Origin of the sequence: Bacillus pumilus, assembly GCF_900186955.1 — a bacterium.
Lineage (GTDB): Bacteria > Bacillota > Bacilli > Bacillales > Bacillaceae > Bacillus > Bacillus pumilus.
Map to the genome: position 1 here is coordinate 2,072,664 of NZ_LT906438.1, position 114,730 is coordinate 2,187,393.

Annotated in this window: 126 protein-coding genes, 1 pseudogene, 2 riboswitches and 1 other annotated feature (2 of these 130 only partly in view); of the genes and pseudogenes, 24 read left to right on the forward strand and 103 right to left on the reverse strand. The window is 41.6% G+C overall.

The genetic code is table 11. The features are described 5' to 3' along the window. The 10 genes from prsW to CKW02_RS10545 all read right to left on the reverse strand — a co-directional run. Positions 1–220, reverse strand: the 5' end (the start) of a protein-coding gene (prsW, locus tag CKW02_RS10500; RefSeq protein WP_003215795.1) for a glutamic-type intramembrane protease PrsW. 443 nt of this gene lie to the left of the window's left edge; only the first 220 of its 663 coding nucleotides appear in the window; its start codon is at positions 218–220; its stop codon lies beyond the left edge, outside the window. A 155-nt stretch (positions 221–375) separates the two neighbouring features. Continuing rightward, positions 376–1,347, reverse strand: a complete 972-nt coding sequence (locus tag CKW02_RS10505) for a YpdA family putative bacillithiol disulfide reductase (protein ID WP_003215846.1) — start codon at positions 1,345–1,347, stop codon at positions 376–378. A gap of 123 nt (positions 1,348–1,470) precedes the next feature. Continuing rightward, positions 1,471–2,745, reverse strand: coding sequence for a Glu/Leu/Phe/Val family dehydrogenase (locus tag CKW02_RS10510; RefSeq protein WP_003215501.1), 1,275 nt, complete (start codon positions 2,743–2,745; stop codon positions 1,471–1,473). 195 nt (positions 2,746–2,940) lie between these two features. Continuing rightward, entirely contained in the window at positions 2,941–3,522 is a 582-nt protein-coding gene (locus CKW02_RS10515) for a genetic competence negative regulator (protein ID WP_003215601.1), read from the reverse strand. A gap of 165 nt (positions 3,523–3,687) precedes the next feature. Beyond that, positions 3,688–4,476 (reverse strand): metallophosphoesterase, encoded by a 789-nt coding sequence (locus CKW02_RS10520; RefSeq protein ID WP_034620511.1) that lies wholly within the window; start codon positions 4,474–4,476, stop codon positions 3,688–3,690. An 87-nt stretch (positions 4,477–4,563) separates the two neighbouring features. Continuing rightward, on the reverse strand, positions 4,564–5,016 hold the full coding sequence (locus CKW02_RS10525; protein WP_003215549.1) for a DUF2663 family protein: 453 nt from the start codon (positions 5,014–5,016) through the stop codon (positions 4,564–4,566). 64 nt (positions 5,017–5,080) lie between these two features. Next, on the reverse strand, positions 5,081–5,842 hold the full coding sequence (locus CKW02_RS10530) for a LysM peptidoglycan-binding domain-containing protein (RefSeq protein WP_034620417.1): 762 nt from the start codon (positions 5,840–5,842) through the stop codon (positions 5,081–5,083). Beyond that, positions 5,787–6,428, reverse strand: a complete 642-nt coding sequence (locus tag CKW02_RS10535) for a CPBP family intramembrane glutamic endopeptidase (RefSeq protein WP_003215841.1) — start codon at positions 6,426–6,428, stop codon at positions 5,787–5,789. Before CKW02_RS10535 ends, CKW02_RS10530 begins: the two co-directional genes overlap by 56 nt. Then, positions 6,425–7,933: a RecQ family ATP-dependent DNA helicase gene (locus CKW02_RS10540; RefSeq protein WP_003215745.1), complete on the reverse strand. Its 1,509-nt coding sequence runs from the start codon at positions 7,931–7,933 to the stop codon at positions 6,425–6,427. Before CKW02_RS10540 ends, CKW02_RS10535 begins: the two co-directional genes overlap by 4 nt. Next, complete coding sequence (locus tag CKW02_RS10545; RefSeq protein WP_003215990.1) at positions 7,926–8,978, reverse strand: YpbB family protein; 1,053 nt, start codon at positions 8,976–8,978, stop codon at positions 7,926–7,928. The genes CKW02_RS10540 and CKW02_RS10545 overlap by 8 nt, the downstream gene beginning before the upstream one ends. Positions 8,979–9,245: 267 nt before the next feature. Here CKW02_RS10545 and CKW02_RS10550 point away from each other — a divergent pair, with 267 nt between their 5' ends. Further along, positions 9,246–9,494 carry a ferredoxin gene (locus CKW02_RS10550; protein WP_003215700.1) on the forward strand — a complete coding sequence of 83 codons (249 nt, stop codon included), beginning with the start codon at positions 9,246–9,248 and terminating at the stop codon, positions 9,492–9,494. Positions 9,495–9,528: 34 nt separating this feature from the next. On the opposite strand, the gene CKW02_RS10555 is transcribed toward CKW02_RS10550, so the two are convergent. After that, a complete protein-coding gene (locus CKW02_RS10555; protein ID WP_012010414.1) occupies positions 9,529–10,110 on the reverse strand; it encodes a riboflavin transporter FmnP in 582 nt (193 codons plus the stop codon). 144 nt (positions 10,111–10,254) lie between these two features. Next, positions 10,255–10,386: riboswitch (FMN riboswitch) on the reverse strand. Between the two features lie 287 nt (positions 10,387–10,673). Between CKW02_RS10555 and serA the strand changes: the two genes are divergently transcribed. After that, positions 10,674–12,248: a phosphoglycerate dehydrogenase gene (serA, locus tag CKW02_RS10560; protein ID WP_003215546.1), complete on the forward strand. Its 1,575-nt coding sequence runs from the start codon at positions 10,674–10,676 to the stop codon at positions 12,246–12,248. Positions 12,249–12,282: 34 nt separating this feature from the next. Here the strand turns inward: serA and CKW02_RS10565 are convergent, their stop codons facing one another. The 15 genes from CKW02_RS10565 to CKW02_RS10635 all read right to left on the reverse strand — a co-directional run bounded on the left by CKW02_RS10565 (position 12,283) and on the right by CKW02_RS10635 (position 26,090). Beyond that, positions 12,283–12,927 (reverse strand): M23 family metallopeptidase, encoded by a 645-nt coding sequence (locus CKW02_RS10565; RefSeq protein WP_003215781.1) that lies wholly within the window; start codon positions 12,925–12,927, stop codon positions 12,283–12,285. 100 nt (positions 12,928–13,027) lie between these two features. After that, a complete protein-coding gene (locus CKW02_RS10570) occupies positions 13,028–14,131 on the reverse strand; it encodes a hypothetical protein (protein WP_034620415.1) in 1,104 nt (367 codons plus the stop codon). Next, complete coding sequence (sigX, locus tag CKW02_RS10575) at positions 14,043–14,651, reverse strand: RNA polymerase sigma factor SigX (RefSeq protein WP_003215976.1); 609 nt, start codon at positions 14,649–14,651, stop codon at positions 14,043–14,045. Before sigX ends, CKW02_RS10570 begins: the two co-directional genes overlap by 89 nt. A 200-nt stretch (positions 14,652–14,851) precedes the next feature. Beyond that, positions 14,852–16,633 (reverse strand): ATP-binding protein, encoded by a 1,782-nt coding sequence (locus CKW02_RS10580; protein ID WP_003216141.1) that lies wholly within the window; start codon positions 16,631–16,633, stop codon positions 14,852–14,854. Further along, positions 16,630–17,352, reverse strand: a complete 723-nt coding sequence (locus CKW02_RS10585; protein WP_003215596.1) for a response regulator transcription factor — start codon at positions 17,350–17,352, stop codon at positions 16,630–16,632. Before CKW02_RS10585 ends, CKW02_RS10580 begins: the two co-directional genes overlap by 4 nt. 87 nt (positions 17,353–17,439) lie before the next feature. Further along, positions 17,440–18,618, reverse strand: a complete 1,179-nt coding sequence (gene ccsB, locus CKW02_RS10590) for a c-type cytochrome biogenesis protein CcsB (protein WP_003215668.1) — start codon at positions 18,616–18,618, stop codon at positions 17,440–17,442. Next, positions 18,602–20,281 (reverse strand): cytochrome c biogenesis protein ResB, encoded by a 1,680-nt coding sequence (resB, locus tag CKW02_RS10595; protein ID WP_003215850.1) that lies wholly within the window; start codon positions 20,279–20,281, stop codon positions 18,602–18,604. The genes ccsB and resB overlap by 17 nt, the downstream gene beginning before the upstream one ends. A gap of 1 nt (position 20,282) precedes the next feature. Next, a complete protein-coding gene (gene resA / locus CKW02_RS10600) occupies positions 20,283–20,813 on the reverse strand; it encodes a thiol-disulfide oxidoreductase ResA (protein WP_003215793.1) in 531 nt (176 codons plus the stop codon). Between the two features lie 90 nt (positions 20,814–20,903). Further along, on the reverse strand, positions 20,904–21,638 hold the full coding sequence (gene rluB / locus CKW02_RS10605; RefSeq protein ID WP_034620508.1) for a 23S rRNA pseudouridine(2605) synthase RluB: 735 nt from the start codon (positions 21,636–21,638) through the stop codon (positions 20,904–20,906). Positions 21,639–21,775: 137 nt separating this feature from the next. Then, positions 21,776–22,312, reverse strand: coding sequence for a spore maturation protein (locus CKW02_RS10610; protein ID WP_003216139.1), 537 nt, complete (start codon positions 22,310–22,312; stop codon positions 21,776–21,778). A gap of 4 nt (positions 22,313–22,316) precedes the next feature. After that, complete coding sequence (locus CKW02_RS10615; RefSeq protein WP_003215919.1) at positions 22,317–22,904, reverse strand: nucleoside recognition domain-containing protein; 588 nt, start codon at positions 22,902–22,904, stop codon at positions 22,317–22,319. Then, positions 22,892–24,043 carry a D-alanyl-D-alanine carboxypeptidase family protein gene (locus tag CKW02_RS10620; RefSeq protein WP_003215903.1) on the reverse strand — a complete coding sequence of 384 codons (1,152 nt, stop codon included), beginning with the start codon at positions 24,041–24,043 and terminating at the stop codon, positions 22,892–22,894. The genes CKW02_RS10615 and CKW02_RS10620 overlap by 13 nt, the downstream gene beginning before the upstream one ends. Before the next feature lie 112 nt (positions 24,044–24,155). After that, positions 24,156–24,635: a YpuI family protein gene (locus tag CKW02_RS10625; protein WP_003215803.1), complete on the reverse strand. Its 480-nt coding sequence runs from the start codon at positions 24,633–24,635 to the stop codon at positions 24,156–24,158. Between the two features lie 113 nt (positions 24,636–24,748). Beyond that, a complete protein-coding gene (gene scpB, locus CKW02_RS10630) occupies positions 24,749–25,342 on the reverse strand; it encodes an SMC-Scp complex subunit ScpB (RefSeq protein ID WP_003215643.1) in 594 nt (197 codons plus the stop codon). Continuing rightward, positions 25,332–26,090 carry a segregation/condensation protein A gene (locus tag CKW02_RS10635; RefSeq protein WP_003216080.1) on the reverse strand — a complete coding sequence of 253 codons (759 nt, stop codon included), beginning with the start codon at positions 26,088–26,090 and terminating at the stop codon, positions 25,332–25,334. The genes scpB and CKW02_RS10635 overlap by 11 nt, the downstream gene beginning before the upstream one ends. A gap of 208 nt (positions 26,091–26,298) precedes the next feature. Between CKW02_RS10635 and CKW02_RS10640 the strand changes: the two genes are divergently transcribed. Together CKW02_RS10640 and CKW02_RS10645 are read left to right on the forward strand one after the other, a co-directional pair. Beyond that, positions 26,299–26,391 carry a YjcZ family sporulation protein gene (locus tag CKW02_RS10640; RefSeq protein WP_012010430.1) on the forward strand — a complete coding sequence of 31 codons (93 nt, stop codon included), beginning with the start codon at positions 26,299–26,301 and terminating at the stop codon, positions 26,389–26,391. An 87-nt stretch (positions 26,392–26,478) separates the two neighbouring features. Further along, positions 26,479–27,003 (forward strand): DUF309 domain-containing protein, encoded by a 525-nt coding sequence (locus CKW02_RS10645; RefSeq protein ID WP_003216132.1) that lies wholly within the window; start codon positions 26,479–26,481, stop codon positions 27,001–27,003. Between the two features lie 24 nt (positions 27,004–27,027). Here CKW02_RS10645 and CKW02_RS10650 read toward each other — a convergent pair whose 3' ends face one another. The 7 genes and pseudogenes from CKW02_RS10650 to CKW02_RS10680 all read right to left on the reverse strand — a co-directional run bounded on the left by CKW02_RS10650 (position 27,028) and on the right by CKW02_RS10680 (position 31,370). Further along, positions 27,028–27,381, reverse strand: coding sequence for a GNAT family N-acetyltransferase (locus CKW02_RS10650; protein ID WP_003215830.1), 354 nt, complete (start codon positions 27,379–27,381; stop codon positions 27,028–27,030). A 113-nt stretch (positions 27,382–27,494) separates the two neighbouring features. Beyond that, positions 27,495–27,959: a 6,7-dimethyl-8-ribityllumazine synthase gene (ribH, locus tag CKW02_RS10655; RefSeq protein ID WP_003215561.1), complete on the reverse strand. Its 465-nt coding sequence runs from the start codon at positions 27,957–27,959 to the stop codon at positions 27,495–27,497. 48 nt (positions 27,960–28,007) lie between these two features. Further along, positions 28,008–28,613 (reverse strand): annotated as a pseudogene (gene ribB / locus CKW02_RS10660) (3,4-dihydroxy-2-butanone-4-phosphate synthase); the annotation flags it as partial. Positions 28,614–28,624: 11 nt separating this feature from the next. Further along, positions 28,625–29,275, reverse strand: coding sequence for a riboflavin synthase (ribE, locus tag CKW02_RS10665; protein ID WP_095117834.1), 651 nt, complete (start codon positions 29,273–29,275; stop codon positions 28,625–28,627). Positions 29,276–29,529: 254 nt separating this feature from the next. Beyond that, a riboswitch (FMN riboswitch) is annotated at positions 29,530–29,671 on the reverse strand. A 105-nt stretch (positions 29,672–29,776) separates the two neighbouring features. Then, positions 29,777–30,121: a hypothetical protein gene (locus tag CKW02_RS10670; RefSeq protein ID WP_003215701.1), complete on the reverse strand. Its 345-nt coding sequence runs from the start codon at positions 30,119–30,121 to the stop codon at positions 29,777–29,779. 224 nt (positions 30,122–30,345) lie between these two features. After that, positions 30,346–30,579 carry a DUF2164 domain-containing protein gene (locus CKW02_RS10675; protein WP_003215556.1) on the reverse strand — a complete coding sequence of 78 codons (234 nt, stop codon included), beginning with the start codon at positions 30,577–30,579 and terminating at the stop codon, positions 30,346–30,348. Between the two features lie 209 nt (positions 30,580–30,788). Beyond that, positions 30,789–31,370, reverse strand: coding sequence for a TetR/AcrR family transcriptional regulator (locus CKW02_RS10680; protein ID WP_095117836.1), 582 nt, complete (start codon positions 31,368–31,370; stop codon positions 30,789–30,791). Positions 31,371–31,620: 250 nt separating this feature from the next. Between CKW02_RS10680 and CKW02_RS10685 the strand changes: the two genes are divergently transcribed. Further along, positions 31,621–32,877, forward strand: coding sequence for an MFS transporter (locus CKW02_RS10685; RefSeq protein WP_003215697.1), 1,257 nt, complete (start codon positions 31,621–31,623; stop codon positions 32,875–32,877). Positions 32,878–32,913: 36 nt separating this feature from the next. On the opposite strand, the gene CKW02_RS10690 is transcribed toward CKW02_RS10685, so the two are convergent. After that, positions 32,914–33,351 (reverse strand): peptidylprolyl isomerase, encoded by a 438-nt coding sequence (locus CKW02_RS10690; RefSeq protein WP_003215505.1) that lies wholly within the window; start codon positions 33,349–33,351, stop codon positions 32,914–32,916. A gap of 320 nt (positions 33,352–33,671) precedes the next feature. On the opposite strand from CKW02_RS10690, the gene CKW02_RS10695 reads away from it, so the two are divergent. Continuing rightward, complete coding sequence (locus CKW02_RS10695) at positions 33,672–34,556, forward strand: DUF1002 domain-containing protein (RefSeq protein WP_003215933.1); 885 nt, start codon at positions 33,672–33,674, stop codon at positions 34,554–34,556. A gap of 39 nt (positions 34,557–34,595) precedes the next feature. On the opposite strand, the gene lysA is transcribed toward CKW02_RS10695, so the two are convergent. The 23 genes from lysA to CKW02_RS10810 all read right to left on the reverse strand — a co-directional run bounded on the left by lysA (position 34,596) and on the right by CKW02_RS10810 (position 52,561). Continuing rightward, complete coding sequence (lysA, locus tag CKW02_RS10700; protein ID WP_003215489.1) at positions 34,596–35,921, reverse strand: diaminopimelate decarboxylase; 1,326 nt, start codon at positions 35,919–35,921, stop codon at positions 34,596–34,598. A 116-nt stretch (positions 35,922–36,037) separates the two neighbouring features. Next, a complete protein-coding gene (locus CKW02_RS10705) occupies positions 36,038–37,510 on the reverse strand; it encodes a spore germination protein (RefSeq protein ID WP_003215696.1) in 1,473 nt (490 codons plus the stop codon). Further along, positions 37,464–38,072 (reverse strand): stage V sporulation protein SpoVABEA, encoded by a 609-nt coding sequence (gene spoVAEA / locus CKW02_RS10710; RefSeq protein WP_003216039.1) that lies wholly within the window; start codon positions 38,070–38,072, stop codon positions 37,464–37,466. The genes CKW02_RS10705 and spoVAEA overlap by 47 nt, the downstream gene beginning before the upstream one ends. 6 nt (positions 38,073–38,078) lie before the next feature. Continuing rightward, positions 38,079–38,429 (reverse strand): stage V sporulation protein AE, encoded by a 351-nt coding sequence (gene spoVAE, locus CKW02_RS10715; RefSeq protein ID WP_003215479.1) that lies wholly within the window; start codon positions 38,427–38,429, stop codon positions 38,079–38,081. Then, complete coding sequence (gene spoVAD / locus CKW02_RS10720; RefSeq protein WP_003215736.1) at positions 38,429–39,445, reverse strand: stage V sporulation protein AD; 1,017 nt, start codon at positions 39,443–39,445, stop codon at positions 38,429–38,431. The genes spoVAE and spoVAD overlap by 1 nt, the downstream gene beginning before the upstream one ends. A gap of 12 nt (positions 39,446–39,457) precedes the next feature. Further along, positions 39,458–39,910: a stage V sporulation protein AC gene (gene spoVAC, locus CKW02_RS10725; RefSeq protein ID WP_003215687.1), complete on the reverse strand. Its 453-nt coding sequence runs from the start codon at positions 39,908–39,910 to the stop codon at positions 39,458–39,460. Positions 39,911–39,929: 19 nt separating this feature from the next. Beyond that, a complete protein-coding gene (locus CKW02_RS10730) occupies positions 39,930–40,346 on the reverse strand; it encodes a stage V sporulation protein AB (RefSeq protein ID WP_003215481.1) in 417 nt (138 codons plus the stop codon). Beyond that, entirely contained in the window at positions 40,336–40,956 is a 621-nt protein-coding gene (locus tag CKW02_RS10735; protein WP_003215534.1) for a stage V sporulation protein AA, read from the reverse strand. The genes CKW02_RS10730 and CKW02_RS10735 overlap by 11 nt, the downstream gene beginning before the upstream one ends. Positions 40,957–41,070: 114 nt before the next feature. Continuing rightward, positions 41,071–41,838, reverse strand: coding sequence for an RNA polymerase sporulation sigma factor SigF (sigF, locus tag CKW02_RS10740; RefSeq protein WP_003215778.1), 768 nt, complete (start codon positions 41,836–41,838; stop codon positions 41,071–41,073). 13 nt (positions 41,839–41,851) lie between these two features. Then, the gene (spoIIAB, locus tag CKW02_RS10745) at positions 41,852–42,292 is read right to left on the reverse strand and encodes an anti-sigma F factor (protein ID WP_012010447.1); all 441 of its coding nucleotides are present in this window, start codon (positions 42,290–42,292) and stop codon (positions 41,852–41,854) included. After that, the gene (spoIIAA, locus tag CKW02_RS10750) at positions 42,289–42,642 is read right to left on the reverse strand and encodes an anti-sigma F factor antagonist (protein ID WP_012010448.1); all 354 of its coding nucleotides are present in this window, start codon (positions 42,640–42,642) and stop codon (positions 42,289–42,291) included. Before spoIIAA ends, spoIIAB begins: the two co-directional genes overlap by 4 nt. A 162-nt stretch (positions 42,643–42,804) precedes the next feature. Beyond that, the gene (locus CKW02_RS10755) at positions 42,805–43,959 is read right to left on the reverse strand and encodes a D-alanyl-D-alanine carboxypeptidase family protein (RefSeq protein WP_372706110.1); all 1,155 of its coding nucleotides are present in this window, start codon (positions 43,957–43,959) and stop codon (positions 42,805–42,807) included. 157 nt (positions 43,960–44,116) lie between these two features. After that, positions 44,117–44,929 (reverse strand): purine-nucleoside phosphorylase, encoded by an 813-nt coding sequence (locus tag CKW02_RS10760; protein WP_003216045.1) that lies wholly within the window; start codon positions 44,927–44,929, stop codon positions 44,117–44,119. 13 nt (positions 44,930–44,942) lie between these two features. Next, the gene (gene deoB / locus CKW02_RS10765) at positions 44,943–46,127 is read right to left on the reverse strand and encodes a phosphopentomutase (RefSeq protein ID WP_003215717.1); all 1,185 of its coding nucleotides are present in this window, start codon (positions 46,125–46,127) and stop codon (positions 44,943–44,945) included. Between the two features lie 151 nt (positions 46,128–46,278). After that, positions 46,279–47,169, reverse strand: a complete 891-nt coding sequence (gene xerD / locus CKW02_RS10770; RefSeq protein ID WP_003215982.1) for a site-specific tyrosine recombinase XerD — start codon at positions 47,167–47,169, stop codon at positions 46,279–46,281. A 6-nt stretch (positions 47,170–47,175) separates the two neighbouring features. Continuing rightward, positions 47,176–47,403: a YqzK family protein gene (locus tag CKW02_RS10775; RefSeq protein WP_003215798.1), complete on the reverse strand. Its 228-nt coding sequence runs from the start codon at positions 47,401–47,403 to the stop codon at positions 47,176–47,178. A 118-nt stretch (positions 47,404–47,521) separates the two neighbouring features. After that, entirely contained in the window at positions 47,522–47,974 is a 453-nt protein-coding gene (gene fur / locus CKW02_RS10780; RefSeq protein WP_003215577.1) for a ferric iron uptake transcriptional regulator, read from the reverse strand. 121 nt (positions 47,975–48,095) lie between these two features. Next, positions 48,096–48,740 carry a stage II sporulation protein M gene (gene spoIIM, locus CKW02_RS10785; RefSeq protein ID WP_003215886.1) on the reverse strand — a complete coding sequence of 215 codons (645 nt, stop codon included), beginning with the start codon at positions 48,738–48,740 and terminating at the stop codon, positions 48,096–48,098. Positions 48,741–48,856: 116 nt separating this feature from the next. Then, the gene (locus CKW02_RS10790; RefSeq protein ID WP_003216136.1) at positions 48,857–49,987 is read right to left on the reverse strand and encodes a S8 family peptidase; all 1,131 of its coding nucleotides are present in this window, start codon (positions 49,985–49,987) and stop codon (positions 48,857–48,859) included. A gap of 109 nt (positions 49,988–50,096) precedes the next feature. Beyond that, a complete protein-coding gene (locus CKW02_RS10795) occupies positions 50,097–50,318 on the reverse strand; it encodes a hypothetical protein (protein WP_003215884.1) in 222 nt (73 codons plus the stop codon). 68 nt (positions 50,319–50,386) lie between these two features. Then, positions 50,387–50,839 carry a GNAT family N-acetyltransferase gene (locus CKW02_RS10800; RefSeq protein ID WP_003215708.1) on the reverse strand — a complete coding sequence of 151 codons (453 nt, stop codon included), beginning with the start codon at positions 50,837–50,839 and terminating at the stop codon, positions 50,387–50,389. Next, the gene (locus CKW02_RS10805; RefSeq protein WP_003216024.1) at positions 50,826–52,007 is read right to left on the reverse strand and encodes a TIGR00375 family protein; all 1,182 of its coding nucleotides are present in this window, start codon (positions 52,005–52,007) and stop codon (positions 50,826–50,828) included. Before CKW02_RS10805 ends, CKW02_RS10800 begins: the two co-directional genes overlap by 14 nt. After that, positions 52,004–52,561 (reverse strand): NUDIX hydrolase, encoded by a 558-nt coding sequence (locus CKW02_RS10810; RefSeq protein ID WP_003215785.1) that lies wholly within the window; start codon positions 52,559–52,561, stop codon positions 52,004–52,006. The genes CKW02_RS10805 and CKW02_RS10810 overlap by 4 nt, the downstream gene beginning before the upstream one ends. Before the next feature lie 167 nt (positions 52,562–52,728). On the opposite strand from CKW02_RS10810, the gene CKW02_RS10815 reads away from it, so the two are divergent. Continuing rightward, the gene (locus tag CKW02_RS10815) at positions 52,729–53,652 is read left to right on the forward strand and encodes an aldo/keto reductase (RefSeq protein WP_034620399.1); all 924 of its coding nucleotides are present in this window, start codon (positions 52,729–52,731) and stop codon (positions 53,650–53,652) included. 150 nt (positions 53,653–53,802) lie between these two features. Here CKW02_RS10815 and CKW02_RS20460 read toward each other — a convergent pair whose 3' ends face one another. Together CKW02_RS20460 and CKW02_RS10825 are read right to left on the reverse strand one after the other, a co-directional pair. Further along, positions 53,803–54,318 (reverse strand): antimicrobial peptide LCI, encoded by a 516-nt coding sequence (locus CKW02_RS20460; protein ID WP_223251156.1) that lies wholly within the window; start codon positions 54,316–54,318, stop codon positions 53,803–53,805. Then, positions 54,281–54,502, reverse strand: a complete 222-nt coding sequence (locus tag CKW02_RS10825; protein ID WP_003215614.1) for a YqkE family protein — start codon at positions 54,500–54,502, stop codon at positions 54,281–54,283. The genes CKW02_RS20460 and CKW02_RS10825 overlap by 38 nt, the downstream gene beginning before the upstream one ends. A 125-nt stretch (positions 54,503–54,627) precedes the next feature. On the opposite strand from CKW02_RS10825, the gene CKW02_RS10830 reads away from it, so the two are divergent. Further along, positions 54,628–55,560 (forward strand): alpha/beta hydrolase, encoded by a 933-nt coding sequence (locus tag CKW02_RS10830; RefSeq protein ID WP_003215810.1) that lies wholly within the window; start codon positions 54,628–54,630, stop codon positions 55,558–55,560. A 26-nt stretch (positions 55,561–55,586) separates the two neighbouring features. Here CKW02_RS10830 and CKW02_RS10835 read toward each other — a convergent pair whose 3' ends face one another. The 3 genes from CKW02_RS10835 to CKW02_RS10845 form a co-directional block, all read right to left on the reverse strand. Further along, the gene (locus CKW02_RS10835; RefSeq protein WP_003215654.1) at positions 55,587–56,849 is read right to left on the reverse strand and encodes a response regulator aspartate phosphatase; all 1,263 of its coding nucleotides are present in this window, start codon (positions 56,847–56,849) and stop codon (positions 55,587–55,589) included. A gap of 305 nt (positions 56,850–57,154) precedes the next feature. Next, entirely contained in the window at positions 57,155–57,394 is a 240-nt protein-coding gene (locus tag CKW02_RS10840; RefSeq protein WP_003215790.1) for a YqkC family protein, read from the reverse strand. A gap of 12 nt (positions 57,395–57,406) precedes the next feature. Further along, on the reverse strand, positions 57,407–57,733 hold the full coding sequence (locus tag CKW02_RS10845) for an iron-sulfur cluster biosynthesis family protein (RefSeq protein WP_003215572.1): 327 nt from the start codon (positions 57,731–57,733) through the stop codon (positions 57,407–57,409). 212 nt (positions 57,734–57,945) lie between these two features. Between CKW02_RS10845 and CKW02_RS10850 the strand changes: the two genes are divergently transcribed. Then, positions 57,946–58,653 (forward strand): expansin EXLX1 family cellulose-binding protein, encoded by a 708-nt coding sequence (locus tag CKW02_RS10850; RefSeq protein ID WP_044141052.1) that lies wholly within the window; start codon positions 57,946–57,948, stop codon positions 58,651–58,653. A 17-nt stretch (positions 58,654–58,670) separates the two neighbouring features. Here the strand turns inward: CKW02_RS10850 and CKW02_RS10855 are convergent, their stop codons facing one another. Together CKW02_RS10855 and CKW02_RS10860 are read right to left on the reverse strand one after the other, a co-directional pair. Next, positions 58,671–59,645 carry a GNAT family N-acetyltransferase gene (locus tag CKW02_RS10855; RefSeq protein WP_003215958.1) on the reverse strand — a complete coding sequence of 325 codons (975 nt, stop codon included), beginning with the start codon at positions 59,643–59,645 and terminating at the stop codon, positions 58,671–58,673. After that, positions 59,642–60,121: a GNAT family N-acetyltransferase gene (locus CKW02_RS10860; protein ID WP_034620502.1), complete on the reverse strand. Its 480-nt coding sequence runs from the start codon at positions 60,119–60,121 to the stop codon at positions 59,642–59,644. The genes CKW02_RS10855 and CKW02_RS10860 overlap by 4 nt, the downstream gene beginning before the upstream one ends. A 277-nt stretch (positions 60,122–60,398) precedes the next feature. Here CKW02_RS10860 and CKW02_RS10865 point away from each other — a divergent pair, with 277 nt between their 5' ends. From CKW02_RS10865 to CKW02_RS10880, 4 genes are all read left to right on the forward strand, one after another. Further along, positions 60,399–60,848: a YfmQ family protein gene (locus tag CKW02_RS10865; protein WP_003216110.1), complete on the forward strand. Its 450-nt coding sequence runs from the start codon at positions 60,399–60,401 to the stop codon at positions 60,846–60,848. Positions 60,849–60,998: 150 nt separating this feature from the next. After that, complete coding sequence (locus CKW02_RS10870; RefSeq protein WP_003215891.1) at positions 60,999–62,231, forward strand: DNA polymerase IV; 1,233 nt, start codon at positions 60,999–61,001, stop codon at positions 62,229–62,231. Positions 62,232–62,246: 15 nt separating this feature from the next. Further along, entirely contained in the window at positions 62,247–62,591 is a 345-nt protein-coding gene (locus CKW02_RS10875; protein ID WP_003215746.1) for a YolD-like family protein, read from the forward strand. A 188-nt stretch (positions 62,592–62,779) separates the two neighbouring features. Further along, the gene (locus CKW02_RS10880; RefSeq protein ID WP_003215590.1) at positions 62,780–64,015 is read left to right on the forward strand and encodes an MDR family MFS transporter; all 1,236 of its coding nucleotides are present in this window, start codon (positions 62,780–62,782) and stop codon (positions 64,013–64,015) included. Between the two features lie 30 nt (positions 64,016–64,045). Here the strand turns inward: CKW02_RS10880 and coaA are convergent, their stop codons facing one another. Then, positions 64,046–65,005 (reverse strand): type I pantothenate kinase, encoded by a 960-nt coding sequence (gene coaA, locus CKW02_RS10885; protein WP_034620396.1) that lies wholly within the window; start codon positions 65,003–65,005, stop codon positions 64,046–64,048. Positions 65,006–65,191: 186 nt separating this feature from the next. Here coaA and CKW02_RS10890 point away from each other — a divergent pair, with 186 nt between their 5' ends. Beyond that, entirely contained in the window at positions 65,192–66,520 is a 1,329-nt protein-coding gene (locus CKW02_RS10890; RefSeq protein ID WP_003216014.1) for a CoA-disulfide reductase, read from the forward strand. Positions 66,521–66,585: 65 nt separating this feature from the next. On the opposite strand, the gene CKW02_RS10895 is transcribed toward CKW02_RS10890, so the two are convergent. Both CKW02_RS10895 and CKW02_RS10900 read right to left on the reverse strand, forming a co-directional pair. Then, positions 66,586–67,362, reverse strand: a complete 777-nt coding sequence (locus tag CKW02_RS10895; RefSeq protein ID WP_003215960.1) for an SDR family NAD(P)-dependent oxidoreductase — start codon at positions 67,360–67,362, stop codon at positions 66,586–66,588. A 12-nt stretch (positions 67,363–67,374) separates the two neighbouring features. Next, positions 67,375–68,325: an MBL fold metallo-hydrolase gene (locus CKW02_RS10900; RefSeq protein ID WP_003215775.1), complete on the reverse strand. Its 951-nt coding sequence runs from the start codon at positions 68,323–68,325 to the stop codon at positions 67,375–67,377. Positions 68,326–68,494: 169 nt separating this feature from the next. Then, positions 68,495–68,706: a binding site (T-box leader), on the forward strand. A gap of 41 nt (positions 68,707–68,747) precedes the next feature. Between CKW02_RS10900 and proC the strand changes: the two genes are divergently transcribed. Together proC and CKW02_RS10910 are read left to right on the forward strand one after the other, a co-directional pair. After that, positions 68,748–69,575, forward strand: a complete 828-nt coding sequence (gene proC / locus CKW02_RS10905) for a pyrroline-5-carboxylate reductase (RefSeq protein ID WP_003215459.1) — start codon at positions 68,748–68,750, stop codon at positions 69,573–69,575. 153 nt (positions 69,576–69,728) lie between these two features. After that, on the forward strand, positions 69,729–70,001 hold the full coding sequence (locus CKW02_RS10910; protein WP_003216093.1) for an antimicrobial peptide LCI: 273 nt from the start codon (positions 69,729–69,731) through the stop codon (positions 69,999–70,001). 156 nt (positions 70,002–70,157) lie between these two features. Here the strand turns inward: CKW02_RS10910 and CKW02_RS10915 are convergent, their stop codons facing one another. After that, entirely contained in the window at positions 70,158–71,771 is a 1,614-nt protein-coding gene (locus CKW02_RS10915; protein ID WP_003215941.1) for a M20/M25/M40 family metallo-hydrolase, read from the reverse strand. A gap of 140 nt (positions 71,772–71,911) precedes the next feature. On the opposite strand from CKW02_RS10915, the gene namA reads away from it, so the two are divergent. Both namA and CKW02_RS10925 read left to right on the forward strand, forming a co-directional pair. After that, positions 71,912–72,928: an NADPH dehydrogenase NamA gene (namA, locus tag CKW02_RS10920; protein ID WP_003215738.1), complete on the forward strand. Its 1,017-nt coding sequence runs from the start codon at positions 71,912–71,914 to the stop codon at positions 72,926–72,928. A 119-nt stretch (positions 72,929–73,047) separates the two neighbouring features. Continuing rightward, positions 73,048–73,812: an alpha/beta fold hydrolase gene (locus CKW02_RS10925; RefSeq protein WP_003216052.1), complete on the forward strand. Its 765-nt coding sequence runs from the start codon at positions 73,048–73,050 to the stop codon at positions 73,810–73,812. Positions 73,813–73,856: 44 nt separating this feature from the next. On the opposite strand, the gene CKW02_RS10930 is transcribed toward CKW02_RS10925, so the two are convergent. Together CKW02_RS10930 and rnz are read right to left on the reverse strand one after the other, a co-directional pair. After that, entirely contained in the window at positions 73,857–75,164 is a 1,308-nt protein-coding gene (locus CKW02_RS10930) for an aspartate aminotransferase type Ic (protein ID WP_003215770.1), read from the reverse strand. A gap of 139 nt (positions 75,165–75,303) precedes the next feature. After that, positions 75,304–76,233, reverse strand: a complete 930-nt coding sequence (gene rnz / locus CKW02_RS10935) for a ribonuclease Z (protein ID WP_003216125.1) — start codon at positions 76,231–76,233, stop codon at positions 75,304–75,306. Between the two features lie 221 nt (positions 76,234–76,454). Between rnz and zwf the strand changes: the two genes are divergently transcribed. Beyond that, positions 76,455–77,930, forward strand: coding sequence for a glucose-6-phosphate dehydrogenase (zwf, locus tag CKW02_RS10940; protein ID WP_003216112.1), 1,476 nt, complete (start codon positions 76,455–76,457; stop codon positions 77,928–77,930). Between the two features lie 46 nt (positions 77,931–77,976). On the opposite strand, the gene CKW02_RS10945 is transcribed toward zwf, so the two are convergent. The 10 genes from CKW02_RS10945 to CKW02_RS10990 form a co-directional block, all read right to left on the reverse strand. After that, on the reverse strand, positions 77,977–78,699 hold the full coding sequence (locus CKW02_RS10945; protein WP_003215808.1) for a GntR family transcriptional regulator: 723 nt from the start codon (positions 78,697–78,699) through the stop codon (positions 77,977–77,979). A gap of 153 nt (positions 78,700–78,852) precedes the next feature. Next, entirely contained in the window at positions 78,853–80,259 is a 1,407-nt protein-coding gene (locus CKW02_RS10950) for a glycoside hydrolase family 1 protein (RefSeq protein ID WP_003215509.1), read from the reverse strand. Beyond that, positions 80,243–81,589 carry a PTS cellobiose transporter subunit IIC gene (gene celB, locus CKW02_RS10955; protein WP_003216035.1) on the reverse strand — a complete coding sequence of 449 codons (1,347 nt, stop codon included), beginning with the start codon at positions 81,587–81,589 and terminating at the stop codon, positions 80,243–80,245. Before celB ends, CKW02_RS10950 begins: the two co-directional genes overlap by 17 nt. Before the next feature lie 25 nt (positions 81,590–81,614). Beyond that, the gene (locus tag CKW02_RS10960) at positions 81,615–81,947 is read right to left on the reverse strand and encodes a PTS sugar transporter subunit IIA (protein WP_003216020.1); all 333 of its coding nucleotides are present in this window, start codon (positions 81,945–81,947) and stop codon (positions 81,615–81,617) included. Positions 81,948–81,950: 3 nt separating this feature from the next. Beyond that, on the reverse strand, positions 81,951–82,262 hold the full coding sequence (locus CKW02_RS10965; protein ID WP_003215713.1) for a PTS sugar transporter subunit IIB: 312 nt from the start codon (positions 82,260–82,262) through the stop codon (positions 81,951–81,953). Positions 82,263–82,576: 314 nt separating this feature from the next. After that, a complete protein-coding gene (locus tag CKW02_RS10970) occupies positions 82,577–83,362 on the reverse strand; it encodes a glucose 1-dehydrogenase (RefSeq protein WP_003215568.1) in 786 nt (261 codons plus the stop codon). A gap of 12 nt (positions 83,363–83,374) precedes the next feature. Continuing rightward, positions 83,375–84,223: a GRP family sugar transporter gene (locus tag CKW02_RS10975; protein WP_003216057.1), complete on the reverse strand. Its 849-nt coding sequence runs from the start codon at positions 84,221–84,223 to the stop codon at positions 83,375–83,377. A gap of 119 nt (positions 84,224–84,342) precedes the next feature. Then, the gene (gene gndA / locus CKW02_RS10980; RefSeq protein WP_003215871.1) at positions 84,343–85,752 is read right to left on the reverse strand and encodes an NADP-dependent phosphogluconate dehydrogenase; all 1,410 of its coding nucleotides are present in this window, start codon (positions 85,750–85,752) and stop codon (positions 84,343–84,345) included. A gap of 98 nt (positions 85,753–85,850) precedes the next feature. After that, positions 85,851–87,095 carry a DNA polymerase IV gene (locus CKW02_RS10985; RefSeq protein WP_034620392.1) on the reverse strand — a complete coding sequence of 415 codons (1,245 nt, stop codon included), beginning with the start codon at positions 87,093–87,095 and terminating at the stop codon, positions 85,851–85,853. Positions 87,096–87,443: 348 nt separating this feature from the next. After that, positions 87,444–88,436, reverse strand: coding sequence for a carbon-nitrogen hydrolase family protein (locus CKW02_RS10990; protein ID WP_034620496.1), 993 nt, complete (start codon positions 88,434–88,436; stop codon positions 87,444–87,446). Positions 88,437–88,617: 181 nt separating this feature from the next. On the opposite strand from CKW02_RS10990, the gene CKW02_RS10995 reads away from it, so the two are divergent. Continuing rightward, positions 88,618–88,899, forward strand: a complete 282-nt coding sequence (locus tag CKW02_RS10995) for a hypothetical protein (protein ID WP_003215677.1) — start codon at positions 88,618–88,620, stop codon at positions 88,897–88,899. A 27-nt stretch (positions 88,900–88,926) separates the two neighbouring features. Beyond that, complete coding sequence (locus tag CKW02_RS11000) at positions 88,927–89,745, forward strand: membrane protein insertase YidC (protein WP_003215471.1); 819 nt, start codon at positions 88,927–88,929, stop codon at positions 89,743–89,745. Between the two features lie 36 nt (positions 89,746–89,781). Here the strand turns inward: CKW02_RS11000 and CKW02_RS11005 are convergent, their stop codons facing one another. Genes CKW02_RS11005 through mce form a run of 4 tightly spaced genes read right to left on the reverse strand, consistent with a single transcriptional unit; the run spans position 89,782 to position 93,277 of the window. Next, entirely contained in the window at positions 89,782–90,246 is a 465-nt protein-coding gene (locus tag CKW02_RS11005) for a chemotaxis protein CheW (protein ID WP_003215942.1), read from the reverse strand. Positions 90,247–90,260: 14 nt separating this feature from the next. After that, on the reverse strand, positions 90,261–91,382 hold the full coding sequence (locus CKW02_RS11010; protein ID WP_003215948.1) for a M20/M25/M40 family metallo-hydrolase: 1,122 nt from the start codon (positions 91,380–91,382) through the stop codon (positions 90,261–90,263). Positions 91,383–91,398: 16 nt separating this feature from the next. Continuing rightward, positions 91,399–92,868 carry an acyl-CoA carboxylase subunit beta gene (locus CKW02_RS11015; protein WP_003215739.1) on the reverse strand — a complete coding sequence of 490 codons (1,470 nt, stop codon included), beginning with the start codon at positions 92,866–92,868 and terminating at the stop codon, positions 91,399–91,401. Then, a complete protein-coding gene (gene mce, locus CKW02_RS11020; RefSeq protein ID WP_003215495.1) occupies positions 92,855–93,277 on the reverse strand; it encodes a methylmalonyl-CoA epimerase in 423 nt (140 codons plus the stop codon). Before mce ends, CKW02_RS11015 begins: the two co-directional genes overlap by 14 nt. Positions 93,278–93,391: 114 nt before the next feature. Here mce and CKW02_RS20465 point away from each other — a divergent pair, with 114 nt between their 5' ends. Beyond that, positions 93,392–93,472 carry a hypothetical protein gene (locus CKW02_RS20465; RefSeq protein ID WP_257736823.1) on the forward strand — a complete coding sequence of 27 codons (81 nt, stop codon included), beginning with the start codon at positions 93,392–93,394 and terminating at the stop codon, positions 93,470–93,472. Positions 93,473–93,510: 38 nt separating this feature from the next. Here the strand turns inward: CKW02_RS20465 and CKW02_RS11025 are convergent, their stop codons facing one another. The 6 genes from CKW02_RS11025 to CKW02_RS11050 form a co-directional block, all read right to left on the reverse strand. Continuing rightward, positions 93,511–94,020: a L,D-transpeptidase gene (locus tag CKW02_RS11025; RefSeq protein ID WP_003215693.1), complete on the reverse strand. Its 510-nt coding sequence runs from the start codon at positions 94,018–94,020 to the stop codon at positions 93,511–93,513. 52 nt (positions 94,021–94,072) lie between these two features. Then, a complete protein-coding gene (locus CKW02_RS11030) occupies positions 94,073–95,026 on the reverse strand; it encodes an aromatic acid exporter family protein (protein ID WP_003216109.1) in 954 nt (317 codons plus the stop codon). A 120-nt stretch (positions 95,027–95,146) separates the two neighbouring features. Next, the gene (locus tag CKW02_RS11035; protein ID WP_003215712.1) at positions 95,147–95,869 is read right to left on the reverse strand and encodes an arginine ABC transporter ATP-binding protein ArtM; all 723 of its coding nucleotides are present in this window, start codon (positions 95,867–95,869) and stop codon (positions 95,147–95,149) included. Then, a complete protein-coding gene (locus tag CKW02_RS11040) occupies positions 95,862–96,518 on the reverse strand; it encodes an arginine ABC transporter permease ArtQ (protein WP_003215691.1) in 657 nt (218 codons plus the stop codon). The genes CKW02_RS11035 and CKW02_RS11040 overlap by 8 nt, the downstream gene beginning before the upstream one ends. A gap of 126 nt (positions 96,519–96,644) precedes the next feature. Next, positions 96,645–97,412: a transporter substrate-binding domain-containing protein gene (locus CKW02_RS11045; RefSeq protein ID WP_003215516.1), complete on the reverse strand. Its 768-nt coding sequence runs from the start codon at positions 97,410–97,412 to the stop codon at positions 96,645–96,647. A 195-nt stretch (positions 97,413–97,607) separates the two neighbouring features. Further along, entirely contained in the window at positions 97,608–98,045 is a 438-nt protein-coding gene (locus CKW02_RS11050) for a BrxA/BrxB family bacilliredoxin (protein WP_003215907.1), read from the reverse strand. A 170-nt stretch (positions 98,046–98,215) separates the two neighbouring features. Between CKW02_RS11050 and CKW02_RS11055 the strand changes: the two genes are divergently transcribed. Continuing rightward, entirely contained in the window at positions 98,216–99,109 is an 894-nt protein-coding gene (locus tag CKW02_RS11055) for a YegS/Rv2252/BmrU family lipid kinase (protein ID WP_003215698.1), read from the forward strand. 15 nt (positions 99,110–99,124) lie between these two features. Here CKW02_RS11055 and CKW02_RS11060 read toward each other — a convergent pair whose 3' ends face one another. The 9 genes from CKW02_RS11060 to CKW02_RS11100 form a co-directional block, all read right to left on the reverse strand. Next, a complete protein-coding gene (locus CKW02_RS11060) occupies positions 99,125–99,418 on the reverse strand; it encodes a YesK family protein (protein WP_034620389.1) in 294 nt (97 codons plus the stop codon). Between the two features lie 65 nt (positions 99,419–99,483). Beyond that, positions 99,484–100,740: a dihydrolipoamide acetyltransferase family protein gene (locus CKW02_RS11065; RefSeq protein WP_003216146.1), complete on the reverse strand. Its 1,257-nt coding sequence runs from the start codon at positions 100,738–100,740 to the stop codon at positions 99,484–99,486. 18 nt (positions 100,741–100,758) lie between these two features. Beyond that, a complete protein-coding gene (locus tag CKW02_RS11070) occupies positions 100,759–101,742 on the reverse strand; it encodes an alpha-ketoacid dehydrogenase subunit beta (protein ID WP_003215848.1) in 984 nt (327 codons plus the stop codon). Positions 101,743–101,754: 12 nt separating this feature from the next. Then, on the reverse strand, positions 101,755–102,747 hold the full coding sequence (locus tag CKW02_RS11075) for a thiamine pyrophosphate-dependent dehydrogenase E1 component subunit alpha (RefSeq protein ID WP_003215622.1): 993 nt from the start codon (positions 102,745–102,747) through the stop codon (positions 101,755–101,757). A gap of 17 nt (positions 102,748–102,764) precedes the next feature. Beyond that, a complete protein-coding gene (gene lpdA / locus CKW02_RS11080; RefSeq protein ID WP_003216029.1) occupies positions 102,765–104,189 on the reverse strand; it encodes a dihydrolipoyl dehydrogenase in 1,425 nt (474 codons plus the stop codon). Further along, positions 104,179–105,300: a butyrate kinase gene (gene buk / locus CKW02_RS11085; protein WP_003215820.1), complete on the reverse strand. Its 1,122-nt coding sequence runs from the start codon at positions 105,298–105,300 to the stop codon at positions 104,179–104,181. The genes lpdA and buk overlap by 11 nt, the downstream gene beginning before the upstream one ends. A gap of 33 nt (positions 105,301–105,333) precedes the next feature. Then, positions 105,334–106,428: a branched-chain amino acid dehydrogenase gene (gene bcd / locus CKW02_RS11090; RefSeq protein ID WP_003215658.1), complete on the reverse strand. Its 1,095-nt coding sequence runs from the start codon at positions 106,426–106,428 to the stop codon at positions 105,334–105,336. A gap of 25 nt (positions 106,429–106,453) precedes the next feature. After that, positions 106,454–107,431, reverse strand: coding sequence for a phosphate butyryltransferase (yqiS, locus tag CKW02_RS11095; protein ID WP_223251154.1), 978 nt, complete (start codon positions 107,429–107,431; stop codon positions 106,454–106,456). 42 nt (positions 107,432–107,473) lie between these two features. Continuing rightward, positions 107,474–109,546, reverse strand: a complete 2,073-nt coding sequence (locus CKW02_RS11100) for a sigma-54 interaction domain-containing protein (RefSeq protein WP_003215592.1) — start codon at positions 109,544–109,546, stop codon at positions 107,474–107,476. Positions 109,547–109,695: 149 nt separating this feature from the next. On the opposite strand from CKW02_RS11100, the gene CKW02_RS11105 reads away from it, so the two are divergent. Further along, positions 109,696–109,932, forward strand: coding sequence for a DUF2627 domain-containing protein (locus CKW02_RS11105; RefSeq protein WP_003215815.1), 237 nt, complete (start codon positions 109,696–109,698; stop codon positions 109,930–109,932). 34 nt (positions 109,933–109,966) lie between these two features. Here CKW02_RS11105 and CKW02_RS11110 read toward each other — a convergent pair whose 3' ends face one another. The 4 genes from CKW02_RS11110 to spoIVB all read right to left on the reverse strand — a co-directional run. After that, positions 109,967–110,704, reverse strand: a complete 738-nt coding sequence (locus CKW02_RS11110) for a glycerophosphodiester phosphodiesterase (RefSeq protein WP_003215878.1) — start codon at positions 110,702–110,704, stop codon at positions 109,967–109,969. 225 nt (positions 110,705–110,929) lie between these two features. Then, positions 110,930–112,030, reverse strand: coding sequence for a Rap family tetratricopeptide repeat protein (locus CKW02_RS11115; protein WP_003215741.1), 1,101 nt, complete (start codon positions 112,028–112,030; stop codon positions 110,930–110,932). A 455-nt stretch (positions 112,031–112,485) separates the two neighbouring features. Next, complete coding sequence (spo0A, locus tag CKW02_RS11125) at positions 112,486–113,289, reverse strand: sporulation transcription factor Spo0A (protein ID WP_003215740.1); 804 nt, start codon at positions 113,287–113,289, stop codon at positions 112,486–112,488. Between the two features lie 285 nt (positions 113,290–113,574). Continuing rightward, positions 113,575–114,730 carry the 3' portion of a SpoIVB peptidase gene (gene spoIVB / locus CKW02_RS11130; RefSeq protein ID WP_003215755.1) on the reverse strand. It continues 122 nt past the right edge of the window, so 1,156 of the gene's 1,278 nt are visible here — the last part of the coding sequence; its start codon lies off the right edge, out of view; its stop codon occupies positions 113,575–113,577.

Sequence of the window (114,730 nt, forward strand, 5' to 3'; positions counted from 1 at the left end):
AGAAGCCCGACGTCACAAATGAAATCAAGATAGGGTTCGTTGCGATATGCTCCTCTTGAAGGACATATTGAATAAACATGGTTGGAAACACAAGTATAACACCTAGCATAAAAGATCTGATGACCATGTGTACCGGCTCATTGTCGTACTGATCTTTCAAATAAAAATAACTTAAAAGTGCGATGCCGGGAGCTAAACCTGCTGAGATGATTGCGATCATAACCAGACCTCTTTCCCTACATTATCCTTCATTATCGTACCATGATTTACCCTTTTTTTATATGACTGGAGCCCATTTTTATGAAAATATCCTTCTATATAATCCCATTTTATATCAAAAAGAACCGAATCCCTTGGAAGGATCCAGTTCTTTTTTTATGCGTTCATTCTTTTGTTAATTTCTTCTGCAATTAGCCCCCCATGAAATCTCCCATTTTCAATGAAAATTTCATTGGCATTATTTCCAGCTGCAATCACTCCTGCGATGAAAATACCTTCTACGTTTGTCTCCATCGTCTGTTCATCAAATGCTGGACGGCCTGATTCTTGATCAATTGTCACACCCATTTTTTCTAAGAAAGAATGATCTGGATGATAGCCTGTCATGGCAAAAACATAATCACTTTTCACTCGCTCCGTTTGCTCTTGCTGGTTTGTAAAAATCACTTCTTCTTCTGTAATTTCCTTCACCTGTGCTCCAAACTCCATTCGAATCGTTCCATTCCGCACAAGTGCTTCAAACTCTGGCAAAATCCAAGGTTTGATGCTGGAAGAATATTCAGTTCCTCGATAAAGTACAGTGACTCTGCTTCCGCATTTCACAAGTTCTAGCGCAGCATCGACACTTGAGTTTTTCCCGCCGATCACCGTTACATCTTTATCAAAGTATGGGTGTCCTTCTTTAAAATAATGATACACATGTGGAAGGTCTTCCCCTTTGACATTCATATAGTTTGGATGGTCATAGTAGCCAGTAGCAATCACGACATAATCACATGAATAGTCGTCTTTTGATGTGCTCACGGTAAAATGGCCATCTTTTTTCGTCACAGCGGTTACTTTTTCAAAGGCATGCACACGCAGGTTTTTTCGTCTGACTACTTCTCGGTAATAAGAAAGCGCCTGGATACGAACGGGCTTGCGATTTTCAGTAATAAAAGCGACATCACCAATCTCAAGCTTTTCACTTGTACTGAAAAAGGTTTGATGTGTTGGGTAATGATAAATACTGTTAACGACATTCCCCTTTTCAATGACTAGTGCATCAATTCCGATTTGCTGGAATGCGATGGCAGCTGATAATCCGCAAGGGCCGCCTCCTATTATGATCGCTTTTTCTTGTTTCATTTGTTCCACTCCTGTCGTTTCAATGCAATAACAATTGCTAGCTGTTGATGATTTGTTCCCATTCCATAAAAAAATCTCCTATATAAGGATAGGAGATTTTTGGGCACGATGCAAATAAGCCGCTTAAATCCAGCCTCTGAATCGAGAAGCTTCAGCCATTTTGCGTACGCCGACCATATATGCAGCAAGACGCATATCGATGCGGCGGTTTTGCGCCATTTCATAAATATTATTAAATGATTTCACCATCATATCTTCTAAACGAGTTTCGACTTCCTCTTCAGTCCAGTAGAACCCTTGGTTATTCTGCACCCATTCAAAGTAAGAAACCGTTACACCACCCGCACTCGCAAGTACGTCTGGGACAAGCAGTACCCCACGATCTGAAAGAATTTTTGTTCCTTCAAGTGTCGTTGGACCATTCGCTGCTTCTACGACAATTTTAGCTTTAATGTTTGCCGCATTATCTTCAGTGATTTGGTTCTCAATGGCTGCAGGTACTAAGATATCACAATCGAGCTCAAGCAGCTCTTGGTTTGTGATGGTATCGTTAAATAATTTAGTAACGGTTCCAAAGCTGTCACGTCTGTCAAGCAAGTAGTCAATATCAAGACCATCTTCATCGTATAACCCGCCGTAAGCATCTGAAATCCCTACGATTTTCGCTCCGGCATCATACATGAATTTAGCCAAGTAGCTTCCTGCATTTCCGAATCCCTGTACGACAACACGTGCCCCGTTAATGTCAATTCCTTTTTTCTTCGCCGCTTCTTTGATGCAGATCGTCACACCTTTTGCTGTTGCAGTATCACGTCCGTGTGATCCTCCAAGAACAATTGGTTTTCCGGTAATAAATCCTGGCGAGTTAAATTCATCCATTCTAGAATATTCGTCCATCATCCATGCCATAATTTGAGAGTTTGTAAACACATCTGGTGCTGGTACATCTTTCGTTGGACCAACGATTTGACTGATTGCACGCACATAGCCGCGGCTTAGTTTTTCAAGCTCTCTAAATGACATTTCTCTTGGATCACAGATAATACCGCCTTTTCCTCCGCCATAAGGAAGATCCACAATACCACATTTTAAACTCATCCAAATTGAAAGCGCTTTTACTTCTTTTTCAGTAACGTTCGGGTGGAAACGAATACCGCCTTTTGTCGGTCCGACAGCATCATTGTGCTGCGCGCGGTAACCAGTGAAAATTTTCACTGATCCATCATCCATTCGTACTGGAATTTTCACAGTTAATAGACGAATTGGCTCCTTCAGCAATTCATACACTTCTTGCGGATACCCTAATTTGTCTAGCGCTTTATGTATGACGGTTTGAGTTGACTTTAAAACATCTAGCTTATCTTCTGCGTTATGAGCGGCGTTTTGATCGGCTGCCATTAAAATAAACCCCCTAGAAATCTTTCATGATCTACTGCTCCCTTTCAAGCAATAGTATACACCTTCGTACTGGTAAAGCAAAGGTAAAAAACGTTTTTTATTAAAATAAAATATCAGCGTTTATAAATATAAAAAGGATATAAAAAAATACTGTTGTTTCATCACAACAGTATTAAATATAATAGAAAAAAGTGATTAAAAATACATTTGAATCGTTTTCACTGCATCATCTTGCATGATCACTTTTCCGTATTCTTTTAGCCGATGGATCGTTAATGTAGTTGGTGAACCGAACTCCGCTAAAATGGAAATGACGGTATCAGCTGATAGTTCTTCAAAATCATCTAGGCTGAGAAAATATTGACCTTCATAATGGTAAACTGTACCCCCTAAAAGTCCAATACGACTTAAACTATGGGACAGTTGAATCACATCTTCAAACGAGGCAAATTGATAGAGCACATGATGACTCTCGTCGAGCTTGACTTGCATCTCAATGTAATCTTCATCAAACTCATCATCATCAGCATCATCCTGCTGACTCTTTGTGACAATGACGACCATCCCCTGCGCCTGAAGTGAAAATACTTCAACAGCAATCGGTCCACTCGCTTCAAAACCGAGCTCCTGATTCGCTTCGTTCATCATGTCTTTAAACAGCTGATGGACTTTGAACGAATCTTTCCAAAGGTCTTCTTTCGTAAGACCCCGGTCTGTCAGGTCATCTAGTGTGAGAAAAATTTTGATTTTATTATAATTCAGACGCTCCAGTCGCATAACGTTCCCTCCTGCCTCTTCTAAACACACATCATACTGTAGTATATGAGATGATGAGTCATAGGTTCTTAATTTTGTATTCAGTTTACACTGTGTCAAGACGGAAGACAAGCATGAAGCTATGCTTACGGTGACTTTTATGGAAAATATTGAGGGCGCAGCCAGTCATCGCGTTTTTACAGGCATTAAATAGATCAGATGCGTTTCCGGTTCTGCCCCGAGACGCATTGGAATCTTTGTTGTTCCATAGCCATTACTAATGAGAAAAAATGCGCCTTTGACCTGACCTGTTCTTCCTTTTTCATACGGACCAAATTTCCCAATTCGAATCTGACCTCCATGTGTATGACCGCTCAAAACAAGGTCGATCCCCTCATCTTCACTCATTAAATGATGTACATCTGGGTTGTGTGATAAGAGAATATTTACGTCATCTTTCACAAACTCAGGTCGTATCGCTTCATAATCCGCCTTTTCAAGCCGAATATCATCGATGCCTCCAATTTTGATTGGCTGGCCTTCGAAATCCCACACAGCTGTTTCATTTTGCAGAGTCGTCACATCGTAAGCATGAAGAATCTCTTTGAGCTTTTGCTGGTGCAGCTCGTGATCATTATTTCCCCAAACAAAATAAACGGGCGCAATTCTTGATAAACGTTTCACATTTTCTTCAATTCTGGCGTAGGGTACACCTTTTTCTGCTAAGTCCCCACCTATCATAATGACATCCGGTTTTTCTTGTGTGACCTCAGCTAATAATGAATCACTAATCAGCCGCCGGTGTGTATCAGAAATAAAGAAAATCACTGCTGGTCGATCTGATTGAAGTGCTTCTATTGTAAAGTAATGCTTTTTGATGTTGTTTTGTTTTGCCGTTTTCACCATTTTTGCCGTTACACACACACCTGTTGTAACAGCCGCAATGGCGGCAGTAAATCCGATGGCATATTTCATCATAAATGGCTCCCTTGCATATGTGTCGTTCATAAGACGCTTGAATGAAAAAAGACGTTTCAACTATTAAAACGTCTTTTTACACATTTATTTACTTTCATAATAGAGATTAATGTCATATTGCTGCTGCATATAGCGAAAAACCGCTTCACGCTCTTTCCACTGGTCTGATTGCGGCCATAAGTCTGTGCTTTTTTGTATAATCTCACATCTAAGGCGATGATATTCATCCTCAGCCTTTTCTTCTTTTTTCTTATAATAATAAGATGCATAAAAAGCAAACACCTCAGCCATTATCCAAAATAGAAAGACCTCATGACCGAGCAGCGTTGCAATCATCGCTTCCGGCTGAAGCGAGCCTCCCTTATTTGCCGTTATCACAAAATAAAACAAAAGAATCGCCAGTGATAAAAGGGCTGTCCATTGCCATCTTTTGCACTGCTTGGCAAAGCCCTCATATTTGTGCTTTCTTTTGATCAACGTTTCCATCATTTTCTGTGTCGGCTGATCCATATAGCGGCTGATTGCGTGCAAAGTCATCACATACACCCTGTCCCTTTTTTCTACATATGTATGTGCTTTTTCATTCGTTCATGTCAGGTAATTAGTTTTCCAATGGAATATTGAGTACTTGACCACTGTATACACTGTTCCCATTTAAATGATTGTAGGCTTTTATTTTCTCTTCACCTGATCGGCTTTTGTAATATTTCATCGAGATTCGATACAGGTTTTCCTCTGGGCCAACAGTGTGCTGGACGACACGAACTGGCTTTTCTTCCTGCTTCTTTTTCTCTTCGACTTCTTTTCGTTTTTTCTCTTCTTGCTGTTTTTGGAGGGCTAGCTGCTGCTGTTCACGCTTTTTCGCAGCTGCGGCTTTTTCACGCTCTTCTTTCTCTTTAGCAGCTTTTTCTTTTTTCTTTTGCTCTGCTTTTTCTTTTGATCGCTGCTTTTCTTTTTCTTCATCTTTCTTTTTCTTCTCTTCATCAGACGCATCCGCTTTATCAGCTTTTGCGTCATTTTTTGTTTCGGCTAGTGCTGACGGAACTGGGTCTGTGTCAGCACTTGAGGTTTTATCAATGTATACACCCTGATTGTTATTATCGTTGATTTCCTTTGAAGTGTAGTAGATCAATAGAAAGAAAACAGTGATGACGATGATAGGAAAGATAATAGCCAATGTCGTAAACAAAGGATTGCGCACTTTTTTCGTACGCTGCTTCTTATATTCATGAAAGTCTTCTCGTGTAGGAAAGTGAGAGTCATCAGAAGGATGTACTTTTTCTTCAAGAATTTCCTCTACATTGTCGTCATGGTTGTTTGTGAGCTGCTCCTTCTTTCTCTGCATTCTCGACATTTCTTCCATGTTCATCCCTCCCCTTATATTTCAAACGAATTTGACAAGCAAAGACTAAGTCAATGACAAAATGTGTCATGACAGGAACAAATAAATTCCCCGTCCACTCGTATAAAAGTCCTAAAAAAATACTAATGGAAACCACGAGGATAAACAAGAGTATTTTTGATAAATAGCGAAAGTGAAGGAGCGCAAACACGATGCTGGCAATCTCAAGCCCAAATTGCTGTTGAACAATTCCGCGAAATAGTATTTCCTCTGAAAAGGCAATGAGAAGTGCTAACCAAACAATATGCGGGATGCTTCGGTTTTTGAACATCTTTTCATTTAAACCGCCATCATCATACATATGAGCAGGAAACACCTTCATGACAATTGCATCTATAATAATGACGAGCGATGCACCGCCAATTCCATATGTTAGAATGCGCATATCATGAATCTGCCAAAGGGCTGTAAAATCCGTCCATTGATCGAACATAAATATGCCTAGTAAAAAAGAAACGATAAGCATGAGCAGCTGCGTGAAATACAGCTGTTCTACGACTTGTCGATCGGTTAATTTTTCAATGATTCGGCGATGTTGTTCAATCAATGCTGCGCCTCTTTTGTCAGATGAAACATACGATCCAGCACAGTCTTCCAGTGTTTCATTTCATTCAGCTCCAATGATTGTTCTTTTTTTTCATAATCAGACAGGTTCAGTCCGCAAGAAGAGCAGCAATGCTTAGAGGACGCGCGCTCTGTTTGATCAAGCTGTTCGTGAAAGTATGATAACAGAGATTGTCTAAAGCAGTCATGATCCATGATCCGCTCTTTAAATTGCCACACTTTTTTTAGCTTTTCTGTTTGTCTGTCCTGCAATATTTCTTTTAGATTCATCAGAATTGCCGGGCGCTGTTCGGACTCATGCATCATGTAATAGTGCGTCAGCATTCTTGCACGCGTCTCCTGAAGCCCTGTTTCCATCAATCGTTCACGTAATTTTTTTTCATCATTTGTCTGCATTTGAGTCAGTTGTGATAAGTAGAAATCAATTTCTGGTTCGTCAAATCCTTCTGTTTGGATCAAGTGTAGCTGAATATCTGCATCCTCTTCTGTATATAAAAGAATGCTCACACTGTTTTTCCCGTCCCTTCCCGCTCTTCCAATCTCTTGCATAAATGCTTCAATCGATTGCGGAGGGCTCATATGAATGACAAACCGGATATTTGCTTTATCGATTCCCATGCCAAAAGCACTCGTACAGCAAATGAGATCAAGCTGACCGCTGATAAATTGCTGCTGAATGAGCATACGATCTCCTGCGTCCATTCCGCCATGATAAAACTCAACACGCTGATTGTTTTTTTGTTTCATACAGAGAGCAAGCTCTTCTGTCATTTGCCGGGTTGGGCAATAAATAATGCCTGGTCCTTGCAAAAAATCCGCAAGCTCAATGGTCCGTTTCTCTTTTGCTTCTTTCGATTCGTGCACTTCTTTGACTAAGGCAATGTTCGGGCGGTTGACGGAATGAATATGAAAGTCTGGATGCTGCAATCTTAGCGTTTGCACAGTATCTTTTAGCGTTTGTTTCGTTGCTGTAGCTGTAAGAGCTAAAGCCACAGGATGACCTAACGCTTCTCTCCATTCTCCGAGCTTCGAATATTCAGGACGGAAATCATGCCCCCATTCTGATATACAATGCGCTTCATCGACGACAAACAGACCGATACGCATCGATTTGAGTTGTTCAAGCAGCACTTCTGACATTAATGCCTCAGGTGCGACGAATAGAAATTTATATGATGGCAAATGCCGAATGATATGTCGCCTCTCCTGAAAAGACAATGTGCTATTAAGCGCCGCCACTCGTTTTTCTCCGCGCATTTTCATTCGTTCGACTTGGTCCTCCATAAGCGATAAAAGCGGCGAAATAATCAGAACCAACCCGTCTGTCATATAACCGGGAATTTGATAGCAAAGTGACTTTCCTCCACCCGTAGGCAGCATGGCAACCGTATCTTTTTGATGCAGTACACTTCGAATAATGTCCTCTTGACCTGCTTTAAATGTGTCGTGGCCAAAGTATCGCATGAGCGTCTGATGAAGCTTATCCATTTGCTTTCACCATCCTTGTCAATGCCAATCTTATTTGAAAATAAGTAAATGGATGCTCGAGTTTTTCTTTAATCAGCTTCATTTTATTTGTTTGCAGTTCTCTGGCTACAGCAAGGATCTCCCGCTGCTCTTTTATACTCACATAGGGATCTATTGAAAAGCTTGGCTCATGTATCGACAGCTCCACGATATGATCTTCAATCGTTGCCTTTTTTAATGAACGAATGTGAGCAATTTGTTCAATATCAAATCCTTTTTGGACAAGCTCAAGTGTTTTGTGAGTAGAAGTTGTTAACACGCGTTTAAATTCAAGGTCACCTACGAGCTTCTGCAAAGTCGGCGCCTCACCTTTTTGGGCAGATTGAATAAAATAATGGAGTACATTCCAAAAAAGCAAGTATACATACCACACATCTTCTTTCATCCACTCCGCCATTTGCTGATACGTACGCCCGATTCGTTCATGTGAGGTCAATGAGTAAACAAAAATCAGTGCCTCTTGATCACTTAGGTTCATTAGGAGTTTTTCTAGTTCATGATGCAGCTCTTCTGAAAGCTTGCTTTTCTGCTGATGCTGTTTCAAAAAAGATTTCGTCCAGCTTTGAACTGAGACATCTCTTTGTATTGGAACATATTGATGTGATCCAGCCATATGGTGAGAAAGCACTTGTACAAGTAAAGAGAGCCTCATCCATAGCATCTTTGCTTTATCGTGGTATTTGGCACCATGAAAATAAGCAGGCATCGGTTTTTCAGAGAAATGCTGGTGTAGCATTTGCTGCCCTGCTTCAGTGATACTCAGTGTCTCATCGGTTTTTCTAATATAGTGCTTCTCTTCAAGCTTTAAAGCAGAACGATTCAGCTGATCCCTCGTAAACCCCGGGTAACAGCCGAAGTACCTGGAAAGCTCAAACAAGCTGGCATCCTGTATGGTTTGAGATGATTTTTTTCCTTTAAAAAGATGGTAGACAGCACTAATGGAGCGTTCGCCGTTCAATTTATATACGCTGTCCATTAACATGACATCCAAATAATGAAGAGTCATTCATCAAAGCACCTGTCTTCCTGACAAAATTCGAATATTTTCTCCCTTTATTTTAACAGATTTCATATAAGAAGAAATGTTTAAACTCAATTTATGGGGGAAAGTTATGAACAAACCCTTATATGATAAGCATTCTCAATCACTTTACAGTTGAAATGTGAATTTAAAATCATTACAATAAGGTTTGAGGAAATTGTTTTTTATCGGTGAAACTAAAAAGGTTAAACCATGTGTTCCATCGAACTATTTGGGAGGTATTTTTTTAACATGGCAAAATATACAATTGTAGACAAAGACACATGTATTGCTTGCGGCGCATGCGGTGCAGCTGCTCCAGACATTTATGATTATGATGATGAAGGCATTGCATTTGTTACGCTTGACGACAACCAAGGGACTGTAGAAGTTCCAGAAGTACTTGAAGAAGATATGCTTGATGCATTTGAAGGATGTCCAACTGACTCAATCAAAGTTGCGGACGAATCTTTCGAGGGTGACCCACTTAAGCATGAATAGTATAAAAGCCCCTTATGCAGGGGCTTTTTTTATATTAACTATTTTGAAGTCGGCGTTTATTTTCAAACCATGGACGCATTTTCACAAAAATGAAGCTAAATACGATGGTAATGATGATTCCTTTAATAAAGTTAAAAGGTAAAATCCCTGCTGTAATGGTCGTCTTGAGCGCATGATCTGATAGTTCAGGTGCGTTTAAAAACCATGTGTAAGCTGGCAGGAATAAGAAGTAATTTAAAATGCTCATCATCACAGTCATAAGTAATGTACCCATGATCATTGACCAAGCCATTCCTTTTGCTGATTTAATTTTTTTGAACATAAAGGCGACTGGTAAGATGAATAGTGTGCCTGCAATGAAGTTCGCGACTTGCCCAACTGGAACGCCGGACATACTGCCTTGAATGAGATAATGCAGAACATTTTTTAATGCCTCAACGGCAATTCCTGCACCTGGCCCATAAATTAAAATCGCAATAATCGCTGGGATATCGCTGAAATCAATTTTCAAATACGCTGGAAGCCCTGGGAAAGGGAAATCCAATAAAATTAACACGAACGAAATACTGCTAAGCATACTGGTGACGACTAAACGTTTTACTTTACTTTGATTCAATATTCTCTCTCCTTTTCGATCAAATCTTTCGAAAAGAGGATTGTTCAATTTCAGCCACAAAAAAACCGCTCATGAAAACAGGAGCGGGGAATTTAGGCTAGACAAATAAACGTGTGAAAAACCAAGTTTTCAACGTTTACGAACCTCCATCTTCTCCCATCCAGACTATACTGTCGGCTTCGGAATCACACCGAATCCTGCCAAAAAAGGCTCGCGGGCTTAGAGACTATGCTCATCACCGCCGGTAGGGAATTGCACCCTGCCCCGAAGATTGATCATTATTCAATTCGACATCATTATATATGATATATGAGCATTTGTACAGATAAAAATCCTGAGCAATTTCATCAGTTTTAAGAAATCGTAAAAAACTTAAAAATTATAATGACAAATACGAAAAAATTGGTTATCTTTTGTTTAAAGGTGTCCATTCTTTATAAAGACACCAAGAAATGTTCGTGTTTTCTTTTTCGCTTTACTGCTTTAATTTGATTGACACAGTGAAAAGGAATATGGTAAATTATCAGATATTTATGACGTTTATTTTAGGAGGAAATCTTACGATGTTTCGAGTATTAGTCTCAGATAAGATGAGCAATGATGGTCTTTTACCACTTTTAGAATCAGATTTTGTTGAAATTGTCCAAAAAAATGTAACAGAAGCAGAAGATGAATTACACACATTTGATGCCTTACTTGTCAGAAGTGCGACGAAAGTGACCAAAGAGCTTTATGAAAAAATGACTTCATTAAAAATTGTCGGCCGTGCCGGTGTGGGAGTAGACAATATTGATATTGATGAAGCAACCAAGCATGGCGTCATTGTCATCAATGCACCAAACGGTAATACGATCTCCACAGCTGAGCATACATTTGCGATGATCTCTTCACTCATGCGTCATATTCCACAAGCCAATATTTCTGTGAAATCAAAAGAATGGAACAGAGGTGCATATGTTGGTGCTGAGCTTTATGGAAAATCTCTTGGGATTGTTGGACTTGGCAGAATCGGAAGCGAAATTGCCCAGCGTGCAAGAGCATTTGGCATGACAGTCAACGTATTTGACCCGTTTCTGACAAAGGAACGCGCAGAAAAAATCGGTGTCAATGCCAAGTCACTTGATGAAGTACTCGAAGTATCAGATATTATCACTGTACATACCCCGTTAACAAAAGAAACAAGAGGACTTCTCAATAAAGAAACAATTGCAAAAACGAAAAAAGGCGTTCGCCTAGTGAACTGTGCACGCGGTGGTATTATTGACGAGCGTGACCTTCTTGAAGCGCTTGAAAGCGGCCATGTTGCAGGAGCTGCACTCGATGTATTTGAGGTAGAACCTCCTACTGATAATCCGCTTGTAGACCATCCGCTCGTCATTGCGACTCCGCATCTTGGCGCATCGACGAAGGAAGCACAATTAAATGTAGCGGCGCAAGTATCTGAAGAAGTACTTCAATTTGCAAAAGGACTCCCTGTTATGTCATCGATTAACCTACCAGCGATGACAAAAGACGAGTACAAAAAAATTCAGCCTTATCATCAGTTTGCAGGAAAGCTCGGACGTCTTGTATCTCAATCAATGAGAGAACCTGTAAAAGAAGTAGGCATCTCTTACGAAGGCTCTATTTCAAAACTCGAAACATCCTTTATTACAAAAAGTCTTCTGTCAGGCTTTTTAAAAGAGCGTGTTGATTCGACTGTAAATGAAGTCAATGCTGGAATGGTGGCAAAAGAACGCGGCATTAGCTTTAGTGAAAAGATTTCTTCTAGCGAATCTGGTTACGAAAACAGCATTTCTATTGAAGTCAAAGGCGACCTTTCAACCTTTACTCTAAAAGCAACCTATATCCCACATTTAGGAGAACGCGTTGTTTCCATTAATGGATTTAATATTGATTTTTATCCAGATGGACACCTTGTCTACATCCAGCATACTGATGCACCTGGTGTAATTGGAAAGGTTGGACAAATTTTAGGCGACCATGATGTCAACATTGCGACAATGCAGGTAGGACGTAAAGAAAAAGGCGGCGAAGCCATCATGATGCTTTCTTTCGACAAGCATCTTGAGGACGAAATTGTCAAAGAATTAACCGAAGTGCACGATATACTTTCTGTCCGTCTGATCGACCTATAAAAATCATGATAAACCTCATGCACATGCATGAGGTTTATTTTTTTGAAACCATTAAACGATCTCCCGTTCGGATGAGATGAGTGGTCAGCTCATTGATCTGTTTCAATTGTTCCACAGTCATCTCATGCTCCTTTGCAATCGACCAAAGGGTATCTCCTTGTTTAATGAGATATGTATTGTTCTCTTGTCCGTTTACATGTAGGGCCGGCTCTTGGAAGCGATCCATTGCAATGATTGTGAGTGGATCTACCGCATCTTCTTTGCTGACTGACCAATGCCCCCTGTGCACCTCAAAATGCAAATGAGTGCCTCTAGACGCCCCTGTGTTGCCGATAATGCCGATCGGCTGTCCTGCTTCTACATGGTCACCCTTTTTAACAAACCGCTCGTGTAAATGTGCATAGACGGTTTCATATCCATTTGGATGCTGGATAAACACAACCTCACCATAAGTAGCAGATACATACGAACGCGAGACCTCACCTTCACTTGCAGCAAAGATGGATTCTCCTTCTGGCGCAGCTATATCTAATCCCATGTGCGAGCCGCCTCTTGTCCCAAACAAATCTGTGACTTCTCCTTTTATCGGCTCCACCCATTCGCTTGTTTCCTGTGCATAAGCAACAGGCGAGAAGATCATCAAAAAACAGCTGGCACATATGAAGCAATACCTTTTCATTAGTGACTCCCCTTCTTTGAGGTTCTTTTTATGACAGCTTAGTATACAGCAAGGAAGCTATTTTCTATACATCAAAAAAGAACGCAATTTCTCGCGTCCTTTAACGGTCTTTTATGACAACTGGATTCGGCAGAGCCGGTACCTCTATCGGTTCTTCTAATTCATACGGACCAACTTGATCTGTTCCCGCCTGTTGAATGGTGACTTTTGTAAAACCAAAATCTTTCGCTGAGAGCAGCAGACCTTCAATGAGTAAAATATGATCATTTGAGTCCGATAATTGCGCTGATGCTCCAAACGTAATGGTCACATGTTTTCCTTTAGACGTCACTTCTTTAATCGGTTCGTCTTTAATTAGTGGATCAAGTCCTGCATCGCTTGTACGCTTCATAGCTTCTACCGCATCTTCATACGATGAATAATGCGTTTTTGAAGGCACCAAAAAAGTCCCGCTCTTATTCTCTAAAACATAATAAGCGTGTTTTGTTTGTTTTTCAATCGATATTGTTCCAACGCGTCCATTTGCTCCTAATTGAAGGTGAGACCCTTTGGCTGTCTTGACTTGCACCTGCTTATACCTGCTCCATTTTAGCGTTTCTTTTACCATATCTTTAAACCGGTTTGCTTCTTTTAACGTATCAAGGGACAAATCACTTTTTAATTGAAAAATAAGTGTATCTCCTTTTTCGCGAAGGTCCACCATATCCATATAAGATTGAAGAGGTTTTGTCATTTCAGGCAGCTGCACCTGCTCATATGTGTTCACCATATCCTGCAAATGATCAAACTCATCCTCTTTTTCAATGCTAATTGGAACCACTTGAGAGGTTGATTCATCTATGTATGCGATGGTCATATACTTTTGCTGCTGCTTACGAGACACAACGTGTGAGGGCCCATCAGTCTGTTTGACCGCCTCTAATGTGGCGTTCACCTGACTTTTGTCAGCACTTGAATCCATTTTCATTTGCTGATCTTGAGCAGCCGGCTGAAATAAATGAGGAGAAATTAAAAACGCCATAAATAAAACCACAACGGTTGCGACCGCTGGACCGATCCATTTGGCACTTTTCTTTTTCTGCCCGCTTGCCATCAGCATCTGCTGGTATATTTGCTTAGATGAACGGTTGTCCTCCACCTTTGGAAGCTGACTTAGTAACACCTTGATTCGTTCTTCGCTCCAATCGGACCTGTTCGTTTTCATTCACTAGCTCCTCCTTCAAAAGCTCCATATGTTTTCGGAGCACTTTCAGGCCTCGGTGCTGCGTTGTTTTGACTTTGCTTTCCGAGAACTTTAGCGCCTTTGCCGTCTCCATGATTGAGTAGCCCTGGATAAATCTTAAAATGATGACAGCTCGTTGATCAATCGTGCACTGATCAAGTGCGGCATAGATTTCTTTTACATTTTCATCCTGTACAGCTAGTTCGTCTGGGAGCAAGTCTGGGTCCTTAACATCCTGCTTATCCCAATCAAACGTGCCGAGTACCCGTTGTCTAATGGTTTGCTGTTTGCGAAACCAATCAATTGCCACATGCCTCGCAATTGAAAACAGCCATGTTTTCTCGCTGCTTCTTCCTTCAAAAGTTTTATATGAGTGAAGTACCCGGATGTAAACCTCCTGAACGAGATCCTCTGCCTGATTTTTATCTTTAACCATATAAAATAAAAACTGGTACAAATCTTGATGGTACGAATCATATATTTTTTGAAAGGTTTCATGCATAGGAAACCCCTCCGTTCACTTATTTTTGTCGAGTGACTCTTACAAAACGTTACATTACAACTTTATGACAAATATATTACAAGTTCGACAATTTGGAAAGGGCTTTTTGTTTAACTTCTCCTTAAAAATTTGAAAATAAAAAACACTTCTTTTTCTTTCGAAAAGAAGTGTTTCTCATGTAACAAGATTCTTCGTCAGGATTAGACGAGTTCCTGCTTTTTTCTCGGAATATAAAAGGTAAAGTGTGTACCTGTACCCGCTTTGCTATGTGCATGAATGGAACCTTGATGTGCTTCTACGATGTTCTTCACAATCGCAAGGCCAAGTCCAGTACCAGAACGCCCTCTTGTTCTTGCCTTATCCGCTTTATAGAAACGTTCGAAAATAAATGGCAGATCCTCTTCTGGGATTCCGCTTCCTGAATCTTTCACATCCATTTTCAAACCGCTTTCCACCGATTGAACCGAGAAGTGAACCTCTCCGCCCTCTGGTGTATGACGAATCGCGTTATCAATGAGATTCGTAAACACCTGTTCAATCTTATCCGGATCGAGTACAAAGTACGGTTCATCCACTTGAATGTCATATGTGAGATCAACTTGCTTTTCTTTTGCTATACCAAGAAACTTGCGGTAAATCTTCTCGGTCAGCTCTTCTGTATCTGTTGATTCAAGATTAAGTGTAATATGGCCAGCTTCCATTCTCGCTAGGTCTAGAAGATCGTTCACAAGACGTCCCATTCGAAGTGATTCGTCGTAAATAATTTGCGCAATCTCTTTCTTTTCCTCTTCTGAGCCAGCAATATCATCTACAATCGCCTCACTATATCCTTGCAGCATAGCAATTGGAGTACGAAGTTCATGACTGACATTGGCAATGAAGTCTTTTCTCAGCTTATCAAGTCTTCGTTCCTCTGTCATATCACGAAGGACCGCAACTGCTCCCCTAACGTCCTGCTGATTATAAAGCGGAGACATGAGAAGAACCCAAGTACGTCCTTGCAGTGTGACTTCAATCATTTGCTCTTTTTCTGTACTGACGGCTGTATGAAATAGTTCTCTCGCTTCTGGAGGCAGTTCATCTCCATCTTTGATCTTCATATTTTGCTCGTAATACCATGCCTGCAAGAATCGTTCTGCAGGAGGATTCGTCATGAGGATCGTTCCATCAATATTGATGGTGATCACACCATCGGCCATACTGCTTAAAATATTGGACAAATGTTCTTTTTCTTGATTTAAGGCTGTGATATGAAACTTAAGCTGCTTGCCCATTTGATTAAAGGCGATGGCCAGTTCTCCAATTTCATCTTGCGTTAATATAGGAATCTTTGTATCAAATTTCCCTTTCGCCAGATCCTGTGCTCCCTCTTTCATCTTTCTAAGAGGATAAGTGACACGTGTTGATAAGAAGAACGCGAAAATAGTGGTCAGAACAATGGCAATTCCGGCTGCTAGGAAGATATAACGCGTCGTATGTTTCGTTGTTTGCTCTACCGCGAGTAATGATTGAGAAAGAAAGACCATGCCTTTTTTTCCGTTTGCCTCAAATGGAACACCGACGACAATTCGTTCATCTTTGTGATTGCCTGCATTTGGTTCTGCACGTTTACTGATTTTTTTACGATCTTTTAGTGCTTGATTCAAATCACCGTCTGCTTCAATTTGTTTCTTTGTAATCGCAGGAAGCTTCCCGTCTTTTTCAGACGAATACCACTCTAGCCCGTCCTCTTGGATAATCGCAATACTCGTCAATTTGTCAGCAAGCTCTGATGTAATCGACCTTGCGAGCGATTGATCGTCGTGGCTTTCTAAAATGACCGCCACTTTATTTGCCATTTGCGTTAAATCTGACTTTGCTTCTTCTACATGGTAATTTTCAATAAACTCTAAAAGAAGCACGGTTAAAATAGATAAAACGATTAGGACGAGGAAGAGAATGGTTAACCATAGCTTTCCAACGACACTTTTCCACAGTTTCATTCAGCGCCGACCTCAAATTTGTACCCGACACCCCATACCGTCACGATTTTTTTCGCAGCTTCTGGTGACACTTTATTCAGCTTTTCGCGAAGTCGTTTGACGTGAGTATCGACTGTTCTCAAGTCTCCAAAGAATTCATATTGCCACACTTCTTTTAACAGCTTCTCTCTGTCATAAACCTTATCCGGTGTTTTTGCAAGGAAATATAAAAGCTCATATTCCTTCGGCGTGAGACTGACTTCTTTGCCATCAGCTGTCACTCTATGCGCGTCGTGGTCAATTGAAAGATGAGAAAACACAAGTACATCTTTTGTTGTTGTCCCAGTATTGAGATAAGACGTTTGAGAAGACCTTCTGAGCAATGCCTTCACACGTAAAACAACTTCACGTGGGCTAAAAGGTTTGACGATGTAGTCATCCGTACCTGCTTCAAACCCTTGCACGCGGTTGGCTTCTTCTCCTTTTGCCGTCAGCATAATGATTGGAGTCGCTTTTTTGTCTCGAATTTGATTACACACTTCGATCCCATCTGTGCCAGGCATCATTAAATCGAGCAAAATGAGGTCATAATCTGTTTGGAGTCCTTTTTGAATAGCCTCATCTCCATTTTCAGCTTCATCGATTTCATAATTTTCACGTTCTAAATACATTTTTAAAAGGCGGCGAATTCTTGCCTCATCATCTACGACTAATATTTTCGTTTGAGTTGTGTGTTCCATTAGACAATCCTCCTGCTTTCTCCGTTGTTACATTCATTTTAACAAAAAGCCGAATCGATTCATAAAAAGTTGGCCTTTTTCATGTGATTACGCGTAAGAATGAAGCCCTGCAATCACAAGATTGACAAAGATGAGATTAAACATAATGATGGCGAATCCGATGACAGCTAACCAAGCGGACTTTTCGCCATGCCAGCCCCTGGATAAGCGAAGATGAAGGTAGGCTGCATAAAAGAGAAACGTAATCAAAGCCCATACTTCCTTCGGGTCCCAGCCCCAGAACCGAGTCCATGCAATTTGCGCCCAAATCATTGCAAAAATGAGCCCGCCTAACGCAAATACAGGGAAACCAATGGAAACAGCTCTGTATCCAATTTCATCGACTAAATCTAGGTTCACTTGTTTCACGAGCGGTTGAAGCAGAGCACTCAGTCGTTTCCGAATGATCAAGCGAATCAGTCCATACAAAATCAGCCCCGTGCCGAATGACCATAACACCGTATTGACCTTTCTTCCTGAAAAAACAGGCGGCAAATCAATAAACGGTTCCAAACGATCTTGCGTCACAAGCTCTCCTTTATGAGGTCCAACTAGAGCTGGCAGCTCATAGACCATCACACTTTCCTCTTTATTTTTATCGACCCAATTAAATTTCGCTTCGTATCCTGTCATTCTAAAGATGGACGTGACTGCGATAAATGCAAGTGTCACAACAATCATAAACATGACAAGCTCTAAACCAAATGTCTTCTTACCTGGTTTTGTTTGATCGACATGCTTTAATAAGAAGATGACACCTGCCACAAAGCTGATCGCTAAAATAGCTTGCCCTAGTGCTGCTGTTGTCACGTGAATATAAAGCCAATTACTTTGTAATGAAGGAATTAGCGGTGATATATCAGATGGGAACATACTTGCATAGGCAATAATCAATAAAGCGATTGGAAGTGTAAATAAACCAAGTACCGACACTTGATACACAAAATATAAAATGATGAATGCGAGCACAAGCATCATGCCAAAAGCCGTTGTGAATTCAAACAAATTACTGACTGGTGCATGACCAGACGCCATCCACCTTGAAATAAAGTAGCCAAATTGACTTAAAAAACCGATGATGGTGAGCGTAATACCGATAAGTGCCGCCTTATTTCTGCGCGGTCCATCAACTTTCTTTTTTCCTTTAATGGCACCACCAAAAAAAGGAACTGCCGCTAAATACAATAGAAAAGCTGCAAATAACAGGTTTTCACTGACTGCTGCCATCTAATCCTTCCCCCTTGCTTTTGCTGATACTTGTTGTATCAGGCAGTTCTTTTTGATCAACTGGCTGTTTGATGCCACTGTCACTTAGGATCACGCCAAGATCAGACTTTAACCCAAACCAGTTTTTGTTTGTGTGTCCTGCCACAAATACTTTTCCATCCTTTGCAGACAGCCAAATTCTTCTATGCTGCCAATACATCCCCTGCACGACACCAATCATGAAGATGATCCCGCCTACGATGAGCACCCCAAGAGTTAAATCTTTTCTCACCGTCAATCCCGTGACGTTTTTCGTTTCCACTCGATCAAACTTCATTTTATATAGGTTATTATCAGAGCCCTCTACTGTCTCTTGAATCGCCACAAAGCTTTTTTCACCTTTAGGCTTTTCAGGAGAAACCATTTCAAACACGAAAGCAGGATTATTCGGATTCCTTGTTTTCGTACTCGGCGTTCCATCATCGTCAAAATAAAAATCAGGGAGATAGCTCATCACTTTGACTTTGTAACCGCTACCAAGATCATATTCTGACTTAGGCTCCAGCAGATTAATCTTCACTGTCCCGAAAGATTTTTCTGTATCTTTACGAATCAGCTGAAAGACCATTTGATCGAGTTCATTTTGTTTAAAATCCACTTGATATAATGAGAAATGATCAAACTTGAGCGGTTCGTTCACTTTAATATCATGTTCTGATACCTGCTTCAGCTTGGGCTTTTCACCAAACACAACTTCCCCTTCACGTTTGTATAAAGTGGCATCGGTTTTATAACTTTTCACTACTTGACCGTCGCCAGCTCTTTCAATCGCATTCTCAAACACTTCTTTTTCATTTCCAGTTTCATAGCGGTCAATTGAAAACGCATTATTTTTCAAAAAATATTGACCATCTGTGCCTGGAATTGGGGCAGTTTCACCCTCTCTAACCCACAGCGTTTCATCCACATACATGCCTGGGACAAACCGGAGCATCGATCCAATGAGAAAGATGATTAATCCAATGTGATTGACGTAAGGGCCCCAGCGTGAAAAGCGGCCTTTTTCCGCTAAAATATGTCCGTTTTCTTCTCGCACGCGGTAACGCTTTTGTTTCATTGCTTTCTTGATGCCTTCATATGTATGCTGATCTAACGTTTTGTCTGTCTCACTGAACAGACGCTGTCTTCTCATAAAGCCTTCTTTTTTAATAACCCCTTGGTTTTTGAGTGCTCGATAAAGAGGAATAACCCGGTCGAGACTGCAAATGACAAGGGAGATTCCGATGGATGCAACTAAAGCTAAAAACCACCAAGAATTATAAAGATCATGGAATCCAAGTGTGTAATACAGCTTGCCAAACGACCCATATTGCTCTTCATAATAGGTGGAAGCAGATGCACCTGGCGGAATAAATCGCTCCTGCGGAAAAATCGTTCCTAATGAGGAAGCAAGCAGTGTGATGACAATCAGCCACACACCCACCTTAACGGAAGAAAAAAAGTTCCATACTTTATCAACAATCGTTTTGTTGTATGTTTGCGAGCGTCTCGCACTGCCGTCATATCTCATATCAAGCAGCTTTGAAGAGTTTTTCTCTTTAGCCGCAATAGGATTCCCGCAGGATTCACATAAAACAGTACCGATTGGATTAATATGTCCACACTCGCATTTTACCTCTTTCATTCTATGACCCCTTTGGTTTAATCAAATTCATATAATCATAGACATTACGTTCTGTCATGGTTCCCTTTATGACTTTGATTACCTTGCCTTCAGGATTAATTAAAAATGTGGTTGGCAGCGGCGTAATATCATATGCCTCTGTCACTTGACGATCCTTGTCCATGGCAACAGGAAAATTCACGCCATAAGATCCCATAAAATTTTTCACGGCAATATTGGATTCTGCAACATTGACTGCAACAATTTCCACACCGCGATCCTTGAACACTTCATATTGATTTGCCATGTAAGGGAATTCTTGTTTACATGGACCACACCAGGTCCCCCAAAAATTAAGAAAGACACCTTTGCCTTTTAAGTCCTTTAATTCAATCCGTTCCCCATCCACAGATTGAAGGACAAAGTTTGGCGCAATAGATCCTTCTTTGACCCGATCCTGTTTGGCAAATACTGAGTTATACATGGTATAACATAGTGCAGCAAGCATCACGAGGAGAATGCCCGTCCGTATGAAAAACCGTCTTTTTTTCATCTGAAGTACCCCTTCCCCATAGACATTCAGGTAAATTATAGCATTCTCCTTCTTTTGATGCTTCTTCATTTTTTGAAGTTTATGTGAAAATTAAAAAGCGCTTTTCCCGTGATCTGCAATTGCTCTCAGGCGCTTTACTTCATGCGGTGTTAATTCTCTGCGGTCTCCTGGTCTCATGCCTTCAATATGAAGGAACGCATATTGCTCTCTTTTTAGCTTTAACACATCATGACCGATCGCTTCAAACATGCGGCGCACTTGTCTGTTTCTGCCTTCATGAATGGTTAATTGAACGATAGATGTCTGCTTTCGTTTATCGATAGAAAGCATCTTGGCACGAGCACGTGCAGTCTTTTTATGATCTAACATAATCCCTTTTTCTAGCTTTCTAAGCAATTCCTTTGATGGGATGCCTTTTAGCTTCGCTGCATATGTTTTATCAATTTCGTATTTCGGATGCATGAGCTTATGGGCAAATTCCCCGTCATTTGTAATTAAAATCAAACCGCTCGTATCATAATCTAAGCGGCCGATTGGATAAAGGCGTTGCGGGACGTCATCAAAGAAATCTGTGACAACCTTACGTCCTTTATCATCCTCGGCAGCTGAAATGACGCCGCGCGGTTTATAAAGCATAAAGTAAACCGGTTCTTCTCTTTCAAGCTTTAATCCGTTGACTTCAATTTTATCTGAAGAGCCCACTTTTACTCCGAGCTCTGTCACTGTTTGACCATTAACGGTAACTCGTCCTTCTTTAATTAATTCTTCTGCCTTTCGTCTAGAAGCGACGCCGGCATGTGCAATTACTTTCTGTAAACGTTCCATTTTGTCTTTCACCTCATGTACTATCTTACTTGCTTGACTTAAAACAAACAAGCATTCGTGGAAAAATAAGCGATTCGTCTGTTTAATTTCAGCTAAAAAGCAATTTTCCATCCATTGAAAGACAAAAAAGCGCCTCATTAGGCGCCGCTAAATAACAAACTGACGATGATGACAGATGCAATGATGCCAATGAGGTCCGCTAACAGACCTACTTTCAGCGCATCTCCCATTTTTTTTATACCGACTGCCCCAAAATAGACCGTTAAAATGTAGAGAGTGGTATCAGTTGACCCTTGCATGACAGCTGCGAGCTGTCCGATAAAAGAATCTGGTCCATATGTCGCAATGAGGTCTGATGTCATCCCGAGTGCAGCTGTGCCAGATATCGGACGAATAAACGCAAGCGGCACCACTTCTGCCGGGAAGCCGATCGCTGTAAACACGGGTTTTAACAGTCCCATGACAAAATCAAGCGCACCAGACGCGCGGAATATCGTAATGGCCACGAGCATGCCGACTAAATAAGGAATGATTGAAAAGGCAATTTGAATACCTTCTTTCCCGCCCTCGACAAATGTTTCATAGGTCGGTACCTTTTTAATGGTTCCCGCAATTAAAATTCCTGCGATGATCAGTGGGATCAAAGCAAGTGACAGCCAGTTAATAAATGACACGAGATCACCCCCGCCTGCTTCTGCGATAGTGGAAATAGCGATCAATGAGAATGGCACCAATGCCTGAAATGAGTGTCGCCAAAATGGTTGGCCCTACAATGTCTGTTGGCTGATCTGCACCATAGGTCATTCTAATCGCAATGACGGTTGTTGGCACGAGTGTGATAGAGGATGTGTTGACCGCTAAAAATGTAATCATGGACCGGCTTGCTTCATTTTTCCCGCCGTTTAATGCTTTCATCTGCTCCATTGCCTTAATCCCAAGCGGTGTAGCGGCATTCCCGAGACCAAAGAAATTCGCCATCAGATTGGACAAAATATATCCCATCGCAGGATGGTTAGGCGGAATATCCGGAAATAGCTTTGAAATAAAGGGACGGCACAATTTACTAAAGAAATGTAACAAGCCTGCCTCTTCTGCAATCTTCATCAGCCCGAGCCAAAAAACGAGGACACTAATCAGACCAATTGAAATGGTCACTGCTTCCTTTGATCCCTTAAATACAGCTTCGTTTACTTCCTCCATCGTTCCGTTGAACATCGCGTACACAAGACCGATGACAGTGAGGAATACCCAAATTAGATTGACCATGAAGATCCGCCTATAGATGTCTGAAAGACAGACTTAAACATTTCTTGGAAGCTTTTTTGAGGCATTCGATTTCGTTTATTTTCATAAAAAATCGGTACTTGCTCGATCACCTGATCATCTAATAAAAACGTCATTTTCCCTACAACATCAGGGATGGCTTCGGCGTTTTTTTTCCACTTCTTTTGAGGAGTAAGCATTTCCGTTTCAATTTCTACTAGCTTTTTCTCATCTTCATTTAAAAAATAGTCCACATCACGTTTGATAAATGCTTTTTTTTCGTAAAAGGTTCCTTTTAATGAAGCGAGTCTTCCTTTTTCAGCAAGTACGTACGTTTTATAGTGATCAAATGCATATTCAAACATAGAGATATGATCCTTCCAATCATCTGGCGCATTAATGGTCACAGCGATCAGTGCCGCATCCCCTTTTGCCGCAGTAGAGACAAGTGTGCGTTTTGCAAGCTTCGTATATCCCGTTTTCCCACCAGTTGAATATTTGTATAATCCGGTGACCAGCTTGTTTTTATTTTTCCAATAGCCTTCCATCGTTTTTGCTTTATAGAAAGTCGTGCCTGCAATTTTTTGATATTGTTTATGCTCCATGGCGTATTTTGTTAAGATAGCCATGTCATAGGCTGATGAATAATGATGTTTATGATCATCGAGTCCATGCGGATTTTGAAAATTCGTATTCTCCATTCCTAGTTCAGACGCTTTTTGATTCATCATAAAAATAAATCCTTCTAAACTGCCGCCCACATGCTCTGCAATGGCAACAGCTGCATCATTTCCAGAACGCAGCATAAGCCCGTATGTCAAGTCTTCTAGGCTCACCTTTTGCCCTTCTTTTAAATAAATCGATGAGCCCTCTGCTTGAATCGCGCGCTTTGATACTTTGACGGTGTCTTTCATTTTTCCTGATTCAATGGCTAATACTGCCGTCATAATTTTCGTAATACTGGCGATTCTTCTTTTTTCATGCTCGTCCTTTCCAAATAGGACTCTGCCTGACTGTCCATCTATTAAAATGGCGCTTCTTGCACTCACCGATAATGACATATCTGCTTTGGCATGTGAGGAAAAAGGCAGTAAGAGTGTAAATAGAAGAAGGACTGCTGTTCCAATTTTTAAATAGGGCATGTTCATTCACGTCCTTGTCCGTTTTGTACAAGTGTATGCGCGGCTGAAAAAGTTATGATGCCTCGTCCATAAAAAAAACGTCTCTATATGTAGAGACGCTCCTTCCTCTTGCTTATACCATTTTCATTTGCTGATGAGATGTCGTATATTCTAGCTCTTCTCTCATCGCTAAAAAATCTTTTTCTAATGAAGAAAATAATCGTTTGATCTCAGCGGATACTTCATGGTGGAAAACAATGCTGCTCTTTCCTGTATATGCGGAACGGCTGTCTTCATACCATGTATCCTTTTTCGGCGTGAAAAACTCTTCAATACATTGATGATAAATACGGTGAAGCGTCTGCTGCGCGGCTTGCTGCGGGAATGTCTGCTGCTGGCTGATTTTCCTGCAAACTGCCGCTGCATCCTCGCTGTACACTGCAAGCTTCCGTAATGTATTCAATATGTCACAATAATAGGCTTCCGCTTCAGGGTTTAATCGTTTCATACTTGATAAGGTAGCTTCGTTCAGAAAACCATTCATTTCAGTTGCAACCTTTGATAAAAAGACGCCTGCTTGATCAACTTGAGCCTTTACATTCATATGTGCCATTTGTTTTGTGTTTACCTTCCCCTCATGGCTTTATGACCATTTTATCTGACATCAATAGATGTTAGACCTAAAATCTTTTTTATATTTTATCATACATTTTTCATTCTTTTGAACTATTTTATCTCTTCAAATGTTTGATTGAAGTTTTCAAAAAATAGATCAGCTTCTTCTTGTACACCATCTGCTTCCACATTCTCTGGAAGTGGCGGTAATTCATCCAATGCCTTTAAGCCAAACTGCTCTAAAAAGGTAGGTGTTGTCCCATAAAGAATTGCTCGCCCAGGGCCATCGGCACGTCCAACTTCACAGAGCAGCGCTTTGGCTACTAAACTATGGAGCACCCGCTCTGATTTGACTCCTCTGATTTCTTCTACCTCACTGCGTGTGATCGGCTGTTTATAAGAAACGATTGCGAGTACTTCAAGCGCTGCCTGAGACAAACCTTTGGATGGGGTCTCGACTAATTTTTTCAAATAAATGCTGTATTCCTTTTTCGTCAGCAGCATATATGAATCTGCATATTCAATGAGCTCAATTCCTCGTTCTTGTTTTTGATATTCTTTCTTTACGGCAGACATCATATCGAGTAACGCTACCTCTTCTACTTCAAGAACAGACATGAGCTGTTTTTTTGTTAAGCCTTCGTCACCTGCTGCATAAAGCAGCGCTTCTATGATGGCTTTCCAATTCACGATATCAAGCGTCATGAATCGTTTCACTCCCTATAATATAAATGTCTTCAAAGTTTCCTTCCTGCTCTAACATGATTTGATGACCTTTCATCAATTCAAGAACAGCAAGAAACGTCACGACAAGGTGCTCCTTTTGATCATGTTGAAATAGAGTCATGAAATTGGTCCGCTTTTTCGTTTTTCTTAAATGGTTCATAATCTCATTCATTTTGTCTTCAATCGGGATTTCTTGTCTTGTAATCCTAGATGGTGCTGGTTTCGTTATTTTCTTTCGGTTAAATACCTTTTGGAACGCACCTAACATATCATACACCGTGACATGCAGGTTTGTGTCCTTCGCTTCCGATTCTTTTGCAAATTCGCTTAAATCACTCGGAGGTTTTGTAAAGGCATTTTGCCTTTCTTCCTCGCGTTCCTTTAGTTCTTGTGCTGCATCTTTATACTTTCGGTATTCAATCAGTTTGCCAATCAGCTCTTCTCGAGGGTCCTCTTCCTCTTCAAGCAAGTCTTCATCAAATAGCTCTTCCTCTTGTTTCGGAAGGAGCATTCTGCTTTTAATACTCAGGAGGGTTGCAGCCATCACCAAATATTCACTTGCCACATCAAGTTCAAGCTCCCTCATGGTATGGACATATAATAAATACTGCTCCGTAATTTTAGCAACGGGAATATCATAAATATCAATTTCCAACCGGTTGATTAAATGTAAAAGTAAGTCCAATGGACCTTCAAACGAATCTATTTTCACCTGATATTCCAGCATTTTTTCTCACCATTTCTACTGTCTTCTAAGTACCGTTTCACCGGCTAACCTTTAGTATAAGACAGGATAAAGCTCTCGTCCAATATAATTTCGACCATGATGTCCTAGGCAAAATAAGAAAAACAGTGGTTTCGCCCATACCACTCAGGGCATTTATACATAGAATACCATTGTAAACAGAACTGATGAAAAAGGAGGCCGTATCATTATGGGAGATGGCTATAACTTTGGTGGAGGTTTCGCGCTTATTGTCGTGCTTTTCATCTTGCTGATCATCGTTGGCGCGGCTTGGGTTTATTAAAGAAACAGAGCGTCCTTTCACGAAGGGCGCTCTTTCTTCTTTTCTTTTCAATATGTTAGACTGAGAGTGGAAAAGGAGATGACCACTGTGTATCCTGAAGCGTACGTGGCTTTTTTACATGAATTTCATACGACAAGAGATTATTTTGAGTGTCATGAAATTCTTGAGGAATATTGGAAGGAAGACCCGCCTGAGCAGCGCAAAGAATATTGGGTTGGCTTCATTCAGCTTGCCGTTGCTTTGTATCATCAAAGACGGGGAAATGGAAAAGGTGCAAAACGGCTCATTTCAAATAGCCTTCACTTGCTGGAAGCAAACCGGCCCGTATTATCGAACCTCGGTCTGGATGATGAGGCGTTTCTCAAACTTCTGAGAACGCTGAAGAAGAAAATGGCTGAAGACATGTCATACGAAAGTGTGATGCTCCCGATTAAAGATGAAGCGCTCCTGTCTCTATGCCAAGAAATGGCTCAAAAAGACGGACTGACCTTTGGCCAGGAGAGCAACTTATCCCACACATTTTTGATCGAAAAACATAGACTGCGTGACCGGACAGATGTATTGCTTGAACGAAAAAAGCAAATCGAACGTAAAAAAAGCAGAGGACTGTAGCCTCTGCTTTTACATGTGTGATATTTAATTTGTTTCGCTGTGACACTTATGAAAGAAGCCTTGCGTTAATTCATTTGGAATGAGTGTTTTGGTTTTGAATACCTCTTCCACGGCTAAAACCATTTCCTTGCCGATTCCTTGATCTCGATGGGATGGATTCACACTAATATGCTCGATTTGTACTTGGTCGTCTGTTTTCAACACACCAATAGCACCTACGATATCCTCGCCATCTTTCCAAAGGAACAGCTGCCGATTTTCATCCATTTCATATGACTTCATCGTCTGCTGAAGCTGTTTGACGTCTTTCTCACCCGGCATGAAGGAGAGTAGCCCCATGGCAATTTTTTCAAAAGACCTCTTATAACGAATTAACATATATACCCCTCAATATTCAAATTATCCTTATGTCCAGCAAATGTCTCACGAATCATTTGCTCATCACACATTATAAACATTTTTATACCGTTTTTAAACTCTTTTTCACTAAATTAACGAAAGGTACGGTTGAGATTCGCCATTTCAATGGCAGCTGCAGCCGATTCGCTGCCTTTATTTCCAGCTTTTGTACCGGCTCTTTCGATAGCTTGTTCAATGGATTCTGTTGTTAGTACACCAAAGATAATCGGTACCCCTGTTGACATGGCACTTTGAGCAATTCCTTTAGCAGCTTCATTACAAACATAATCGTAGTGAGTTGTTGCGCCCCTGATTACAGTTCCAAGTGTAATGACAGCATCATATTTCTCTGTTTCAGCTAGTTTTTTTGCCATGTACGGAATTTCAAAAGCACCCGGTACCCACACGACATCAATATCGTCACCGTTTGCTCCGTGTCTGAGCAATGTATCTTCTGCTCCGTCAAGCAGTTTACTTGTAATAAAGTCATTAAATCTCGCGACGACAATTGCAAAGTTTAATCCTTCTGCTACTACATGCCCTTGTATTGTATTCATATGTTGATCATCCTTTTTTGTGATTTTTTATTTTGTTTCGATAGCTGCTGTTTCTTTATTATTTAAATAGGTTTGCAATGCTTCTATTGTCAGCATCTTTAAACCGTGCTGTTTTTGGATTTCTTTTAGTTCTGGAACACGCGCCATTGAGCCATCTACATTCATGATTTCACAAATGACACCCGCTGGCTCTGAACCTGCCAGTTTCGCAAGATCTACCGCCGCCTCTGTATGACCTGGTCTTTCTAGTACGCCGCCTTCTTTTGCAATGAGCGGAAATACATGACCTGGGCGGGCAAATTCTTCTGGTGTTACGTCTTTATTTAACATGGCAAGCATGGTCGTAGAGCGCTCAAAAGCACTAATACCAGTCGTCGTTGTCACATGATCGATGCTCACTGTAAAAGCTGTATGGTGTGCATCTGTATTTTGTTCTACCATTGGATGCAGGTTCAGGTGTTTGGCAATCGACGCATGGACCGGTGTACAAATGAGACCTCTTCCATGTAAAGCCATAAAGTTAATCACTTCAGGCGTGGCATGCTCAGCAAGTGCCACAAAATCTCCTTCGTTTTCTCTGTCTTCATCATCCACTACGATAATGATTTCTCCTTCTTTCAGAGCGTTTACTGCTTCTTCTACTAAATGATACATACAATCGCCTCCTAGAATCCGTGCTCTTTTAAAAATGATGGGGTCAATCGGGATGGCTGCTTTCCGCCTTGTTCTTTTGTTAAAAAGCGATAGATGTATTTACCGATCATGTCACACTCTATATTCACGATCTCTCCCATAGATTTAGTCGGGAAAATAGTTCCTTCAAGCGTATGAGGAATAATAGAGACTGTGACGTGTGAATCTTGCAAATCGAAAATGGTTAAGCTGACACCATCTATTGCGATCGAACCCTTTTGCGCGAGCATATCTGTGAGGGTCTTGTCCATCTCTAAATCATAGTAAATGGCATTACTTTTCTTTTCTATTCGGGTAATGACTGCCGTCCCGTCAACATGGCCTGAGACAAAATGACCGCCGAATCGTCCATTCGAGGACATGGCCCGCTCTAAATTCACTGGACTGCCTGATGTCAGCTGATCCAGTGATGTCGCTTTGACCGTTTCTGGCATCACATCTGCTGCGAACTGTGCTTTTGTAAAGCTTGTGACTGTAAGACATACACCATTGATCGCAATACTGTCTCCGAGGTGAACATCTTCTAGCACACGGTTGCACTGAATGACAATTTCTATGGCATCTGCTGACTTTTTGCTTAATGACTGAACTGCGCCTACTTCTTCAATTATCCCCGTAAACATGTGATCCTCCCTTTCTTTTCATTTGTATTTCTCACTTTTTAAAAAAGCGATGTTAGGGACATGTGATCGATTGAGCACCTTCGTCGCTTTTTATGGTCCATACAAGGTAGATGAGGGATCACCTAATAAACACTGCATGCCGGTCTATTCACTACATGAACATACAGAAAGCCCCGGAAAAAATTCCGGGGCTGTGGCTTTTTTGCATCAGAAATAAAACTATGATCGACAAATATTTTTCGTTCATAGCTTTCTTTATCCTTCTCCCATCCAGACTTTCACTGTCGGCTTCAGCTTTTCACTGAATCAACCGTTAATAAATTAACGGGTCACGGGCTGTAAAGCATTTGCTTTATTACCGTCGGTCGGGATTTTCACCCTGCCCCGAAGGATACAATCGATATTTAGCTGTCCTTAGGGGCTATTATAGCGATCCTTGTTGTCAAATGCAACAATCAAGATTTCTCACAAAAAAAGCCTCCTTATAGGAAAGGAGACTTGTTAATTAACGACTTTTACTACTTTTATAAGACCATCTATTCTCTTTTCATTACTAAAGTAGGCTTTAATACGATCACCTTTCTTCAAGTCGGCCACATCATCTTCGAATTTCTTTCCACTAAAAATGATTTTTGTGCCGTTTTTTGCTTGACCGTAATATTCATCTCCGTCAATTTTCGTAATGGTATATTCATAGATGGTATAATCTTTATCATTATTTGTTAAGCTTTCACCAATGGCTGTTGGCACATCTTCAATTTTCATGCCATTCATGTATAAATAACCTGCGCCTAAACAAAGCAGTAAAACAAATAAGATGGCCATTTTCAATTTAATTTTCCCCATATTTAGAACCTCCATCATCTGCACTTCGCCTATTTGTATGTTTTATTCCTTCTTTTGATGAAATAAAACCAAAAAAGCTGATTTCCATTAATGGTTACTTATATAACGATTGAGATGGACCTTTGGTTCCACCTTTTCATCATTACATATGATACGAATATGCGTTCTTTATTAAGGGGGTCTCTTTCCTCTTTATCAGTTAGCAAGGCGCACATTATTGATGATCATCTTTTTTCGAGTGCAAATAAATCTTCCTCTAACAATTGCGATCTCTGAACAGCGATGTTCCGGCTGTCACGAACCCCTTGATTATAATAGTAGCTTCCAAGGTTTTTTGTGATAAATTCTAGTATATTGATGGCTGCTAATTCACCAATTTCTTCTTCTCGTTCTTCGGCAAAGTAACGCTGAATGGCAATCATCATTTGATTTTTTTCTTCTTTTGTTAATGGTTTCAAATTATCTCCTGCTTTCTTTCAGCATGACCACGCTTTTTAGATTTGTACTGACAATGTGGCGACACCCACAAATACGAATGTTTGTTCTCTTATCATATCACAAAATCGAATTTTGTCCACCACTGTCCTAAAAGAAAAAGCGTATTTTGATATTTAGTTCAAAATACGCTATCACTCTTATTGAAGGAGGATACCATAGCATGTTGTCATTATTTTAATATGGAAAGTATCGTCGCTACAGAATGATCTACAAATGAACGTTCTGGACGAGATTTCATGAGGACGGTCAGTCCTATGAAAGAAACGACCAGTGTTTGTGCTAAAACTTTCGCATTCAGGCTATTTTTGAGCTCACCCGAGCGAATACCTTGAACAATTCTTTCTTCGAAAATGACGGAAAGATACATCTGATGCTCTCTTGTCAGAATTTCAAATTTCTCTTCGTGTGGCGCAAGCTCCACTATTGTATTGATACAAAAACACCCTTTACTCGGACCAGCTCTATATTCCTCTTCTACTAAATCTGCAAATAATGTATGAAATGCTTCCTTGACAGAAAGTTTGTTTCGAAGTTTTGTTCGAATATGGGCAGCATGCTGCTTTGTGTATTTGCGTAATGCGGCCTCAAATAATTCCTCTTTATCTCCAAACGCTGAATATAAACTTGGCCGCTGTATTCCCATTTTTTCAGTCAAATCACTTAATGTAGTGGCCCTATACCCCTTTTCCCAAAAAAGCACCATTGCCTCATCCAACGCTTTTTCCTTGTCAAATTCCCGTTGTCGAACCATCAGCAATTCCTCATTTCAACATTAAAATTTCTTCACAAAGTCAGGTATCTATTTTTTGATATTATTGTCTATTTGATTACCAATCGGTACATTATAATTTTATTTTATCGACGTATGATTGTCAAATTTCCTTCCTCTTTCAAGATGAAAGTATTGACTTTAAAATGTTTTGTTGGTTATCCTTAACAGGAATCATAATATACCGATCAGTATATTATACTTTTTAGTACAAAAGGAGACGACGACATGCATGGTGAAAGAAAGAATCACTTCCATAGAACATCTTGATTTGGAAACGGCTCATTTACAAAACAAACCGAAGCAAGCGATGACTCGCTATATGGCTCTGCTTTATGCGTCAGCCTGCGGGATGGCAGTTGCAAACATATACTTTGCACAACCGTTATTAGACTCCCTCGCATCCGAGTTTGGCATCACCTATTCATCCATTGGTATCGTCATTACGATTACTCAGCTTTGTTATGCACTAGGACTGCTACTGATCGTACCACTTGGTGATCTGTTCAATCAAAGGCGGCTCATCATGGCTCAGATGCTAGTATCCGTGTTATCTCTGATTCTAGTCGGCATCGCCCCTACTGCCACCGTCCTGTTCATAGGGCTGGCTGCCGTCGGCATGCTTGCTGTGGTCACTCAGGTACTCGTAGCGTTCGCAGCGACATGGGCTGCTCCTGAAGAACGAGGCCGTATCGTGGGCTTGGTTCAAAGTGGCATTGTGATGGGTATTCTTCTCGCACGAACGTTTGCTGGTGTACTAACCGATCTCGCCGGCTGGAGGTCAGTCTATCTCGTGTCTGCCGTTATGATGCTCATCATAACCTCCGTGTTATACCGGTATCTCCCGCGGGCTGATAGCGAGAGAGCGTCAATATCCTATATGAAGCTGCTTGCTTCAATGTTTACATTGTTCAGACAAGAACAAATTCTGCGCATCCGAGGCATACTGGGTTTTCTGATCTTTATCGTGTTTGGTACGTTGTGGACTTCGCTCGTGCTGCCTCTCAGCAGCTCGCCACACAATCTTTCACATACAGCGATCGGTGCATTTGGTCTTGCTGGAGTTGCCGGAGCATTAGGCGCTGCCCGGGCTGGAAGCCTTGCTGATCGAGGCTTAGGACAATTAACAACTTGTATAGCCCTTGTCCTATTATTCGTTTCATGGTTTTTTATCTTTTTCACTGAATATTCACTCATTTTATTAATCATCGGTATTATTATTCTTGACCTATCTGTGCAGGCCGTACATGTGACCAACCAAAGTATGATTTTCACAGTGCTGCCTGAGGCGAGAAGCCGGCTCACTGCTGCTTATATGATTTTTTACTCCATCGGCAGTGCGACTGGTTCCATTGCTTCCACTAGCATATACGCAAACAATGGCTGGAACGGAGTATGTTTATTTGGCGCCTCTGTTAGCGCCATTACCCTTTTATATTGGTTCATCACCTACCGCCTCACGGAACAAATAACCGTAAAATCAGATTGATAATAAAAAAACACCGCGTTTAAGCGGTGTTTTGGATTAAGCATCGAAAACTTCGACTTTTTCCATTCCTTGGCCTTGTTCCATATCTAGAACAGCCTCGATACCAGATGTTACTTTGCCAAAAACAGTGTGAACACCGTTTAAGTGCGGCTGCGGGTCATGGACGATAAAGAATTGGCTGCCGCCCGTGTCTTTACCAGCATGCGCCATTGATAATGAACCTCTTTCGTGTTGATGTGGATTCCCTTCTGTTTCACATTTAATTGTGTAACCAGGACCACCAGTTCCATTACCGTTTGGATCGCCGCCTTGGCTTACGAAGCCTGGGATGACGCGGTGGAATTTCAATCCATCGTAGAAGCCTTCATTCGCTAATTTTTCAAAGTTTGCTACTGTACCTGGAGCAGCCTCTGGGTATAGTTCAAACTCAAGTTTCTTACCATTCGTTAGTTGTATGTATCCTTTTTTCGCCATTTTTCACATTCTCCTTTCAGGTTAAACAACGCTCATTATAGCACATTTTCGGTCATGTTAAACATCCCCTGCTCTTGATTGTGATTTACCTCTTTTCTTAGGATTGATACAATAGAAGAGCTTGATCCTTTTTTCCTATTAAATTGGTGACTGAATGAGCAACATGTCTTTATTTTTTGGAAAAGGAAAACATCTTAAAAAGAAAATTGAAACGTCGAATCGATTTGTTACGTCTATATGATGGAGTACATTTCTTTACGTGTACTCAAAAGATGAGTTTCTCTTGAAAGAGGAACCCTTTCGACTTGAAGGAGGTCAACATGTTTAAAAAATCAATGCTTAGTATGATGGCAGCGCTCCTTTTCCTCATTGGTGCGCCAAAAGTCAGCTTAGCGGATGCAGCTGTCGGCGATGTCATCGTCACACTTGGGCAAGACTTAACTCCGGCTGATCGCCAAAAGGTGCTTGACGAGTTGAATCCACCTGAAAATGCGACAAAAATTGAAGTAACCAATAAAGAAGAGCATGAATATTTAGGAAAGTATATCCCTCGTTCTTCTATCGGGACGAGAGCATTATCATCTTCATCTATCACCATTGAAAAATCAGGTACTGGTCTGACTGTGGATACACATAACATCAAGACCATTACAGATGAGATGTATTTAAATGCTTTAATGACAGCCGGTGTCAAGGATGCTAAGGTTGTTGTGACTGCACCGTTTGAAGTTTCTGGTACAGCCGCACTGACGGGTTTATTAAAAGCCTATGAAGTGTCTAGCGACAAAGCCATTCCAGAAGATGTGAAGCAGGTAGCAAACGAAGAGCTTGTGACAACGTCTAAATTGGGTGACTCTATCGGGAAAGACAATGCTTCTGCCCTTATCGCAAAAATCAAGGATGACATTGCGAAAAATGGTGTCCCTAAAACAACAAAAGAAGTAGAAGAAAAAGTGGATCAGGCTGCTTCTGATTTAAACTTAAATCTAACGCAAGATCAAAAGGATCAGCTTATTTCTCTATTCGATAAAATGAAGAACATCAATATCGATTGGAACCAGGTAGGATCTCAAATCGATAAAGCAAAAGACAAGATTACGAAATTCATAGAATCAGATGAAGGGAAAAACCTACTTCAAAAGATTTGGGATTTCTTTGTCTCCATTTGGAACGCGATCGTCTCTGTATTTACTGGAGGAAAATAAGTCATTAAAAAAAGGCTGCCTGATGTACAGGCAGCTTTTTTACGTAGATGATTTCACTTTTGATTGATAAGGTAAATCAAGTTTGACAATGTCCGCATATGTTTCACGTTCAACCACAAGCTGCGCTTCCCCGTCTTCTACAAATACAACAGCCGGGCGCGGGATGCGGTTATAGTTATTTGACATACTGTAGCCGTAAGCTCCGGTACAAAAGACAGCTAATAAATCTCCTTGTGATAACTCTGGCAGATCGATATCCCAAATAAGCATATCTCCGCTTTCACAGCATTTCCCTGCAATAGAAACTGTTTGATTGTGCGATTGGCTCATTTTGTTGGCACTTGCCGCTTCATATTTCGCTTGATATAATGCTGGACGAATGTTGTCACTCATTCCCCCATCTACCGCAACATAATCGCGAATGCCAGGTACGTGTTTTGATGAGCCGATCGTATAAAGCGTTGTTCCTGCGTCACCAACAAGAGAGCGGCCTGGCTCAATCCAAATCTCCGGCATATCAAACTCATAGCGTGTCACGTTCTCTTTTACAGCTTGGATAATTTTCTCGACGTATTCTGTCGCAGGAAGTGGTTCATCTTCTTCTGTATAACGGATGCCAAAGCCGCCGCCTAAGTTTAACACGGTCGAAATAAAACCAAATGATTCTCTCCATTCATCCAGCTTCAAAAAGATCTTGTCTGCTGCAAGGACAAAACCAGCTGTATCAAATATTTGTGATCCGATATGGCAATGAACGCCTAACAGTTCGATCACTTCTGATCCAAGCACTTGTTTCACCGCTTCATCTGCTTGTCCATTGTGAAGGTCAAAGCCAAATTTGGAATCCTCTTGGCCTGTTGTAATGTAATCATGCGTATGCGCTTCGACACCTGGTGTGATACGGAGCAGCACTTTCACCTGTTTTGACAGCTCTTGACCAAGCTCTTCAATGAGCTTCATTTCGTAGAAATTATCTACAACGATACAGCCGATCTCGTGCTCTAACGCCATTTTTAATTCATCTCTACTTTTATTGTTGCCATGGAAATGAATTTTTTCTACCGGAAACCCAGCGCAAATGGCTGTGTGAAGCTCCCCGCCTGATACGACATCAAGAGATAATCCTTCTTCCTTGGCAAGCTGAAACATCGCGATGGAGGAAAATGCTTTACTCGCATATGCTACCTGCGCTTTTAACTCTTCTTCTATAAATGCTTTTTGAAAGCTTTTTGCACGCTCCCGTATTAAAGCCACATCATATACATAAAGTGGTGTCCCATACGTTTCAGCTAAAGAAACGGCATCAACACCACCAATTTCTAAATGACCGAGTTCATTTTGTCTGCAAGTGCCGTGTAAATACAATGTCATTCCCTCTTTCTCCGCCTCGGCTGAAAAAAGACAGCTGCGTGAGCTGCCTTTTTGCCGTTTCTCAAAGTTAAAAATACAATATCACAATCTTCAGCCACTTTCAATGAGCGTTAAGAATTTGGCGGAATTTTTGATCTGTTTTGAGGGTGAACAATGCTTGGCCTTACTTTTGAGCCAGGAACAGACGTCCGAATCAGCACTTGCCACAAAGCCTTCCCGTTAAAAGGAAGAAATGGCCACATATAAGGCGTCTGCAATGAACGAATGGATGTTAAGTAGATGAGTAACAACGTAAAACCAATGATGAGTCCATTCAGCTTAAAGATCGCCACGAGCGCTAATATGATGAGTCGTACAATCTTATTGGCGACACTCAGCTCATAGCTTGGGGTTGTAAATGTACCGATTGCCGCTAGTGAGACGTATAAGATGACCTCTGGTGTAAATAAACCGACATCAATGGCAATTTGCCCAATTAAAACAGCCGCAATCAGCCCCATGGCGGTCGACAATGCAGTTGGCGTATGAATTGCAGCCATCCTTAAAAATTCCACCCCAAAATCAGCTAGAAATACTTGTAAAATCACTGGAATATGGGACGGTTTGTTAAAGCCAATATAGCTTAAATGATCTGGCAGAAGACTTGGTTCAAGGATAAACAGAAACCAAATTGGTAAAAGAAACGTTGAACATAAAATGCCTAAAAAGCGTACCCATCTTAGGAACGTACCAACTGCAGGTGCTTGGCGGTATTCTTCTGCATGTTGAACGTGGTGAAAAATGGTGGTTGGCGTAATGATGACACTAGGAGATGTATCCGTAATAATGATGACATGCCCTTCTAGTATATGGTTAGCAGCGACATCTGGACGCTCGGTGTAACGTACAAGGGGAAAGGGATTGTATCCTTGTTTAATAATGAATTCTTCAATTGTTTTATCAGACATCGTCAGCCCGTCGACTTTGATTCCTGACACTTCTTTCTCTATGATATCGACAAGATCTGGGTCCGCAATATCTTCAATGTAGCAAACACATACATCCGCTTTCGAACGTTCGCCTACTTTGAGCATTTTGTATCTCAGTTTTTCATCTCGCACCCGTCTTCGTATAAGTGCTGTATTGACAATAATGTTTTCAACAAAACCGTCTCTTGCGCCCCGGACAACCTTTTCTGTATCCGGCTCCTCTGGCATTCTGCCAGGATAGCTTCTGACATCAATGATAAATGCGTAGTTTTCACCTTCAACTACAACTGCCACAAGGCCCGACAGCACTTGGTCTACCGCTTCATCAAGTGTTTCAACCTTTGAGACCTGCTGATTGACAAGACGATTCTCAATCACACGAGCCATGTCATCTGATTCAGGTTCGTTGTCATTGATTTCAACTAGCTCTTTTAATAAGTAGATGACATATTGTGTATCACACAGTCCATTTACATAGTAAAGTTGGATTTCCTGATCGTGTATATAAATTTTCCGCACACCAAGGTCAAAGCTGAGACCCATTCCGACATTTTCTTTAAAGTAATCTTCATTTTTCTTCGGATCTCGGTACACGTTTACCTTGTCTTTCTTCATGGAAACCACTCCTTTCTAAAATTAATTCAACTGCTTTCATTGTGATCGGAGATCCTTTGCTCAGATCATCTTTCCGTCCCATTTTGCCAATATCTCCAATTCCAACAACAAACGGCAGATCGAGCGAGTCAAGACAATACACGGTATCTCCGCTCATTTTATGAGGCTCCATTTCGGGAAGACCATGCTTGTCGACACCGTATTCTGTCAGTTCACCCTCCCGGTCAATGGAAACATGCACCTTTGTCCATTCAGCTTGATGCGTTTTGGATGCAACGGCGATCGCCCCAATGACTTCAATTTCAGGATGACGCGCCACATGCTTCATCGCTATCTCCCCTGTTCCTTCACCTGTCAGGCCAGAATCATCAAACATGACAAACACTGGATCATTCGGCGTTTTTAAAATCATCTGCACAAGTTCAGGTCCTGTTCGTTTGCTTGGATTTCCTTTTGAGCTGGAAATACATCGCCCACCGACATTTTTAGCAGCAAGCTCAATGGTTTTGGCAGCATATATATCTCCGTCTGTCACTAAAATGACTTTTCGTCTTTGCCCCATATTAGGTTATCCTTTCGGTTTAAAGATAAGAGCGATAATAAATGAGAATAAAATCGCAGCTGAAATTCCAGCAGAAGTTAATTCAAAAATACCGATCCCGATTCCGATGAACCCGTGTACATCTGCCTGATGCATCGCTCCATGAAGCAAGCTATGACCAAAGCTGACGATTGGTACGGTTGCGCCCGCACCCGCAAATTCAATAAATTTATCATAAATACCGAATCCGTCTAAGATGGTGCCCGCCACAACAAAGGTGGTCATGACATGTGCAGGCGTAAGTTTGAGTATGTCTAGTAAAAGCTGACCAATGACGCAAATAAGTCCGCCTGCAACAAAAGCGATAAGATAATCCATTAGCTCTCTCCTCCTGCACGCTCAAATACGACACCGTGCGCAATGGTTGGAATGGTCTCTTTTTGCTGGACCATCATTGGACTTAGAAGCGCTCCGGTTGCCACAACGAGTACTCTTTGCAGATTTCCTGCTTTCATTTCTTGAAAAATGTGACTAAATGTCACAACAGCTGAACAAGCACAGCCGCTCCCACCAGCGAATACATTTTGATCGGGTGTATAGATGATTAAACCGCAATCATCATGCTTTCTCCCAAGCTGAATGCCTTCTTCCTTCAGAAGATCCTTTAAGATTGGTGAACCAATACCAGATAAATCCCCTGTTAAAATCAGATCGTAATCGTCCACCGTTCTTCCGAGGTCTTCTAAATGCTGCTTGATGGTATCTGCCGCTGCCGGAGCCATGGCCGATCCCATGTCAAATGGATCTGTAATTCCAAGATCCATCACCCTGCCTACTGTAGCGCTTGTAATTTGAATTGGAGAGGTCTCCTGGCTAATAATAACGGCCCCGCTCCCAGTGACGGTACTTGTGGCTGTATCTGGCTTTTGTCCGCCGTATTCTGTTGGATTACGAAATTGGCGTTCTGCCGTTGCATTATGACTGCTTGTCGCTGCAATGGCTCTATTGGCAAAACCGCCATCAATGAGTGCAGACGCAATGGCGACCGATTCCATTGAGGTTGAGCATGCCCCAAACAAACATAGAAACGGGATTTTTAGTTCTCTCGCCACATAGTTTGCTGTGACGTTTTGATTAAGTAAATCTCCTGCCAGCAATAGATCAATATCGCTTTTTTGCAAATTTGCTTTTGATAAAGCACTGGATATCGCATCTTCCATCAGTTTTCTTTCAGCCATTTCCCAGTTCTTTTGATCACAATGCATTTCGTCATACGTTTTATCAATTAAATGACCAATCGGTCCTTCTTTTTCTTTCGGCCCTGCAGCTGTTCCCTCTGCATTGACGTAAAGCTTGTGCTCAAAAACCCAAGATTGTTTACCTGTTAGTTTCACGTTTCATTCCTCCTACGAAAACATCTTTTCCAAGACGTATCGAATGATCCCTACGACATATGCCGAGACGACACCAAATACAATGACGTTCCCAGCGAGCTTAAACATATTTGTGGCAACCCCTAAAACAAGCCCTTCACTTCTATGCTCAAGGGCAGCACTTGTCATACTGTTTGCAAATCCTGTCACCGGAACAGCCGATCCCGCTCCGGCAAACTGGCCGATTCTATCGTAAATACCGATACCAGTTAATATAGAAGAAATTAAAATGAGGGTCGCCACTGTTGGGTTCCCTGCTGTTTTTTCATTAAAATCAAAAAAGTGAATATAGAAATGTTGCAGCCCCTCGCCTATGGCACAGATCAATCCACCAACAAGAAAAGCCTTGATGCAGTTGAGGACATAAGGAGGTTTAGGCTGATACGTTTTCACCTTAGATGGATAGTTCTCTTTTAAACTCGACACGGTTGTTCCCTCCAAATTTTTAAATATAAATCAGCCAATGGAATAGTGAACCAAATACTTTGCCTAAGACAATGGCCATGAGAAGCAAAACAATTTTCCCGTCCATTCCAATTCTTTTCGTTAATATAGGAAGTACATTTAATACTTCAGTCAGCGCAGCTGCAAGCATGCCGACGAAAATGCCTGCTAAAAGACCGATCGGGAGCACCAGCCATTTGGATAAATGCAAATGCACCTCGCTCAAGGTTGCCCAGCCGCCAACGACCGCCCCGGTGATGACAGCTGCCTCGTATCCTTGTATGAAGCGCTGCGTTTTCGTTAATTGCATTAAACGAGGGATGATGCCAAGCACTGTGAGAAATGCCACAAACCCTGCTCCTACCGTTAAACCGCCGCCAAGTCCAACTAACGCGACAAAAAGCCACTTACCGATCATGGATATCTTTCATTGTCTCTTTATTTTCTTTAAGGGCGACATAATGATCGAGATCGAGCTGATATTTAAACATCTCCACTTCGAGCGGGCTTGGTTCTTCATTTAAACGCTTTTTAAATACATGATTGAAAAATAAAATCATGCCAAAGCCTAGTCCGAAGCTATATGGAATTTGCAATAAATAAGGATGCTCAACCGTTTTTCCTGTGATCATTTCATATAGGCGGATATGAACGAGCCGCATACTGACATCCTCGTGGAAATTCATAATGGCAAGCGCCGCTCCGACAAATAATAGGAGCCACACGAACACAAATAAAATCGGAGAAAGCTGGCGTTTGCCTGTATCAATTTCAACAATGGCTTCAGCGCCTCCGACGGTTTGAATGTCGATGTCTGGCCATGTTTTTTTGATCGTTTTGACCACATGCATGATATCAAGAACGGCGATGTGACGATCCTTTTTACTGACATGATATATCGGCATCTTGCTAAGCTTTTGTACAGCAAACTCATCACCAGTGATTTGGGCGATATCTTCTAAATAAATGAGCTGATCATTACCGGTCTTAATGCGATGGCGCAGCCGAAGAAAGATTTGTCCGTCCATCCAAGTCACTTCCTATACGATGGGTTAAAAATAGTATGTGGTGAAAAATGGTTCTCATACCGAGAGAACTTGATTTACCGGTAATTACCACACGAAAAAAGCCAGCCGAATTGGCTAGCTCTCTTTTTGATCCATTTGCATTTGGATTTGTTTTAAAATTTTCTTTTCAAGCCGCGAGACTTGTACTTGTGAAATGCCGAGTCTCTCCGCTACCTCAGATTGTGTTTGGTCTTTATAATATCTTAAGTACACAATGAGTTTTTCTCGTTCTTCTAATTCCTTGATCGCTTCTTTCAGCGCGATTTTATCAAACCATCTTTCTTCTGAATGATCGGCAATTTGATCAAGTAATGTAATCGGATCCCCGTCATTTTCATACACCGTTTCATGAATCGACGACGGCGTTCGGACCGCTTCTTGGGCGAGGACGACATCCTCTGGTGTGATATCAAGATATTCGGCTATTTCCTGAACGGTCGGCATTCTTCCGTGAGACTTAGACAATTCATCTCTTGCCCGCCGGATTTTATTTCCGAGTTCCTTTAGTGACCGGCTGACTTTGACTGTTCCATCATCTCGAATGAATCGCTGGATTTCACCAATGATCATTGGGACAGCATAGGTCGAAAACTTCACATCATATGACAAATCAAATTTATCAACAGATTTTAGCAGTCCAATACAGCCAATTTGAAACAAATCATCTGGTTCATATCCTCTATTTAAAAAGCGCTGAACAACGGACCAAACAAGACGCATGTTTTTTTCTACGAGGAGGTCTCTTGCTTGCTGATCACCGTCTTGGCTTTTTTTGATGAGCTCTTTGACTTCATCATTTGACAGCTGGGCTTTTTTTGCTTGCTTTTTTACCTCCACATCCATATGAGCAGCTCCTTTAATTACAAAGCGCTTTGCTTTTTGATAGATGCTTTGTTAAACGGATGGTTGTGCCCATTTCTGGAGATGAGTCTATCATGACATCATCCATAAAATTCTCCATAATGGTAAAACCCATTCCAGAGCGTTCTAAGTCTGGTTTTGTCGTGAAAAGCGGCTGTCTTGCTTCCTCAAGATCTGTAATGCCCATCCCTTCGTCACGGATGGTGAGGTACACAACATGGTCATCAAGTGTGACTTCGATATGCACCTTGCCATCTGGATTCCCATCATAGCCATGGATAATGGAGTTTGTCACCGCCTCTGACACAACGGTTTTGATTTCTGTTAATTCATCTAATGTCGGATCAAGCTGGGCGATAAACGCCGCGACTGTCACCCTCGCAAAGGATTCATTTTGACTTAAAGCAGAGAAGGTCAGGTTCATTTCATTCCTCATGATGCCACCCCCAATGTTTGCAATGCCGTTTGCTCTGAAGGCTCCATACGGATGATTTTAAATAAGCCAGACATATCAAATAACCGGTTCACTGCTGGCGAAATAGCACAGACGACCATTTCTCCGCCAAGCTGTTTAATTTCTTTATATCTTCCTAAAATCACTCCGAGACCTGAGCTGTCCATAAACGTTAAATCAGCCAAATTGAGCACGATGTGGCGAATGTCCTCTGTTTCCAAATAATTCGTCACCTTTTGTCTCAATGTTTCTGCGGAGTGATGATCGAGCTCTCCTGTTAATCGAATGCAAAGTACGCTCTCTTTTACTTGAAAATCAATATCAAGGCTCATCTTTTTATTCCTCCTTGCTCTAATTTCGGATAAAGATTGTTTCTCTTTTTTATCAAGTAAATCCTTCACCATGACAAAACTAGTGACCATTCGTCACATTTAGATGTTCTTTTCTTCTTCCTCATAGCAAAAAGACTGCCTGTTTCAGCAGTCTTTCACATTTTATTTCCATTTCACAAATTCAGCCATCGCTCGTTTGAAGAACGTCCAAACGCCCGCTTTTTCCATTCCTTCTTTGGCTTGTACAGGGCTTTCATGCAGCACTTTTCCGTCTTTTTTCAAGACAATGGTTCCAAGTTCCGTTCCTTTTGAGAATGGGGCCGTAACATCCTGAGACAATTTGATTTCTTTTTTAATCTGATCCACATTTTCGCCTTTTTTCGTTAAAAGGGAGATTGGTTCAGAGGTGACAAGCTGAATTTTTTTCTTTGTCCCTTTGCTTACTTTGATTTCGGCTACATCTTGTCCTCGTTTGTAAAGCGGGTGTGTGGTGTATTGACTAAATGCATAGTCTAACATTTTGACCACTTGAGCGTTTCTGTCTTTCGGTGTACTTGCGCCGAAGACAACTGCAATGACGCGCATGTTTCCTTTTTTAGCGGTTGCGGTCAAACAGTATTTGGCTTCGCCTGTAAAACCTGTTTTCAACCCATCGACACCTGGATAAAATTTAATCAATCGGTTCGTATTCACAAGCCAGAATTTTTTATCGGTGTTTTGACGGAGATAGTCTTCGTAGACCCCTGTGAATTTGGTGATTTGTTCATATTTCAACAGCTCTTTTGCCATTTTTGCCATATCATGAGCTGAACTGTAATGGTCTTTTTCAGGAAGTCCTGTTGGGTTTTGAAAGACCGTAGAGGTGAGGCCGAGTTCTTTTGCCTTTTTGTTCATTTGCTTCACAAACTGTTCTTCAGATCCTGCAATATGCTCTGCCATGGCAACTGAAGCATCATTTCCAGACGCAATCGCAATGCCTTTCAGCATTTCTTTCACGGTCATTTCTTCTCCAGGTTCAAGGAAGATTTGTGACCCTCCCATTGAAGCTGCATAGTCGCTTGTTCTTACCTTGTCAGTCATTTTCAGTTTTCCTTGATCAATGGCTTCCATGATGAGAAGCATCGTCATGATTTTGGTCATACTTGCGGGTGCCAGCTTTTCATCGCTGTTTTTGTTGTAAAGCACTTTTCCCGTGTCACGTTCTATTAAGATGGCTGATTTGGCTTCGTGCACCAATTCTGATGTTTGTTTTTCTTCTGGTTTTTCAATCTTTTCTTTCGCTATCGCTGATGGTGAAACCATTGAGATAAGGATCATTAAAATAAACAATGCACATATATGACGTTTCAAGTGGCAGACCTCCATTATCGTAATCCTTTCTATTTTTTCCTCATCGAGGCTGTTTTATTCAGAGATCGTATGATTGCCATAAAAAAAGCCTTCTGTCGATAAACAGAAGGCTTCTTAAAACATGCTATGAGAGTTGTTTGACAATGTCTTTTACTAAATCAAGGAAACTCGCTTTCACTTTTTCGGTTACTTCAATGACTTCATCATGAGACAGCGGCTGATCTAAAATACCTGATGCCGCATTAGAAATGCATGAAATACCTAGCACTTTGATTCCTGCATGACGCGCAACAATCACCTCTGGGACCGTCGACATGCCTACAGCATCTGCGCCAAGTGTTCTAAGGAAACGAACTTCAGCCGGTGTTTCATATGAAGGACCTGTCATCCCTGCATAAACACCCTGCTGTACAGATATGCCTAACCGCTGAGCTGTTTCTTCTGCAAGTGCCAGCAAATCTTTATCGTATGGGGCAGACATATCAGGGAAACGAACGCCTTGACTGTCATTTGGACCAATTAATGGATTGGTCCCCATCATATTGATATGATCTGTAATCAGCATGAGATCGCCTGGATGGAATGAAGTATTCACACCGCCGGCTGCATTTGTCACGATGCATGTCTCAATGCCAATTTCTTTCATCACACGGACTGGAAACGTCACTTGCTTCATATCATATCCTTCATAGAAGTGAAAACGTCCTTGCATCGCACATACGACAGTGCCTTTCAGCGTCCCGATGACGAGCTGTCCTGCATGACCCTCTACTGTTGAAATAGGGAATCCAGGAATATCTTCATATTTCAATTTGATTGGATTTTCAATCTCATCTGCTAAAATGCCAAGCCCTGAACCTAAGATCAATCCAACTGTTGGTACGTATGTCGATGCTTGTTTAATGTATGCCGCCGCTTCTGAAAACTGTGCTCCCACGAGATTTCCCCCCCTATTTGAGTTTAGATAAAAAGCTTGTGCCATATTTTGGCATCGTTGTCTTGAAATTGTCTGCGACCGTTGCTCCAAGATCAGCAAAGGTTTTTGGAGTTGGCAGTTCATTTGCTCCTTGATGCTTTTTGCTGTAAGCAATGAGCGGAACGTATTCTCTTGTATGATCTGTTCCGTGATGAACCGGGTCATTTCCATGATCTGCTGTAATGACAAGAAGATCATCCTCTTTTAACAGGTCAAACACTTCAGGAAGACGGGCGTCAAATTCCTCTAGTGCTTTTCCGTAACCCTCTGGATCTCTTCTATGTCCGTAAAGGGCGTCAAAATCAACAAGGTTTAAAAAGCTGAGTCCCGTAAAGTCTGTTTTAAGTGTATCAACCAGCTTGTCCATTCCGTCCATGTTCGATTTTGTTCTGAGAGAAGAGGTGATTCCTTCTCCATCATAAATATCAGAGATTTTGCCAATCGCAATCACATCGAGCCCATCATCTTTCAGCTCATTCATCACTGTTCGGTCAAATGGTTTTAAAGCATAGTCATGACGGTTCGGTGTTCTGACAAATGCGCCAGGCTCCCCGACAAATGGACGGGCGATAATGCGGCCAACCATGTATTTTTCATCTAATGTGAGCTCACGTGCAATTTCACAAATACGGTAAAGTTCATCTAATGGCACCACTTCTTCGTGCGCAGCAATTTGCAGCACAGAATCCGCAGATGTATAAACGATTAGATCGCCTGTTTTCATGTGCTCTTCGCCAAGCTCGTCTAAAATTTCAGTACCAGACGCAGGTTTATTTCCAATAATGCCTCTGCCTGTTTTTTCTTTTAGTTCATTTAATAGTTCATCTGGGAATCCGTCTGGAAAAACTCTGAACGGTGTGTCTATGTAAAGACCCATGATTTCCCAGTGTCCTGTCATTGTATCTTTACCATTTGATGCCTCTTGCATTTTCCCATAATACGCAAGCGGCTTCTCATCCGCTGGAATTCCTTTGATTTCTTTAATATGACTCAGCCCAAGCTTCGCCATATTCGGCATATGAAGCCCGTTCATTTTTTCAGCAATATGTCCTAGTGTATCTGCACCTACATCATTAAATTCAGCAGCATCAGGTGCTTCCCCAATTCCTACTGAATCCATTACGACGAGGAAAATGCGTTTATACTGATAATCAGGCATTAAAAAGCGCCTCCTTCAATATTCTTGTCTTTTAACCTTTCAAAAAGAGAGGTCTGACATCTCAAGTATAAACCGTTTACAAGCCGGTTGACAACCATAAACGGTGCAAACATGAAAAAGCATGACACACGTTCACCGTGTCATGCTTTACTTATGCCCTTGGATGGAATTTGTGATACACATCTTTCAGTCTTGTTTTCGTCACATGTGTATAAATTTGTGTTGTCGAGATATCGGCATGCCCGAGCATCTCCTGCACAGCTCTTAGGTCTGCACCGTTTTCAAGCAGATGCGTGGCAAATGAATGCCTGAGTGTATGGGGTGTGAGTTCCTTTTGAATCCCTGCTTCGAGAGCTCTTTTTTTCAGATTCTTCCAGAAACCTTGCCGCGACATTTTTTTCCCGTGATGATTGAGAAATAAGGCATCTGCCGGCTGTTTTTTTAACAGCTTGCTTCTTCCCTTTTCGAGATATTCTTCAATCGCACTTGCAGCTGCTTCACCAATTGGCACAATCCGCTCTTTTCTTCCTTTACCGAAACAACGGATAAAGCCCATTGTGAGGTGAACATCGGCAAGGGTCAGATCCAGCATTTCACTGACGCGAATGCCTGTCGCATATAAGAGCTCGAGCATCGCTTTGTCACGGTAGTCAAATGGAGTGTGCTGATTTGGTGTATCAAGCAGCTTTTCGACTTCCCCTAGTGAGAGAACTTTCGGTAATTTCCGCTCTGTTTTTTGCGTTTCAATGTTCCACGACGGATCATCTGTTGTCACTTTTTCCCGGAGCAGAAATTGGTGGAAGGACCGGATCGAGGAGAGATGCCGCACTGACGTTTTGCTCGATTTCCCTTCCTCTTTTAGCTTTTTTAAATAATGAATGATATGCAGGCGTGTGACATCTTTTATATCCGTCAGCTGCTCATGTGTCATTAAAAAAGACAAGTAGTTCTGTAAATCTCGTTTATAAGAAACAATGGTATTTTCAGAGAGTCCTCTCTCTACTGTCATAAAATGAATAAAGTCGGATAATTGATCGTTCAATGATTTCTACTCCCCGTTTTGATAAAAATAAATCAATCGGTCTTGCCAGTTGTCTTGATTCGGCTGATCCATTTCCATCACTTTAATTGCTGCACCCTCTGGTTTATCATAACGATGGTAGCTTTCATATTCTGAATTTATCCATATCATAGCATAATAGAACAGGACGGTAAAACCAGTGAACAAGATAAATACCTTCATCACTTCACCTGTTGTTTTGAGCCATTTTCGCATGATTCTCATGTCCTTTCTCGAGCTTCTCATTACTTCAGCATATGCCAGGTGGGACAAGGAATATACAGCGAAAATGCAAAAAACCTCTTCATCTTAAATGAAAAGGTTCCAATTCGGATTATTTGCCGGATTCATCATCATGACACCGGTGGCAAATACCATGGAATGTCAATCTATGATCCTTAATTTTAAATTTCCAGTCACGTTCAATAATCTCTTCAACATCTTCTAATAAATCATCTTCTATCTCATCGACTGTCCCGCATTCCATGCAGACAAGATGATGATGGAAGTGAGCGGCTCCTTCTTTGCGAAGATCATATCGCGAAACGCCGTCTCCAAAGTTAATTTTATCAACAACTTTCAGTTCAGTTAGCAATTCTAACGTTCGATAAACAGTAGCAAGACCAATTTCAGGAGACTTCTCTTTTACGAGGAGGTATACATCTTCTGCACTTAAATGGTCTTCTTCATTCTCAAGCAGTACTCTTACTGTTGCTTCACGCTGTGGCGTGAGCTTATAGCTGGAAGAATGAAGCTGTTTCTTAATTCGATCAATCCGATTTTCCATTGACTTTCCCTCCTACGCCACATTACTTGATCATTATATCAAATGATGTGCTGGGAGCCAACTATAATCATTTTAAATTGATAAATAAATTGATTATTATTTAATAACAATTATAAATTTATTAGAAAAGAACACCTGCTAGCTTTTTCATGAGCATGAAGGAGACGTACGATTCAAAAAAGGACGAAAGTGCAGCAAGCGCTAAAATCATCAGTAGAACAGATGCATAACGGGCGAACCACTGAACAGGTGCTTGACTGATGGTTTTTTTCATGAACAGCTGCCCAATGAGACGGATGGAAAACGCAATCGCACATGTCCCAATCACTAAATAGGCTGGAATAAGCAATATGTTTTGCGGAAGAACCGATACGAACGAAAGGAAAAAACCACTCAGCCCCATTTGATTTACTAGAAAACCAACTGTAAACCCAACGACAATTCCCTTTAAAAAGATCATGAGAAAGATGAGCGGCAGGCCAATGATAGATATCCCTAGTATCCACATAAGACCTAAATATTTCATATGATGCAAAAAGCTTTGCAAAAACATTTCTTTTGACTCTGCTGCTTTCTCATTTGTCAGCTGACCAAAAAATTGATTTAAATAATAGAATAAATCCTCTTTCTGACTAATTGTCATACTATTGACGATGATGGCCCCAAAAATCACGCCCATTAAAAAGAGTACAGAGACAAACAAATAAATCGATAGATGGTCTTTTACGTGCTGAAGAAGATGTTCCTTCCAAGACTTTTTCCGCATGCGTCTTCCTCCCAAATAGTAAAGGTTACTAGATTCTATGAGAGAGATTACGAAACATGACAGTTTTATTGAAAGAAAAAAGAGAAAGCAGCCTAAACACTGCTCTCTCTTCTCATTTATCGTGCCGCTTTTTGTACGTTCACAAGCCCGGCACCATAGTAAAAAGGATCTCCAAGCTGTGTAGCCGTTTTTGAAAGTCTCTCGCGCACTTCATCGTTTGTCAGATTCGGATGTTTTGATAGAATGACAGCCGCAGCTCCTGCTACATGCGGTGATGCCATGGATGTCCCGCTCTTGTAGCCATATTCATTATGGGGAATGGTACTGAGCGTTGAAACGCCTGGTGCTGAAACTTCCACTTCTTCGCCTACAGATGAATCAAAAGCTCTTTGTTTTCTTTGGTCAACAGAAGCAACCGCTATCACTGAGCTGTATTTAGCTGGATAGTCAACTGTGTTGAGAGAGCCATAACTTCCTGCATTCCCAGCAGAAGCCACAATGAGAATACCCTTGTCATATGCTCGATCTACCGCTTCTTTCAGCGCTTCAGATTCACTTGCTCCTCCCATACTAATATTGATGACATCTATGTCATTCTCAATAGCCCATTCAATTCCTTTAATGATCCAGCTATAGTAGCCATCACCATTTTCATCTGCCACCTTGACCGCATAGATTGAAGCTTTTGGCGCAACACCAACGACACCTACCTTATTATCTAACGCTGCAATTGTGCCCGCCACATGCGTCCCGTGTTCATGCGGGTCAACAAGCGGATCTGACTCTGTTGGAACAAAGCTGACTCCCCCGGTGACATGTAGATCTTCATGTTTGCCATCAATGCCGCTGTCAAGAACGGCTACTTTGACATTTTGTCCAGCGTATCCCCGTTTATGTACCTTTTGTGCTTTGATGCTTTTGATGCCATATGGGATCGTTTGACCGCTTGTTTTTGCCTTTTGGTCCTCCTCAATGAAGGTCACTTCTTTTGCCTGATTTAGTTTCTTTTTCGATGCCTCATTCAAGGAAACTTTCATCATATCTATCTGCTCTATGGATTCTTTTACATGTCCACCAGCTTCTTCAACAAGCTGTTTTTGTGTATGATCTTGAACGGAAGAAGAAAAGCCGATCATGTACTCTTTTTTCGCTTGCTCCTTTGCAGAAATATGTGAGGCGCCGAACGTGACCGATGCCAGCATCATACTTGCCATACAAAGCCCTGCTCCAATTGACTTGACGTTCACAATACTCACTCTCCCTTTCATCTTTTTGTCATTTAACTACATTTTTAGACAAAAAGAAACGACCGTTTGTCCTATTTTTTAAAATTTTTCCATTTATTTGAATTGGTTGTCACAAAAAAGCAAAATAAAAATGCTTATGATCCTCTTGATAGTGATCATAAGCATTCCTTCTTTTATGTTTTTTCATCATGTGCTGCAAGGCTTCTTGTTTTGTTTTTGTTTTTCTTTCATGTGTACTAAAGTGCGGCATGTTTCCTCTCGACAGTTCCGGGTTTCGGCTGTGCTGCCTTTCAATATGTTCTCGTTTTTTCTTTGCATTGCTTTTTCCCATTTGGCAAAACCCCTTTCGTTGACGTTATGATACACGATGTGACATAAAAAAGATAGACGTATACACGCCTATCTTTCTGTTTTCACCATATCAAGATGGGGAATTCCATCTTCATCATAACAATCTGAAACGGCCTTAAAACCAAAGGATTCGTAAAACGACTTCAGGTAGGCCTGCGCCTGAATTTTGACACTTGTTTCACCTAATTCACTCAGCTTTTCCAAAGCCTTGCTAAGTAGCATTTTTCCATAGCCTTTTTTTCGACCTGCCTCTGTCACAAGAACGCGGCCAATGGACGCCTCTTCGTACATGATTCCGCTTTGAAAAATTCGGCAATAAGCCACAATCGTGCCATCCTCTTTTGCCATCAGATGAAAGGCTTCTTGGTCCCGGTGATCAATTTCAGGGTAAGGGCATGTTTGTTCAACAACAAACACATTGACTCTTTCCATTAAAATCAGGTAAAGATCCTCTTTTGTCAATTGTTCAAACGTTTCACATGTCCAGTTAACTTGATTCATGATTGATATCCACCTTACCGTATACTCCGCCCCCGCCAGCGATCAGTTCGACTTCACCTTTTCTTGCTTTGATGATGTAATTGGCTGTTTTTTCTGGCAGGACAGCTTTTAGTTCTTGTTCTGTTGCTTGATGAAGGATATTCATCTCTGTGTGAAACACGGCTTTTAGCTTCTCCAGCGTTTTGGCTCCAACACCCGGAATAAATTGAAGTGGAAGCTGATGAACATAAGGAGGTCTTGTTCCATTGTCACTTTCTTGGTCAGCAAGCTCCTTTAAACGCTCGCTCACTCCTTTTGTCATCCGGGTATGTCCGCATGCTTGGCACTTTTCTTGATCTAGCGCGCGAGGTCTTACTCCGCACTTCTCGCAGGTTGTATGATAGTACTTCCCAAGACGCGGGGCGAGCCCATAATTTCCTGTGATGGCTCTCCCTTCTTTCCCTTCAAGGGCTAGTTTGAATTCGGCAAAAGAGGCATGGTCCATGCGGATTTTTGTATATTCTCGCGCGATTTTCCCTAAAGAATGAGCGTCTGAATTCGTTAAAAAGGGATAACGGTTCAGTTCGCTTAACTGGGATGCCATTGACGTATCGCAGCTAAGTCCTAGTTCAACAGCATCAATGAGGTCCGGATCGAATACTTCCGTTAAAGACGTGCTGACTCCTTTGCCAAATAAGCTTTTATGAGGAGTGAAAATATGAGCAGGAATAAATAAGCCTCCTAGCTCCTTGACCTTATGCTGAAGTGTTTTCCCATCCACATAGAGGCGCTGTGAACTTAAATGCACATTTTTCATATGAAGCGCGAGCCATGCGGAGAACTCAGTCATTTTGCGCAGTGTGGGCATAAATGCAAGCACGTGAATCGGACCTTTTGAATGGTTATCGTTAATTTCTAATTCACTGCCTAAAAGCAGCACGGTCTGTCCAAATGATAGACCGCCATCACTTAGTTCAGTGTACTTGCCTTCTTCTACACCCTCTATTAATTCTTCTAGGACTTCTGGAGATTGTGCATCAATCACACCAATCATCCCCATCCCTTTACTTTGCGTTGCTTCAATGAAAATTTGGTCAATTGTCAGTGACCTTGCACCTGTAATTTTAACAGCTCTGCCTGTTCTTGTTCTGCCGATATGAATATGGATGTCTGCAAAAAACTCCCTCATTTTGTTGACTTAAGTACCTCTTGCAGTTGTAAGTACTGTATGGCATAGGCTGTTTTTGCATCATAAATATGCTGCTTTTCAATGAGGTGCAAGGCTTCTTCTAATGAAACTTCCATCACTTCAACAAATTCATCTTCATCCAGCTCTCTTTTTTCTTCAAGCTGAACTAGCTGATCTGCAAGATACATGTGGACGATTTCATCTGCAAAACCTGGTGATGTATAAAAGGCTGTCAGCTTTTGAAGCTTCTGAGTGGTGTATCCTGTTTCTTCTTCTAATTCTCGTAGTGCTGTATGTGCCGGCTCTTCCCCTGGCTCTAATTTACCAGCCGGAATTTCAACGATGGCTCTCTCTAGTGCTTTACGGTATTGCTTGACCAAGATGATTTTATTTTCGTCTGTCCGAGCAATGACGGCTACTGCACCAGGATGTTTGATGATTTCGCGTTTGCCTTGTTTTCCATTTGGCAATTGTACATCTTCAAGAACCAAATCAATGATTTTTCCGTTGTATAATTCTTTAGTCGATAATGTTTTTTCTTCAAAGTCCTTCAATTTTGTCAGCTCCTCGTTCTACTTTCACTTTTTACTTCATTCATTTTAACATAGATGATTTAAGAGAAGCGAAATGCGGACGCTTGCTTCAATGCGCCACTTGAAGTCACCTAGCTTGAATTCCAGATTTTTTTCACTTAATGTGAAGGAATAGGAGTGTGATGGAATTGAAAAAAAGACGAATTGGTACAACGGATCTTTTGGTGAGCGAAGCGGCTCTAGGATGTATGTCCCTAGGAACAGAAAAAGGAAAAGCGCTCTCTTTATTAGATGAAGCCATTGATCTTGGAATTAACTATTTGGATACAGCCGATTTATATGATTTTGGGACAAATGAGGAAATTGTCGGGGAAGCGATTAAAAACAGGCGGCAAGATTTAATTTTGGCCACAAAAGGCGGCAACCGCTTTGAAAAAGGCAAATCTGGCTGGGACTGGGACCCTTCAAAGGCATACATAAAAGAAGCCGTAAAACAAAGCCTCAAGCGGCTGCAAACAGATTATATTGATTTATACCAACTGCACGGAGGCACGATCGATGACCCTATCGATGAGACGATTGAGGCTTTTGAAGAATTAGTGGAAGAAGGCGTTATTCGCTATTATGGCATCTCTTCTATCCGTCCAAACGTCATTAAAGAATACGCCAAAAAATCAAACATCGTCAGCGTCATGATGCAATATAGTTTACTCGACCGCCGTCCAGAGGAATGGTTCTCTCTTCTTGAAGAACAAGGCATTAGTGTTGTGGCAAGAGGACCTTTAGCAAAAGGGCTTTTAACCGAAAAACCACTTTCACAAGCAAGTGCAGCGATTCAAAAAAACGGATATCTTCAATATTCATTTGACGAGCTACAGCAGATCATTCCTTCTTTAAAGAAAGTCGCTTATGACCTATCACTCACAGAGCTCTCCATTCAATATTTGCTTCAGCATTCTGCGGTCAGTTCCGTTGTATTTGGCGCAAGCTCGGTGGAACAATTAAAAGAAAATGCGGCAGCGGCCAATGCACGTTCTTTAAGTGACCAAGAAGTAAAAGCATTGACTTACTATACAAAACCATCCGTGTACGAGGCGCACCGGTTTAAATGAGATAAAAAGAGATCTTCTGATGTGATCTCTGGTGATTGTAGAGAAACTCATGTTTTTCTACAATTTTTCTATTTTATTGTATGTATGATGAGTGAACTCTTTTTCATATTCTACAGGCAAAAGCAAGGAGGGGCTAAAAGCCCCGTTGTCTTATCTTGCACTTTCGTAATATGCATAATTTCCAGATTTGCCTTTAAGATAAAATGTCGTACCAAAACGACTGAAACTATTTGCAAAAGAACCGTTATCCGAATACATACATAATCGATTACTTGCGCCTTTAAAAGGAGTTACAGAACAATCTACAATTGAAGTAGCCTTTGTACGCAAATCCGCATTCGTTAAATCATTTGTAGCAAGAGCTTGTCCCGAAACAGGTAAAAGCAATCCTAAAGATAAAGCGACTCCAGCCATTGTTTTTCTCATTTTCATGTAAATCATCTCCGTTCCCAAATATTGTAATACACCTTCATTATAAGTAGTACGACCTTCTATCAAAAGGGTCTTAAATACTATATTTGTTATAAAAAGGGATTTAAATGAAGGAGGAATCGAAGGAGCCGGAAGCACTTGTGTGTTGATCAATCTCAATGATGATATAAAAAAAGAAGCATCAGTGCTCCCTTTTTTAGCTTTTATATTTTCTCCAGTCCAAATGACTTTCATCTAGCAGCTCGGAGAAGCTTTTGTTTTTTTCTTTTTCTTTCTGCTGCCGAAGGAGGTCTTGTCGTTTTTGTTCTTCTCTTTTTTCTGTCTCGGCGGCCAGATTCTGCTTCATTTGAAGGAGCTGCTGTTTGAGATTCTCGTTTATGCCGTCCTTTAATTTCGCTTGATCATTGTTCTTTTTCATTGTGCCTCTCTCCTTTTGCCTCTAAGTGTATCATCCGTTTTATTTCCTGAGCAAGAGTCACGCCAATCTCCCAACATGTGGTATGATCGTCATAGGAAAAACCTCGGAAAGGAAGAATCAGCTAGATGAAAAAATGGATCGCTATACTCGCCTTCATATTATGTCCGCTCGTTGCAATCGGCATTTTTTTCACCAATAAAATGATGTATATTCGAAAATTAACAGATGAAGAGCTCATCAAACGAGAAGCAGATGAAGGGCATTATCATCATGAAGAGTTTCAACAGCTTAACAAAGAGAAAGTGTGTATTCCTTCAGCATTTGGTTATGATCTTCATGGCTATTTTGTGCCGCATCCGCATTCGCATACAACACGCACCATTGTACTTTGTCATGGCGTCACAGTCAGTTTAATAAATTCCGTTAAGTATATGAAATTATTCCAAAAGCTTGGATGGAATGTGATGCTTTATGATCATAGACGACATGGAATGAGTGGCGGGAAAACCACGAGTTATGGATACTACGAAAAAGAAGATTTAGCGAAGGTCGTGAAGTGGCTTAGACAAAAACTTGGGGAAAATGCCATTATCGGTATACATGGAGAATCTATGGGGGCAGTCACGACTTTGTTATATGCCGCAAAGCCGGAAGCAAGCGCCAATTTTTACATAGCTGACTGTCCTTTTGCTTCTTTTGAGGATCAGCTTCTCTATCGATTAAAAACAGATTTTCGTCTTTCAGGGCAATGGATTCTTCCACTAAGTGATCGAGTGTTAAAATGGCGGGATGGATACAGCATTCGGCAAGTGTCACCGCTTGATGTGATCGATCAGGTGAGAGAACCTGTGCTTTTTATCCATAGTCTTCATGATGACTATATTCCATGCGAGCAGAGTCAGCAGCTATATGCTCGAAAAAAAGGTGATAAACAGCTATTTATAGCGCCGCACGGGGCACACGCGATGTCTTTTAGTGAAAATAAAGAAGCTTACGAACAAGAAGTTCAAGTATTCCTTCAACCATTTGAATCAAATGAAGATAAAAGAGGAGAATGAACAGCGGTTCGTCTCCTCTTTTTGAGCTAACTTATGCGATAGTCACTACTGTTGTATGGTGTCTGCCCGCCAGTTCCATATGACTCTCTTCCGATTGCTGCTGACTCATGACCGATAATCCTGCAGTTGCTGCCAATAAAAGAACTATCAAACTCGTTTTCATATAAATGACCCCCATTTTGAATTTTTGATATGGCTTGAATCTTCCGTTCGTAAAACCGTGTCGATGCTTCATACAGTCCAAGCTCATTGTAATAATGAGCCGCATCAAGTGCCAATTCCTCAATGTCTGGGTATAAGCGCTTGTCCTCGAGCAGGTCTAATGTATCGTCTATGATCGTTATTTCTGCATCAACGTATAATGCTTTTAAGAACTGAAATTTGCAGATGTAAATTTCATCTTCTAATTCACAGGCTTTCATAATACCTTTTTGATAGAGGGTTAACGACTCTTCTATTTGTTTTTGTTTAAACAGGATTTGGGTGAGCATAAATAGTGGGTCTAGAGAGCGATTAAGATGGGTTAAATTCTCCTTTTCAAACACTTCAAGAGAGTCTTTCAGATAACGGCTTGCTTCCGCAAGATCGTTCATTTGGTAATAACAGTTACCTAAGTTGAAAAGGGCCGAACCTATGACTCGAGGGTTTCCAATCGATCGTGCTCGATTTAGAGCATTTTTAAAGTAGGGCAATGCATGTTCATAGCATTTCAAATCATCATAGTTTGCACCGATGACAAATTCACAGTGGATGATTCTCAGCGTGTACGTTCTGTAGGCAGAGTACGTATTTAACGCTTGCAAGGCATAGTGCATCGAAAAGTGGGTTTGTTTCATGTGGTAGTATATTTCAGCTAATTTAAAGTAAAATTCTGCTCTTTCTATATCATCTGATATGAGATTGAGCTTTTTTTCTGCTGAACGGTAATAGGCAATGGCACTTAAATAGTTTTGCTGTTCAAACTCAAACATTCCTGTGAAAAAATGAACATAGTATTCAAGCATGTCCGTTAATTTCGTTTGCGAATGTTCGATCGTTTCTAGCAGGTTTTTAATTTCTTCATCATTTGAGGCTTTCTTTGCCGGTTCAAAATATTCAAGCATCACCTTATGGCGAAAATCCATCAGCTGGTAAAACAGCAACAAGTTTTGATCTTGCTCCATCTCCAGAATTTCCTGCTCGATCTCGGCCTTCAGCTTCTCTGCTTTCATGACATGAAATCCGCAAATCTGCCTATACCATTCGTTTATTTTAATTCCAACCTGAGGCGATGACAGCTTGAGCTTCAATTCACTTTAGCACCTCCCTTCTCATATACGATACATGTTGTATTCTATCATATTTCCTCGAATGGAAGAAATATGAAATGTCATTTTTCGCAAAGTTTTCGGTATCCCGCAATAACCGCTTCCATTGCCTATTTTTCGGCATTTATATCCACGATTTTTTCATGTCTATTTTTCTCGTTTTGTCGAATTGGTTGTTATAAAACAGTTTTTTTGCGTTGCAAAAGATCATTTTTCAGATTAGACGTTCCCAGTTGTTTAATGAGATGATGAAGACACGAAAAAAACCCTTTTGTCAAAAAGGGCTTTTATAATACATCTGTTACCTGTTCCATATTCTCTTTGATCCAATTGACAGCTAATTCGAGCGTTGGGAATTCTTCCGTTTCAAATGTGACTTCATCCTGAAGAAGCCAAACATCCTTTTTCACCGAATCCATTCCACCTATTGACCAGTGCAAAAGGGTATAGGGATGATTGTTATTTAAAAACGACACCCATGTTTTATTTTGTGCCGTGTTTTGTATCACTCTAAGCTTCTGATCCACTACGTTTCCACCTTACTTTACAAGTATGCCCATTCTTGGACTGAGTATTTGCTGAGGACTTTTCAGCATCAATGTATTGGCTTTTTCATTAAAATCGATGGTCATTTCCTCATCAAAAAATACCTTCTGTGCAATGTGTATATATAGTTTTAAATGTTGGCTATTTTTAAGTTGTTCCCATTCACCTGTTCTTTCACTTGTTAACCAAAGCATTGGTACGCCACTCACTGCACAGCCACAACCTTCTGAATCGTAGCGAAGCAGTAATTCCTTAGTTTCGTTTCCTGTTTGCTGTTTTTCTATATATGTTTTAGCCTGTTCTGTGATGTGAATATACATGGCGAACATCCTTTTTAAATTGATGCTTACATTGTAACACATAAAACACCATAAAACATGACACACGACTAAATCCGAAAGTCATATTCTTTGAAATACACGCTCTTCTCACTATGATTATATCTATCTATTGGCTCTTTTTGCTTCTTGTTTTTTAGAATTATACTTATGACGCTACCAATTTTTAAAGAATAAACAGGAGGTTTTAGATCGTGAAAAAAAGATTATCTCTCTGCTTCATCGGGGCACTGATATTGATGTTGAGTTTCGCTGTGCCAAACATGAAAGCGGCATCTGTCCTTGATGAAGTACGAGAAAGCTATGCAACTTATACGGGATCTGGTTACTCAGGGGGCGCCGCATTATTAGATCCTATTCCATCTGACATGAAAATTACGGCTTTAAATCCCCATGACTATAACTATAAAGGGATAAATGCGGCACTTGCAGGGGCTTACCTTGAAGTAAAGGGTCCAAAAGGAAAAACCGTTGTGTATGTAACCGATAAATATCCAGAAGGAGCGAAAGGAGCTCTTGATCTTTCTCATAATGCCTTTGCCAAAATCGGCAATATGGCAGATGGGAAAATCCCAATTAGTTGGAAAATTGTAAAAGCACCGATTAGCGGAAATGTAGTTTACAGAATAAAAGAAGGTAGCAGTAAGTGGTGGGCTGCGATTCAAGTGCGCAATCATAAATATCCGATTATGAAAATGGAATATTACAAAGATGGACAATGGGTGAACATGGAAAAGACAGACTACAACCATTTCCTTGGATTTAATATGGGGTCTAAATCTCTTCCTGTTCGAATCACAGATATCCGCGGGGTCATCGTAAAGGATAAATTACCCGCTCTTCCATCTACTGCTGCTTCACAGGCCTATACTGTAAAAGGCAATGTTCAGCTTCCTAATTAACGAGGAAAAGAGGTAGCTTATTTAAGAGCTTCCTCTCCTCCTTCTCTATCCCAGCGATATGCCTCATTTTCTATTACTTTTATGATTTCATTCTTTCCTGCCATATAGCTTTGTATATCTTCCCGATACTGATTTGCTAATTGTTCCTTGACAGACGCATACGCTACAGCTCGTTCTGGATGGGCCCTTAAGTAATCTCGAAACAATAAATGCCTTTTCACATCAGGATGATTTCTCTCATAAATATGGACATGATGCGTACGATTCAAGCCACCCTTTTGAAAAAAACGTCTCCCTTTTATGCCATTTTCACCGAGCGCTTGATATCCAAGATGTTCAAAGCTCTCTCTTTTTCTATCGATCTCTTTTATATGACTTACTTCTATTAAGATATCAATAATGGGTTTGGCAACAAGTCCTTCAACTGACGTACTACCAATATGATGTCCTTCTATCCAGCTCTTTTGAATGATTTGCTTGAGTCGCTGCTTTTCTTGATGGAATTCTTCATGCCATTCTTTTTTGAATTCGACAACCTCAACCTTTCGCCTCGGTGTCCATTTCATTTTTGATAAGGTGAGCTCTTTTGCAACATGAATCACATTTGTTTCAACAAATCCTAACTTTTCGTATAGCCTTTTTGCAGGGGTGTTTTTTTGCCCAGTGGTCAGTTCTATAGGGACATTTTTCTCCATAATTGTAGACATAAGTCTTGTTCCAATACCCTGCTTTAGCGCTTTTGGATGTACAGCCAATCGACTAATGATCAAATAATCTTTCTGCTCTTCATAAGAGGCAACACCTAGTAAGATTCCCTTTTGCTCAAAACCAATAAATTGCTCTTTTGCTTTCATTACATCTTGAATGGTCTCTTTTAATGGCGGAAGATCGGCATAGCCAATTTGTTCAGCTTCTTGTTGGTATGCAGCTAGTTGAATATGTAAGATCTGCTTTGCTACATCTCCTATTGTTTGATCTAAATTGACAATCATGACATCGCCTCTAACTTTTTCACAAATAAAACACGGTCTTCATTTATTCCTTCATATTCTGAAAACACGGAGATTCCTTCTACAGTTTTATCCCCTTTTTCAATTTGAAAGCCCAATTTTGCATGATAGGCAATTGATACTTTATTTACAGGTGCTGTTACCACTTTAATGGTTGTTCTTCCTTCCTGTTTTGCCACATCATAAAAGGCTTGATACAGCATTTTTCCGATCTTTAATTTCCGGTGATCTGGATGTACCCCAACAAAGTGAATATACGCTTCATCTGAACGAGATTGCGATAAAAAACCGACTAAAAAGCCAATCAGTTCACCTTTTTCAACGACGACAAAACTTGTTTGCTGAAAATGTTCAAAAAATAGCTTCGGCAATGTTGCGCGCAAATCTTTACCTCCCCACCAGCTTTGGATGACGGATGTGACGGCGTAAAAATCTGACGGCTTCACTTGACGTATCATGATGACCTCGCCCCTTTTCATTTTTGGCTTACCGCTCTCTTTTTTTACAAAAAACTGTTGTTTCAATAGTCTACCTGTCCGATTAATTGTTTGTAAAGATTACGTGGCAGCCTTTTTTCCTTTCAGCTTTGTTGATTTCGTTCTTTCGCCGTCATCTCCTTGTAAATCTTCACACTTATTTCAAAAAGTTCACTTTTTGTGCGAAAGTTTCATTCTTTTGGTATGTTAAGATGGTTCATATAGGAAATGTAACAAATGTTTATTGGAGATGATGATATTGGTTTGGATTGTTACTTCACTTGTTGTGTTTAGTCTTTTAAAGCTTCTTGTCACTTCGCTACCTTCTGGTGTTGTGGAACGCCTTTTTAGTCGTTATGCAGTGCATGCAAAAGTAACAAGTGATCAAACAACGATCATGTTTGAAGATCGTCCGCTCAATGATCAACAAACATCTGAAATTATTCAACATTTTAATGATGCGATCTTTATTGAACGCTATTATATTTATCCTGGTGATGAAGAGCGCTTTCTTCATCCGCAGGAAGGGCCGGCGCCTCTTACCATGCAAACAAAGCTTGGCAAGCATGATGTGACCCTTTATCTGTATCATTACGATGACCACGTGGATGTGGTGCGGCAGTTTACACATAAGCCTAAGAAAAAACTGATGGCCTATCGTTTGCGTTCTGAGCCCCTCCAAACATCCTACAACTTGGCACATGCTTAAAATATGTTGCATCAAATGAGACGAAGTGTCTTCCACTTCGTCTTTTTTTGTATGGATTTATACTCTTTTCTTTGAATGATTTACCAGTATCAATTTCGCCTCCTGACGGTTAAAATAGAAACAGAACATACGTTCTAAGAGGTGAAAATAATGAATGAACGAGCCATTCTGCTTGTGGATATGCAATCGTTTTATGCGTCAGTCGAAAAAGTGGAGGCTCCCCACTTGAAGGATGTGCCGCTCATCGTCTCTGGAGATCCTGAGCGGCGGAGCGGAGTCGTACTTGCCGCCTGCCCGCTCGCTAAAAAACGGGGCGTTCAAAATGCATCCAGATTATGGGAAGCACAGGAGAAATGCCCTGAAGCTGTCGTCGTACGCCCTCGTATGCAGCGCTATCTTGATATCTCTGTCATGATCACAGAGCTGCTTGAACAATACACAGATCTTGTCGAACCATATTCAATTGATGAACAATTTCTCGATATTACAGGCAGCCTGACACTACTCGGTTCTCCCCGTGAGATCGCTCAAAATATACAAACAACCATTATGAACCAGACGGGTATTTACGCACGTGTTGGCATCGGTCCTAATAAAGTGCTCTCTAAAATGGCCTGTGACCATTTTGCTAAAAAAAACACATCTGGCATTTATGAACTTCGCGCAGACAGTGTTGCGACTGATTTATGGCCGCTTCCGATTGGAAAATTATTTGGCGTTGGTAAACGAATGGAGCACCATTTAAAACGAATGGGCATCAGTACCATTGGGACGCTTGCTGCTTATCCGTTAGACCGGCTTAAAAAACGCTGGGGAATCAACGGAGAGCTTTTGCAGCGAACAGCTTTAGGACATGATCCCTCTCCGGTCACCGTTCACACACATAATGAGCAAAAAGCGGTGGGACATCATATGACTCTCCCCCATGATTATGCGTCTTTTGAGGATATCAAAGTCGCTCTTCTTGAATTGAGCGAAGAGGTGGCAAGACGTGCACGCTTTAAGCATTATCTTGGGCAAACAGTGTCTGTTGGCGTGAGAGGCGCTGATTTTTCTCACCCGACCGGATTTCATAGACAAATCAAGCTTCATTCACCTACACAGTACGGGACAGATATTGCAGAGGCAGCCATTCAGCTATGCCAGCAGCACTGGGATGGTCAGCCCATTCGCAGTGTCGGTATTACTCTCTCACAGCTGCAGTCTGACAGCCAGTATCAGCTAACTTTATTTGATCATCATGTTCAAAAAGACAAACTCAGCAAAGTATTTGATGCGATCCACATAAAGTATGGACCTGCTGCCCTGCTGCACGCTTCGTCACTGACAAGCGCAGGGCAGGCGTATCACCGCGCCGAAAAAATTGGCGGACATTACAAATAACGGAGGCGAACAGCCATGAATCCCAATAAATTAACACCTGGATACAACCTCATGTGGGAATCAAGCCGAATGATGCTTCCAGAGCACCGGGAGCAGCTGCTTGCTCAAAAACGGCAGAAAAAAAAATACACCCCTCCCCCGCTGAGCACCGATCAACTGGAAGAAATGAATTTTTTGATCACACAGTCGATTACTGAGGATCAAGCGATTTGCGTGACATATGCCGCAGCAGGTAGAAAAGAGCAGTTTTGGGGCTGGGTCAAAGCCATTCATTATGAAACGCAGCGCATAAAAATCGTCAATGATGAAGATGTTCTCAACCTGTCCTTGCAGCAAATCGTCGCGATCGACCTTGATTAAATGGGGTCAAATGACCGCGCGAATCAGTGGCATAAAAGCACCGGCAGAAAAAAGCACGCGTCTCCAAATACGAGCCAATCAAACTTCTCTGCCATATGGCGGATGTCCCCTCCATCAAATTGTGTATTTAATTTGCACAATTTTTCATGTATGATTGGAACATCTTACAAACTCAGGGGAGAAACAGCATGAAAAATAACTTACGTACGCTACATCCGCTTAGTTGGACGATCATCATCGGCACCATATTTGGCCGAATGGCGACGTCCATGAGCATTCCTTTTTTGGCCGTTTATTTAACACAAGTCAAAGGCGCCTCAGCTTCTTCTGCTGGATTAATCATTGCCGTTAGCTCTCTGATTGGGATCGTTGCGAGTTTTTACGGTGGATATATTTCTGATCGTATCGGAAGAAAAAAGGTCATGCTTCTATCAATCTTCGGTTGGACACTTGTCTTTGTTGGTTTTGCATTTGCAGATGCCATTTGGGTCTTCTTTATCATGAACGCTTTAAACGGACTGTGCCGGGCACTATTTGAACCAACATCTAAGGCGCTCTTATCTGATGTCACCCCGTCAAGTATTCGGTTGTTTGTGTTTAATTTACGATATACAGCCATTAACATAGGGGTCATCTTCGGTCCGCTGCTTGGCTTATATCTCGGGTCATCGAAAACAACCTTTCCATTTCTCGTCGCTGCCTTCATTTATTTGTTATACGGATTAACGCTGGCCTGGCAATTTCAGAAACATCCAGTTGCTGCTCCAGAAAACACGAAACAAATTGGGGTCAAAAAAGCCCTTTCCATTATCCAAAAAGATACGGTCTTTAGCATTATCCTCATCGGCGTTACCTTATGTTCGTTCGGGTATTCGCATTTGAGCTCAACGCTGCCTCAATATTTATCCGCTTCGCCTATGATTGAGGATGGTCCGAAACTGTTTGGATACCTTTTATCTTTAAATGCAGTTGTTGTCATTGTCGTACAATATCCGCTCATCATGATCGCCAAACGCTACTCCACCATTTTGTCGCTCACCACTGGGAATATTCTTCTTGCGGGCAGTTTGTTTGCCATTGCTTTTTCACAGAGTCTCGGCATGCTTGCTTTCATCATTGTCGTGTTTACAATTGGGGAGGTTCTGCTGTTTGCGATGATGGATCTATTTGTAGACAATGTGGCAAAGCCAGAAGTAAAGGGGTCGTACTTTGGCGCGATGGGATTTTCTCAGCTCGGCAGCGTCATCGGACCATTTGTCGGCGGACTATGCATTGACTATTTTGGCGCAGCCCATCCCTTCTCCATTTTTTCAGTCTTGTCGATCATCACCATCGCAGGTGTTCCGTTCCTACTCATTGGATACTACCGCCTGAAAAAGCGATCCGCAGCTGCCATCGCTGTGAAAGTCAGTGGAGATCATTAAAAAAACCGCTCACGTTTGAGCGGTTTTTCTTTATACTCGGCGGATAGCAATCTCTTCCACCTTATGCTGATCACCTTTTTTCAAAATGAGATCAGCTCGATATTTTGTCGGTAAAATATTTTGATATAAATTAGGGCGATTGACGGTATTCCAAATTGTGCTTGCCATGTGATCTGCCTCTTCATCCGTCAAATCTTTGTATTGATGAAAGAAGGATTCAGGATCTTGGAAAGCTGTTTCCCTCAGCAAACGGAACCGTTCTTTATACCATGATTGAATTTGCGTTTCAGCAGCATCTACATAAATCGAAAAATCAAAGAAATCTGATACAAACACACGCGGTTCATCCTTCAGATCATCCAGCGCTGGGGATTGCAGCACATTGATTCCTTCAATAATAACAATATCGGCATCCTCCACCGTTTCATACACACCATCAAGCCGGTCATAGGTCAGATGCGAATATACCGGGGCATGCACAGTTTGTTTCCCTGATTTTAATTCGTTTAAAAAAGACAACAAGGCTTTGACATCATAGCTTTCTGGGAAGCCTTTCTTTTCCATGAGTCCTCGATCCTTTAATTCTTTTTGAGGATACAAAAAGCCATCGGTTGTCACAAGACTCACTTTCAGTCCATCTCCAAGCCTCGATAAAAGCGTTTCGATGATACGGGCCGTTGTGCTTTTCCCGACAGCCACACTTCCAGCAATCCCAATGAGAAAAGGAATTTTCGCATGATGTGGGTAGTTTAAAAAGGCATTCACATGCTGATTTTTTTGTTTTTCTGCAAAGACATGCAATGTCAGAAAACGAATAAGTGGTATGTAAATATCCTGAACTTCTTCAAGGGATAAATAGTCATTTAATCCTTGAAGTGCTCTTGCTTCCTCTTCTGAAACAGATACCGGCATATATTCTCCAAGAGCAGACCAAGCCTCTCTTGTATGACGTGTATATAAAGTATTAAAATCTAGTCGCGTGTCACTCAAAGTCTTTCCCACCAATCTTCACTAAACTCGTAACCAAAAAGACGATAATCCGATTGTAGCTTAAAATGAAGGCGCTGTCTTTATTTTTCCACTAAAGTTTGCTTCTTTTGCGAAAAAAGCATTAAAAAAAGGAAAATGAGGGTAAATAAGAGTATTCAGTTCGATAGATAGAAGGGAGCACACCAAATGAAATATATGATCATTGGCGGAGATGCAGCAGGAATGAGCTGTGCTATGCAAATATATCGAGAGGATCCAGATGCACATATTGTCGCTTTTGAAAAAGGAGAGATTTTCTCATATGGACAGTGCGGCCTCCCCTACTTGATCGGCGGTCTCATTGATCACCACAGCAAGCTGATTGCACGCAGCGCTGAAACATTTCGCGACAAATATGGAATTGATGCTCGATGCTTACACGAAGTGACCTCCATTGATCCAAAGCAAAAAACGGTGTCAGGTCATCATACGAAAACAAAAGCATCCTTTACCGAAAGCTATGACCGCCTCTTAATTGCGACAGGAGCAAGCCCTGTTAAACTGGATTTAAACAATCAACCGCTAGAAGGCGTACACGTATTAAAAACCATTCCGCATGCGCTGTCCATTTTAGACCACTTAAAACAAGATATCACACATGTCACGATCATTGGCGGTGGATATATCGGCTTAGAGATGGCTGAAAATTTAAAAGCGCTGGGAAAAAAGGTACATATCATTCAGCGGGGTTCAACACTTGGTCCGGGTTTTGACCCCGATATGGCGAAGCACCTGAAAGAAGAGGCGGGTGCCCAAGGCATTCACGTGACACTCGGGGAAACCGTGCAGACATTAGAGGGCGAATCACATGTCACAGCTGTTCAAACAGACAAACAAACCATAAAAACAGATATGGTCATCATGGCCATCGGCGTCACCCCGCAAACATCCTTTTTAGACAAAACAGAAATCAAACGGCTTTCAAATGGCGCCATTGTTGTAAATGAATACATGCAAACCAATGTAAAAGACATCTATGCTGCCGGGGATTGCGCAGCCACTTATCACCGCATCAAACAATCACTCGATTATATCCCGCTCGGCACAACGGCGAATAAACAAGGAAGAATCGCTGGTTTTCATATGACGGGAACAGACCGGGCGTTTCAAGGGGTGATTGGAACTGCCGTCATGAAATTTATGAGCATGACAGCGGGACGAACGGGCTTATCTGAAAAGGAAGCACAAGCAGCTGATATTCCTTTTTCCACCATCACCATTGACAGTACGGATCACGCTGGATATTATCCAGATGCGCAGAAAATGAAAATCAAACTGATTTACAGAAGTGATGACTACACCTTGCTCGGTGCCCAAATCATCGGAAGAAACGGTGTAGATAAACGGATCGATGTGATGGCAACTGCTCTTTACCAACAGCTAACCATAACAGATCTTGAAGATTTAGATATTAGCTATGCACCGCCTTTTAACAGTGTGTGGGACCCGCTTCAGCAAGCAGCAAGGCGGAGATAAAAAGACGGTCACAATGGCAGCTTACTTCAAAAAAAAGAAACCAGTTCACAACCGGTTTCTTTTTTTTATTTTTTCATCATCGCTTTGCGTGCTACTTTTTCAAATAAAAATGGGAATAATTGATACAATTTACTGCCAGCGTTCATCCATCCAGGCAGATTAATCTCTCTTTTTTTCGTCATCATAGCGGATACGACCTTCTCAGCCACCTTGTCCGCACTAAGCATCATGAATTCCACATTCTTCACATATTCACCGCTGCGATCGGCGATGGTAAAGAAGTCAGTGGCAATCGGGCCTGGATTCACTGTGGTGACGTGAATGCCGATGTCTGACAGCTCCATTCTGAGGCTGTTTGAAAAGCCAAGGACGGCATGCTTGGATGCGGAATAAATGGCTGATTTCGGGGTGGCAATCTTTCCTGCCTGAGAGGCAATATTGATAATATGTCCATGTCCTCTTTGTTTCATCTCTGGAATGACCTTTTTCGTGCAAGCGATTAAACCAAACACGTTTACTTCAAACATCGACACCATTTCCTCAATGGATGCATCTTCAACGAGATCGAACGCACCGAAACCGGCATTGTTAACCAAAATATCAACAGCCCCCACTTCTTCATATGCGCGATCAATGTCCTCAATGTGACTGACATCTAGCTCCACGATGTGACACACTCCGCCAGCACTCATAATCTTTTCTTTTACACCCGTCAGCTTTTCAATTCGTCTTGCTGAAATCATGATCTCTGCGCCTTCTTCTGCTGCCAAATACGCCATTTTTTCACCAATGCCACCAGATGCGCCAGTAATCCATATTCTCTTTCCTGTTAATCGCCCCATGCGTTTCACTCCTTAGTTTGCCCTGTAGTAGAGAATTCCATCTTTTTGCACTTCTTCAATTTGTCCAGCCTCTAAGAGGACATCAAGCTGCCCAACTGTCTCTGACATCGTTAAAAATAAGGCCTCTTCGTACAGCACTGGAAATAGCTTGCGGCAAAGATGAAAGGCAGTCATTTCTTTTCGTTTGAGTAGCTGATACATCGTATTTGCCCGTTTTTCTTGTTTCTTAAATCTTTCTTCGATTAATTCATGATGAGACGTGATGAGCAGCCCGTGTCCTGGATAAATCGTCTTGATCGGCAGATGCAGTAATCGATTGAGTGATGCTTTATATTGAAGCAGCGATTTTTGGCGCTCCTCCCCTTCATACGGCGCTTCCATTAACGGGTTTGAGGAAATGGTCGTCAAAAGTAGGTCTCCACCAATGAAATGGCCCGTTGTTTCATCTAGAAAGGAAAGATGAGATTGTGCATGTCCCGGTGTTTCCATCACAAAGAAGTGTTCATGCCCTTTCAATCGATCGCCTTCTTTGATGACGTCATCTACATGTGCAGTACAAGAATATGTATAAGATTGCTTCACGATTCTTTCACACTCACCTCGGCGAAGCGGCACACCTAACTGCTGAAAAAATCGTTCCATAAAAGCAATTTGACGCTCTTTAAACACAGGGTCCTGGCTAATATACGGCTCATTTAACTCATGTCCGATCACACGGACATGAGGTTTCATCAGATTTAAAAGACCGACATGATCTGCATGATGATGGGTCAACACCACTTGATCAATATCGTCTATTGATAAACGATGCTCCTGTAATTGCGTGACAAAGGCGTGCTCCGCCTCTTCTGTCATCGGCCCGCAGTCTACTAAGGTCACGGCTTCTCCTTTTAAAATATATGCATGTACATCTCCAACAGCAAATGGTGTCGGGATGGATAATTGAATGATGTCTTCTTTCACTTTTTTATGTCATCTCCTGCTTTTTGACTCATGGTTCATTGTAACTCCGTCTTCTTTATTCATTGTATCCTGCAAAGGGCAGACTGTCATGCGGTTTAGGCGGTCAATTTTTTTATCTGTCCCTATTGACACAAACTTGTCCATCGTTGCATAATGAACAACAAATATAAAATGCGTGATGACAAGGATTAGTAAGCAAAATAATGATGCAAGAGAGTGAGGTCCGCCGGCTGTAAGACCTCACCATCCTCTTATTTGCTGAACCTGCCCTTTGAGCTGTTAGGCAAACCTAAACGTTTCCCGCGTTAAGGGACTAGAGCTGAGTATGCATATTTGCATGCTAATTGAGGGTGGTACCGCGAAAAACCTTTCGTCCTTTTCAGGCGAGAGGTTTTTTTATTTTCTACAAGGAGGAGCAGCTTATGAGTAAAATTGGATTTATTGGTGCAGGCTCAATGGCAGAGTCGATGATGAAAGGTTTATTAAAAAGTGGCATCATGTCAAATGAAGATATTATTGTCACAAATAAAACGAATGAAAAACGTCTAGAAGAATTAAAGGTGCGTTATGGGGTCAAAACGGATTTCTCTCGTTCTTTTATTTATGAAGAAGCGGATATTCTCGTATTTGCTTTAAAACCGAAAGATGCGGAAAGCGGGATATCTGAAGTGCGGCCTCATTTACAAGGGCAGCTGATCATTTCGATTTTAGCGGGCATCTCTATTGAAACGATTCAACACTATGCTGGCGAGAAGACTGCGGTGGTTCGCGCGATGCCAAATACATCAGCCGCCATTCAGCAATCAGCAACAGGCATTGCCGTCAGTCAAGAAGTGACAGAGGATCAAAAGAAAAAAGCAATCGAGCTGTTTGAAACGATCGGTCATGTGACGGTATTGGATGAATCACAGCTGAATGCTGTTACAGCTATTGCAGGAAGCGGTCCAGCCTTTATTTATCATTTGATTGAAGGAATGGAGCGAGGCGCTTCGGAACTTGGGATGGACCAAGCAACAGCGAAGCTGCTCATCTGCCAAATGATTGCGGGCGCCGCAAACATGCTTCAAAGCAGCGGTAAAGAACCTGCTGAACTGCGCAAAGAAATCACAAGTGAAGGCGGAACGACAGAAGCCGGCCTGAACACACTTGCTGCCTATCAATTTGAAGAAGCCGTTGTCGATTGTGTCAAAACCGCAACAAAACGCGCAGCAGAATTAAACGAAATGTTTTCAGCAAGCACGTATAAATGATAGAGAAAAGCACCTGTTTTGATGACAGGTGCTTTTTATTTTTATCTAATGAGTGATTTTTCACAAATAATTAACAAATATTAACAAGGTATATATTACCTAATGCAGAATTACTTATATGTACCACAAAAATGAGGAAGAGGAGTGTTTTAAATGAAATTAGTTAAGGTTCTTACTGGATCCGCATTGTCACTCGCTTTACTTTTTTCCGCAGCACCTGCATTTGCTACAAGTGCACATTCTAACGCAAAGGATGTCCACGTTACAAGTGATTTTAAAGCTCAACTTTACACATGGGATATTACCAACAATACTGGTATTTTTGCCAATTCGTTCGAACAAGATGGGATTAAATGGTATATAAAAGGCATCACTAAAAATTCTGATGGAACTTGGACAGCTCATTATGAGGGTAGACGAGTATAATTCTAACTGGGAGCCTACGGCTCCCCTTACTATTTTAAAGTAATAAAACATTCTTCCCCCCTTCTTCTTTTCTCATTAACCTTCATTTACTCTACATCCTTCACTCAAAGCACATAAGCTTTCAAAGACTCTAGAAACCTCATACATAAACAAGACTTATTTTTTCTCTAACAAAGCATGAATCGCTGATTCTAGTAATTCTGGCAAAATGCCGAATGAGAACGGGATGTGCAGCCGCTCTGTCCATTTGTGCGGGTCCTTTCCTAATGGGCCCACGTTAATAACTGGAACGTAAAGTGCTCCCTTTTCTCCTTCCGGTAAAGAATAGCCTTTCTGGTAAAGCGGCATATTGGTCGTGTAATGACCTACTTCCTGTTTTTCGAGCTGTAAGTAACTTAAATCAGATAATCCCGGGAAATATTTCACTTCTTCTATTTCAAGTCCATAACTCTTCTTTGCCTCTATTTGAATCCTCTTTAAGGTTGCTTGGATATGCGGATCTTCCGTTGAGGAAACCGCAGGATAAAATGGTGGACTATAAAATAGAACAATGAGCGGCCCTTCTTCCTTACAAAGCGTCGTCAGCTCAGAGACGATTTTGGTTGAAAAATCACGATCTCCAAGCTCACCTCGATTGGCGAACGCATAGTTCACAATGCGTTCAACCTCCTGTTTACCTGATCGTTCAGCAGCTTTTTGATACAGCTCATGATACGTGAGAACGGTAATCCTCGTATCAATCGGTGTAAAAGGTTTAAAGCGCTGAAATTCTGCTGTTTTTTGTTTAAGATCAGCTTCGATTTGGTCTGCTGCTTGTTTCGCCGTGTGATAAAGAAGTCCGTGCAGTTCTTCACTTGAACGATTCATCATCAGCACATTAAATAAAGAAACAGCTGTGTGAGGTGTTTGAACGGAATAGGCTTCTTTTAAATCCTTTTGCATTAAGTTGGTTGGGGGCGGCGTGACTTCACCATCTACTTCCTCACAATAATCACTATTCAGCTCTAACAGCCGATTTAATGCAGATACCATAAAATTCGCATTTAAGCCTGAGAACGGCTCTCCTACATGTGTTTCAATTCCTTTGCAGAAAAATCCGGCCAGCACCTTCCCTATACTGCCTGTATACATATAATAATGTTCATCACCTGGATACTTTTCAAACATAGGCTCACTGTTTAAGCACGCGGTATAGTCAAGGTCATGCTTTTCCTTAAGCTCCTTTAGTTTTGGAACAGCTTCAAGCATTCCTTGAGAATTCACTTCTTCATCCGGGACTGTGACGAGTAGGACATTTCCATCAAATGTCTCTGCCATCGCTCTTTCCAGCATGGACAGCTGTACAGTAAGACCTGCCTTCATATCCATGGCACCTCTTCCAAACAACCAGTCACCTGAAGCTAGATCTTCTCTTGCTCTTTTTGGGAGAAGCGCACTTTTTTGAGAAAATGACGCCATTAACTCCTCTGGCTTGCATGCCATGTTTTGAAATTCACCGTAATCTTCTGTATCAACAACATCGAAATGACTAAGCAGCAAAACGGTACGAGAAAGAGAACTGCGCTTTACAAGCGCCGTTAAATAATACCGGCCATCTTTCATCGGATGCAAAGCCAAATGATCAGGATTCTGCTTGTAATAAGGCCGCTCCCTCAGTAAATAATATAAATATTCAGCTAACGCCACTTCTCCAGTTGTACCCGATATGCTTTCATACTGCATAAGAGCTGTGAGCAGTTCCTTTCGTTCACTCTCTGTTTGCCATTTCATTCGTTCTCCCCCTTTGCTTTCTCTATTTCTCCATTATACAAAAACGTGTATAAAAGCTATATTCTTTGAGCACCTTTTATGACGAAAGTTTGAATGGCTGTTATAATCGGCTATACAATTCTATGAGGAGGCGAAGGTATTTGGAAACAAAACTCTTTTCACCTTGGACATTAAAAGGTGTTACGCTGAAAAACCGCATCGTGATGTCCCCAATGTGTATGTATTCATCCTATGATCGTGATGGGAAATTACAGCCTTTCCACTTTACACATTATATTTCCCGTGCCCAAGGTCAAGCTGGCCTGATCATGATGGAGGCAAGTGCCGTTTCCCCCGAGGGAAGAATTAGTGATCAAGACCTCGGGATTTGGAGTGATGAGCACATTGAAGGCTTCGCTTCATTAAACGAACAAATCAAAGCATACGGAACCAAGACAGCCATCCAGCTGGCTCATGCAGGACGTAAAGCTGAACTAGATGGTGACATCCTGGCACCATCTAGCATTCCATTTGACGAACAGTCTAAAATCCCTGCCCAGATGTCCGTCGATCAAATCAAAGATACCGTTCAGGCGTTTCAGGATGCAGCTGTCCGGGCAAAAAAAGCCGGCTTTGACATCATTGAAATTCATGGGGCGCATGGCTATTTGATTAATGAATTTCTTTCACCGCTGGCGAACCACCGAACAGATGATTATGGCGGTTCACCAGAGAACCGTTATCGTTTCTTAAAAGAAGTCGTCGATGCAGTCAATGAAGTATGGAACGGACCATTATTTGTCCGTGTGTCTGCCTCTGACTACACGACAAAAGGACTTGATATTGCCGATTATATAGGCGTTGCTACATGGCTGAAGGAACAAGGTGTCGACTTAATCGATGTCAGCTCAGGCGCTGTCGTACAGGCAAAAATCAGCACATTCCCTGGCTACCAAGTGACCTTCGCAGAAAAAATCAAAGAAGGTGCCGGTATTCAAACAGGTGCTGTCGGTCTGATCACATCTGGTGTACAGGCTGAGGAGATTTTACGAAATCAACGTGCAGACTTAATTTTTATAGGCAGAGAATTTTTACGGGATCCATACTTCCCAAAAACAGCTGCCCAAGAGCTTCGTACATCCATCGAAGGCCCGCGTCAATATGACCGCGCTTGGTAAAAATGCATAGGAAAAAGGTGTCTATTTTTTGAAATAGGCATCTTTTTTGATTTTAAGAGAAACATATCTGCCTTTTGTGCCGTCTTTTAGCTAAAGAACCACTTAGAGGAGATGGAAGAATGAACTCGGCAATGATTGAAAGAATGTATCATATAGATGGACATCATTTTTATACAAAACATCGTCAGGGCAAAAGGCAAGCCACCATTATCTTTGAAGCAGGCTACGGCATTTCGGGTGATACGTGGTCGAATATGGCCCGTGATATTGATCCTGAGCTTGGGGTTTTCTTATATGATCGATTAGGAAATGGAAAAAGCAGTGACAGTAGTGAAGGAAGAACATTGCATGATCTTGCAGATGATTTAGATGCACTGCTAGAAGAAGCCAATATTCAGCCGCCCTTTCTCATTGTGGCTCACTCATTTGGCTCTCTTGTCAGCCGGTTATGGGCAAGCCGCAGAGGAGATGAGGTCATTGGCATGGTGCTGTTAGACCCGGCAAGTGAGGAGCAAGAACAGGTCATCCTCCCTCTTTTATCAAAAGAAGAACGCACCTCATATATGGCGCAATTTACAGCAGAATGTACGCATGAGGACTTTCAGCAAATGCTCAGCACAATAAAAGAGGAACAAACCCATTATGGGATGATGCCGCTTCTTGTCATTTCATCAGGTAAGAGCCGGCTGTTTCATCCAGCGCACGAGGCTTGGCTCAGACTTCATAAACGGATGCTGTCGTTGTCATCCCAAAGCGGATGGATTCAAGCGCAGAACAGCTCGCACTATATTCATCATGATGAACCGCATATTGTGCAGCTTGCAATCTATGATGTATGGTGCGCAGCGAAGCAACCTGTTTCCTATTATCAAACAGCCAATTAAAAACAAAAACTCCTTGACTAGATCTACGTCAAGGAGTTTTTTCTTTATGCCGTTGGGGCTGACTGGCTTTTTTTAGACAGCAGCTTTTCAATGCTGACAAGCTGAACACATAATGTAAAGATGTCAATCGCTTGCTCTAGTTCTTCAAGTGATGGGAACGTTGGCGCAATGCGAATGTTACGATCAAGCGGGTCTTTTCCATAAGGATAAGTCGCGCCTGCACCTGTCATGGTCACACCAGCTTCTTTTGCCTTTTGCACAACAGCTTTTGCACAATGATCAAGCGTATTTAAACTAATAAAATATCCGCCATTTGGCTTGTGCCATTCTGCAATGTCCTTCCCGCCAAGTGTTTCATCAAGAATGGAAAGAACGAGGTCAAACTTTGGCTTAATGATCGCAGCATGTTTTCTCATATGTTCCTTCAAGCCTTCTGGATTCTTGAAGAAACGAAGGTGTCTTAATTGATTGATTTTGTCTGGTCCAATCGTTTGAATCGATAATTGTTTTTGAGTAAAGCTCACATTATCCGGGCTAGATGCCATGAGTGCAATACCTGAGCCTGGGAATGTAATTTTAGAAGTAGACGCAAACATAAACACACGATTTGGGTGCCCTGCTTCCTCTACTGCTTGAAAAATATCTTTTAACGTATCAGGCGTATCAGTTAGGTGATGAACTGCGTATGCATCATCCCAAAAAATGCGGAAGTCGTCTGCTTTTGTTTTCATCGAAGCAAGGCGGTCAACCACCTCATCTGAATACGTAATGCCATCTGGGTTGCTATATTTTGGTACACACCAAATGCCTTTAATCGCTTCATCTTCTGCGACCAATTTTTCGACCTGATCCATATCAGGTCCATCAGCCTTCATATCTACCGTGATCATCTCTATGTTAAATAGCTCACAAATGGAAAAGTGACGGTCATATCCTGGGCTTGGTGCAAGGAATTTTACCTTTGGCAGCTTTCCCCAAGGTGTTTTGCTGTCATATACGCCGTGGGTCATGGCACGGGCAATGGTATCATGCATCATATTAAGGCTGGAATTACCGCCGATGATGATTTGTTCTGGTTTCAGATTGAGCACATCTGCAAAAAATGTCTTCGTTTCAGGAAGCCCTGTCAAACCGCCATAGTTACGCACATCTGTGCCATCTTCAGCCGTCATCGCATCCTTTGATGTCACAACATCGAGCATGCCCATAGACAAATCGAGCTGTTTTGGTGAAGGTTTTCCTCTAGACATGTCTAAGTGTAAGTTTTTACTTTTATAAGCTTCGTACTCATTTTGTAGTGCTGCATATAGGTCATTTAATTCTGCTTCACTTAACGCTGTAAAACCGCTCATCTTTGATTGTGCCTCCCGTATTCTTCATAGTTTCATTCGTCATTTGTTTTTTCTTCACCATTTTACCACTACCTGAAAAAGAGAGTCATTATAAATATCAAAAAAATCACACAACTTTTTTTGACGATTCATCCAATTTTTACAGGGTGCGGTCAATGGAAAAAGAAGAGAAATCCTGCGCAGCTTCTGTCAGCGGGAATATATCGCGGGCCTCTTTCAATAGTTGTTTTAGTGCCTCTTCTCCTTGGTAACGTGCACTAATATGGGTCAAAATCAATCTTTTTGCGCCTGCTTCCTGCGCTGTTTTCGCTGCTTGTTCTGTTGTGCTGTGATAATAGTTGTAGGCTAGATCAGCATCTTCTTTACCGAATGTTGCTTCATGGACTAACACATCCGCATCCTTGGCAAGCCTTGTTATATTCTCGCATAAACGGGTATCTCCTGAAAATGCAACGATTCTCCCTTTTTTAGGGGGTTCCAAATAATCGGTTCCATCAATGATTCTTCCATCTTCGAGTGTCACGGTTTCCCCATTTTTCAACTTCTGATACAAAGGTCCAGGTTTTACACCGATTTCTTTTAGGTCTTCGGCTTTTAATGCACCTGGTACATCTTTTTCCACTACCCGATAGCCATAAGCTGGAATACCGTGAGATACTCGTCTTGCTTCTACTTGAAAGGTATCATCTTCAAATACGATCCCTTCATCTATCTCTATAATATGCAGCGGATATGTCAAATGCGTTTGTGTAGCTGAAAGTGCTGCGCTCACAAACGCTTTGATACCCTTAGGTCCATAGATCGTTAGTTCATCCTCTCCGCCTTGGAAGGATCTGCTGCCGAGCAGTCCTGGGAGACCGTATACATGATCACCATGCATATGAGTGATAAATATTTTCTCAATTTTTCTCGGTTTAATCGTTGTATGTAATATTTGATGCTGCGTCGCTTCTCCGCAATCAAAAAGCCACACTGCTTTTCTTTCTTCTAAAAGCTTTAGCGCAGTGCAAGTGACGTTTCTAGTTTTCGCAGGAATGCCTGCACCAGTTCCTAAAAAGAGCAGTTCCATTACTTTTCCTCCTAAAGCCGGTATACAATATCTTCATTCATATAGAATACATGAAGACAAGGTAAATGTGAATTCAGCGGAATTTTCGAAAAAAGTCAAACGAGAGCAGAAAAAGTCGAATCAAATGTTTGCTTTACGAACAATGAACCTTTAAAATAAAGAAAATGTACATACATTCTCGGTTTTTACAACAATGCTACGAATAAAGTGAGGTACTTTTCGTGAATACAGAAACTAACAATCCAAAAGCAGTCATTGTCATTTTTGGCGCAACAGGAGATCTTGCCAAACGCAAGCTCTACCCTTCTATACATAGACTTTATCATAGCGGAAAACTTGGCGATCAATTCGCCGTGGTCGGTGTTGGACGCCGTCCGTGGTCTCATGAGGATCTAAGAGCTGTGGTGAAAGAATCTGTTTCTTCTGATGATGCAGAAGCGAAAATAGAGGAATTCAGTTCACATTTTTATTATCACGACTTTGACGTATCAAGCCCTGCTTCCTATCAATCGCTTAACACACTTCTAGCAGGCCTTGAAGATACGTACAGTATCCCAAACAACCGGATGTTCTATTTAGCGATGGCACCGGAATTCTTCGGAACGATTGCAAAGTTCCTAAAAAGTGAAGGTGTATCAAAAACAACTGGCTGGTCAAGACTTGTCATCGAAAAACCATTTGGCCATGACTTGCCAAGTGCGAAAAAGTTAAATGAAGAAATTCGAGATGCATTCTCTGAAGATCAAATTTATCGTATTGACCACTATCTCGGTAAACAAATGGTTCAAAACATTGAGGTTATCCGTTTTGCAAATGCCATCTTTGAACCACTTTGGACAAACCGATATATCTCAAACATTCAAATTACATCTAGTGAATCATTAGGGGTTGAAGACCGGGCCCGCTATTACGAAAGTTCAGGTGCACTAAGAGACATGGTCCAAAACCATATGCTTCAAATGGTTGCACTTTTAGCAATGGAGCCGCCAATTAAGCTGAATACCGAGGAAATCCGCAGTGAAAAACGGAAAGCATTACGCGCTCTTCGTCCTTTCTCTAAAGATGAGGTCGATCAATTCTTTGTCCGCGGACAGTATGATGCTGGTACGGTTGATGGCGGCATGGTTCCTTCGTATCTTGAAGAGCAAAATGTTGACCCGAACTCAAACACGGAAACATTCGTTGCAGGGAAACTGCTCATTGATAACTTTAGATGGGCCGGCGTGCCATTTTACATTCGTACTGGAAAACGTTTAGAAAAGAAATCTACTCAAATTGTTGTTCAATTTAAAGACATTCCAATGAACCTGTACTATGGTAACGGAAATTCCATGCATCCAAACTTACTCGTCATTCACATTCAGCCAGATGAAGGCATTACCCTTCACCTGAACGCTCGCAAGCTTGATGGCGGTACATTTGCAAAGCCGATTAAGCTCGACTACCAAACAAACTATAACGACATCATGAACACACCAGAAGCCTATGAAAAGCTGATTCATGACTGCTTGCTAGGCGATGCTACGAACTTTGCTCACTGGGATGAAGTAGCGCTTTCTTGGAACTTTGTGGATCCGATTTCTGAGAAATGGGCAGAAAACAAAACATTAAAACCAAATTATCCTGCTGGTTCTATGGGACCGAAAGAAGCCGATCAGCTTCTGGAAAAAGATGGGTATCATTGGTGGAATATATAAAATGATATAAAAAAGAGCAGTCTCCCTTGGGGGTTCTGCTCTTTTTTTAACGTCCTGTTTTCGTAATTTCAACCGTTGAAAAGTCGAACTTATCATAGCGGTGATGACTAAAAGAGTACTCAAACGGCCGGCCTGTGTTTAAATAAGCAACCTGTTCGACCTCTAGCACAGGATCCGTTGGGTCACAGCCTAAATATTGCTGGTCAAGCTCATCTGATTTAGCCGCTCTAATTTTCTTATGCGCTCCTGCCACTTTTAAATTCAAATCATTTGATATGTAGCCATAGATTGATCCCAATAGAACCTCTTCATCTATTCCCTTAATGAGATTAACGGGCATAAACGTTTTTTCTAATACGTATGGCTCCTCGTCCACAAGACGGAGACGGATGATGTCATAAATGGGTGTGGTGGAGTCTATGGATAGGTGGGCTGCCACCTCTTTGCTTGGAAAATGGACATCAAAGTGAATGATTTGAGTCGTGACGTTTTTATCCGCCATGACTTTTGTGAACCCTTTATTTTCATGACCAGATACATTAATAGCCCCTTGATTGAGCGCTGCCTTCACAATAAATGTACCGTGACCTCTTTTTCTAAAGAGCAGACCTTCTGCTACGAGAAGATCGAGCGCACGCTTCATCGTCATTCGGCTGCATTGAAATTCAGCGGCAAGCGAGTTTTCATCTGGAATGGGTTGATCTTCTGGATAATATGCTGTTCCTATTCGTTTTCTGATTTCTTCTGAAATGAGTTCGTACTTTTTCATCTCACACCACCAACTGACTTGTTTTTTCATAGCTTCCTCTCATTCTACACTAAGCCTAGTGAGCTTAAAAGGTACCAGCCATTTTTGTTTCATCCACTTACCGTCACATAAGAAAAATACTTGCCCTTTTCAAGGAAAGAGCAAGTATCTTGATTAAAAACCGTTATTTTCTGATACCGATTGAAACCAGTATCCGCTTTTCTTAATTGTACGTTTTCCGTCTTCTTGAAGATCAACTGAGACAAATCCATAGCGATTCTTATAGGCATTCGACCATGACCAGTTATCCATAAACGTCCACAGATGATAGCCTTTTACATTACTTCCTTCTTGAATGGCTTGATGCACCCATTTCAGATGCTCAGAGATAAAGTCAATGCGGTAATCGTCATGAATCATTCCTTCTTCATCCTTAAACCGCTCTTCTCCTTCGACACCCATTCCATTTTCAGAAATAAAGCATTCAATATTATCATAGTCTGTTTGGACTTTTTTCAATATATCATAAATGCCTTTTTCATAGATTTCCCAGCCGCGATACACATTCATTTTTCTTCCCGGCATGTCAAACGCATCAAAATAATGATTTGGCATAAATGGTGCATTTGGATGCGGCATATGCTCTTTCGCTTTCACTCTTCTTGGCTGATAATAGTTGATTCCAAGGAGGTCGACGGTATTCTCTCGAATGAGTTCAAGGTCTCCTTCTTCCATACTCGGCATAAAGCCTTCTTTCTTTAAGACCTCTACTAGTTTCTCTGGGAAATGCCCCTTCACCGCAGGATCTAGGAAGGAACGGTTAAAGAAAGCATCCGCCATCTCAGCTGCTTCTACATCGCACGGATTCTGGCTTCTCGGATAAGATGGGGTAAGATTGAGGATGATGCCAATCTTACCGTCTTGCTGCAGGCTTTTATAAGCCGCAATCGCCTTCGCATTTGATAGAAGTTCATGATAACCGACCTGCACAGCCTTTTGGAAATCGACTTCGTTTGGATAATGAAAGCTATACATATATCCGCCCTCTACAGGAACGATCGGTTCATTATGGGTAAACCATTTTTTCACCCGGTCGCCAAATAATTGAAAGCACAATTCTGCATAGCTCACATAATCATCTACTACCTGTCTGTTGACCCAGCCGCCTTTTTCCTGCAGCGCCATTGGCATATCGAAATGGTACAGGTTCACAAACGGCTCAATATCATGTGCAATCAGTTCATTGATCACATCATTGTAAAAAGATACTGCTTCTTCATTGACCGCACCTGTCCCTTCAGGCAAAAGACGTGACCATGAAATAGACAACCGGAATGAATTGTGCCCAATTTCTTTCATCAGACGAATATCCTCTTTATATTTTCGGTAAAATTGAGATGTCACGTTCGGTCCTACGCCATCAAAAAAACGAGTCGGCTCTTGCTCAAACCAATGATCCCAAATATTCGGTCCTTTTCCATCACCAGGGACGCTGCCTTCTGTTTGCGTGGCAGAGGCAGAAGATCCCCACCAGAAACCTTCTGGAAATGTATATGATTGCTTGTTATTTTCCATCGACATGTATTGAGTCTCCTTCACCTTTGATGTTGGTTGTTTTTGTTTTTTCCGTTGTGGTTATTTTTTCATTTTTCACATTCATACGGTCAATAAATTTCAGGAACGGGAACCAAATGACAAACACGATCATCAGGTTAAACAGCTGAAGCAGGCCGCCCGCCAGTGAATTGGTTGCCATTATTCCGCTAATAAAGATCGGCACCGTCCAGGGAATATTCACGCCAGTCGGCGGTGGTACAATGCCTGATGCCATCGCAAAATAAGAAATACATGTAATAACCATTGGCGCCAAAATCCATGGAATGAGAATAAGCGGGTTCATGACAATCGGTAAACCGAAGATAATCGGTTCATTGACGTTAAATAATCCTGGTCCTAAGCCGAGCTTTGCTACTTGTTTTAATTGCTTACTTTTCAGGAAAATTAAAATCGTAAACACAACAGCCAGCGTCATACCGGTTCCGCCCATGCCAACCGTATAAATTTCGATAAACTGCTTGCTGATGATATTCGGAACCTCACCAGTTTTTGTATAGCTCTCTAGGTTTTGAATGGACAACGTATTCCAAATGGGGTCCATGACAGAGTTGATAATAATTTGGCCGTGAAGCCCAAAGAACCAAAGAATTTGTATAAAGAAAACAGCGATCAAGGTCGGAATGATACCGCTTCCAAGTCCGACAAGCGGTGCCTGAATCGCATGATAAATCAAGTCATGCATGTTTGTTTTGAAGCCTTGTGTAATGATGATATTGATCAGTAAAAAGGCTGTGAGTGTCAAAGTAGCCGGGATCAGTGCAGCAAAAGACTTAGCAACAGCTGGCGGAACCCCCTGCGGCATATTGATGACAAATTTCTTTTGAACAAAATAACGATAAATTTCAGCAGACAAAAAGCCTGTGATCATTCCAAGGAACATCCCCTTTGCTCCTAAACGATCGACTGGTATTACGCCTGCAATAGATGCACCGCCTTCTTGTTCTAGTAAAAATGGCGTCAGAAGTAAGAAAGAGGCTAATGCAATCACGCCGCCAAATACAGCTTCCACATCATAGCTTTTCGATAAATAGTAGCCAATCCCAAATACAACAAACACACTCATAATGCTGATGGTCGCACTTGGCGCGATATTCAGTGCAGACTGAACGCCTTCCAGTGCGGTTTGACTCATGATTTTATCTAAAAATGGCAAATTCATTAGCACAACCATAATGGAACCAAAAATGGTGAGCGGGAACGCAAGCATAAAGGCATCCCGTAATACGCCTAAATAGCGGTTGTTGTTCAGTCTCCCAGCAATTGGAACCAAAATAGCACTTATTTTATCAAACATTGGTTTCCCCCCTTGTTTACACCTTTTATTGTTTAAGCGTTTGGAAAATCGGCAGGAGCTCTCCCACAAGCTCCTTGATCGTAATAGTCGACATTAAGTGGTCTTCGGCATGCATGAGCAATAAGGAGAAAGGCGTTTTCTCCCCGCCTGCCTCTTGCTGCACGAGTTGAAAATGGATGCCATGTGCATGACGTAAATCTTCTTCTGCTTCTTTCATAAGACCAAATGCCTCATCTTCTTGACCTTCTCGAAATTGTTTAAGAGATTGAAGCAATTTGCTGCGTGCATTACCGCTGTGTAAGATCAATTGAAAACTGACTTGTTCCTCCGTGAGCCCTTCGAGTGTTTTCTTTTCCATTCTTTACGATTCCTCCATCAATGTAACGGCTTGTTCATACGCTTTTTGTCCATCGGCAAGCCCGTACGCCTGCATATCGATGACCTCTACTGCAATCCCGTATTTTGTTGCTTCTTTTTGAAGATCCCCTTTTAAAAAGCTCATTTGCGGTCCAATTAACACAACATCCGCATTCGCCATTTCTTTTCTCGCTTGATCTTGCCCAACTGCCCAAATTTCTGCCTCGTCCCCTATTGAGTCGGCATGAGCCTTCATCTTTGTAACTAGTAAACTCGTAGACATTCCTGAACTGCATGCTAATAAAATACGTTTCATTTCTCTCACCCCATTGTTGTAATAAAAGCGCTTCCAGTTAATATTATATATTTTTATTTTTAAATGTCTAGACATTTAGATCTATTTGTCTGTATTTTATATAAAAAAAAGAGAGTATGGTTGTGTACGCTCTTTTAGATTGTTGAAAAAGGGCTAAAATGATGTTTATTTTAGCCCTTTGTCTTCTTTTCAGCGTGAGAGAAAACCTGTGAAGTCTAGGAAGGGTGAGCACCGGCACGCAGACCTGACGACGAATGCGAGGGTTTGTCTACACGCTGAAAGAGCGTATGGGTGTACGCTCTTTGCCTTTCTTCTTATCCTTTTCCTGCTTGGAAGCCAGGATATTTTGTCATGCCGCCGTCCACATAGAGTGTCAAGCCTGTGACATAGCTTGCCTCTTTTGACGCCAGCCAGACAGCACATGCTGCCACTTCTTCCGGCTTTCCAATATAGCCAATGGGGATCAGTTCAATCACACCTTTTTTCAATGCGGGATCATCGAATTTTTCCGCATTGATCGGGGTATCGATGGCGCCTGGTGCAATACTGTTTACACGAATTTTTTTAGGGGCATATTCAAGTGCCAGTGTTTCTGTCAGCAGCTTGGCGCCCCCTTTACTTGCTGCATAATGCACGAAATGAGGCCAAGGGATTTGCTGGTGAACAGACGACATATTGATGATTGATCCTTCTATTCCGTGATCTGTCATATACTTCAGTGCATCGCGGCAGCCGAGAAACATACCTGTTAAATTGGTCGACATGACTTTGTTCCAATTATCTAGCGTCATTTCGGTAGAAGGCACTTCATTTTCAATGCCTGCGTTATTGATCATGACATCAAGACTGCCAAATGTATCAACGGCTTTATCAATCATCGCCTGCATATCCTCTTCCTTTGAGACATCTCCCTTGATTTTCACAGCCTGTCCGCCATTTTTTTGAATATCCGCAATGGTCTCATCTGGACTTTCTTGATCTGAGAAATAATTGATCACCACATTGGCTTTTTCTTGTCCAAACCGGCGCGCCATCGCTTGACCTATTCCTGTACCAGCTCCTGTAATCAGGACTGTTTTCCCTTCTAAATCTGGATACATTCGTTTACCCTCCTATTTTGTAAAACCTAGCAGCACGCCGCCTGCAATGATCATCAAGCAGCCTGCAATGACAAAGCTTGTTCTGGATGCTTTCTCTTTTAATAAGTAAATGCCGCCTAATGTCGAGATAACGATCCCTGTCTGCGACATCGAAAAACTTACGGCGACACCAATGAGCGGAATAGCCAAAAGAAGTCCGAGATTTCCTGTCGACCAAACAAGGCCGGCAATGATATTTCTAAACGTATATTTACTAAACGGGTGCTGCTTGAGACTAATCGCCAAGGATGAAAGCAGCATGCCGACCGATTGCGGAACGAGGGCAGACCAGCCATCAATATGAAACCATCTCAAAATAACAACATATCCGACATAGCCAACGGTTGAGATGAGCAGAATCATGATCCCTTTTTTGAAATTGCCTCCACCGTTCCCGCCGCCATTCTTTTTTTGACCGAGCGATGTCAGCACAACACCTGCAATAATCAGTAAAATGGCACAAGAACCAATGAGTATGACCGTCATCGTTTGCCATTCTTTGAAGACCATAACGCCAAATAAAGTAGTGCTCACAAGTTGCATGCCCGTTGACAAAGGAACCGCCTTCGAGACTCCGAGAAACGCAACACTTGAAAGCTGATTCATTTGTCCAATGCTCCAAAAGATGCCTGAAATGACAGAAACCGCAAAAATAAGCGGTGTCAGCTCTGGCATTTTGATAAAGAAGGCTGCAATTGAAAAGATAAATGCGCCAAGCGTTATACCGAGGGTTTGCTGGTATGCATTCCCGCCAAGTTTGACACTGATAAGAACAATACTTCCCCAAAATATCGCTGGGAGAAGTGCATATAAAATGCCCACTTCGACCCCTACTTTCTTTTCTTTTTTACATAGCATCCCTCTTTTTCGCATTTTTAGCCGAAAAGATGCAAACACAAAAAAACCTTACCAAAGGGTAAGGTTTTTCAGTCGTTCTATGTTTATTTCATCCATTCCGTATGGAAGATGCCTTCTTTATCTGTACGCTCATACGTATGGGCACCGAAATAGTCACGCTGCGCTTGAATTAAGTTCGCTGGCAGGACAGCTGTGCGATAGCTATCGAAGTAAGCAAGTGCACTTGACAATGAAGGAACAGGAACTCCTTGCTCCACTGCAAGTGAAATGACTTTACGAAGAGATGATTGATAGCTTTGAGCAATATCCTTAAAGTAAGGATCAAGCAATAGGTTTTTCAGTTCTGGGTTACGGTCATATGCTTCTTTAATTTGTTGTAAGAAGGCTGCACGAATGATACAGCCACCACGGAAGATCATTGCAATTTCACCGTATTTTAAATCCCAGTTATACTCATCAGATGCTGCTTTCATTTGCGCAAAACCTTGTGCATATGAGCAAATTTTACTCATGAATAGGGCTTTTCTAACCGCTTCGATCAGCTCTTGTTTATTCTCTGCTGATTGCGCTGGCTTAGGACCTTCGATTAATTGGCTTGCTTCAACACGCTCATCTTTCATTGCTGAAATGTAGCGGGCGAAAACAGACTCAGTAATGATTGGAAGCGGAACACCTAGATCAAGAGAACTTTGGCTCGTCCATTTTCCAGTTCCTTTTTGCCCAGCTTTATCTAAGATGACATCCACAAGCGGCTGGTTTGTTTCTTCATCCACTTTTGTGAAAATATCAGCTGTAATTTCGATTAAATAGCTGTCAAGCTCGCCTTTATTCCATTCTGAGAATACTTCATGAAGCTCCTCTGCTGACAAGCCAGCCACATGCTTCAAGATAAAGTATGATTCAGAAATCAATTGCATGTCTCCGTACTCGATGCCGTTATGGACCATTTTGACATAATGTCCTGCTCCATCTGGGCCGATATACGTTGTACATGGCTCGCCATCTACTTTCGCAGAGATCGCTTCTAAAATTGGTTTCACTAGCTCATGCGCTTCTTTTTGACCGCCAGGCATGATCGATGGACCTTTTAGTGCACCTTCTTCACCGCCAGAAACACCTGTACCAATGAAGTGGATACCACTTTCCGCAAGCTCTTGATTACGTCTTTGCGTATCCTTGTAATATGTATTTCCACCATCAATTAAGATGTCACCTTTTTCTAGGTGAGGAAGTAATGATTGAATGGTTGCATCCGTTGCTGCACCAGCTTTTACCATTAAAAGAATTTTACGCGGTGTTTCAAGCGACTGAACAAATTCTTCGATGCTGTATGTGCCTACAACGTTTTTCCCTTTTGATTCTTGAAGAAATTCTTCCGTTTTGCTGCTAGATCTGTTATAAACGGACACGGAGAACCCGCGGCTTTCAATATTAAGGGCAAGGTTTTTCCCCATAACGGCTAGTCCAACCACACCGATTTGTTGTTTTGACATAATTCTGACGTCCCTTCTAACACACTATATTGATTACTGCTGAAATGATGTACCCTTTGAAATTACCACAACACCACCTCTTTTATCAAGTTTTCAGGCTAGTCATTTCCTTTTTCGTCCTGAAAAAAGTCTTTATTAAAACTTGTTCCACTTGTTTTGCTCTCTTTTTCCTTGATGGTCATCCCTCTTTGAACGAGTGATTTTCCATACTTTTCTTTTAGCCCTTCTAAAATGGTTTGAAGAGGCTCTTCTTTTGCATCTTCTGTATAGGAAAATAAATCAAGCTGTTTAACGGCTTCTTTTCGTTCTACAAGATCTGTCCCCGTCACACCTAAGAGTCTCACAGGCTGGTCATTCCAATGTTTAAGGAATACCTGCCTTGCTGCCTCAAATAAGTCTTCCTTCCGATCCGTCGGATTCGTGAGGGTCACACTTCGCGTGATATTTTTCCAGCTTGCGTAACGAATCATGATGAGCAGCCGATTTGCCATCACTTCTTTTCTCCTTAACCTTGCACTCACAGATTGTGACAGCTTATCAATTAACGCGACAAGTTCATCTGGATCGTCAGAATCATGAGGAAGGGTTGACGAATTACCGACGGATTTAAATTCGTATATCCTTTCTGGGTCCACGATGCCGTCATGTTCACCATTCGCCTTTTGCTTTAATCTCGGTCCATTGATGCCTAGTAATTCCTTTAGTGTATACTCATTTGCTTTCGCTAAATCTTCAATGGTATGAATGCCAATCGTTTTCAATTTATCTGCCGTTTTTTGTCCAACTCCGTGCATGTCACCCGCTGGCAGCGGCCATAGCATTTGGGGTACATCTCGTTTACGCAAAATGGTGATGCCCATTGGTTTTTTCCAATTAGACGCCATTTTCGCTAAAAATTTATTCGGTGCAATGCCAATACTTGAAGGAAGCATGAGCTCCTCTACAAGCCTCGTTTGAATATCATGAGCCGTTTTCACCGCATGCTCAGCATATGGCGTATGCGTTAAATCAATATAGCCCTCGTCAATGGATACAGGCTCGACTAAATCGCTGTATTCTCTTAGTATCGTAAACATCTCTTGTGAGGAGCTTCGGTACCGGTCAAAGTTTGGTGTACGGACAATCAGCCCCGGACAAAGCCGCTTCGCTTCCCATAACGGCATCGGGGGCTTTACACCTAGCGCTCTTGCCTCGTAGCTACACGTCACCACAATCCCTTTACGCTCTTTCGCATTTCCGCTAATGGCTAAAGGTTTCCCTCTCAAAGAAGGATCATACGCCATTTCTACATTCGCATAAAACGCATTCATGTCTATATGAAAAATAATATTTGACATTGGCATAACCCCATTTTCTTAAATCCCTATATTTTGATCAGAAGTTCCGAATCGATAGAATATGATGAATCTCTTTTATGCTCAATTATACATTGATTTATTTCATCTTTCCTCAAAAAAACCTTCTCTAAAAAAGAGAAGGTTTCAGATTGTTGACAAAGGGCTAAAATGATTTTTATTTTAGCCCTTTGTCTTCTTTTCAGCGTGAATTGAAAACCCTTGAAGTCTAGGAAGATTGAGCACTGGAGCGGAGCGAATTCAACATTCGTGAGCACCAGCGCGCAGATCTGACAACGAATGCGAGGGTTTGTCTACACGCTAAAACCTTCTCTAAAAAAGAGAAGGTTTCACGAATTACACTTTTTCTTCAAGCATACCATTTTGATATTGAATAGCCTCGTATGTTAACACTTCATTTTTATTGTCATTCAACTGTTTCACAACCGGAGTAGGCTGCTGATTAAAATTCATACTCAAGCTTTGATTGGAATAGTGGCCAGCTGGATCAATATAATACTTGTAATCAATAACTCTTTCCACATCAATGTCTGCGTAAGCAATTCCTTCTGTTTCAGCTGGAACCATATCACTGATCGGTTCTCCATCTGGACCGTAAATGCACGTATGCCCACTCTTAAATGTTTCAAAGTAATCTCTTTGCTCCTGCGTTAAACAAATCATCTCTTTCATTTCTTCCGTATAGATAGAAGAAGTCATCAGCACAAAAGTTTGTGTCGCGATGGCATAATATCTACTTGAAATTTCATCATCAAAATAACCTGGCCAGGACGCTACATGAACCTGTTCATTTTGAGCATTCATCGCCATCAGATCTAGTGGCACTTGATGCTCCCAGCACATCAATCCGCCAAGGTTGCCAATTTCAGTTTGAAAAACTGGCATCATGCTTCCACTTCCATCTCCCCAAATCAGTCTTTCTGCTACAGAAGCTCTCATTTTCCGATGTTTTCCTATTAAATCCCCATTTGGGTTAAACCAAAGTTGAGCTAAATAGAGAGAGCCGCCATCTTTTTCACTGCATGATATACAAACGTACGTTTCATTCCTTTTTGCTGCCTCGCTTATTTTTTGAATAGCTAAGCTAGGGATTTCGACTGCATTTTTATATAATTCGTGATAGAACTTTCTTGTATATTCTGGATGACCAATAAAAGCAAACCAAGGATAACCAGGTAAAAATGCTTCTGGGAATGCTACAAGTTTTGCACCATTTGAAGCTGCCTCGTCGATCAGTTCACATGATTTCTGAACGGTTGCCTCCAAATTTAAGTAGATAGGTGCTGCTTGTACCGCAGCTGCTCGAAACTTCGGGTAAATACTTGTCATATTAAAAACCTCCATTTCTTCTATTCCCCCTCATTATAAAATAGGAATTATGAAGTTTGGATGACAAATACCATTTTATACAAAATAAGGATTTATACTCAGGTAGAGAAAACACGTGGTCCTGTTAGACATTTCACAATGTGTATAGTACACTGTGAGTAATGAAATGGATGTGATAATCATGATTATTGATACATTCAATGAAGTCTTTTTCCTTGTTGAATTCTTTACGATTATTCTTCCAGCGCTGACGGCCATCGGCATTGCTTTTTTATTAAAAGACTGCCGTATGAACGAACACCTCGGTGGACATCGTTTGGAAGAGTTGGACGCATCTTTATTGAATCGAACAGACTTTCTGTTTATCATATATGATCGCATTACAACTTGGATTAGTAAAGTCATTCGAATGAAACGATCATCAAACGATGATGAAGACCATTCGCTTCCTCTCTCTAATTAATTTTTTAAAAAATGAGGAGGAAACGAATTGAAACGTTTATTAACGATTTGTACGACTTTATGTTTAATGATGATTGCCTCACCTGCTTTTGCAGCGAGTGGGCAAACGAATGCGAGCTCTGATGGGTTTTTCCATCATTATTTTGTCCAGCCTTTTTCTGAGCTGATCATTTGGCTTGCGAACTTCTTCCATGATGATTATGGTTTATCGATTATGTTCGTGACCTTGATCGTCCGTCTGCTGATTTTCCCTCTTTTTGCGAACCAATTTAAGAAGCAAAGAGTCATGCAGGAGAAAATGGCACTAGTGAAGCCTCAAATTGACGAAATTCAAAGCAAATTGAAGAAAACGAAAGAACCTGAAAAACAAAAAGAACTACAAATGGAAATGATGAAAGTATACAAAGAGAACAATGTGAACCCGCTGGCAATGGGCTGTCTGCCTATGCTGATTCAAATTCCAATTGTTCTTGGCTTTTACTCAGCGATCCGCTCAACACCTGAGATCGCAACACATTCGTTCCTATGGTTTAACTTAGGACAAACCGATCTATTGGTCGCGATCTTTGCAGGCGCTATGTATTTCTTGCAATTTTATGTTACGCAAAGGTTTGCGAAGCAATCAGGCACCCAGACAGAGGCTGCGCTGAAACAAGCCAAAGTGATGGGCATGATTTTCCCAATCATGATGCTGTTTATTTCAATCAATGCACCCGCTGCACTTCCTTTATACTGGATGACAAGCGGATTATTACTCACAATCCAAACGATTATTTTAAATGTCATGTACCAAAAATCAAAATCAAAAGCTGAGGCAAACGACCAAGCTAGCCCAGCTGCTGAATAAAAATAATCCCCTTATCATTTGATAAGGGGATTATCTTTATGCCAATTCTTCTTTTAACCGTTCTGGCAATTGATCGAGATCCTCAATTCTCCCAAGGAACTTATTCGGGTCCACTTGTAAAATCATCTTGTTCTCTCTCTCCACAACGCCGAAGAAATATTCAGAGGCTTTCGTGTTCATATGAAATGGCTTGATCTCGCTTAGCTCGATATCGATAATATCTTTTGCATCCGAGACAAGACAGCCTACCATTTGTCCGTTTAATTCAAATAGCAACACCTTGGACTGTTCGTTCACATCAAGAGGCTTTCCGTGAAGCATCACGCCTGTGTCACTGACAGGAATGACCTCTCCCCTTAAAGACATGAGTCCTTTTATTTCTTTAGGAAGGTTCGATACTTCTTGTAAATAAGGGACCTTCTCAATCGAACGAATATGCTCTACACTGATGCCAAAATCCTCTTGCCCCACTTGGAAAATAATGATTTTTTGCGTGCTCACAGAGTCTCCTGCCTTTACGATGGATTTGTCGTTTCTTCGATAATGGCGAGAACCATTTCAGCTGTTTTGACTAATTCTTCAATCGGCATTTTCTCATTTTTTGTATGAATATCTTCATATCCAACAGCTAGGTTGACAGTTGGGACGCCGTTTCCTGCAATGACGTTTGCATCACTGCCTCCGCCGCTCGTCTGTAGTTCTGATGGACGGCCAATTTTCGCAGCCGCTTTTTTCGCCACTTCTACGACTTGATCGCCGTGAGAGAATTTGAAGCCTGGATACATGATGTCAATGTGTACATCGGCACTTCCGCCCATTTCTTTAGCGGTTTTTTCAAAGGCTTCTTTCATCTTCGCTACTTGGGCTTCCATTTTTGCAGGTTCTAAAGAGCGTGCTTCCGCAAGGATATCGACTTGATCGCACACAATATTCGTTTGCGTTCCGCCTTCAAAACGACCGATATTCGCCGTTGTTTCTTCATCAATTCGGCCAAGCGGCATACTGGCAATGGCTTTTGATGCAATGGTAATCGCAGACACACCTTTTTCAGGCGCGACACCTGCGTGAGCTGTTTTCCCGTAAATGGTTGCGCGTACTTTTGCCTGTGTTGGCGCTGCAACGATAATGGTTCCGACCTTGCCATCTGAATCAAGGGCATAGCCGTATGCCGCTGTCATCAACTTCGGATCTAACGCTTTTGCTCCGACAAGTCCTGATTCCTCACCTGCTGTGATGACAAATTCAATCGTTCCATGCGGTAAATTCTTCTCTTTCAGCACACGGATCGCTTCAAACATTGCCGCAAGTCCTGTCTTATCGTCAGCACCAAGAATGGTTGTTCCATCTGTTTTCACATAGCCGTCTTCAATGACTGGTTTTACGCCATTGCCCGGAACAACTGTGTCCATATGAGACGTGAAATAGATGGTATCAGCCTCTTGAGTGCCTTCCAGTGTACAGATGAGGTTGCCTGCACCGTGGCCTGTTTTCGCTTTTGAGTCGTCTTCCACCACTTTTAGTCCAAGCTGCGAGAATTTTTCTTTTAAGACTTCCACAATTTTCTCTTCGTGTCTTGTTTCCGAATCAATCTGAACTAGTTCTAAAAATTCGTCTAGTAAACGTTTTTCATTGATCATGATGATGCTCCTCCTCTTATAGCGGCATGTTGCCATGCTTTTTTAACGGTCTATCTTCTTCCTTCCTGCGAAGCAAATCAAATGAGCGAATCAATCGTTCTCTCGTTTCAGCCGGCATGAAAATATCGTCTATCAGCCCTGCCTGAGCCGCTTTGAATACACTTGGCTCCGTTTCAACCTTGCGCGAAGCAGGATGAACGATTTCGTCAGCGAACGTTTTCCCCATGACATCAATTTCTGCCGCTGGCCATGCATAAACAAAGTCAGCGCCTAATCCCTTGCTATTCATTGCGACATACGCACCGCCATACGCCTTTCTTAAAATCACCGTGATTTTTGGAACGGTCGCTTCAGCGTACGCATATAAAAGCTTTGCGCCGTGACGGATAATTCCCGCATGCTCGGCTTTCTCACCTGGTAAAAAGCCGGGGACGTCTACAAGTGTTAAGAGCGGAATATGAAACGCATCGCAAAATCGAATAAACCTGGCCGCTTTATCAGCAGCATCAAGGTCAAGGCTTCCTGCCAGCACCTTTGGCTGATTGGCAACTATACCAATTGAAGCCCCTTGTAATCTGGCAAACCCTGTGACGATATTTTTTGAGAAACAAGGTTGTGTCTCAAAGAATGAGCCTGAATCGATGATCGCTGTCACCACTTGTTTGACATCATAGGTGCGTGATGGATCCTTCGGCAAGATGTTGCCTGGATCAGCTGCGTCTTGCTTACTCGTTTCAGCGTCCATGACAGTCTGTTGTTTCGTTGGTATGTACGTTAAAAGTGTTCGAACCGCTTTTAACACTTCTTTCTCATCTTTGCCAGTATAGTGCACATTCCCGCTTGTCTGATGCTGAACACTTGCACCGCCAAGACGGTCAGGACAGACCGTTTCTCCTGTTGCCTTTTCTATGACTTTCGGACCTGTTAAAAACATATGAGCTGTCTGTTCTGTCATGAACACAAAATCAGTCAAGGCAGGAGAATAGACTGCTCCTCCAGCACAAGAGCCTAAAATAACGGATATTTGCGGGATTTGACCAGAGTACAGCACATTCCGTTTAAAAATCTGTCCGTATCCTTCTAATGATACCACACCCTCTTGAATTCTCGCACCACCTGAGTCTTTTAGACCGATGACCGGCATCTGATTTTTAGCTGCGAGATCCATTAGAGAAGCAATTTTTTTGGCATGTATTTCGCCTAAAGACCCTCCATGCACTGTTGCATCTTGTGCATAAACACATACCGGCTTTCCATGAATGAGTCCAGTTCCAGTGACGACGCCATCACCGACATGCTCTGACATGCGGCCTGTTGCAAATCCTTGAATTTCCATGAAACTGCCCCCGTCAAGAAGTTCATGCAGCCGCTGACGAACCGTTAGTTTTCCTTTGTTCCGGTGCGCAGCTGCACGTTTCACGCCGCCGCCCATGAATGCTTTTTCGCGCCATGTAGCCAAGTCATTGAACGATTCATTCATTGCCATGTTCCTCTCCTTTCAAGGGCTCGCACAATTCGAATAACACACCGGACGTTTCTTTCGGTGAAATAAAAGCAATCCGCTTCCCGCTCGCGCCTATCTGTGCTGATTGTTGGAGAAGCTCCACGCCAAAATGATCAAGACGGTTAAGGTCCGCCTGTATGTCACCTGACTTTAGCGCAATATGATGGAGTCCCTCTCCTCTTTTTGTTAAAAAGGTATGTAGTTTGCTGCTACCGGACATCGGTTCAATTAATTCAATGTGCACATGATCAAGTGAAGCGAAGGACGCTTTAATCTCCTGCTCAGGAATTTCTCGTATGTCTGAAAAATGCCAGTTAAACAGCTGTTGAAGAATTCGAGATGTGTTTTTTATAGAAAAGACCGCAATGGCAATATGGTCGATTTGATTCATCCGTTCACTTCCTTTGTTGATCACTTGTCGCATTTGAAAAAACGAGCTAGAATAAAGAAAGGTGCGTTCGTCGCAAAAAATCTTCGGTTATAGGGGTGCGATATGTCTCAGAAAATGATGAAATTCATGGTATTGCTCATGATTAGCCTGCTGCTAATATCTTCACTTTTAGCAGGAGCCGCAACCTTTTTATAAGGTTTCAATAAAAGCAGACAAGCAGGTGATTCGTTCAATCAACGAATGGCCTGTTTGTCTTTGGCAAGCTTTTCAAATGAATCGGTTGATGTTGTAATCCACACTTTTGTCCCAACCGGAAGCTGGTCAAATAGAAGCTCTACATCTTGATTATGAAGTCTCACACAGCCTGCCGTGATAAATTTCCCTATCGATGTTTCGTCACTCGTCCCATGAATTCCGTATGTTCTACCATCTGTTCCTCGTGCATCAAATCCAATCCATCTTCTGCCAAGAGGGTTATTCTTCGCACCGCCTTCGATATTCTTTTTTCTGTAATAGGGATCTTTCGCTTTGATCATAATGGTAAATTCCCCTTCTGGCGTTAAATCGGACGTTTTCCCTGTAGAAGCAGGATATATTTTTTGGATTTGTCCTTGATCAATATAGGCAAGTTCATTTGTTTGTTTATTAATAATGACATAAGGATCTCCTGGAAGCGGGTTTTGTCCGAGCGGCCAGATAGGTGAAAGGGACATGGTCAATACGGTATAAAATAAAAGACGCATAGGCTCCTCCTTTTTCATTAGATTGACCAATGAAGGAGGAACTCATGCGTCTCTATTCTTTCATCCCTTTAAAATAGCTTTTCAATACTAAATATTGTTCCATTTCTCCGAGGAAATGAAACAGTGCAGCTCTTGCCTCAAACTCTTCTCTTGTTTGCGGCAGCGGTAGCTTATCGAACTCTTCTTTCATATCAATGAGGCGCCTTAAAAACTTATGCGCCGTGTTCCCTGGGTGAATATGTTCGCGTAAGTCTCTAATGTATTCTGCAATGATTTGTCCATGCTCTGTTGTAATGGAAATGGACGTGATCTTCGGAAGCACACGCTCGATGATTTCGAACTGCTTTTGCCTCATATTGAAATAATGATAATACAGGTTTTCATGTCTTAAGACATGGTTTTCAACATCACGATATGCGAGAGCTTTCGCTTCTTTAATCAATTGATGTGTCTCTGGTATTTCTTTGCCTGTCCAGTCTTGTTTCCCTGTCATTAAGTATTGCTCGATTTCTTCAAAGATTTTTGCAAAGTTGTCTTCAATCTGTTCGCTGTAGCGTTTGAGCTTTTTATCGACACTTGGCATATACAGGTTCATGATAAGTGCCACGCCAACACCAATCGTAATCAGCAGCAGCTCATTCCAGATGAGGTGAAGGGTAATCCCGCCCGACATGTATAAATGGAGGATGATGACTGAACTTGTGACAATCCCTTCTTTAATGCGGAGCAATACGGTTGTCGGAATAAAGACAAGCAGCATCAGACCAATCACAAAAGGATGATACCCAATCAGATCGAAAAATAGATAAGAAAATAAAATGGCAAGGCTGCATGCGGCAAAGCGGGCGCCTGATGCAAGAAGCGACCGTTTCTTTGTCACCTGAATACACAGAATCGTAATAATCCCGGCAGCGGAATAATTTTGAAGGCCAAGCAGTTGCGCAATATAAATGGCGATCGCTGTTCCTAATGCTGTTTTCAGCGTTCGGTAGCCGATTTTAAACATGATGTGAGTCACTCTTTTCTGTCTTGTTTCTATTCACTTATTGTGAAATGATGAACTTTTTTACTTTCCCCATTATAATCAAAAAAAGAAGGAGATGTTAAGTCTCCCTCTCTTTTTTCTTTATAATATTTTTTGTAAGAAGTCTTTCGCACGCTGTGATGACGGTGATTCAAAGAATTGCACAGGGTTTGCATCCTCTACAATTTTCCCATCGTCCATAAAGATCACGCGGTCAGCCACTTCTTTTGCAAAGCCCATTTCATGTGTGACGATCACAAGTGTCATACCAGATTGAGCCAGCTCTTTCATGACCTCTAGCACTTCCTTGACCATTTCTGGATCTAGTGCAGACGTTGGTTCGTCAAACAGCATGATGTCTGGTGTCATCGCAAGCGCACGTGCAATTGCGACACGCTGCTTTTGACCACCTGACAAACGGTTCGGAAAATCATCTTTTTTCTCTAAAAGTCCTACCTTTTTCAGCAGATCTTCAGCTTGTTTGATGCTGTCTTCCTTCGATTGATTCTTCACATTCATTGGCGCATATGTGATATTTTCCAGCACCGTTTTATGCGGGAACAGGTGAAAATGCTGAAACACCATTCCGATGTTCTCACGCACTTTGAGTGCATTGGTTTTTGGGTTTGTGATTTCGGTATCCTGAATCGTAATAACACCAGAAGTCGGCTTTTCAAGCAAGTTGATGCAGCGAAGAAACGTCGATTTTCCTGAACCAGATGGTCCAATGACTGCGACAACTTCCCCTTCTTTAATGGTGGTGTCGATCCCTTTTAATACTTCATTTTTGCCAAAAGATTTTGTGAGTTTCTCTATGTTAATCATTTGATTTTAACTTCCTTTCCACCGATTTGCCGACAAAGGTGAGAACAAGCACGATGACATAATAGATGAGACCCGCAAAAATAAGCGGTTCAAGATAATTATACGTGACGGCACCTGCTTGATAGGCTCGTCTCATGACATCTCCCAGTCCAATGACTGTCACAATAGCTGATTCTTTTGTCAGTGTAATCGTTTCGTTCACAAGTGCAGGTGAAATATTTTTAAATGCCTGCGGAAGCAATAAGTCCTTCATCATTTTAGCATAAGGGATGCCTAAAGCAACGGCTGCTTCTTTTTGACCTTTATCAATGGCATTAATACCAGCACGAATAATTTCAGATACGTAAGCCGCAGAGTTTAGTGAAAATGCCGCTACAGCAGCCCAGTATTGATCGATTTGAAACCCGAGAAGCTGAGGCAGACCGAAATAAATAATGAGCAATTGAAGCACAAGCGGTGTGCCTCGGAAGATGGATGTATAAAAATCTGCAAGCCAAATGAGCGGCTTAAATACACTAATTTTGCAAAGCGTTAATAAAATCCCTAAAATAAATCCAAGAAAAAGTGATACCACTACAATAGAAAGTGTGACCTTAAGCCCTTCTAAAATAAAGGGCATCTGAGGTATTACATCTTTAAAATCTAACATGACAGTCTCCTTTTTTATGCCTTCATACGAAATCAAAAAATAAAACAGGAAAAAAGTTCAACATGAGTTGAACTTTTCAGCGCTTTCTACTGAATTTTCATGAATGACGCTGATCCTTTTCCTGACTTATTTTTCATCAGCAAACCATTTTTTAATTAATTTATCAAGTTCGCCATTGTCTTGCATTTCTTTTAATGATTTATTAAATTTAGCTGTTAAGTCGCTATTTTTCTTGAATGCAATGGCTGAACCATTATTTGTTGACCCACTAAGGTCAAAAGCCTGAAAGTCTTTCTCTTTCTTTAAATAGCCCGCTGCTACTTTATCTTCAATAATAGCTGCATCAAAACGGCCTGCTTTAATCTCTTGAATGATATCAGAGATTTTATTACGGTCTTCCACTTTTAAGTTATATTTCTTTTGCAAACTGTTTGCTTCATCTTGCTGGATTGAACCTAATTGAACGCCGACTGTTTTATCTTTTAAGTCTTTCTCTGTTTTCATTCCGCTAGATTTCTTTGAGACAACTAAGTTTTTAGCATTGTAATAAACATCAGAGAAGTCTACTTGTTTTTTACGCTTTTCATCTGGTGTCATTCCTGCTAGGACAATATCAGCTTTGTTTGTTTTAAGGGCTGAGACAAGGCTTGCGAAATCCATATCTTGAATTTCTAGCTTGTAGCCGTTCTTTTTCGCTAGTGCTGTTGCAAGATCAACATCAAAACCGACAATTTTATCTCCGTCTTTTGATTCAAATGGCGGATAATCTGCTGATGTCGCCATAACGAGTGTTTTGTCATCTCCTGATGCGTTTGAATTATTAGAAGAAGTTCCGCAAGCTGCGAGTGCAGCTGCAAGACCAGCTGTCATAAGTAATAATAACCACTTTTTCATAAGATAGTGCCTCCTAGTATTTAAAATCATGTATTGTTTTGAATATTTATTCACTATAATGTATTTTAAACACTTTCTTTTTAAGATGCAATAGTATTTCGCTAAAATTATTTTGATTCAATGGTCTTATATAACAAAAAGCAGACCGATCTAAAGACCGGACTGCTTTATATGTCATCATTCAAACGTCACATGTTAAATTTCTTTGCAATGCTCATCGAATGCAGCTTGAAGCTTTGACACGACTTCCATTGGTTCGTGCCCTTCAATTTCATGACGTTCGACCATTTTAATGATTTTTCCATCTTTTAATAATGCAAAGGATGGTGAAGATGGCGGGAAGCCTTCAAAGTATTCACGGGCTCTTGCGGTTGCCTCTTTGTCTTGTCCAGCAAACACTGTCAGCAATTGATCTGGACGCTTATCGTAATGAACAGAATAGCCTGCAGCTGGTCTTGCAATACCGCCAGCACATCCGCATACTGAATTCACCATCACAAGTGCCGTGCCTTCTTTAGACAGGGCTTCATCCACTTCTTCAGCTGATGTAAGCTCATTATAGCCAGCCTGTTTGATCTCTTCTCTCGCTTGTTTCACAATATCATTCATAAATAAATTAAAATCAATATTCATTGTCCGTCCACTCCTTTAGCATGCCAAAACCATTTTAACAACATCATATCAAGGAAAACGCCTGCGGGCAAATGTGTTGTCTTTTCATTCCCCACTTTTTCTGAACATCGTTTATACGCCGCGAAATTGGGGAAAAGTGATGATAAAGAGATGAAAGGGAGAACTGCGTGATGGCACAATTCAAAAAAGCGATGCTCATTTATAATGGAAATGCTGGACAAAAAAACATGGAAAAAGTTCTCGGTCAAACAGTACCTCTTCTTTCTCTACATATTGATGAACTCATTCTTAAACCAACAAAGCAGCCAAATGATGCTTATGAATTCTGTCGCACAATTGATGAGACGATAGAATTGCTTATCATATTAGGTGGAGATGGAACTGTGCATGAATGTATGAATGGAATCGGTGGTTTAGAAAAAAGGCCAGCTGTAGCGATTTTACCAGGCGGGACATGCAATGACTTTTCTAGAACGCTTGGTATTCCGCAACAAATGCAGAAAGCCGCTCAAATGATTGTAAACGGCGTAGAAAAAAAGGTCGACTTAATCAAAGCAGGAGATCGATACTTGTTAAACTTTTGGGGCATCGGGCTGATTGCAGACACATCCAACAATATTAATGACAAGGAAAAAGCTGTACTCGGCAAAATTAGCTACTTCACAAGTGCCCTGCGCACCTTACAGCAAACAGATCCTTTTCACGTACGAATTGAAACAGAGGAGGAAAGCTGGGAAGAGGACGCTGTCATCGTTCTTGTCATGAATGGACATTTCATCGGAACAAATAAAATTGATTTGCCGAGTGCAGCGATTGATGATGGGAAAGCGGAAATCTTAATTTGCAGAAATACGAGCTTCTCTGCTCTAAAAGAAATCTTTTCTATGAACCGGGAAGAGCTGGAGGATTTCACCGGCGATCTGTCTCTCATTCAAGCATCCAATATTCAGATTCACACAAAAGAGGAAATGGATGCTGATACAGATGGCGAAGTGTACATGACAGCCCCTGCTTCTTTAGAAGTGTTAAAACAACATTTGACCTTTATTGTTCCAGCAGAATAAAGAAAACGCCCGAGATCATTCTTTTTCGGGCGTTTTTTTGATATAGCGTCTGTATAAATATTCAAGTGCATAACCAAGCAGCGTCCCGGCAAGAAGAGAAATTCCTAAGAGGCTATTCGCTGCTCCTTTAAATCCACCGACAATCAGCAAGCAATACACAATTTGAATCATTGAAACGATTGATATGATCAGTAGTAATCTTTCAGGATGGTTGCGTGATTTAGAAATATATCGAAGAAAAGCGAACGCAATTGCTGTGATAAACATGAGTCCAATCGTTAAAAACGCAAAAAAGTCTAGTCCAGACATACCATCGCTCCTTTCTCATCATGTGGAAATCCCCCTCTCCTTAGCGGGAGGGGGACATTCTTGTTTTAGTAAACAGATGTTTGCTCATCAATGCCTTCAAGGATTTGTTTAATCCGTTGAAGGAATCTGCCGCATACAAGACCATCAAGAACTCTGTGATCTAATGAGAGACAAAGGTTGACCATGTCTCTTGCTGCAATCATACCATTTACAATCATTGGACGCTTCACGATCGATTCTACTTGTAAAATCGCCGCTTGCGGATAATTGATGATTCCCATAGATTGTACAGAACCAAATGATCCCGTGTTGTTTACAGTGAAGGTGCCGCCTTCCATGTCACTTTGCTTCAGCGTACCTTGTCTCACCTTGGAAGCAAGCTCATGAATTTCCTTGGCGATGCCTTTAATCGTTTTTTCATCTGCATCCTTAATAACTGGAACAAAAAGAGCGTCATCAGTCGCAACAGCAATCGAGACATTGATCGCTTTCTTTTGCACAATTTTATCTCCAGCCCACATGCTGTTCATTTCTGGGAATTCCTTTAAGCCCTGAGCCACTGCTTTGACAAAGAACGCAAAGAACGTCAAATTAAAGCCTTCTTTTGCTTTAAATTGGTCCTTGAGCTGATTTCTTCTAGTCACAAGGTTTGTCACATCAACTTCCATCATCGTCCATGCATGCGGAATTTCATGTTTGCTTCTCAGCATATTTGCCGCAATCGCCTGTCTGATTGGCGTGACTGGCACTTCAACATCACCAGGCATTGTAGAGATGGAAGGCGCCGCTTTTGGTTTTGATGGCTGCACAGGCTCTGGCTTGACCGCCTGTTCATTGCCAGGTGCTGTCTTCTCTTGCATGCCGCCGTTTTCAATGAGCTGAAGTAAATCTTTTCTTGTGATTCGTCCGCCTGCTCCCGTTCCTTGCACTGCCGCTAAATCAATGCTGTGCTCATCTGCTAACCGAAGGACTGCTGGAGAGTAGCGTTTCTTTTGACTTTGATTCTCTTTTGTTTGATCTGCTTCAGGTGCTTCACTTTGCTCAGGTGCCGCTTCTTCTTTCGCACTCTGCTGTGAGCTACCTTCTACTTCAATTTCACAGAACACTTCTCCTACTTGCAGTGTATCGCCTTCTTCAGCCGATAGCTTTGTAATCGTTCCTGTAAAAGATGACGGGACTTCTGCGTTCACTTTATCCGTCATAACTTCCGCAATAGGATCGTATTTATTCACATGATCGCCAGGTGAAACGAGCCATTTGCTGATGGTTCCTTCTGTTACACTTTCACCTAACTGAGGCATTTTCATTTGTTCAATTGCCACTTGAAACCCTCCTCTTTCTTAAAACGCCGCTAGCTCTCTCATTTCAGCTTCAACCTTATCTGGGTTGACCATGAAGAATTTTTCCATCGTCGGTGCATAAGGCATTGCCGGGATTTCTGGTCCGGCTAGACGTTTGATTGGTGCGTCTAAATCAAATAAGCAATGCTCTGATATGATCGCCGCTACCTCACTCATGATGCTGCCCTCTTTTGTATCTTCCGTTAAAAGAAGCACTTTGCCTGTTTTTGATGCCGCTTCAATAATGGCTTCCTGATCAAGCGGGTACACTGTTCTCAAATCGAGAATATGCGCAGAAATGCCGTCTTTTGCAAGGCGGTCTGCTGCTTGCAATGCAAAATGGACGCAGAGGCCATATGTAATGACCGTGATATCATCACCTTCACGTTTCACATCTGCTTTTCCAATAGGGAGTGTGTAATCCTCTTCAGGTACTTCTCCTTTAATAAGACGGTAGGCACGTTTGTGTTCAAAGAACAATACAGGATCTGGATCACGCACCGCAGCTTTTAAAAGACCTTTTACATCATAAGGCGTAGAAGGCATGACAATCTTCAAACCAGGCTGGTTGGCAAAGATCGCTTCAACTGATTGTGAATGATAAAGCGCCCCGTGAACTCCGCCCCCATAAGGTGCGCGGATGACCATTGGACAGCTCCAATCGTTATTTGAGCGGTATCTAATTTTCGCAGCCTCTGAAATGATTTGGTTAATAGCAGGCATGATAAAATCCGCAAATTGCATCTCAGCAATTGGGCGCATTCCATACATCGCTGCTCCAATCCCTACACCAGCAATGGCTGATTCTGCAAGAGGTGTATCCATGACGCGCGCTTCTCCGAATTGCTCATAAAGACCCGCTGTCGCTTTAAATACGCCGCCCTTTTTCCCGACATCCTCTCCGAGCACAAACACTTTCGGATCTCGCTCCATTTCTTCTTTCATCGCCAGTGTAATGGCGTCTATATATGACATAACAGGCATTTTTATTCCCCCTTACTCCGCATACACGTAACGAAGTGCGCTTTCAGCATCAGCATAAGCAGCGTTTTCCGCTTCATCAGTGGCTTCGTTTACGATTTGCATGATTTCTTTTGTCATCTCTTCTTTCATTTCTGAAGTCATGATGTTTCCTTCGGTTAAATACGTTTCATATTGGATGAGCGGATCTTTCTTTCTCGCTTCGAGCACTTCTTCTTTTTCTCGATAGCTTGAATCATCGTCATCACTTGAATGCGCAGTTAAACGGTAAGAGATCGTTTCAATCAACGTTGGTCCTTCGCCTTTTGCTGCACGGTCTCTCGCTTCTTTGACAGCGGCATATACTTCAAGCGGATCATTGCCATCAACGGTTACGCCAGGCATTCCGTATCCAATCGCACGATCTGAAATGCGTTCACATGCTACTTGTTTGTCATACGGTACGGAAATCGCGTACTTATTGTTTTCACACATGAAAATAACAGGCAGCTTATGCACAGCAGCGAAGTTAGCGCCTTCGTGGAAATCACCTTGGTTTGAAGAGCCCTCACCGAACGTGACAAAGCTGACAAAGTTTTTCTGATCTAGACGTCCAGCAAGTGCGATGCCAACTGCATGAGGAACCTGCGTTGTAACAGGTGAAGATCCTGTCACAATTCGATTTGATTTCTGTCCAAAATGCCCTGGCATCTGTCTTCCGCCTGAGCTTGGATCGTCTTGTTTTGCGAAACCTGACATCATTAAATCTTTTGCTGTCATCCCAAATGCGAGGACAACCCCCATATCACGGTAGTAAGGCAAGACGTAATCCTCTTCTCTATTGAGAGCGAAAGCAGCACCGACTTGCTGCGCTTCCTGCCCTTGACAAGAAATGACGAATGGAATTTTACCAGAACGGTTTAAAAGCCACATCCGTTCATCAATTTTTCTTGCTAGAAGCATTGTTCTGTATATATCAATTGCTTGTTCATCTGATAATCCTAATTCATGATGACGCATGTTACTCATCTTATTTCCCTCCTTGATTAAAAATGGATCGCTTTCCCGTCAACAGCAAGGGCAGCCTCGCCAATCGCCTCTGATAAGGTTGGGTGCGGGTGAATTGTTTGCCCGACTTCCCACGGCGTTGCATCAAGTACTTTGGCTAATCCAGCTTCAGATATCATATCTGTGACATGAGGACCAATCATATGAATCCCTAAAATATCATCTGTCTTTTGATCAGCAATGATTTTGACGAATCCATCTGACTCCCCGTACACAAGTGCTTTTCCGATCGCCATAAATGGAAATTTCCCCATTTTGACTTCGAAGCCTTGCTCTTTTGCCGCCTGTTCAGTGAGTCCAACACTAGCGGTTTCTGGGTGAGAATAAACACATTTAGAAACGAGCGTTTCATCGAGCGGCTTCGGATCTTTCCCAGCCATATGCTCCACAGCAATCATGCCTTCGTGTGAAGCCACATGTGCCAGCTGAAGCCCGCCAATAACATCTCCTATTGCATAAATATGTGATTCTTTCGTTTGATAATGTTCATTCACGACAATGCCTTGTTTTTCTGTTTGAATGTCCGTGTTTTCAAGACCAATGCCTTCAATATTTGGTACTCTGCCGACTGATAGAAGAAGTTTTTCCGCTTCAAACGTCTGAATGTCTCCATCCTTTTCTGCTTGAATCGTCACGAGATTCTCCTGTTTTTTGACGGTATCTGGCAGTACTTTCGCATTTGTCACAAAGGTGATGCCTTTTTTAGATAAAAGCTTTTCCATTTCTTTAGAAATGTCATGATCCTCTGTTGGCAATATGCGGTCTGCAAATTCAATCACTGTCACCTTCACACCAAAATCATTGAGCATGGAAGCCCACTCGATTCCGATTACCCCGCCGCCGACAATGAGCATCGACTGCGGAAGCTCTGGCAGTTCTAGTGCATCATCTGATGTTAGAATATGCGTCCCATCTGCTTCAAGTCCAGGCAGCACACGCGGTCTTGAACCTGTCGCAACGATGACCTGCTTTGGAATGAGCATCTCATTTTCATCTCCATTTGCCATTTCTACGGAGATGGTTCCTGGCATTGGCGAAAAGATAGATGGACCAAGAATACGGCCGATCCCTTCATAAACATCTATTTTCCCTTGTTTCATTAAATATTTGACGCCGCCTGCTAGTTTCTCTACAATCTCTGCTTTTCTTTTCTGCACATTGGCAAACTGCAAGGCAATGCCGTTTGCCTCAACGCCAAAATCAGCAGCACGTTTGACGGTTTGATAGACTTCAGCACTTCTAAGCAGTGCTTTAGACGGAATGCATCCTTTATGCAGACATGTTCCGCCAAGCTTTTCTTTTTCTACAACTGCTGTTTTTAATCCAAGCTGTGAGGCACGAATGGCCGCTACATAGCCGCCTGTGCCTCCACCAAGAATGACGAGGTCATATTCAGTTGCCATGACTAGTCACTCCTTTCTTCATCCGTTGATCATTTGGGTATTCTTTCGGAGATTCTTCTTCTTTTAAAATACGAAGTGCACCTTCTGCTAAGGATTGCAGTTCATTTTCGCCTGGATACACGACAACATCTGAAATCCAGTCAATGTGACCTCTAATACTTGATGTAATTTGTTTGCTGTACGCAAGTCCGCCTGTTAACACAATAACGTCAACTGCGCCTTTTAAGACAGCACTAGCCGCACCGATTTCCTTGGCAATTTGATAGCACATCGCTTCATAAATCAGCGCCGCCCGTTCATCGCCTGCTTCAATCATGCGCTCAACTTTCACAGCATCTGTCGTACCAAGGTAGCCCGCAAGACCACCTTCACCAATAATGCGTTTCAGCATTTCCTCTTGGCTGTACTGACCAGAAAAGCAAAGATTGACGAGGTCACCTGTTGGCAGGGTCCCCGCTCGCTCCGGACTGAAAGGTCCTTCGCCATGCAGTCCGTTATTGACATCAATGACTTTACCTTTTTCATGGACACCAATGGTGATGCCGCCGCCCATATGTGTAATAATCATATTCAAATCTTCGTAGCGCTTCCCAAAGGATGCAGCTGTTTTTCTTGCGACTGCTTTTTGATTTAATGCATGGAAGATGCTTTTTCTTTCAATCGTTGGCAGCCCTGAAATACGAGCAATTGGCTTTAGCTCATCCACTACAACTGGATCGACAATAAAAGCTGGGATGTTCAAACCAAGTGCAATTTCTCGTGCAATGATACCGCCCAGATTTGATGCATGCTGGCCAGCATATCCTTCTTTCAAGTCTTGCACCATTTGCTCATTGACTTCATATGTGCCACCTTCAATCGGACGAAGAAGACCGCCGCGCGCACAAACTGCATCAAACTTTGAGATGTTCATTCCTTGTTCATGCAGCGTCTTCAGGATTGTTTCTTGACGAAATGAAAACTGATCAATGATATGTGGAAACTGCTTTAATTCCTCATCTGTATGTCTGAGTGTCGTTTCAAAAATAGATCGTTCATTGTGAAACACACCAATTTTTGTTGAAGTAGAGCCAGGATTAATTGTGAGAATACGCCATTCTTTTGTCAGCAAAAACAAAACCTCCGTTTCAACTCATTCTTCAAATTAGCGACGACTTAAAATATGTTGGCCATTTTGCAGGAATTGACTTCTTGATTTGCGCATTCTTTCAATTCGCTCCTCCGCCAATCGGTCTGCCGCTTTATAAGTTGGAATGGCATCACGGTTTGAAATTTCAATCACGCGTTCAATATTTTGGTAAATACCTTCTACCTTTTTCATCGCACGATCTGCATTATAGCCATAAAGCTCATCAGCAACGTTAATCACACCGCCTGCATTGATCACATAATCAGGTGCATACACAATACCCATTTCATGAATCAGATCGCCGTGATGCGTTTCTCTCAGCTGGTTATTCGCTGCACCTGCGATGACCTTTGCTTTCAGCTTAGGAATCGTTACATCATTAATCGTTGCACCAAGTGCACAAGGGGCATAAATATCACATGCTTGATCATAAATATCGTCAGGGTCTACAGCTTTTGCGCCAAAGTCTTCTACAGCTCGTTTTACAGAGTCTTTGTTGATATCTGTGACAATTAGCTGTGCGCCTTCTTCGTGCAGATGTTTACACAAATTGTAGGCGACATTCCCAACACCTTGGACTGCAATCGTTTTTCCTTCTAGTGAGTCGGTTCCAAATGCAGCTTTGGCAGCAGCTTTCATCCCTTTATATACACCGTAAGCCGTAACAGGAGACGGGTTTCCGGATGAACCAAATGCAGGAGAAATACCTGTCACAAAGTCTGTTTCTTCATGAATCAGATCCATGTCTTCTACCGTTGTACCGACATCCTCCGCTGTGATATAGCGGCCATTTAATCCTTGTATGTAGCGTCCAAACGCACGGAACATTTCTTCATTTTTATCTTTTCTCGGGTCACCGATGATGACTGTTTTCCCGCCGCCAAGATTCAGGCCTGCTGCTGCGTTTTTATAAGTCATGCCTCTTGCTAGACGAAGTGCATCTTCGATTGCTGCTTCTTCGTTTTCATACGTCCACATTCTTGTCCCGCCTAGTGCTGGGCCAAGTGTTGTATCATGAATGGCAATAATCGCTTTTAAGCCAGATTGTTCATCCTGACAAAATACAAGCTGCTCATAATCGTATCGTTCCATATATTTAAAAAGTTCCATTGTTTATTCCTCCTATAACTTTCGCTTAATTTGATGTACAGATGGCAAGTGCAATTGAATAAAGCTTACTTTCGGCTGTATCCGACCGGCTTGTTAAAGCAATCGGTGCCTTCGCTCCTGCCACCACAGCTCCCACCTTTGCATGTGCAAAGTAGATGAGAGATTTATAAAGAATGTTCCCTGCTTCAATCGTTGGCACAAGCAAAATATCTGCATGACCGGCGACATCACTCGTAATATTTTTATGAGAAGCTGCTGTTTGAGAAATGGCATTGTCTAATGCCAGAGGCCCGTCAATGAGGCAGCCAGAAATTTGACCTCGCTTATTCATTTGCGCCAGGCTTGCCGCTGTCAAAGTGGAATCCATTGCCGGGTTCACGACCTCTACCGCAGATAACACGGCCACCTTTGGCATGTCATTTCCAACAGCTTGCGCTACTTGAACAGCATTGATCGTAATCTCTTTGAACATGTTTAAATCGGGCGCGATGTTCATCCCAGAATCTGTGACATAAATAAACCGATCAAAGCCCGGCACTTCGAATGCCGCGACATGTGATAGTACACTCGCCGTCCGCAGCCCGTACTCTTTATTCAGCACCGCTTTTAATAGAACGGCTGTCGTGACATGCCCCTTCATCAATATATCTGCATGCTTCTCACTCACTGCCTGCACGGCAATTTTGGCTGATTCTTCAGGAGAATCCGAGTGAATAATATCTATCCAGTCTTCATTGATCTCATGCTGTTTCACCAGCTCCTTCAGGTTGCGCTTGTTCCCAACCAGCAGGAAGCGAGCGACCTTTCGTTCAATTGCCATCTTGATGGCATGAAGCACTTCTTCGTCTTCTGCATGAGCCACAGCAGCAGTTTTATTCTGCAACTGGGCGGCTTTCATAATCAGATCGTCAAGCTTCATATATGCCCACCTTTCCTTATGCTCGGGTTCATGGTTTTTATATGCAAGTTCTATGCCAGCTTGAAACGCAGCGAAATAAGGCATTTCGCATGAAATACATGCAGCTTTTTGCAGGCAACGTGCATTTTATTGCATGCTATCTTTTGCAAGTTGATATTTATCCATTTTATAGTAAAGATTCCGAATGCTAATCCCTAACGTTTTCGCTGTTTTCGTGCGGTTGAATTGATGCTTTTCAAGGGTTTGTTTAATGAGCTGCGCTTCAAACGCTTCAACAGCATCCGAAAGGGTCTCTCCCTCAAATTGACTGACAGCCAGTTCCTGCTGCTCTTTTTCTTCCTGCTCTTCTGATTCCATGAAGGAAATATGATCTTCATCGATCCATTCTTCTTGCGGATTCAAAAAGATCATGGCTCGTCCAAGGACATTTTCCAGTTCTCTTACGTTCCCAGGCCAGCTGTAGGATCGAAGTCTATCGAGCGCCCCTTCCGTTAAGCCGCTCACATTTCGACCATAGTCTAAATTGATTTTCTGAATAAGGCGTTTACTTAAGGAGTCAATATCTTCAAGTCGCTGCCTTAGTGGCGGAATCGAAATCGGATATCTGTTCATCCGATAATATAAGTCCTCTCTGAACTTCCCTTCTGCCATCGCTTTTTCAATATTGACATTTGTTGCGGTAATCACACGCACATCAACTGGTATCGCTTTTGTTCCGCCTACTCTAACAATTTCTTTCTCCTGCATCACGCGTAATAATTTCGCTTGTGTACTTGGCGTCATTTCACCAATTTCATCTAAAAAGATGCTGCCGTGATTCGCTTCTTCAAACAGCCCTTTCTTCCCGCCGCGCCTCGCACCAGAAAATGCGCCTTCCTCATAGCCAAAAAGCTCTGACTCTAAAAGAGTTTCTGATAAGGCAGCACAGTTGACTCTTACAAAGCGATTATATTTCCGGTCACTTTCATTGTGTATAGCGTGTGCAAATAGCTCTTTCCCAGTACCTGATTCTCCCCTAAGTAAAATGGTGGCTGGGGTTTTAGCCCCTAGCTTTGCCTGCTCAAGCGCCACAAGCATTTGCTCACTTTCTCCAATAATGTCTTCAAAAGTGTACTTTGCTTCAAGTGTCCGGATGAGCTGTCTTGCTTTATTTAATTCATTCGTGAGTGATTGAATTTCTGATACATCATGAATGACGCCGACGCTGCCTTTTAAAATACCATCAACGATCACTGGCGCTACGTTGACGATCACATCCTTCTTATTAGGTCCGACTTTCATTCTGACGCCTCGAACCGGCCTTCTTGTTTCAAGCACCTTCAAATGCATGCTTTCCCCTTCAGAAATATCCGCACCTGCTGGTTTGCCCACAACCTCTTTGTCTGTTAACCCCGTCATTTTCGTGTAAGCTCGGTTGATTAAAATTCCTTTCCCTTGCTCATCTACGACGGATATCGCTTCATCTGATGATTGAATGATGGCCTCAAGCATTGTGCGCACTTCTTTCAGGTTTGTGACTTCTTCCGCAAGCTCCACTGCATCTGTAATATCTTTAAAAATGGATAGAGCGCCTAGCATTCTTCCTGCGTCATCAATAATCGGCAAACGCGTTGTGACAATTTGTATTTGCTGATTCAGAAATTGTTTTTGATGAAATTCTGGCTCCCTCGACCTTAAAATATCGGGGAGTTTTGTATTTGGGATCACTTCACGTATGTGCCGGCCAATCGCATCTTTTTGCGATCTTCCAACCATTTTGGCAGCCGATCGATTAAACAGAACGACTTCTTCATCCATATTAATAAAAATCATGCCATCGTTCGTTGCATTAAAAATGCGGTCATGTTTATAGGTTTGTTCCTTTAATATTTGTATAAGCTGATGCTTTTCTGACATTAATTCTGATATGACGTATGCCATCGAACTTGGAACAATGACAGACTGCTCTGTTTTTTCTTCCATCAGTTCTTTCAGCACAGCTGAACTGCCCGTTGTTTCAATGATGATATCAATGTCATCTTTTATGTATTCTTTCCAATCCGTTGTCGTATCAATTCCATTCTTTTTCGCTTCTACCATCCCCGGTGCCTCAAGATCAAGGTCGGCGATTGCAACGATTTGAATCATATTTGTTTTCAGCAATGTTTCAAGCAAAGCTGATCCACCCTGTCCAGCACCGACAATCAAGACTCTCTGCATCCCGTTACCCCTTTATATGAAAAAATTTGCACACCATATTTTTCCGTTGCAAAAAATTGCACAACTCTTATATTACCACGTTTTCCTTTCTTGACAAAATATTTTTTGAATTAGACAATGGAAGTAAATGACGTTTAAGGGGACATTTGATGGGGAGAATACTTGCATTAGTGATTATTTTAATACCTGGCGCGCTTGCTGCACTTGGAATTAAGCTTTTGCGTGACACTGTTTTCGGTATCATCATTGCACCATTTCCATTTTTATGGCTGCAAGGAATTGCAGGGTTGGTTTTTTTAGGGGGAGGTCTTTACGTAGTCGCTGGCTTTATTTTATATAGAGACCGCAAACGAAATAAAGTGACCACCCGCTTTAAACAGAGATAAACATGAAAAAAGACCCGCTGCTGATCGCAGGTCTTTATTTCATTTCTTCTCTTATTTTGACGGCTCTATCAGGGAAATCAGTGAAAATTCCGTCGACACTTAAGGAAAACATGTTTTTCATTTGCTTTTCACTGTTTACTGTAAATGGTCTGATCACTTGCTGGGCGGCATGGAGAGCCGATACGACTTCTTTTGTTACCCCTGCGCCCTTTATATTCGGGTGATAACCTCTTGCAGGTACTGTTTTTATGTACATCTCTGGCTGATGAATGACATCCATTGTGAGAACAGCAAGCTCAACATGCGGCATCAGCTTGTGAAAAAGAGCTAAACTCCCATGATGAAACGATGAGACAAGTACACGATCTTCTATTTGAAAGTGTTTAATTTGCTCCTTTACCTTCTCTTCAATACCTGGATATCGATAAATGGAGTTTTTCAGTTCAATATTGATGATGAGTGATGATTGCTGCGTCACGAGCTCCAATACTTCCTCCAAAAGAGGAATGGATACAGCACCGGTTTCTTCATAAAAAGAATGACTCGCATCTCCTGCTTTTAACTCTTCATATGTATAGTCTTTCACTAAGCCTTTCATATTCGTTGTTCTGTTCAGCTTCTCATCGTGAATGACAGCAAGCCTGCCATCTTTCGTCAGCTGAACATCCAGCTCAATTCCGTCAGCTCCAGAATGGAGTGCATGCTCAAAGGCTATCATGGTATTTTCAGGGTAGATTCCTTTAAAACCTCTGTGTGCAAAAATTTTCGTCATAGGTCACCTCTAAGTATGATGCTTCCTTTCATTATGACGTGTCTCTTTTCGTTTTTCCAGTTTAAGCACATAAAAAAACCTCTTCTGATTTGTACGAAGAGGTTCTGTATAAATTCGATCACGTAATCGCTCTGATGGCTTGCTCTGTCGTCTCTGCGTCAAGAGCAAAAAGGGAAGAAACAACTGCGACTGCTGTAACGACGGTTAAACCTAACAACAACTTTTTCATAAGATAACCTCCACTTTCTTTTGAAGTATTTGTGCATCGAATTTCTTTTCAAGAAAACGAATGGCGTTTTGATAGTCATTTCGTTCCTTGAAGTATTTCGATATTTGTTCAGACAAATCCTCAAGCTCCACATATAATCTATTTTTTTCTATGTAGTCTAATTTTTCAGAGAATACGTCTGCTGCTCCACTATTTTCGCACATTAAATCTAAAATTTCAAATTTTACTATATATTCATTATTTTGGATATCACAGCTATACTGAATGCCCTCTTTAATATATTCTTTCGCCACTTGATCTCCTAGATGAACCAAGGCATTTGCCAGAACGTATAAAGATTGGATGTAATAATGGCTATTGTCACGGTGCATTTGAATGCCCATCCCTTTTTTGGCATATTGTGCGCTTTTTTCGTAATCATGCTTCGCATAATAAAGAACGGCTAAATTGTGATAGCATTTCCCAATCAGCACTTCATTGTTAATGCGTTTACTTTTCTCAAGTGCTTCTTGGTATTTTTCCTCCGCTTCGTCAAATTGGATCAAATCGATACAATTACTTGCATGTAAAATCAAGCTGTCAATCGCCTGCGCTGTATATTCTTCATGCGCTTTGAACGTATCGATGGCTTTTTTAATATGATTAATGGATATGAAATTTTGTTTCAGTTCGTAATAGATTGAAGCAACCTTATGATGAAAAGTCCCTACTTCAAGGTCCTCATTCACACGCTTTAGACGCTGTTCTGCAATTTTGTAAAAACTGATGGCTTCATCATACTTTTTCACATATGCAGCATATTGGCCTTTGTAAAAGTAAAAATAAAAATTAATAATGTCATCTGCTTTCTCATCAAGCGTTCCGACACTCTTCATAATGTGATTGGCTTTTTCAATATTTCCAAGTAACATTTCATGTCGGCCATTCACAAGCTGATAATACAGGAGAACTTCGCGGTCTTCATCTGTATTTTTTAGCAAATTCTGAATTTTCTCTTTATAGATAGCAGATTTTTCTAGGTCATTTTGAGAAATGACCCTCGTCCACTTGCTAATTTCGTTCGCTACCTCAGCAGAGTGGATTTTCAGCTTTCCCATAACCTCACCCTCTTCTTTTCATTATTATAGCATAGTAAAAGAATGTGAAAATTATTAAATTCGACAATGGGAATATTCAGTTCAAATGGCACAATCTCTAAGAAGCCAGTGACTTTAAAACGCCAACCGATCAGGTCAATAGAAATAGAACTTTCGATCTCATTTGCTTTATTTACCAAATTCATCAGACCTTTTCCTCTCATCCTTTTTCTTAAGAATGAGCGTTTCCTTCTTCTATTTTGAAGACCAAACAATTGATTGGCGTAGCTGATTACCACTAATTTATGTCATACCCATTTCTTTCATGCTTTATTGTTCATTTTATTCTGAAAATAAATCAAGCTGAGTTGTTTAAATGAGACAATAAGATGATTGTATCAACACAACCAATTTTTGACAATATTTTTCAAAATAAAAAAACGTCTCTTTGAAGAAACGTTTTTTATGAAAATGAACTAGCTTGCTCTATGCTCTAAGCGCAGACGATCAGCCACCATTGCGATAAATTCAGAATTGGTTGGTTTTGCTTTAGACATGCTGACTGTATAACCAAAGAGTGAGGAAATGGAATCAATGTTTCCTCTGCTCCAAGCCACTTCAATCGCATGACGAATCGCTCGTTCTACTCTGCTCGCGGTCGTGTTAAATTTCTTCGCGATGTCTGGATACAACACTTTTGTGATGCTTCCGAGAAGCTCGATGTCATTGTACACCATCGAAATGGCTTCTCTTAAGTATAAGTAACCTTTAATATGAGCCGGGACGCCAATCTCATGAATAATCGTTGTAATGCTCGCATCTAAGTTTCTGCGTTTCGGTTCAGGTTTGTTTCGAAGGACACTGTTTTGGATAGATGAAGATCGATGGGTGACTTGTGTGCCGTTTCCACTGACTTGACGAATATGACCGACTAGGTTTTCCATATCAAATGGCTTTAAGATGAAATAAGATGCGCCTAGATCAACTGCTTTTTTCGTGACATCTTCTTGTCCAAACGCCGTTAGCATAATCACACTTGGCTGTTTGGTCATGTCATTGTTTTCACGGAGGCGTTCCAGTACAGCAAGACCGTCTAAATGAGGCATGATAATATCTAAGAGGAGAACGTCGGGCTCTTTATCTTTAAATAATGTTAGACATTCCTGACCATTATACGCCACGCCAAGTACTTCCATATCTTCCTGTCCCTCAATATACTCTGTCAAAAGGCCAACAAGCTCTCGATTGTCATCAGCTACACACACTTTAATTTTCTCCACGTTCTTTCCTCCCCAATGTCGATTCCTTTAGTCTTTTGCATTTCTCTTCTGAGTGTTCAATTCGACAAAACCATGCCATCCCCTTTAAAAAACTTTAATTTTCCGAATAATAGAGCATTATCTAGCTTTTTCTACGTTTTTCTTAACGAATCGACGATTATTGCAATTTGACAACATACCATTTTCCATTTTGTCGAAAAATCTCTTTTTCCTTATTTTATAACATGATGGCAGAGAAAGAAAGGGAAGAAAAAAACTGCCGGAAGATTCGCGGCAGTTTGATGATCAGCTTGCTTTTTTGTTTTTTTGATAAAGATCGATGCCTGCTTCTGACAGCATCCATTCAATGTGTACGCCGTAGCCACTTGTCGGGTCATTGACGAAAACGTGTGTGACTGCCCCGATGACTTTTCCGTTTTGGATGATAGGGCTTCCGCTCATACCTTGGACGATACCGCCCGTTTTACTTAAAAGACGCTCATCTGTTACCTTCAATACCATCCCTTTTGTTGCCGGGAATTTCTGCGGAGTCGTGCTGACGATTTTAATATCAAACTTCTCCACTTTATCATGATCCACAACGGTTAAAATTTCTGCTGGACCTTCTTTTACTTCATTTGATAAAGCGACTGGAAGCGGTTTGTCTGATACATGATTTTCAAGCTTTTCGGTTAACGTACCAAAGATACCAAATGGGCTGTTGCGGGATATATCACCTATCGTTTTTCGTTCGGAAGAGAATCTTGCCAATTTTTCTCCAGGATTGCCTCCTGTGCCTTTTTCAATCGATGTTACGGTTGATCTGACAATTTCACCATTGTCGACAACAATTGGTTTTTTTGTATCCATGTCAGAAATGACATGCCCTAGGGCACCATATTTTTTAGAAGATGGTTCAAAGAAGGTCATCGTGCCGATTCCTGCTGCGGAATCTCGAATGTAAAGACCAATTCGATAGGTGCCTTCACTTGCATCTTTTGCGGGTGTTAATGTTGTTTGAAAGGTTTTATGGTCTCTTTTTATGAGTAAACGAAGCGTTTCACCTGTTTTCCCTGCTTTCTGGATAAATGGGGTGAGGTCATTCATTTTCTCCATCTTTTGACCATTGATTTCAATGATCATATCCCCTGATTGAATGCCTGCGGCTTCGCCTGGTGATTTTTTGCCGTCTGCTGTTGTGATTTGATGAAAACCTACAACGAGAACTCCTACAGAGTGGAGCTTGACGCCAATGGATTGTCCTCCAGGAACGACTTTTAATTCAGGGAGAACGTCGACTTTTGTTTTCTTAATAGGAAATCCTTTAAAATCATAAACAATTTCGGCTTTTCCCGCCTTTTGTCCTGTTACTTCAAGCTGATTCTTTTTCTCTGAAAGACTAAAGGCTTGTGAAGAAGCATTGGCTGACGCTTCTATTGATGTGTCAATTGAGTGCTTCTGT

Excerpts from the sequence above, each read along its gene's own strand:
- CKW02_RS11105 (WP_003215815.1), top strand. The coding sequence starts at position 109,696 with ATGGGGAGAATACTTGCATTAGTGATTATTTTAATACCTGGCGCGCTT.
- CKW02_RS10895 (WP_003215960.1), bottom strand. The coding sequence starts at position 67,362 with ATGGGGCGATTAACAGGAAAGAGAATATGGATTACTGGCGCATCTGGT.
- CKW02_RS10585 (WP_003215596.1), bottom strand. The coding sequence starts at position 17,352 with ATGGAACACACAACTCAAACGAAAATATTAGTCGTAGATGATGAGGCA.
- CKW02_RS10880 (WP_003215590.1), top strand. The coding sequence starts at position 62,780 with ATGAAAAATAACTTACGTACGCTACATCCGCTTAGTTGGACGATCATC.
- CKW02_RS10680 (WP_095117836.1), bottom strand. The coding sequence starts at position 31,370 with ATGGTTCGACAACGGGAATTTGACAAGGAAAAAGCGTTGGATGAGGCA.
- spoIIAA (WP_012010448.1), bottom strand. The coding sequence starts at position 42,642 with ATGAGCCTTGATATTGATTTTCAAGTAAAAGAGAGCGTACTTTGCATT.
- CKW02_RS10515 (WP_003215601.1), bottom strand. The coding sequence starts at position 3,522 with ATGCGACTGGAGCGTCTGAATTATAATAAAATCAAAATTTTTCTCACA.
- CKW02_RS10705 (WP_003215696.1), bottom strand. The coding sequence starts at position 37,510 with ATGAAGAAAGACAAGGTAAACGTGTACCGAGATCCGAAGAAAAATGAA.
- CKW02_RS10965 (WP_003215713.1), bottom strand. The coding sequence starts at position 82,262 with ATGAAACGTATTTTATTAGCATGCAGTTCAGGAATGTCTACGAGTTTA.
- CKW02_RS10550 (WP_003215700.1), top strand. The coding sequence starts at position 9,246 with ATGGCAAAATATACAATTGTAGACAAAGACACATGTATTGCTTGCGGC.
- CKW02_RS10805 (WP_003216024.1), bottom strand. The coding sequence starts at position 52,007 with ATGAGGGAGTTTTTTGCAGACATCCATATTCATATCGGCAGAACAAGA.
- CKW02_RS10545 (WP_003215990.1), bottom strand. The coding sequence starts at position 8,978 with ATGACTCTTCATTATTTGGATGTCATGTTAATGGACAGCGTATATAAA.
- CKW02_RS10580 (WP_003216141.1), bottom strand. The coding sequence starts at position 16,633 with ATGAAACTGTGGAAAAGTGTCGTTGGAAAGCTATGGTTAACCATTCTC.
- CKW02_RS20460 (WP_223251156.1), bottom strand. The coding sequence starts at position 54,318 with ATGAAAGTCATTTGGACTGGAGAAAATATAAAAGCTAAAAAAGGGAGC.
- CKW02_RS11110 (WP_003215878.1), bottom strand. The coding sequence starts at position 110,704 with ATGACGAAAATTTTTGCACACAGAGGTTTTAAAGGAATCTACCCTGAA.
- CKW02_RS10620 (WP_003215903.1), bottom strand. The coding sequence starts at position 24,043 with ATGCCCTATTTAAAAATTGGAACAGCAGTCCTTCTTCTATTTACACTC.
- CKW02_RS11060 (WP_034620389.1), bottom strand. The coding sequence starts at position 99,418 with ATGTCTGGACTAGACTTTTTTGCGTTTTTAACGATTGGACTCATGTTT.
- CKW02_RS10730 (WP_003215481.1), bottom strand. The coding sequence starts at position 40,346 with ATGATCGGTAAGTGGCTTTTTGTCGCGTTAGTTGGACTTGGCGGCGGT.
- CKW02_RS10960 (WP_003216020.1), bottom strand. The coding sequence starts at position 81,947 with ATGGAAAAGAAAACACTCGAAGGGCTCACGGAGGAACAAGTCAGTTTT.
- fur (WP_003215577.1), bottom strand. The coding sequence starts at position 47,974 with ATGGAAAATCGGATTGATCGAATTAAGAAACAGCTTCATTCTTCCAGC.
- ribE (WP_095117834.1), bottom strand. The coding sequence starts at position 29,275 with ATGTTTACGGGGATAATTGAAGAAGTAGGCGCAGTTCAGTCATTAAGC.
- resB (WP_003215850.1), bottom strand. The coding sequence starts at position 20,281 with ATGAAAGAGGTAAAATGCGAGTGTGGACATATTAATCCAATCGGTACT.
- CKW02_RS11045 (WP_003215516.1), bottom strand. The coding sequence starts at position 97,412 with ATGAAAAAGTGGTTATTATTACTTATGACAGCTGGTCTTGCAGCTGCA.
- CKW02_RS10650 (WP_003215830.1), bottom strand. The coding sequence starts at position 27,381 with ATGTTAATTCGTTATAAGAGGTCTTTTGAAAAAATTGCCATGGGGCTA.
- spoVAE (WP_003215479.1), bottom strand. The coding sequence starts at position 38,429 with ATGGATTATCTTATCGCTTTTGTTGCAGGCGGACTTATTTGCGTCATT.
- CKW02_RS10525 (WP_003215549.1), bottom strand. The coding sequence starts at position 5,016 with ATGACTTTGCACGCAATCAGCCGCTATATGGATCAGCCGACACAGAAA.
- CKW02_RS10505 (WP_003215846.1), bottom strand. The coding sequence starts at position 1,347 with ATGAAACAAGAAAAAGCGATCATAATAGGAGGCGGCCCTTGCGGATTA.
- CKW02_RS10925 (WP_003216052.1), top strand. The coding sequence starts at position 73,048 with ATGAACTCGGCAATGATTGAAAGAATGTATCATATAGATGGACATCAT.
- CKW02_RS10950 (WP_003215509.1), bottom strand. The coding sequence starts at position 80,259 with ATGTCGATGGAAAATAACAAGCAATCATATACATTTCCAGAAGGTTTC.
- ccsB (WP_003215668.1), bottom strand. The coding sequence starts at position 18,618 with ATGGCAGCAGTCAGTGAAAACCTGTTATTTGCAGCTTTTCTATTGTAT.
- CKW02_RS10890 (WP_003216014.1), top strand. The coding sequence starts at position 65,192 with ATGAAATATATGATCATTGGCGGAGATGCAGCAGGAATGAGCTGTGCT.
- yqiS (WP_223251154.1), bottom strand. The coding sequence starts at position 107,431 with ATGCCTTATTTCGCTGCGTTTCAAGCTGGCATAGAACTTGCATATAAA.
- CKW02_RS10800 (WP_003215708.1), bottom strand. The coding sequence starts at position 50,839 with ATGAATCAAGTTAACTGGACATGTGAAACGTTTGAACAATTGACAAAA.
- bcd (WP_003215658.1), bottom strand. The coding sequence starts at position 106,428 with ATGGAACTTTTTAAATATATGGAACGATACGATTATGAGCAGCTTGTA.
- CKW02_RS10510 (WP_003215501.1), bottom strand. The coding sequence starts at position 2,745 with ATGGCAGCCGATCAAAACGCCGCTCATAACGCAGAAGATAAGCTAGAT.
- rluB (WP_034620508.1), bottom strand. The coding sequence starts at position 21,638 with ATGGAACGTTTACAGAAAGTAATTGCACATGCCGGCGTCGCTTCTAGA.
- spoVAEA (WP_003216039.1), bottom strand. The coding sequence starts at position 38,072 with ATGGGGCAAAGACGAAAAGTCATTTTAGTGACAGACGGAGATATATAT.
- CKW02_RS10855 (WP_003215958.1), bottom strand. The coding sequence starts at position 59,645 with ATGATTGTCAATTTAGATCAAACAATAGGAGATGTAGCAAAGCAGATC.
- CKW02_RS10735 (WP_003215534.1), bottom strand. The coding sequence starts at position 40,956 with ATGGACGGACAAATCTTTCTTCGGCTGCGCCATCGCATTAAGACCGGT.
- CKW02_RS10875 (WP_003215746.1), top strand. The coding sequence starts at position 62,247 with ATGAATCCCAATAAATTAACACCTGGATACAACCTCATGTGGGAATCA.
- CKW02_RS10635 (WP_003216080.1), bottom strand. The coding sequence starts at position 26,090 with ATGCTGGAATATCAGGTGAAAATAGATTCGTTTGAAGGTCCATTGGAC.
- CKW02_RS10775 (WP_003215798.1), bottom strand. The coding sequence starts at position 47,403 with ATGCGAAAATGGCTCAAAACAACAGGTGAAGTGATGAAGGTATTTATC.
- ribH (WP_003215561.1), bottom strand. The coding sequence starts at position 27,959 with ATGAATACAATACAAGGGCATGTAGTAGCAGAAGGATTAAACTTTGCA.
- scpB (WP_003215643.1), bottom strand. The coding sequence starts at position 25,342 with ATGACGCTTGATATCGTGAATTGGAAAGCCATCATAGAAGCGCTGCTT.
- CKW02_RS11035 (WP_003215712.1), bottom strand. The coding sequence starts at position 95,869 with ATGATTAACATAGAGAAACTCACAAAATCTTTTGGCAAAAATGAAGTA.
- CKW02_RS10670 (WP_003215701.1), bottom strand. The coding sequence starts at position 30,121 with ATGGGGAAAATTAAATTGAAAATGGCCATCTTATTTGTTTTACTGCTT.
- CKW02_RS11010 (WP_003215948.1), bottom strand. The coding sequence starts at position 91,382 with ATGATCAATGAAAAACGTTTACTAGACGAATTTTTAGAACTAGTTCAG.
- CKW02_RS11030 (WP_003216109.1), bottom strand. The coding sequence starts at position 95,026 with ATGTTTAAAATCGGCTACCGAACGCTGAAAACAGCATTAGGAACAGCG.
- CKW02_RS10985 (WP_034620392.1), bottom strand. The coding sequence starts at position 87,095 with ATGCCAATGTCAAATATTATTTTTCATATAGACATGAATGCGTTTTAT.
- CKW02_RS11115 (WP_003215741.1), bottom strand. The coding sequence starts at position 112,030 with ATGGGAAAGCTGAAAATCCACTCTGCTGAGGTAGCGAACGAAATTAGC.
- CKW02_RS11015 (WP_003215739.1), bottom strand. The coding sequence starts at position 92,868 with ATGGCAATGAATGAATCGTTCAATGACTTGGCTACATGGCGCGAAAAA.
- CKW02_RS11055 (WP_003215698.1), top strand. The coding sequence starts at position 98,216 with ATGGCACAATTCAAAAAAGCGATGCTCATTTATAATGGAAATGCTGGA.
- CKW02_RS10570 (WP_034620415.1), bottom strand. The coding sequence starts at position 14,131 with ATGAAAACGAACAGGTCCGATTGGAGCGAAGAACGAATCAAGGTGTTA.
- CKW02_RS10640 (WP_012010430.1), top strand. The coding sequence starts at position 26,299 with ATGGGAGATGGCTATAACTTTGGTGGAGGTTTCGCGCTTATTGTCGTG.
- CKW02_RS10990 (WP_034620496.1), bottom strand. The coding sequence starts at position 88,436 with ATGACAAGTATTTACCCGAAGTTTCGAGCAGCTGCGGTACAAGCAGCA.
- CKW02_RS11050 (WP_003215907.1), bottom strand. The coding sequence starts at position 98,045 with ATGAATATTGATTTTAATTTATTTATGAATGATATTGTGAAACAAGCG.
- CKW02_RS11070 (WP_003215848.1), bottom strand. The coding sequence starts at position 101,742 with ATGCCTGTTATGTCATATATAGACGCCATTACACTGGCGATGAAAGAA.
- proC (WP_003215459.1), top strand. The coding sequence starts at position 68,748 with ATGAGTAAAATTGGATTTATTGGTGCAGGCTCAATGGCAGAGTCGATG.
- CKW02_RS20465 (WP_257736823.1), top strand. The coding sequence starts at position 93,392 with ATGATGAAATTCATGGTATTGCTCATGATTAGCCTGCTGCTAATATCT.
- rnz (WP_003216125.1), bottom strand. The coding sequence starts at position 76,233 with ATGGAACTGCTCTTTTTAGGAACTGGTGCAGGCATTCCTGCGAAAACT.
- spoIIM (WP_003215886.1), bottom strand. The coding sequence starts at position 48,740 with ATGCGGAAAAAGTCTTGGAAGGAACATCTTCTTCAGCACGTAAAAGAC.
- CKW02_RS10930 (WP_003215770.1), bottom strand. The coding sequence starts at position 75,164 with ATGAGCGGTTTTACAGCGTTAAGTGAAGCAGAATTAAATGACCTATAT.
- deoB (WP_003215717.1), bottom strand. The coding sequence starts at position 46,127 with ATGCCTGATTATCAGTATAAACGCATTTTCCTCGTCGTAATGGATTCA.
- CKW02_RS10540 (WP_003215745.1), bottom strand. The coding sequence starts at position 7,933 with ATGGATAAGCTTCATCAGACGCTCATGCGATACTTTGGCCACGACACA.
- CKW02_RS10695 (WP_003215933.1), top strand. The coding sequence starts at position 33,672 with ATGTTTAAAAAATCAATGCTTAGTATGATGGCAGCGCTCCTTTTCCTC.
- CKW02_RS10565 (WP_003215781.1), bottom strand. The coding sequence starts at position 12,927 with ATGAAAAGGTATTGCTTCATATGTGCCAGCTGTTTTTTGATGATCTTC.
- spoIIAB (WP_012010447.1), bottom strand. The coding sequence starts at position 42,292 with ATGAGGAATGAAATGAACCTGACCTTCTCTGCTTTAAGTCAAAATGAA.
- sigF (WP_003215778.1), bottom strand. The coding sequence starts at position 41,838 with ATGGATGTGGAGGTAAAAAAGCAAGCAAAAAAAGCCCAGCTGTCAAAT.
- resA (WP_003215793.1), bottom strand. The coding sequence starts at position 20,813 with ATGAAAAAAAGACGGTTTTTCATACGGACGGGCATTCTCCTCGTGATG.
- CKW02_RS10845 (WP_003215572.1), bottom strand. The coding sequence starts at position 57,733 with ATGTATATTCACATCACAGAACAGGCTAAAACATATATAGAAAAACAG.
- CKW02_RS10530 (WP_034620417.1), bottom strand. The coding sequence starts at position 5,842 with ATGGAAGAAATGTCGAGAATGCAGAGAAAGAAGGAGCAGCTCACAAAC.
- CKW02_RS11075 (WP_003215622.1), bottom strand. The coding sequence starts at position 102,747 with ATGAGTAACATGCGTCATCATGAATTAGGATTATCAGATGAACAAGCA.
- CKW02_RS10915 (WP_003215941.1), bottom strand. The coding sequence starts at position 71,771 with ATGAAATGGCAAACAGAGAGTGAACGAAAGGAACTGCTCACAGCTCTT.
- CKW02_RS10625 (WP_003215803.1), bottom strand. The coding sequence starts at position 24,635 with ATGGCACATATGAATGTAAAGGCTCAAGTTGATCAAGCAGGCGTCTTT.
- CKW02_RS10870 (WP_003215891.1), top strand. The coding sequence starts at position 60,999 with ATGAATGAACGAGCCATTCTGCTTGTGGATATGCAATCGTTTTATGCG.
- CKW02_RS11025 (WP_003215693.1), bottom strand. The coding sequence starts at position 94,020 with ATGCGTCTTTTATTTTATACCGTATTGACCATGTCCCTTTCACCTATC.
- CKW02_RS10755 (WP_372706110.1), bottom strand. The coding sequence starts at position 43,959 with ATGATCCTTATCTCAATGGTTTCACCATCAGCGATAGCGAAAGAAAAG.
- CKW02_RS10520 (WP_034620511.1), bottom strand. The coding sequence starts at position 4,476 with ATGAAATATGCCATCGGATTTACTGCCGCCATTGCGGCTGTTACAACA.
- CKW02_RS10910 (WP_003216093.1), top strand. The coding sequence starts at position 69,729 with ATGAAATTAGTTAAGGTTCTTACTGGATCCGCATTGTCACTCGCTTTA.
- CKW02_RS10615 (WP_003215919.1), bottom strand. The coding sequence starts at position 22,904 with ATGGTCAATCTAATTTGGGTATTCCTCACTGTCATCGGTCTTGTGTAC.
- CKW02_RS10860 (WP_034620502.1), bottom strand. The coding sequence starts at position 60,121 with ATGATACGTCAAGTGAAGCCGTCAGATTTTTACGCCGTCACATCCGTC.
- gndA (WP_003215871.1), bottom strand. The coding sequence starts at position 85,752 with ATGTCAAAACAACAAATCGGTGTGGTTGGACTAGCCGTTATGGGGAAA.
- CKW02_RS10825 (WP_003215614.1), bottom strand. The coding sequence starts at position 54,502 with ATGAAAAAGAACAATGATCAAGCGAAATTAAAGGACGGCATAAACGAG.
- CKW02_RS10995 (WP_003215677.1), top strand. The coding sequence starts at position 88,618 with ATGATTATTGATACATTCAATGAAGTCTTTTTCCTTGTTGAATTCTTT.
- CKW02_RS10795 (WP_003215884.1), bottom strand. The coding sequence starts at position 50,318 with ATGGGAAAAAGCAATGCAAAGAAAAAACGAGAACATATTGAAAGGCAG.
- CKW02_RS10945 (WP_003215808.1), bottom strand. The coding sequence starts at position 78,699 with ATGAAAAAGTACGAACTCATTTCAGAAGAAATCAGAAAACGAATAGGA.
- CKW02_RS11100 (WP_003215592.1), bottom strand. The coding sequence starts at position 109,546 with ATGCAGAGAGTCTTGATTGTCGGTGCTGGACAGGGTGGATCAGCTTTG.
- lpdA (WP_003216029.1), bottom strand. The coding sequence starts at position 104,189 with ATGGCAACTGAATATGACCTCGTCATTCTTGGTGGAGGCACAGGCGGC.
- CKW02_RS10685 (WP_003215697.1), top strand. The coding sequence starts at position 31,621 with ATGGTGAAAGAAAGAATCACTTCCATAGAACATCTTGATTTGGAAACG.
- sigX (WP_003215976.1), bottom strand. The coding sequence starts at position 14,651 with ATGCATGAAACCTTTCAAAAAATATATGATTCGTACCATCAAGATTTG.
- CKW02_RS10830 (WP_003215810.1), top strand. The coding sequence starts at position 54,628 with ATGAAAAAATGGATCGCTATACTCGCCTTCATATTATGTCCGCTCGTT.
- CKW02_RS10690 (WP_003215505.1), bottom strand. The coding sequence starts at position 33,351 with ATGGCGAAAAAAGGATACATACAACTAACGAATGGTAAGAAACTTGAG.
- serA (WP_003215546.1), top strand. The coding sequence starts at position 10,674 with ATGTTTCGAGTATTAGTCTCAGATAAGATGAGCAATGATGGTCTTTTA.
- CKW02_RS11040 (WP_003215691.1), bottom strand. The coding sequence starts at position 96,518 with ATGTTAGATTTTAAAGATGTAATACCTCAGATGCCCTTTATTTTAGAA.
- celB (WP_003216035.1), bottom strand. The coding sequence starts at position 81,589 with ATGTTTGATAAAATAAGTGCTATTTTGGTTCCAATTGCTGGGAGACTG.
- mce (WP_003215495.1), bottom strand. The coding sequence starts at position 93,277 with ATGAATCAAATCGACCATATTGCCATTGCGGTCTTTTCTATAAAAAAC.
- CKW02_RS10970 (WP_003215568.1), bottom strand. The coding sequence starts at position 83,362 with ATGTATCCAGATTTAGAAGGGAAAACAGTCCTGATTACAGGAGCTGGT.